At 64.7% G+C, this 109709-nt stretch carries 113 protein-coding genes and 1 other RNA gene (1 of these 114 running past the window's edge); 58 read left to right on the forward strand and 56 right to left on the reverse strand.

Features of this window, described 5'->3' with window-relative positions:
• Both ACF8C6_RS04430 and ACF8C6_RS04435 read right to left on the reverse strand, forming a co-directional pair.
• The coding region (locus ACF8C6_RS04430) for a fumarylacetoacetate hydrolase family protein (protein WP_392498185.1) at positions 1-660 on the reverse strand (660 nt) is incomplete at its 3' end.
• A gap of 137 nt (positions 661-797) precedes the next feature.
• The gene (locus ACF8C6_RS04435) at positions 798-2192 is read right to left on the reverse strand and encodes an FAD-binding oxidoreductase (protein ID WP_392498186.1); all 1395 of its coding nucleotides are present in this window, start codon (positions 2190-2192) and stop codon (positions 798-800) included.
• 175 nt (positions 2193-2367) lie between these two features.
• Here ACF8C6_RS04435 and serA point away from each other — a divergent pair, with 175 nt between their 5' ends.
• Complete coding sequence (gene serA, locus ACF8C6_RS04440) at positions 2368-3597, forward strand: phosphoglycerate dehydrogenase (RefSeq protein ID WP_392498187.1); 1230 nt, start codon at positions 2368-2370, stop codon at positions 3595-3597.
• Positions 3598-3669: 72 nt separating this feature from the next.
• Here the strand turns inward: serA and ACF8C6_RS04445 are convergent, their stop codons facing one another.
• From ACF8C6_RS04445 to ACF8C6_RS04455, 3 genes are read right to left on the reverse strand one after another with little or no spacing between them, the layout of a single operon-like run.
• Positions 3670-4113: a DUF4399 domain-containing protein gene (locus tag ACF8C6_RS04445; RefSeq protein ID WP_392498188.1), complete on the reverse strand. Its 444-nt coding sequence runs from the start codon at positions 4111-4113 to the stop codon at positions 3670-3672.
• Between the two features lie 60 nt (positions 4114-4173).
• Positions 4174-4671 (reverse strand): DUF523 domain-containing protein, encoded by a 498-nt coding sequence (locus ACF8C6_RS04450; RefSeq protein WP_392498189.1) that lies wholly within the window; start codon positions 4669-4671, stop codon positions 4174-4176.
• Between the two features lie 2 nt (positions 4672-4673).
• Entirely contained in the window at positions 4674-5285 is a 612-nt protein-coding gene (locus tag ACF8C6_RS04455) for a 2OG-Fe(II) oxygenase (RefSeq protein ID WP_392498190.1), read from the reverse strand.
• Between the two features lie 63 nt (positions 5286-5348).
• Here ACF8C6_RS04455 and ACF8C6_RS04460 point away from each other — a divergent pair, with 63 nt between their 5' ends.
• Entirely contained in the window at positions 5349-6116 is a 768-nt protein-coding gene (locus ACF8C6_RS04460; protein WP_392498191.1) for a DUF2059 domain-containing protein, read from the forward strand.
• Here ACF8C6_RS04460 and ACF8C6_RS04465 read toward each other — a convergent pair whose 3' ends face one another.
• Positions 6117-7055, reverse strand: coding sequence for an alpha/beta hydrolase (locus tag ACF8C6_RS04465; protein ID WP_392498340.1), 939 nt, complete (start codon positions 7053-7055; stop codon positions 6117-6119).
• A 99-nt stretch (positions 7056-7154) separates the two neighbouring features.
• Between ACF8C6_RS04465 and ACF8C6_RS04470 the strand changes: the two genes are divergently transcribed.
• Complete coding sequence (locus ACF8C6_RS04470; RefSeq protein ID WP_392498192.1) at positions 7155-7730, forward strand: DUF6436 domain-containing protein; 576 nt, start codon at positions 7155-7157, stop codon at positions 7728-7730.
• 8 nt (positions 7731-7738) lie between these two features.
• On the opposite strand, the gene ACF8C6_RS04475 is transcribed toward ACF8C6_RS04470, so the two are convergent.
• From ACF8C6_RS04475 to ACF8C6_RS04500, 6 genes are all read right to left on the reverse strand, one after another.
• Positions 7739-8473 (reverse strand): hypothetical protein, encoded by a 735-nt coding sequence (locus ACF8C6_RS04475; protein ID WP_392498193.1) that lies wholly within the window; start codon positions 8471-8473, stop codon positions 7739-7741.
• A 3-nt stretch (positions 8474-8476) separates the two neighbouring features.
• Positions 8477-8857 (reverse strand): RidA family protein, encoded by a 381-nt coding sequence (locus ACF8C6_RS04480; RefSeq protein ID WP_277688046.1) that lies wholly within the window; start codon positions 8855-8857, stop codon positions 8477-8479.
• 47 nt (positions 8858-8904) lie between these two features.
• Positions 8905-11013: a bifunctional GTP diphosphokinase/guanosine-3',5'-bis pyrophosphate 3'-pyrophosphohydrolase gene (spoT, locus tag ACF8C6_RS04485; protein WP_277688047.1), complete on the reverse strand. Its 2109-nt coding sequence runs from the start codon at positions 11011-11013 to the stop codon at positions 8905-8907.
• A gap of 63 nt (positions 11014-11076) precedes the next feature.
• Positions 11077-11340 carry a DNA-directed RNA polymerase subunit omega gene (rpoZ, locus tag ACF8C6_RS04490; protein WP_068825230.1) on the reverse strand — a complete coding sequence of 88 codons (264 nt, stop codon included), beginning with the start codon at positions 11338-11340 and terminating at the stop codon, positions 11077-11079.
• Positions 11341-11445: 105 nt separating this feature from the next.
• Positions 11446-12066, reverse strand: coding sequence for a guanylate kinase (gene gmk, locus ACF8C6_RS04495; RefSeq protein ID WP_392498195.1), 621 nt, complete (start codon positions 12064-12066; stop codon positions 11446-11448).
• Between the two features lie 41 nt (positions 12067-12107).
• Positions 12108-12971, reverse strand: a complete 864-nt coding sequence (locus ACF8C6_RS04500) for a YicC/YloC family endoribonuclease (RefSeq protein WP_392498196.1) — start codon at positions 12969-12971, stop codon at positions 12108-12110.
• 149 nt (positions 12972-13120) lie between these two features.
• Between ACF8C6_RS04500 and rph the strand changes: the two genes are divergently transcribed.
• From rph to ACF8C6_RS04515, 3 genes are read left to right on the forward strand one after another with little or no spacing between them, the layout of a single operon-like run.
• Entirely contained in the window at positions 13121-13840 is a 720-nt protein-coding gene (gene rph / locus ACF8C6_RS04505) for a ribonuclease PH (protein ID WP_392498197.1), read from the forward strand.
• 23 nt (positions 13841-13863) lie between these two features.
• Positions 13864-14229, forward strand: a complete 366-nt coding sequence (locus ACF8C6_RS04510; protein ID WP_392498198.1) for a DUF4870 domain-containing protein — start codon at positions 13864-13866, stop codon at positions 14227-14229.
• A gap of 57 nt (positions 14230-14286) precedes the next feature.
• Positions 14287-15222: a DUF808 domain-containing protein gene (locus ACF8C6_RS04515; RefSeq protein ID WP_392498199.1), complete on the forward strand. Its 936-nt coding sequence runs from the start codon at positions 14287-14289 to the stop codon at positions 15220-15222.
• 19 nt (positions 15223-15241) lie between these two features.
• Here the strand turns inward: ACF8C6_RS04515 and ACF8C6_RS04520 are convergent, their stop codons facing one another.
• Positions 15242-16021, reverse strand: coding sequence for an exodeoxyribonuclease III (locus ACF8C6_RS04520; protein WP_392498200.1), 780 nt, complete (start codon positions 16019-16021; stop codon positions 15242-15244).
• A gap of 92 nt (positions 16022-16113) precedes the next feature.
• Between ACF8C6_RS04520 and pyrE the strand changes: the two genes are divergently transcribed.
• A complete protein-coding gene (gene pyrE, locus ACF8C6_RS04525) occupies positions 16114-16755 on the forward strand; it encodes an orotate phosphoribosyltransferase (RefSeq protein ID WP_392498201.1) in 642 nt (213 codons plus the stop codon).
• Between the two features lie 23 nt (positions 16756-16778).
• Positions 16779-17366, forward strand: a complete 588-nt coding sequence (locus tag ACF8C6_RS04530) for a DUF4124 domain-containing protein (RefSeq protein ID WP_392498202.1) — start codon at positions 16779-16781, stop codon at positions 17364-17366.
• 22 nt (positions 17367-17388) lie between these two features.
• On the opposite strand, the gene argB is transcribed toward ACF8C6_RS04530, so the two are convergent.
• The 4 genes from argB to coaBC form a co-directional block, all read right to left on the reverse strand.
• Positions 17389-18297, reverse strand: a complete 909-nt coding sequence (gene argB / locus ACF8C6_RS04535) for an acetylglutamate kinase (RefSeq protein ID WP_277688059.1) — start codon at positions 18295-18297, stop codon at positions 17389-17391.
• A 23-nt stretch (positions 18298-18320) separates the two neighbouring features.
• Positions 18321-19724, reverse strand: a complete 1404-nt coding sequence (algC, locus tag ACF8C6_RS04540; RefSeq protein ID WP_392498341.1) for a phosphomannomutase/phosphoglucomutase — start codon at positions 19722-19724, stop codon at positions 18321-18323.
• 1214 nt (positions 19725-20938) lie between these two features.
• The gene (dut, locus tag ACF8C6_RS04545) at positions 20939-21394 is read right to left on the reverse strand and encodes a dUTP diphosphatase (RefSeq protein WP_392498203.1); all 456 of its coding nucleotides are present in this window, start codon (positions 21392-21394) and stop codon (positions 20939-20941) included.
• A gap of 23 nt (positions 21395-21417) precedes the next feature.
• A complete protein-coding gene (gene coaBC, locus ACF8C6_RS04550; RefSeq protein WP_392498204.1) occupies positions 21418-22626 on the reverse strand; it encodes a bifunctional phosphopantothenoylcysteine decarboxylase/phosphopantothenate--cysteine ligase CoaBC in 1209 nt (402 codons plus the stop codon).
• Positions 22627-22764: 138 nt separating this feature from the next.
• On the opposite strand from coaBC, the gene radC reads away from it, so the two are divergent.
• Entirely contained in the window at positions 22765-23439 is a 675-nt protein-coding gene (gene radC, locus ACF8C6_RS04555) for a DNA repair protein RadC (RefSeq protein WP_392498205.1), read from the forward strand.
• Here radC and ACF8C6_RS04560 read toward each other — a convergent pair.
• Positions 23436-25010, reverse strand: a complete 1575-nt coding sequence (locus ACF8C6_RS04560; protein ID WP_392498206.1) for an ABC transporter substrate-binding protein — start codon at positions 25008-25010, stop codon at positions 23436-23438. The genes radC and ACF8C6_RS04560 overlap by 4 nt on opposite strands.
• A gap of 321 nt (positions 25011-25331) precedes the next feature.
• On the opposite strand from ACF8C6_RS04560, the gene rpmB reads away from it, so the two are divergent.
• Positions 25332-25568 carry a 50S ribosomal protein L28 gene (rpmB, locus tag ACF8C6_RS04565; RefSeq protein ID WP_039806568.1) on the forward strand — a complete coding sequence of 79 codons (237 nt, stop codon included), beginning with the start codon at positions 25332-25334 and terminating at the stop codon, positions 25566-25568.
• A 10-nt stretch (positions 25569-25578) separates the two neighbouring features.
• Positions 25579-25734 carry a 50S ribosomal protein L33 gene (gene rpmG / locus ACF8C6_RS04570; protein ID WP_021702025.1) on the forward strand — a complete coding sequence of 52 codons (156 nt, stop codon included), beginning with the start codon at positions 25579-25581 and terminating at the stop codon, positions 25732-25734.
• 129 nt (positions 25735-25863) lie between these two features.
• On the opposite strand, the gene ACF8C6_RS04575 is transcribed toward rpmG, so the two are convergent.
• Positions 25864-26229 carry a cupin domain-containing protein gene (locus ACF8C6_RS04575; protein ID WP_392498207.1) on the reverse strand — a complete coding sequence of 122 codons (366 nt, stop codon included), beginning with the start codon at positions 26227-26229 and terminating at the stop codon, positions 25864-25866.
• 215 nt (positions 26230-26444) lie between these two features.
• Here ACF8C6_RS04575 and ACF8C6_RS04580 point away from each other — a divergent pair, with 215 nt between their 5' ends.
• The gene (locus ACF8C6_RS04580) at positions 26445-27938 is read left to right on the forward strand and encodes an aldehyde dehydrogenase (RefSeq protein ID WP_392498208.1); all 1494 of its coding nucleotides are present in this window, start codon (positions 26445-26447) and stop codon (positions 27936-27938) included.
• Positions 27939-28067: 129 nt separating this feature from the next.
• Positions 28068-29219 carry an MFS transporter gene (locus ACF8C6_RS04585; RefSeq protein ID WP_392498209.1) on the forward strand — a complete coding sequence of 384 codons (1152 nt, stop codon included), beginning with the start codon at positions 28068-28070 and terminating at the stop codon, positions 29217-29219.
• Here ACF8C6_RS04585 and ACF8C6_RS04590 read toward each other — a convergent pair.
• Positions 29216-30634: a PLP-dependent aminotransferase family protein gene (locus ACF8C6_RS04590; protein ID WP_392498210.1), complete on the reverse strand. Its 1419-nt coding sequence runs from the start codon at positions 30632-30634 to the stop codon at positions 29216-29218. The genes ACF8C6_RS04585 and ACF8C6_RS04590 overlap by 4 nt on opposite strands.
• A gap of 158 nt (positions 30635-30792) precedes the next feature.
• On the opposite strand from ACF8C6_RS04590, the gene ACF8C6_RS04595 reads away from it, so the two are divergent.
• The gene (locus ACF8C6_RS04595; protein ID WP_392498211.1) at positions 30793-31029 is read left to right on the forward strand and encodes a DUF1127 domain-containing protein; all 237 of its coding nucleotides are present in this window, start codon (positions 30793-30795) and stop codon (positions 31027-31029) included.
• A 3-nt stretch (positions 31030-31032) separates the two neighbouring features.
• On the opposite strand, the gene ACF8C6_RS04600 is transcribed toward ACF8C6_RS04595, so the two are convergent.
• Positions 31033-32355: an NAD(P)/FAD-dependent oxidoreductase gene (locus ACF8C6_RS04600; protein ID WP_392498212.1), complete on the reverse strand. Its 1323-nt coding sequence runs from the start codon at positions 32353-32355 to the stop codon at positions 31033-31035.
• A 162-nt stretch (positions 32356-32517) separates the two neighbouring features.
• Here ACF8C6_RS04600 and ACF8C6_RS04605 point away from each other — a divergent pair, with 162 nt between their 5' ends.
• Entirely contained in the window at positions 32518-32871 is a 354-nt protein-coding gene (locus tag ACF8C6_RS04605; protein ID WP_392498213.1) for a YkgJ family cysteine cluster protein, read from the forward strand.
• Positions 32872-32885: 14 nt separating this feature from the next.
• On the opposite strand, the gene dadR is transcribed toward ACF8C6_RS04605, so the two are convergent.
• Positions 32886-33374, reverse strand: coding sequence for a transcriptional regulator DadR (dadR, locus tag ACF8C6_RS04610; protein ID WP_277688071.1), 489 nt, complete (start codon positions 33372-33374; stop codon positions 32886-32888).
• A gap of 322 nt (positions 33375-33696) precedes the next feature.
• Here dadR and dadA point away from each other — a divergent pair, with 322 nt between their 5' ends.
• From dadA to ACF8C6_RS04635, 5 genes are all read left to right on the forward strand, one after another.
• Positions 33697-34995 (forward strand): D-amino acid dehydrogenase, encoded by a 1299-nt coding sequence (gene dadA, locus ACF8C6_RS04615; protein WP_392498214.1) that lies wholly within the window; start codon positions 33697-33699, stop codon positions 34993-34995.
• Positions 34970-35320 carry a RidA family protein gene (locus ACF8C6_RS04620; RefSeq protein ID WP_392498215.1) on the forward strand — a complete coding sequence of 117 codons (351 nt, stop codon included), beginning with the start codon at positions 34970-34972 and terminating at the stop codon, positions 35318-35320. Before dadA ends, ACF8C6_RS04620 begins: the two co-directional genes overlap by 26 nt.
• A 60-nt stretch (positions 35321-35380) precedes the next feature.
• Positions 35381-36454: an alanine racemase gene (alr, locus tag ACF8C6_RS04625; RefSeq protein WP_392498216.1), complete on the forward strand. Its 1074-nt coding sequence runs from the start codon at positions 35381-35383 to the stop codon at positions 36452-36454.
• A 105-nt stretch (positions 36455-36559) separates the two neighbouring features.
• On the forward strand, positions 36560-37108 hold the full coding sequence (locus tag ACF8C6_RS04630) for a cupin domain-containing protein (RefSeq protein WP_277688075.1): 549 nt from the start codon (positions 36560-36562) through the stop codon (positions 37106-37108).
• Positions 37109-37239: 131 nt separating this feature from the next.
• Complete coding sequence (locus tag ACF8C6_RS04635; RefSeq protein WP_392498217.1) at positions 37240-37662, forward strand: c-type cytochrome; 423 nt, start codon at positions 37240-37242, stop codon at positions 37660-37662.
• Positions 37663-37727: 65 nt separating this feature from the next.
• Here the strand turns inward: ACF8C6_RS04635 and ACF8C6_RS04640 are convergent, their stop codons facing one another.
• Positions 37728-38300: a xanthine phosphoribosyltransferase gene (locus ACF8C6_RS04640; protein WP_392498218.1), complete on the reverse strand. Its 573-nt coding sequence runs from the start codon at positions 38298-38300 to the stop codon at positions 37728-37730.
• A gap of 85 nt (positions 38301-38385) precedes the next feature.
• Positions 38386-40407 (reverse strand): DNA helicase Rep, encoded by a 2022-nt coding sequence (rep, locus tag ACF8C6_RS04645; RefSeq protein ID WP_392498219.1) that lies wholly within the window; start codon positions 40405-40407, stop codon positions 38386-38388.
• 315 nt (positions 40408-40722) lie between these two features.
• On the opposite strand from rep, the gene ACF8C6_RS04650 reads away from it, so the two are divergent.
• A complete protein-coding gene (locus tag ACF8C6_RS04650) occupies positions 40723-42375 on the forward strand; it encodes a putative bifunctional diguanylate cyclase/phosphodiesterase (RefSeq protein WP_392498342.1) in 1653 nt (550 codons plus the stop codon).
• 130 nt (positions 42376-42505) lie between these two features.
• Here ACF8C6_RS04650 and ACF8C6_RS04655 read toward each other — a convergent pair whose 3' ends face one another.
• Positions 42506-43894, reverse strand: a complete 1389-nt coding sequence (locus ACF8C6_RS04655; protein ID WP_392498220.1) for a NorM family multidrug efflux MATE transporter — start codon at positions 43892-43894, stop codon at positions 42506-42508.
• A gap of 142 nt (positions 43895-44036) precedes the next feature.
• Between ACF8C6_RS04655 and ACF8C6_RS04660 the strand changes: the two genes are divergently transcribed.
• Both ACF8C6_RS04660 and ACF8C6_RS04665 read left to right on the forward strand, forming a co-directional pair.
• Positions 44037-44963 carry a LysR substrate-binding domain-containing protein gene (locus ACF8C6_RS04660; RefSeq protein WP_392498221.1) on the forward strand — a complete coding sequence of 309 codons (927 nt, stop codon included), beginning with the start codon at positions 44037-44039 and terminating at the stop codon, positions 44961-44963.
• Between the two features lie 356 nt (positions 44964-45319).
• Positions 45320-46111, forward strand: a complete 792-nt coding sequence (locus ACF8C6_RS04665; RefSeq protein WP_392498222.1) for a gamma-glutamyl-gamma-aminobutyrate hydrolase family protein — start codon at positions 45320-45322, stop codon at positions 46109-46111.
• A 50-nt stretch (positions 46112-46161) separates the two neighbouring features.
• Here ACF8C6_RS04665 and ACF8C6_RS04670 read toward each other — a convergent pair whose 3' ends face one another.
• From ACF8C6_RS04670 to ACF8C6_RS04680, 3 genes are all read right to left on the reverse strand, one after another.
• Positions 46162-48126, reverse strand: coding sequence for a BCCT family transporter (locus tag ACF8C6_RS04670; RefSeq protein ID WP_392498223.1), 1965 nt, complete (start codon positions 48124-48126; stop codon positions 46162-46164).
• 120 nt (positions 48127-48246) lie between these two features.
• Positions 48247-49743 carry a YifB family Mg chelatase-like AAA ATPase gene (locus ACF8C6_RS04675; RefSeq protein ID WP_392498224.1) on the reverse strand — a complete coding sequence of 499 codons (1497 nt, stop codon included), beginning with the start codon at positions 49741-49743 and terminating at the stop codon, positions 48247-48249.
• Positions 49744-49777: 34 nt separating this feature from the next.
• Positions 49778-50038 (reverse strand): accessory factor UbiK family protein, encoded by a 261-nt coding sequence (locus tag ACF8C6_RS04680; RefSeq protein WP_392498225.1) that lies wholly within the window; start codon positions 50036-50038, stop codon positions 49778-49780.
• 403 nt (positions 50039-50441) lie between these two features.
• On the opposite strand from ACF8C6_RS04680, the gene glnK reads away from it, so the two are divergent.
• The 5 genes from glnK (at position 50442) to sutA (ending at position 54387) form a co-directional block, all read left to right on the forward strand.
• Positions 50442-50780, forward strand: a complete 339-nt coding sequence (gene glnK, locus ACF8C6_RS04685; RefSeq protein WP_068825159.1) for a P-II family nitrogen regulator — start codon at positions 50442-50444, stop codon at positions 50778-50780.
• A gap of 34 nt (positions 50781-50814) precedes the next feature.
• Positions 50815-52131, forward strand: coding sequence for an ammonium transporter (locus ACF8C6_RS04690; RefSeq protein ID WP_392498226.1), 1317 nt, complete (start codon positions 50815-50817; stop codon positions 52129-52131).
• A gap of 66 nt (positions 52132-52197) precedes the next feature.
• Positions 52198-53451 (forward strand): ammonium transporter, encoded by a 1254-nt coding sequence (locus ACF8C6_RS04695; RefSeq protein ID WP_277688085.1) that lies wholly within the window; start codon positions 52198-52200, stop codon positions 53449-53451.
• A 94-nt stretch (positions 53452-53545) separates the two neighbouring features.
• Positions 53546-53980: a secondary thiamine-phosphate synthase enzyme YjbQ gene (locus ACF8C6_RS04700; protein ID WP_392498227.1), complete on the forward strand. Its 435-nt coding sequence runs from the start codon at positions 53546-53548 to the stop codon at positions 53978-53980.
• A gap of 77 nt (positions 53981-54057) precedes the next feature.
• Entirely contained in the window at positions 54058-54387 is a 330-nt protein-coding gene (gene sutA, locus ACF8C6_RS04705) for a transcriptional regulator SutA (protein ID WP_392498228.1), read from the forward strand.
• 117 nt (positions 54388-54504) lie between these two features.
• Here the strand turns inward: sutA and ACF8C6_RS04710 are convergent, their stop codons facing one another.
• From ACF8C6_RS04710 to ACF8C6_RS04735, 6 genes are read right to left on the reverse strand one after another with little or no spacing between them, the layout of a single operon-like run.
• Positions 54505-55200: an HAD family hydrolase gene (locus ACF8C6_RS04710; RefSeq protein WP_392498343.1), complete on the reverse strand. Its 696-nt coding sequence runs from the start codon at positions 55198-55200 to the stop codon at positions 54505-54507.
• Complete coding sequence (gene xerC / locus ACF8C6_RS04715) at positions 55197-56090, reverse strand: tyrosine recombinase XerC (protein ID WP_392498229.1); 894 nt, start codon at positions 56088-56090, stop codon at positions 55197-55199. Before xerC ends, ACF8C6_RS04710 begins: the two co-directional genes overlap by 4 nt.
• 32 nt (positions 56091-56122) lie before the next feature.
• A complete protein-coding gene (locus ACF8C6_RS04720) occupies positions 56123-56815 on the reverse strand; it encodes a DUF484 family protein (protein ID WP_277688089.1) in 693 nt (230 codons plus the stop codon).
• On the reverse strand, positions 56812-57642 hold the full coding sequence (dapF, locus tag ACF8C6_RS04725) for a diaminopimelate epimerase (RefSeq protein ID WP_392498230.1): 831 nt from the start codon (positions 57640-57642) through the stop codon (positions 56812-56814). The genes ACF8C6_RS04720 and dapF overlap by 4 nt, the downstream gene beginning before the upstream one ends.
• A 10-nt stretch (positions 57643-57652) precedes the next feature.
• Positions 57653-58900: a diaminopimelate decarboxylase gene (gene lysA / locus ACF8C6_RS04730; RefSeq protein WP_392498231.1), complete on the reverse strand. Its 1248-nt coding sequence runs from the start codon at positions 58898-58900 to the stop codon at positions 57653-57655.
• Between the two features lie 9 nt (positions 58901-58909).
• Entirely contained in the window at positions 58910-59047 is a 138-nt protein-coding gene (locus tag ACF8C6_RS04735; protein WP_277688092.1) for a lipoprotein, read from the reverse strand.
• Between the two features lie 164 nt (positions 59048-59211).
• On the opposite strand from ACF8C6_RS04735, the gene ACF8C6_RS04740 reads away from it, so the two are divergent.
• From ACF8C6_RS04740 to ACF8C6_RS04760, 5 genes are all read left to right on the forward strand, one after another.
• Positions 59212-60264 (forward strand): AraC family transcriptional regulator, encoded by a 1053-nt coding sequence (locus ACF8C6_RS04740; protein WP_392498232.1) that lies wholly within the window; start codon positions 59212-59214, stop codon positions 60262-60264.
• A gap of 10 nt (positions 60265-60274) precedes the next feature.
• Positions 60275-60607 carry an iron donor protein CyaY gene (gene cyaY, locus ACF8C6_RS04745; protein WP_392498233.1) on the forward strand — a complete coding sequence of 111 codons (333 nt, stop codon included), beginning with the start codon at positions 60275-60277 and terminating at the stop codon, positions 60605-60607.
• Positions 60579-60779 carry a DUF1289 domain-containing protein gene (locus ACF8C6_RS04750; protein WP_392498234.1) on the forward strand — a complete coding sequence of 67 codons (201 nt, stop codon included), beginning with the start codon at positions 60579-60581 and terminating at the stop codon, positions 60777-60779. The genes cyaY and ACF8C6_RS04750 overlap by 29 nt, the downstream gene beginning before the upstream one ends.
• Positions 60780-60901: 122 nt before the next feature.
• Entirely contained in the window at positions 60902-61309 is a 408-nt protein-coding gene (gene rnk, locus ACF8C6_RS04755) for a nucleoside diphosphate kinase regulator (RefSeq protein WP_277688096.1), read from the forward strand.
• 101 nt (positions 61310-61410) lie between these two features.
• Positions 61411-62211: a lipase family protein gene (locus tag ACF8C6_RS04760; RefSeq protein WP_392498235.1), complete on the forward strand. Its 801-nt coding sequence runs from the start codon at positions 61411-61413 to the stop codon at positions 62209-62211.
• Here the strand turns inward: ACF8C6_RS04760 and ACF8C6_RS04765 are convergent.
• The 5 genes from ACF8C6_RS04765 to ACF8C6_RS04785 form a co-directional block, all read right to left on the reverse strand.
• Complete coding sequence (locus ACF8C6_RS04765) at positions 62208-62867, reverse strand: glycine-rich domain-containing protein (RefSeq protein ID WP_392498236.1); 660 nt, start codon at positions 62865-62867, stop codon at positions 62208-62210. The two genes, ACF8C6_RS04760 and ACF8C6_RS04765, sit on opposite strands and share 4 nt — an antisense overlap.
• A 19-nt stretch (positions 62868-62886) precedes the next feature.
• Positions 62887-65742: a class I adenylate cyclase gene (locus ACF8C6_RS04770; RefSeq protein WP_392498237.1), complete on the reverse strand. Its 2856-nt coding sequence runs from the start codon at positions 65740-65742 to the stop codon at positions 62887-62889.
• 138 nt (positions 65743-65880) lie between these two features.
• Positions 65881-66123, reverse strand: a complete 243-nt coding sequence (locus ACF8C6_RS04775) for a TIGR02647 family protein (RefSeq protein WP_277688368.1) — start codon at positions 66121-66123, stop codon at positions 65881-65883.
• Between the two features lie 56 nt (positions 66124-66179).
• Positions 66180-67001, reverse strand: a complete 822-nt coding sequence (locus tag ACF8C6_RS04780; protein WP_392498238.1) for a substrate-binding periplasmic protein — start codon at positions 66999-67001, stop codon at positions 66180-66182.
• 9 nt (positions 67002-67010) lie between these two features.
• Entirely contained in the window at positions 67011-67295 is a 285-nt protein-coding gene (locus ACF8C6_RS04785; RefSeq protein WP_392498239.1) for a hypothetical protein, read from the reverse strand.
• 129 nt (positions 67296-67424) lie between these two features.
• On the opposite strand from ACF8C6_RS04785, the gene ACF8C6_RS04790 reads away from it, so the two are divergent.
• Positions 67425-68081 (forward strand): glutathione S-transferase family protein, encoded by a 657-nt coding sequence (locus ACF8C6_RS04790; protein WP_392498241.1) that lies wholly within the window; start codon positions 67425-67427, stop codon positions 68079-68081.
• A gap of 3 nt (positions 68082-68084) precedes the next feature.
• Here ACF8C6_RS04790 and ACF8C6_RS04795 read toward each other — a convergent pair whose 3' ends face one another.
• From ACF8C6_RS04795 to argH, 3 genes are all read right to left on the reverse strand, one after another.
• Positions 68085-68564 (reverse strand): GNAT family N-acetyltransferase, encoded by a 480-nt coding sequence (locus ACF8C6_RS04795; protein WP_392498242.1) that lies wholly within the window; start codon positions 68562-68564, stop codon positions 68085-68087.
• A gap of 21 nt (positions 68565-68585) precedes the next feature.
• On the reverse strand, positions 68586-68828 hold the full coding sequence (locus tag ACF8C6_RS04800; protein WP_392498243.1) for a hypothetical protein: 243 nt from the start codon (positions 68826-68828) through the stop codon (positions 68586-68588).
• Positions 68829-69010: 182 nt separating this feature from the next.
• Complete coding sequence (gene argH / locus ACF8C6_RS04805) at positions 69011-70405, reverse strand: argininosuccinate lyase (RefSeq protein ID WP_392498245.1); 1395 nt, start codon at positions 70403-70405, stop codon at positions 69011-69013.
• Between the two features lie 210 nt (positions 70406-70615).
• Between argH and ACF8C6_RS04810 the strand changes: the two genes are divergently transcribed.
• The 9 genes from ACF8C6_RS04810 (at position 70616) to ACF8C6_RS04850 (ending at position 79104) form a co-directional block, all read left to right on the forward strand.
• Positions 70616-71698 (forward strand): sensor histidine kinase, encoded by a 1083-nt coding sequence (locus tag ACF8C6_RS04810; protein WP_277688105.1) that lies wholly within the window; start codon positions 70616-70618, stop codon positions 71696-71698.
• Complete coding sequence (locus ACF8C6_RS04815; protein WP_277688106.1) at positions 71695-72444, forward strand: LytTR family DNA-binding domain-containing protein; 750 nt, start codon at positions 71695-71697, stop codon at positions 72442-72444. Before ACF8C6_RS04810 ends, ACF8C6_RS04815 begins: the two co-directional genes overlap by 4 nt.
• A gap of 93 nt (positions 72445-72537) precedes the next feature.
• Complete coding sequence (hemC, locus tag ACF8C6_RS04820; RefSeq protein WP_392498247.1) at positions 72538-73470, forward strand: hydroxymethylbilane synthase; 933 nt, start codon at positions 72538-72540, stop codon at positions 73468-73470.
• Complete coding sequence (locus tag ACF8C6_RS04825; RefSeq protein WP_392498248.1) at positions 73467-74249, forward strand: uroporphyrinogen-III synthase; 783 nt, start codon at positions 73467-73469, stop codon at positions 74247-74249. Before hemC ends, ACF8C6_RS04825 begins: the two co-directional genes overlap by 4 nt.
• Before the next feature lie 16 nt (positions 74250-74265).
• Positions 74266-75375, forward strand: a complete 1110-nt coding sequence (locus ACF8C6_RS04830; protein ID WP_392498250.1) for a uroporphyrinogen-III C-methyltransferase — start codon at positions 74266-74268, stop codon at positions 75373-75375.
• On the forward strand, positions 75372-76604 hold the full coding sequence (locus ACF8C6_RS04835; protein WP_392498251.1) for a heme biosynthesis HemY N-terminal domain-containing protein: 1233 nt from the start codon (positions 75372-75374) through the stop codon (positions 76602-76604). The genes ACF8C6_RS04830 and ACF8C6_RS04835 overlap by 4 nt, the downstream gene beginning before the upstream one ends.
• 108 nt (positions 76605-76712) lie before the next feature.
• The gene (locus ACF8C6_RS04840) at positions 76713-77204 is read left to right on the forward strand and encodes a disulfide bond formation protein B (protein WP_392498252.1); all 492 of its coding nucleotides are present in this window, start codon (positions 76713-76715) and stop codon (positions 77202-77204) included.
• 177 nt (positions 77205-77381) lie between these two features.
• A complete protein-coding gene (gene rsd / locus ACF8C6_RS04845; RefSeq protein ID WP_277688112.1) occupies positions 77382-77855 on the forward strand; it encodes a sigma D regulator in 474 nt (157 codons plus the stop codon).
• 220 nt (positions 77856-78075) lie between these two features.
• Complete coding sequence (locus ACF8C6_RS04850; RefSeq protein WP_392498253.1) at positions 78076-79104, forward strand: AlgP family protein; 1029 nt, start codon at positions 78076-78078, stop codon at positions 79102-79104.
• Here ACF8C6_RS04850 and ACF8C6_RS04855 read toward each other — a convergent pair.
• Entirely contained in the window at positions 79101-79550 is a 450-nt protein-coding gene (locus ACF8C6_RS04855; RefSeq protein ID WP_392498254.1) for a TIGR02444 family protein, read from the reverse strand. The two genes, ACF8C6_RS04850 and ACF8C6_RS04855, sit on opposite strands and share 4 nt — an antisense overlap.
• A 39-nt stretch (positions 79551-79589) precedes the next feature.
• Between ACF8C6_RS04855 and ACF8C6_RS04860 the strand changes: the two genes are divergently transcribed.
• The 4 genes from ACF8C6_RS04860 (at position 79590) to ACF8C6_RS04875 (ending at position 84718) form a co-directional block, all read left to right on the forward strand.
• Positions 79590-81500 carry an ATP-binding cassette domain-containing protein gene (locus ACF8C6_RS04860; protein ID WP_392498255.1) on the forward strand — a complete coding sequence of 637 codons (1911 nt, stop codon included), beginning with the start codon at positions 79590-79592 and terminating at the stop codon, positions 81498-81500.
• Positions 81501-81603: 103 nt separating this feature from the next.
• Positions 81604-82236: a LysE family transporter gene (locus tag ACF8C6_RS04865; protein WP_392498257.1), complete on the forward strand. Its 633-nt coding sequence runs from the start codon at positions 81604-81606 to the stop codon at positions 82234-82236.
• A 134-nt stretch (positions 82237-82370) separates the two neighbouring features.
• Complete coding sequence (locus ACF8C6_RS04870) at positions 82371-84257, forward strand: FTR1 family protein (protein WP_392498258.1); 1887 nt, start codon at positions 82371-82373, stop codon at positions 84255-84257.
• Between the two features lie 11 nt (positions 84258-84268).
• A complete protein-coding gene (locus tag ACF8C6_RS04875; protein ID WP_392498344.1) occupies positions 84269-84718 on the forward strand; it encodes a YaiI/YqxD family protein in 450 nt (149 codons plus the stop codon).
• 112 nt (positions 84719-84830) lie between these two features.
• Here the strand turns inward: ACF8C6_RS04875 and ACF8C6_RS04880 are convergent, their stop codons facing one another.
• Positions 84831-85301 (reverse strand): thioesterase family protein, encoded by a 471-nt coding sequence (locus ACF8C6_RS04880; protein WP_392498259.1) that lies wholly within the window; start codon positions 85299-85301, stop codon positions 84831-84833.
• Positions 85302-85470: 169 nt separating this feature from the next.
• Positions 85471-86136 carry an isoprenoid biosynthesis glyoxalase ElbB gene (gene elbB, locus ACF8C6_RS04885; RefSeq protein ID WP_392498260.1) on the reverse strand — a complete coding sequence of 222 codons (666 nt, stop codon included), beginning with the start codon at positions 86134-86136 and terminating at the stop codon, positions 85471-85473.
• A 163-nt stretch (positions 86137-86299) separates the two neighbouring features.
• On the opposite strand from elbB, the gene ACF8C6_RS04890 reads away from it, so the two are divergent.
• The 3 genes from ACF8C6_RS04890 (at position 86300) to ppk1 (ending at position 90869) form a co-directional block, all read left to right on the forward strand.
• Positions 86300-87529 carry a sterol desaturase family protein gene (locus tag ACF8C6_RS04890; RefSeq protein WP_392498261.1) on the forward strand — a complete coding sequence of 410 codons (1230 nt, stop codon included), beginning with the start codon at positions 86300-86302 and terminating at the stop codon, positions 87527-87529.
• Between the two features lie 114 nt (positions 87530-87643).
• Positions 87644-88651 (forward strand): porphobilinogen synthase, encoded by a 1008-nt coding sequence (gene hemB / locus ACF8C6_RS04895; protein WP_277688121.1) that lies wholly within the window; start codon positions 87644-87646, stop codon positions 88649-88651.
• A 19-nt stretch (positions 88652-88670) separates the two neighbouring features.
• Positions 88671-90869 carry a polyphosphate kinase 1 gene (gene ppk1 / locus ACF8C6_RS04900; protein ID WP_392498262.1) on the forward strand — a complete coding sequence of 733 codons (2199 nt, stop codon included), beginning with the start codon at positions 88671-88673 and terminating at the stop codon, positions 90867-90869.
• A gap of 48 nt (positions 90870-90917) precedes the next feature.
• On the opposite strand, the gene ppx is transcribed toward ppk1, so the two are convergent.
• Positions 90918-92417 carry an exopolyphosphatase gene (gene ppx / locus ACF8C6_RS04905; protein WP_392498263.1) on the reverse strand — a complete coding sequence of 500 codons (1500 nt, stop codon included), beginning with the start codon at positions 92415-92417 and terminating at the stop codon, positions 90918-90920.
• Between the two features lie 218 nt (positions 92418-92635).
• Here ppx and trxA point away from each other — a divergent pair, with 218 nt between their 5' ends.
• The 4 genes from trxA (at position 92636) to ACF8C6_RS04925 (ending at position 96995) form a co-directional block, all read left to right on the forward strand.
• Positions 92636-92962 carry a thioredoxin TrxA gene (gene trxA, locus ACF8C6_RS04910; RefSeq protein ID WP_277688124.1) on the forward strand — a complete coding sequence of 109 codons (327 nt, stop codon included), beginning with the start codon at positions 92636-92638 and terminating at the stop codon, positions 92960-92962.
• A 229-nt stretch (positions 92963-93191) separates the two neighbouring features.
• Positions 93192-94451 (forward strand): transcription termination factor Rho, encoded by a 1260-nt coding sequence (rho, locus tag ACF8C6_RS04915; protein ID WP_277688125.1) that lies wholly within the window; start codon positions 93192-93194, stop codon positions 94449-94451.
• 109 nt (positions 94452-94560) lie between these two features.
• On the forward strand, positions 94561-96027 hold the full coding sequence (gene ubiD, locus ACF8C6_RS04920; protein WP_392498264.1) for a 4-hydroxy-3-polyprenylbenzoate decarboxylase: 1467 nt from the start codon (positions 94561-94563) through the stop codon (positions 96025-96027).
• Entirely contained in the window at positions 96027-96995 is a 969-nt protein-coding gene (locus ACF8C6_RS04925) for a CDP-6-deoxy-delta-3,4-glucoseen reductase (RefSeq protein WP_392498265.1), read from the forward strand. The genes ubiD and ACF8C6_RS04925 overlap by 1 nt, the downstream gene beginning before the upstream one ends.
• A 156-nt stretch (positions 96996-97151) precedes the next feature.
• Here ACF8C6_RS04925 and ACF8C6_RS04930 read toward each other — a convergent pair whose 3' ends face one another.
• Positions 97152-98132: an NADPH:quinone oxidoreductase family protein gene (locus tag ACF8C6_RS04930; RefSeq protein WP_392498266.1), complete on the reverse strand. Its 981-nt coding sequence runs from the start codon at positions 98130-98132 to the stop codon at positions 97152-97154.
• Between the two features lie 162 nt (positions 98133-98294).
• Between ACF8C6_RS04930 and ACF8C6_RS04935 the strand changes: the two genes are divergently transcribed.
• Positions 98295-98702 (forward strand): flagellar basal body-associated protein FliL, encoded by a 408-nt coding sequence (locus ACF8C6_RS04935; RefSeq protein ID WP_277688129.1) that lies wholly within the window; start codon positions 98295-98297, stop codon positions 98700-98702.
• 47 nt (positions 98703-98749) lie between these two features.
• Here ACF8C6_RS04935 and ACF8C6_RS04940 read toward each other — a convergent pair whose 3' ends face one another.
• The 5 genes from ACF8C6_RS04940 to ACF8C6_RS04960 form a co-directional block, all read right to left on the reverse strand.
• Positions 98750-99874: an ABC transporter permease gene (locus tag ACF8C6_RS04940; protein ID WP_392498267.1), complete on the reverse strand. Its 1125-nt coding sequence runs from the start codon at positions 99872-99874 to the stop codon at positions 98750-98752.
• On the reverse strand, positions 99874-102579 hold the full coding sequence (gene rbbA, locus ACF8C6_RS04945) for a ribosome-associated ATPase/putative transporter RbbA (RefSeq protein WP_392498269.1): 2706 nt from the start codon (positions 102577-102579) through the stop codon (positions 99874-99876). The genes ACF8C6_RS04940 and rbbA overlap by 1 nt, the downstream gene beginning before the upstream one ends.
• A complete protein-coding gene (locus ACF8C6_RS04950) occupies positions 102576-103634 on the reverse strand; it encodes an HlyD family secretion protein (protein WP_392498270.1) in 1059 nt (352 codons plus the stop codon). Before ACF8C6_RS04950 ends, rbbA begins: the two co-directional genes overlap by 4 nt.
• Positions 103635-103718: 84 nt before the next feature.
• Positions 103719-105575, reverse strand: coding sequence for a diguanylate cyclase (locus tag ACF8C6_RS04955; protein WP_392498271.1), 1857 nt, complete (start codon positions 105573-105575; stop codon positions 103719-103721).
• Positions 105576-105626: 51 nt separating this feature from the next.
• A complete protein-coding gene (locus ACF8C6_RS04960) occupies positions 105627-106076 on the reverse strand; it encodes an EVE domain-containing protein (protein WP_277688134.1) in 450 nt (149 codons plus the stop codon).
• 201 nt (positions 106077-106277) lie between these two features.
• Between ACF8C6_RS04960 and ACF8C6_RS04965 the strand changes: the two genes are divergently transcribed.
• A complete protein-coding gene (locus ACF8C6_RS04965; RefSeq protein ID WP_277688135.1) occupies positions 106278-106406 on the forward strand; it encodes a hypothetical protein in 129 nt (42 codons plus the stop codon).
• A gap of 51 nt (positions 106407-106457) precedes the next feature.
• Here the strand turns inward: ACF8C6_RS04965 and ACF8C6_RS04970 are convergent, their stop codons facing one another.
• The 4 genes from ACF8C6_RS04970 to ACF8C6_RS04985 all read right to left on the reverse strand — a co-directional run bounded on the left by ACF8C6_RS04970 (position 106458) and on the right by ACF8C6_RS04985 (position 107799).
• Positions 106458-107057, reverse strand: a complete 600-nt coding sequence (locus tag ACF8C6_RS04970; protein ID WP_392498272.1) for a 5-formyltetrahydrofolate cyclo-ligase — start codon at positions 107055-107057, stop codon at positions 106458-106460.
• Between the two features lie 8 nt (positions 107058-107065).
• Positions 107066-107244, reverse strand: a non-coding RNA gene (ssrS, locus tag ACF8C6_RS04975) — 6S RNA.
• Between the two features lie 34 nt (positions 107245-107278).
• Positions 107279-107593 (reverse strand): cell division protein ZapA, encoded by a 315-nt coding sequence (locus tag ACF8C6_RS04980; RefSeq protein ID WP_277688137.1) that lies wholly within the window; start codon positions 107591-107593, stop codon positions 107279-107281.
• Positions 107590-107799: a TIGR02449 family protein gene (locus ACF8C6_RS04985; protein ID WP_277688138.1), complete on the reverse strand. Its 210-nt coding sequence runs from the start codon at positions 107797-107799 to the stop codon at positions 107590-107592. Before ACF8C6_RS04985 ends, ACF8C6_RS04980 begins: the two co-directional genes overlap by 4 nt.
• Positions 107800-107955: 156 nt before the next feature.
• Between ACF8C6_RS04985 and ACF8C6_RS04990 the strand changes: the two genes are divergently transcribed.
• Together ACF8C6_RS04990 and pepP are read left to right on the forward strand one after the other, a co-directional pair.
• Entirely contained in the window at positions 107956-108507 is a 552-nt protein-coding gene (locus tag ACF8C6_RS04990; protein ID WP_392498273.1) for a YecA family protein, read from the forward strand.
• Positions 108508-108520: 13 nt separating this feature from the next.
• On the forward strand, positions 108521-109709 hold the 5' portion of the coding sequence (pepP, locus tag ACF8C6_RS04995) for a Xaa-Pro aminopeptidase (protein WP_392498274.1). 146 nt of this gene lie beyond the right edge of the window; the window shows 1189 of its 1335 coding nt (coding positions 1-1189); it begins with the start codon at positions 108521-108523; the stop codon falls past the right edge of the window.

Raw genomic sequence — 109709 nt, forward strand, 5'->3', positions numbered from 1 at the left:
CACGCGGGTGGCGAAGCGCGACAGGCCGCTCAGTTCGATTTCCAGGCTCTCGCCGCTGGCCAGCGGGCCCACGCCGGCGGGCGTGCCGGTGGATACCACATCACCCGGCTGCAGGCTGAAATGGGCGGCGATGTGCTGGATCAGCGGCACGATGGGGTTGAGCATGTCGCGGCTATTGCCGTCCTGACGCACCTGGCCGTCGATGCTCAGGCGAATGCCGATGTCACGCACATCCTCCACCGCATCGGCGGTGACGAAGGGCGCCAGCACGTAGGCGCCGTCGAAGCTCTTGGCCAGCTCCCAGGGCAGGCCCTTTTCCTTAAGCCTGGCCTGCACGTCGCGCAGGGTCAGGTCCAGCGCCGGGGCGTAGCCGGAGATGGCGTCCAGCACTTCCTCTTCGCTGGGCTTCTTCGACAGCGGCTTGCCGATCAGCACGGCAATCTCCGCCTCGAAATGCACGGCGCCGCGATCCTGCGGGATGGTGAAGCCCTCATCCATCGGCACGGTGCAGCTGCCCGGTTTGATGAACAGCAGCGGCTCGGTGGGGATCGGGTTGTTCAGCTCGGCGGCGTGCTCGGCGTAGTTGCGGCCGACGCAGACCACCTTGCCCAGCGGAAAGTGGATCGGGGTGCCGTCGGTGTACTGGTGTTGGTAGCTCATGGGCCACTCCTCGGGTGGGCGTTGTGTTCCCTCTCCCCCCGGGAGAGGGTTAGGGTGAGGGTGTCGCAGGCAGCTGGGAGTGGCCCGGCAATCCCTCACCCCCGGCCCCTCTCCCGAGGGGAGAGGGGGGATAGGGCTTAAACCGGGAAGATTTTGCCCGGGTTCATGATGCCGTTGGGATCGAACACCTGCTTGATCGCCTTCATGTAGCCGATCTCGGCTTCCGAGCGGCTGTAGTGCAGGTAGTCGCGCTTGGTCATGCCCACGCCGTGCTCGGCGCTGATTGAGCCGTTGTACTTCTGCACGGTCTCGAACACCCACTGGTTGACGATGGCGCACTTGGCAAAGAACTCGTCCTTGGACAGGTTCTCCGGCTTGAGGATGTTCAGGTGCAGGTTGCCGTCGCCGATATGGCCGAACCACACCACCTCGAAGTCCGGGTAGTTTTCCTCGACGATGCGGTCGATGTCGTGCAGGAAGGCCGGCACCTTGCCGACGGTGACCGAGATATCGTTCTTGTACGGGGTCCAGTGGCTGATGGTCTCGGAGATGTACTCGCGCAGTTTCCACAGGTTCTCCAGCTGCTGCTGGCTCTGGCTCATCACACCGTCCAGCACCCAGCCCTGCTCGACACAGTGCTCGAAGGTTTCCAGCGCCTGGTTGGCGACTTCCTCGGTGGTGGCCTCGAACTCCAGCAGGGCGTAGAACGGGCAGTCGGTCTCGAAGGCCGGTGGCACGTCGCCACGGGCCATGATCTTGGCCAGGGCCTTGTCCGAGAAGAACTCGAAGGCGGTCAGGTCCAGCTTGTTCTGGAAGGCGTGCAGCACCGGCATGATCGAGTCGAAGTCCGGGGTGCCGAGGACCATCGCGGTGAGATTCTTCGGCGCGCGTTCCAGGCGCATGGTGGCTTCCACAACGAAGCCCAGGGTGCCTTCAGCGCCGATAAACAGCTGGCGCATGTCGTAGCCGGTGGCGTTCTTGATCAGGTCGCGGTTCAGCTCCAGCAGCTCGCCGGTGCCCGTGACCACTTTCAGGCCGGCCACCCAGTTGCGGGTCATGCCGTAGCGGATCACCTTGATGCCGCCGGCGTTGGTGCCGATGTTGCCGCCCAGCTGGCTGGAGCCGCTGGAGGCGAAGTCCACCGGGTAGTACAGGCCCTTGTCTTCGGCGTACTGCTGGAGCTGCTTGGTCACCACGCCAGGCTGGCACACCACGGTGCGGTCGAATTCGTTGAATTCGAGAATCTGGTTCATGTAGTCGAACGCGACTACGACTTCGCCATTGGCCGCCACGGCGGCGGCGGACAGGCCAGTGCGGCCGCCCGAAGGCACCAGGGCAACCTTGTGCTGGTTGGCCCAGCGCACGATGGCCTGCACCTGCTCGACGGTCTTGGGGAAGACGATGGCGGACGGCGCAGGGGCGAAGTGCTTGGTCCAATCCTTGCCATAGGCGTTCAGCGAGTCGGCGTCGGTCAGCACCTTGCCGGCCTCCACCAGGGTCTTCAGCTCTTCGATCAGGGCAGGATTGGTCATCTGGGAACTCTCGAACAATTCATGGTCACCCTGAGAACGCTTCATCGCCCAGGGGTGGCAGTTTCGCGGGGCGCGTATGTTAGCATACGCACCCCGCCGATCGTGCCTCCCCGCCGATCTGCGGGCCGGCCAAGGCCGCTTTCCTGACACTTTTTGTGGGACCACAGGTACTCCGATGAGCAAGACCTCTCTCGACAAGAGCAAGATCAAGTTCCTTCTGCTGGAAGGCGTGCACCAGAACGCCGTCGACGTGCTGAAGGCCGCTGGCTACACCAACATCGAGTACCTCAAGGGCGCCCTGTCCGACGAGGAGCTGAAGGAAAAGATCGCCGACGTGCATTTCATCGGCATCCGCTCGCGTACCCAGCTGACCGAGGAGGTCTTCGATTGCGCCAAGAAACTGGTCGCCGTCGGTTGCTTCTGCATCGGTACCAACCAGGTTGACCTGGGCGCGGCACGTGAGCGTGGCATCGCCGTGTTCAACGCGCCCTATTCCAATACCCGTTCGGTGGCCGAACTGGTGCTGGCCCAGGCCATCCTGCTGCTGCGCGGCATTCCGGAGAAGAACGCCTCCTGCCATCGCGGCGGCTGGATCAAGTCGGCGGCCAACTCCTTTGAGATTCGCGGCAAGAAGCTGGGTATCGTCGGCTACGGCTCCATCGGCACCCAGCTCTCGGTCATGGCCGAGGCCATGGGCATGCAGGTGTTTTTCTACGACCCGCTGACCAAGCTGCCGCTGGGCAATGCTACCCAGATCGCCAGCCTGCACGAACTGCTGGGCATGGTCGACATCGTCTCCCTCCACGTGCCGGAGCTGGAAAGCACCAAGTGGATGATCGGCGAGAAGGAAATCCGCGCCATGAAGAAGGGCGGCATCCTGATCAACGCCGCCCGCGGTACGGTGGTGGTGCTGGAAGCCCTGGCCGAGGCGATCAAGGACGAGCACCTGATCGGCGCGGCCATTGACGTGTTCCCGGTCGAGCCGAAGTCCAACGACGAAGTGTTCGAGAGCCCGCTGCGTGGCCTGGATCGCGTGATCCTGACCCCGCACATCGGTGGCTCCACCGCTGAGGCGCAGGCCAATATCGGCCTGGAAGTGGCCGAGAAGCTGGTCAAGTACAGCGACAACGGTACCTCGGTGTCCTCGGTGAACTTCCCGGAAGTGGCCTTGCCGGCCCATGCGGGCAAGCACCGTCTGCTGCACATCCACCAGAACATTCCGGGCGTGATGAGCGAGATCAACAAGGTGTTCGCCGACAACGGCATCAACATCTCCGGCCAGTTCCTGCAGACCAACGACAAGGTCGGCTACGTGGTGATCGACGTCGATGCCGAGTACTCCGACCTGGCGCTGGAGAAGCTGCAGCACGTCAACGGCACCATCCGTAGCCGCGTGCTGTTCTAAGCTCGGTGGTGTTGAAAAGGGGAGGCTGAGGCCTCCCTTTTTTGTACCTGTCGCTGATGGGCCGACGCAGTTTCACTGCACCGTGATGCTGATCTTCTCCGAAATCACGGGCGGCTCCATCGGCACATGGTGCTTGTCGCCGATCAGCAGCTGCAGGGTGTGGGGGCCGGGCGGCAGGGTGAGTTCGGTCTCGGTCTGGCCCTTGCCGAAATGAAGGATCTGTTCGCTGGCCGGCAGCGGCATGTCCAGCAGGGGCATGTTGTCGACGTCCACCAGCAGGTGATGGTGACCCGTGTCCGGGGGCGCATCTATTCCAGCCGGTGCCACGCCCATGCCCTTGAGACCGAACTTGACGGTGAAGGTCTGACTGACAGTCGCTCCGTCAGCGGGCTCGATGAAATAGACCTCAGCCCCCTCGGGGGCGGGCAATTGCGGTGCGGCGGGTTCGGCGTGAGCCAGCAGTGTGCCGGCACACAACAAGGCAGCTAGACCCAGACCAGGCAGGCAGTTGACCATGCTGGACTCCTTTTGCGTGTTCCAGCACTGAACATAGGCCATCCGGAACAGGTTGCCCGGTCAGTCGTCGCGTTGCTCCAGGCGTTGTAGCTCGGCAGCCGCATCGGCGAGCTGGGTTTCGTTGAATACCTTGATACCGGCCCGGCGCAGCAGGGCCGCCGTAACCCCTTCGCCCTCGATCAGCGTGCCGCTGAAGCTGCCATCATAGTTGTGCGTATTGCCACAGGATGGACTGCGCGCCTTGAGCACGGCGACCCGCAGGCCATGTTGCTGGACCAGTTGCAGGGCGATCTCGGCGCCAGCGACGAAGGCAGCAGTGACGTTTGCGCCGTCACGGGTGAGGACCGGGCTGGCGCCGTCCAGCACCTGCGCACCCTGGCCTCCGGGAATCTCGGCCGGCGGGCGCGGCGTGGGCAAGCCGCCGGCGACTTCCGGGCACAGCGGCACGATGCGGCCTTCGTCTTGCCAGTGTTGCAGCAAATCAAAGGGGCCGTGGGCGCCGCCGTCATAGCGCACCTTGTGGCCCAGCAGGCAGCGACTGACCAGGAGTTTTTCCATGCTCAGGCCCTGCGCCTGAACCAGCCGGTCAGCGACAGGCGTTCGCGACTGGCTGGCAGGACTTCGTGGGGCAGCTCGGCGGACATGAACAGCACCAGGTTGCCGCCCTGGGGCGCTAGATCGAGCGGCTCGAGGTCCGTGGGGTAGATGCGCAGGGCGCCTCCCTCGTCGGTCTGCCAGTTCGCGTTGAGGTAGAACACCGCCGAGACGGTACGACGGTCGTCGTCGCGAAAGCGGTCCAGGTGCTTCTGGTAGAAGCTGCCGGGCGGGTACAGGGCAAAGTGGCTTTCGTAGTCATCCAGCCCCAGGTAGAAGGCCTGGTTGAGGGCCTGGCGCAGCTCGTCCATGGCGGCCAGGTACTGATCGCATGCCTGGCTTTGGCCGGGCTCCAGCCACTGAATGCTGTCGCCGCGCACCCCTTCACGCACGGCCAGGCCTTGTCCGCGGCCGACGCCGGCAGGGGTCAGTGCGCCTTTCTCGGCACGCATGCGGCACTCATCGGCCAGTTCGTGGGTCAGAGTCTGCGGCAGGAAGTCTTCCAGCCGCGACCAGCCCCGGCTGGCGAGGTCTTCAATGATCTGCGGCAGATGCCGCTGGAGGTGGTGGTTATGCATGGCGGGATTCTATCAGTGCCGGCGGCGGCGCCCTACAATAGCCGCGCCAGACAGGAGTCCTTCATGCGCGCCGTTCTCACCCTGCTTATGCTGCTGTGCAGCCTTCCCGCCCTTGCCGACGACCACGCCCGCCTGTATCAGGCGGCCGGCTGGCCGGAGCAGCGCGCGCATTTCAGTGATGCCCTGCAGGTGGCGCAGCAGCGCTACCAGGGTAGCCTGCCGCCGGCGGTGTTCCAGGCGCTGGTGGATAACAGTAATCGCCGCTTCGAACCCCAGGCCATGGAGCAACGGGCCCTGGCGGCGCTGCGCATGCAGCTGGCCGAACCACGCGCGGCGCTGCAGTTCTTCGAGTCGCCTGTGGGTCGCAAGGTGGTGGCGGCCGAGACGCTGGCGACCCGTCGCGACCAGTTGGCCGCCCATGCCCAGGGCTTGCCGGCCAGCCAGGCCGATGCCACCCGTCGCCTGCTGATTCGCCATCTGGCCCAGGCGCTGCCGGCCAGCGAGGCGGGGGCGGAGGTCAGCCTGGCGCTGGCCGGTGTGGCGGCGGACAGCCTGAGTTCGATGGTGCCGGGCCTGTTCGGCGAGGCGCAGACCCAGATGCTGGTGCAGAGCCAGCGCCAACGCCTGCTCGGTGAAATCGAGGGGCAGATCGACGACACCCTGCTGTATGTCTATCGCGAGCTGTCCGATCCGGAGCTGGAGGAGCTGGTCACCTTCGCCCAGTCACCGGGCGGTCAAGCGTATTACCAGGCTGCCCTGGCTGCTCTGCGTGCCGCGCTGGCCGCGGGACAGGGCGCGAGCGAACTGGCGCCCGCGCAGCAGGGCATCTAGTCAGCGCAGATGCTCGCTGAGAAAAGCGAAGTAGCGCCTGCGGATATCTTCATGCTCGTTGGCCAGGTGATGGCGGGCGCCGGGGATGCGCAGGATGTTTGGCTGGTCGAATTTCTGCTCCAGCACGGCCAGGTTGTAGCGCCAGTCCACCGTCATATCGTCCTCGCCCTGAACCACCAGCGGCTGCAGCGGGCTGCACTGGGCGCGCTCGATGCGCGGAATCCAGCGTGCCATGGCGCCGACCCAGGCGGTCGGCAGGGTGCGCGGCTGCAGGGGGTCGTGGTGTTGCAGGAAGTCGAGGAAGGCCGGGTCGGTTGAGTTGGCCGAAAAGCGCCGCGGGATGGCGGACTTGAACGGGCTCAGCAGGTGGTAACTGAGCTTGGACAGGCCCCAGGCTCGCGGCCGCACGAGTGGCGCGAGCAACACGATGGCGCCTGGCTCGGGGCGCGGCTCGCCGTTGAGCAGGAAGTCGAGGAGGATGCCGCCGCCGGTGCTCTGCCCGCACAGATGCCAGGGTTGCGGCAGATCGAGGCTGGCGGCCTCGGCGAACAGATCCTGCAGGGCCTGCTGATAGGCGGCGAAGTCATCGATGCTGGCCCTGGGGCCGGCGGAGAGGCCATGGCCGGGCAGGTCGAAGGCCAATACGGCGAGGTTCAGGCCGAGCGCCCAGTCGATCACATGGCGGTACAGGCCCATGTGATCGTAATAGCCGTGCAGCAGAATCAGGGTGCCTTGCGGCTCGGGCGGCAGCCATAGCTGGCTGACCAGTTCCACGCCACTGCTGCTGAAGCGTCCCAGACGGCTGCGCACTTGCGGCTGCCCTGGCAGGTCCAGGCCATAGTAGCGCTGGTAGGCCAGGCCTTCGGCGCTCAGATTGGTGGTTGCGGCCAAGGGTCGCAGGCTGCTGCGCAGACGCTCGGCCTGGAAGGGTTGGGGCATGGCGGTCATGGGGCTTTCGGTTGCGCTGAGTGAACGCCGATATTCAGCTGTCGGGCGCGGCGTGGCAAGCTATGCGCCCCATTCCGCTGTGTCGTCGTCATGTCGTCCTCGCGCAAGACCCTGTTAGCCAGCCTGCTTGCCCTCTTCTGGCTTGGCGCCATGCTGGTCGCGTTCTGGTGGTTCCAGGCGCGCTATATCCGTCCTTTCGAAGCCCGCACCGAGTTGTTCGATGGTCGTCAGCTGCAACTGCCTGCCGAACTGACCGGACCTGGGCCGATCCGGCTGGTGCACTTCTGGGATCCGGCTTGCCCGTGCAACGTCGGCAACCAGCAGCACCTTGGCGAGTTGGTGCAGACCTATCTGCCCCAGGGTGTGCAGTTCTATGCGGTGCGCAAGGCGGGCACCCAGGGGCAGCTGCCGCAGAGCCTGCAGGCGCTGCAGGTGTTGGCGCATATTCCTGGGAGCGAACAGCTGCCGGCCAGCCCCGCGGTGGCGATCTGGGATCAGCAGGGTCGCCTGGCCTATTTCGGGCCCTACAGCGAAGGTGCGCTGTGCACGTCGAGCAACAGTTTCATCGAGCCGATTCTCGAAGCGCTGGCCGCCGGGCGCCCGGTGCGTGCGGACAGTAATCTGGCCGTGGGCTGTTTTTGTGACTGGGCGCCGGAAGAGCGCTGAGTCAGGGCTTAGTCGCGCTGCAACAGCCAGGCCTGGCGGCCGGGGCGGTATTCCGGGATTTGATCCGGTGCGGCGCTGTTGAAGGCTTCGAGGATGCGCAACCGGTCGCCCTCGCGCTGGAAGATCCAGGGCGCGCCCTGTTCGCCGAACTGTAGCCACAGGCTGTCGTTTTCCCCGGCCATCGAGGCGCAGTCACCGGCCAGGCACAGGGCATAACGATCGGCGCCGGGCAGGCCTTCCAGGCTGCCGTCCGGGTGGAACAGCACCAGCCCGCCTTGCCCCTGGCCTTCACGGATCAGCCATTTGCCGCCGAGGTAGGCTTCGTACAGTGCCCACTCGAAGTGACTGCCAATCGGCGCACCGAGGGCAAACTCGCGGGTTGCACGGCTGAACTGCTGCTGCGGGCCCTGGTCGCTGGCCTGCTGGATCAGTTGCTCGCCCTGGAGCTGCAGGTGCTCCTGAAGGCCACCCTGATACGCCACTGTCAGCTGGCCGGCTTCGTCGGCGCTCAGGCGCCCTTGCGGCACTTCGAAGCCGTTGCTGTAGGTGGCCAGGTTGCGTTGGCTGTCGAGCCGCCATTCCAGCACCGGGCCATAGGCCAGCAGGGCTTCGCGCAGCGGTCCGCCCTGGCGGGCGGCGTCGATGATCGGCTGGTTGATCCAGGTGCCGTCGGGATTGCCGCCCGAGCCGGCGCAGCCGGCCAGCAGGCCGGCACACAGGAGCAGGGCGGCAAGACGGCGCATGGATCAGTCGATGACCAGGATGCCGTCCATTTCCACCAGCGAGCCGCGCGGAAGGGCGGCAACGCCGATGGCGGCACGGGCCGGATAGGGCTGCTCGAAGTAGCGGCCCATGATTTCGTTGACCTTGGCGAAGTGGGACAGGTCGGTGAGGAAGATGTTCAGCTTGACCACGTCCTTGAACGAGCCGCCGGCCGCTTCGATCACCGCCTTGAGGTTCTCGAACACCTGCACGGTCTGCTCCTCGAAGCCCTGCACCAGCTCCATGGTCTTCGGGTCCAGCGGGATCTGGCCGGACAGGTACACGGTATTGCCGGCCTTGATGGCCTGGGAGTAGGTGCCGATGGCGGCCGGGGCGTTGGGCGAAGTGATGACGGTCTTGCTCATGGGAACTCCGATTCCGATGGGTTGTTGTTCTGTGGCTGCTGCGAGCTTCAGGCGCGCATGCGGGTGATGCGGATGACGCCGGCCAGCGAGCGCAGCTTCTTGATGACACGGGCCAGGTGCACGCGGTCATGCACGCTGATGATCAGCTGGACCACGCTGATACGGCCGTCGCGCTCGTCCATGCCGATCTTCTCGATATTGCCGTCGGCAGCGGCCACCGTGCTGGCCAGTACGGCGATCAGGCCGCGCTGGTGTTCCAGCTCGACGCGCAGTTCGACATTGAACTCGCCGGTGACATCCTTGGCCCAGTTGAGCTGGATGCACTTCTCCGGGTTGTTGCGGATGTCGGCGATGTTCTTGCAGCTTTCCAGGTGCACCACCATGCCCTTGCCGGCCGAGATGTGGCCGACGATGGGGTCGCCGGGGATCGGCGTACAGCACTTGGCGTAGTTCAGCACCAGGCCCTCGGTGCCGCGGATGGCCAGCGGCCCGTCCGGGCTCGGCGCGGCGTCGTTGCTCTCGGCCAGCAGGCGGCGGGCGACCACGTAGGCCATGCGATTGCCCAGGCCGATGTCTTCCAGCAGATCCTCGATCACGTCCACGCGGTATTCGGCCAGCACGGCCTGGATGCGTTCGGCGCTGATCTTTTCCAGGTGGCTGTCGAAGCTGGTCAGGGTCTTGTTCAGCAGGCGTTCGCCCAGGCTGATCGACTCGGAACGGCGTTGCAGCTTGAGGGCATGGCGAATGTGCGTGCGCGCCTTACCGGTGACCACGAAATTGAGCCAGGCCGGGTTGGAGCGGGCGCCGGGCGCGGTGACGATTTCCACCGTCGAGCCGCTTTCCAGGGCCTGCGACAGCGGCGCCAGGCGACGGTTGATGCGGCAGGCGATGCAGCTGTTGCCGACATCGGTATGCACGGCGTAGGCGAAGTCGACCGCGGTCGAGCCTTTGGGCAGCTCCATGATCTTGCCTTTCGGGGTGAAGACGTAGACCTCGTCGGGGAACAGGTCGATCTTCACGCTCTCGATGAATTCCAGCGAGTTGCCGGCGCGCTGCTGCATTTCCAGCACGCCTTTGACCCACTGGCGGGCGCGGGCATGGTTGCCCTTGGGCGCTTCGTCGGCATCGGACTTGTACAGCCAGTGCGCGGCGATGCCGTTGTTGGCCATCTCTTCCATCTCGCGGGTGCGGATCTGGATCTCGATGGGTACGCCGTGCATGCCGAACAACGTGGTGTGCAGCGACTGGTAGCCGTTGGCCTTGGGGATCGCGATGTAGTCCTTGAAGCGACCGGGCAGCGGTTTGTACAGGTTGTGCACGGCGCCGAGCACGCGGTAGCAGGTATCGACCTTGTCGACCACGATGCGGAAGGCGTAGACGTCCATGATCTCGTTGAATGCCCGCCGCTTGCCCCGCATCTTCTGGTAGATGCTGTACAGGTGCTTCTCGCGCCCGGTCACTTCGCCCTGCAAGCCTTCGCGCTGTAGGCAGGCGTGGATCGATTCCTCGATCTTGGCGACGATTTCCTTGCGGTTGCCACGGGCGCGGCGCACGGCGGCGCGGATGCGCTCGGAGCGCATCGGGTGCATGGCCTTGAAACCGAGGTCTTCGAACTCCACGCGCATGCTGTGCATGCCCAGGCGATTGGCGATGGGTGCGTAGATTTCCAGGGTTTCCTTGGCGATGCGCCGGCGTTTCTCCCCGGACAGCACTTCCAGGGTACGCATGTTGTGCAGGCGGTCGGCCAGCTTGACCAGGATCACGCGGATGTCGCGGGCCATGGCCATGGCCATCTTCTGGAAGTTCTCGGCCTGGGCTTCGGCCTTGGTCTCGAAGTTCATCTGGGTCAGCTTGCTGACCCCGTCGACCAGTTCCGAGACGGTCTCGCCGAACTGCGCGGTGAGCGCTTCCTTGGCGATGCCGGTGTCCTCGATCACGTCGTGCAGCATGGCGGCCATCAGGCTCTGATGGTCCATGTGCATGTCGGCGAGGATGCTGGCGACGGCGAGCGGGTGGGTGACGTAGGCTTCGCCGCTGCGGCGACGTTGCCCGTCATGGGCCTGCTCGGCATAGAAGTAGGCGCGGCGAACCAAGTTGACCTGATCCGCGGCCAGGTAGGTCGAGAGTCTGTCGGCGAGTCCGTCTATGCTCGGCAAGATTGCACCTCCTGCCGTGCTGGATGTGGACCCGGTGCCGCCAAACGTCGACCAGGCATGGGCTTACAGAGGCTCGTTGGCCTCTTCCTCGAAGGAAACGAACAGCGGCTCTTCCTCGACCAGGTCTTCCTGGGCGACGAACTCGGAGTCGACCAGGCCGGCGGCGATTTCGCGCAGGGCAACCACGGTCGGCTTGTCGTTTTCCCAGGCGACCTTGGGCTCTTTGCCGCCGGTGGCCAGTTGACGGGAGCGCTTGGTGGCCAGCATGACCAGCTCGAAGCGGTTATCGACGTTGTCCAGGCAGTCTTCAACGGTAACGCGGGCCATGGTGTTCCTCGTGGCAAATAGCAGATAAAGCTGGGCCCGGATGGGCGAGCGGACTGAATAGTCTAAAAAATCACCAGCATTAAGGGAAGGCCTTTCGCTGGCCGGTCAGACCAGCAGCTCGCCAAGCAGACCGCTGTGGCGTTGCGTCTGTACGCGGGCCTGCAGCTGGTTGGCGCGGAAGATGGCTTTCAGATCGCTCAGGGCATGGGCGAAGTCATCGTTGATCACCAGGTAGTCGTACTCGACATAGTGGCTCATCTCGCTGACGGCCTCACGCATGCGTCGCTCGATGATCTCCGCGCTGTCCTGGCCACGGTTGGTCAGGCGGTGACGCAGGGCCTCCTGGGTCGGCGGCAGGATGAAGATCGACTTGGCGAGCGGCATCAGCTTGCGCACCTGCTGGGCGCCTTGCCAGTCGATCTCCAGAATCAGGTCGAAACCCTCGGCCAGAGTTTGCTCGACCCACTGCTGCGAGGTGCCGTAGAAGTTGTCGAACACCTGGGCGTGCTCGAGAAACTCGCCGCGCTCGATCATGGCGGAGAAAATGTCGTGGCTGACGAAGTGGTAGTTCACTCCGTTCTCCTCGCCCGGGCGCATGGCGCGGGTGGTGTGCGAGACGGAGACGCGAATGCGTGGTTCGCTGTCGATCAGGGCCTTGACCAGGCTGGTCTTGCCGGCGCCGGACGGGGCGGAAACGATGTAGAGGGTGCCGGTGGTGGCGGTCATGAGTGCATCCTGAAAAGACGATTATTCGAAGCCTAGGCGACTTATTCGATGTTCTGTACCTGTTCGCGCATCTGCTCGATCAGGACTTTGAGGTTGACCGCGGCTTGGGTGCTGCGTGGGTCGAAGGCTTTGGAGCCCAGGGTGTTGGCCTCGCGGTTGAGTTCCTGCATCAGGAAGTCCAGGCGTCGGCCTGCTGCGCCGCCGGCCTTGAGTACCCGGCGCACCTCGGTCACGTGGGTGCTTAGACGGTCCAGCTCCTCGGCCACGTCGCTCTTCTGTGCGAGCAGCACCAGTTCCTGTTCCAGGCGCTGCGGATCGAGCTCGGCCCGCATCTCGGCGAAGCGGGTTTCGATCTTCTGGCGCTGGTTGGCCAGCATCTCCGGAATCAGCACGCGCAGGGCGGCGACTTCGTCCTGAATGCCGTCCAGGCGCTCGTTGAGCAGCTTGGCCAGCTCGGCACCTTCGCGGGCGCGACCGTTCTTCAGTTCGGTCAGGGCCTGTTCGAAGAGTGTGAGTGCGGCGGCGTTGAGTGCCTGCGGATCGGCGGCGTCAGCCACCAGCACGCCAGGCCAGGCCAGGACCTCCAGGGGGTTGAGCGGGGCGGGTTGCTGGATCAGCGCGGCGACCTGCTCGGCCGCGGCGATCAACTGGCTGGCGCGGTCGCTGTCGACCTGCAGGCTCTTGCCACCGGACTCTTCGTTGAAGCGCAGGGTGCATTCCACCTTGCCGCGCGACAGGCCCTGGCGCAGGCCCTCGCGTACCGCGCCTTCGAGATCGCGGAAGGCTTCCGGCAGGCGCAGGTGCGGTTCGAGATAGCGGTGGTTGACCGAGCGCAGTTCCCAGCTCAGGGTGCCGTTGGCTCCGGCGCCCTCGACGCGGGCGAAGGCGGTCATGCTGTGCACCATGGGGAGAACCTCGTGGACTGACGAATGAGGCGCGAGATTGTAGCGCAGTGCGACCGTCGGCCCAATCTGCAGCGGCGCGGCGCTATAATGCCGGCACGTTCGGGCATCGGCGATGCCCGGGATTTTCGCTTTTCTACAGGTATCAGCAGATGAAACGTCCCAGCGGCCGTGCTTCCACCCAGTTGCGTTCCGTGCGCATCACCCGCAACTACACCAAGCACGCCGAAGGTTCGGTGTTGGTCGAGTTTGGCGATACCAAGGTGATCTGTACCGCCAGTGTTGAGTCCGGTGTGCCGCGCTTTCTCAAGGGCCAGGGCCAGGGCTGGTTGACCGCCGAGTACGGCATGCTGCCGCGCGCCACTGGTGAGCGTAACCAGCGCGAGGCAAGCAAGGGCAAGCAGGGCGGGCGTACCCTGGAAATCCAGCGCCTGATCGGCCGCTCGCTGCGCGCTGCGCTGGATATGAGCAAGCTGGGTGAGAACACCATCTATGTCGACTGCGACGTGATCCAGGCCGATGGTGGCACCCGTACTGCCTCCATCACCGGCGCCATGGTGGCCGTAGTCGATGCCCTGAAAATGCTGAAGAAGCGCGGTGCGCTCAAGGGCGAGCCGCTCAAGCAGATGGTCGCGGCGGTCTCTGTCGGCATTTATCAGGGCGAGCCGGTGCTCGATCTGGACTATCTCGAGGACTCTGCTGCCGAGACCGACCTCAACGTGGTCATGACTGACAATGGTGGCTTCATCGAGGTGCAGGGCACCGCCGAGGGCGCCCCCTTCCAGCCGGAGGAGCTCAATGCCATGCTGACGCTGGCTCAGCAGGGCATGCGCGAGCTGTTCGAGCTACAACGCGCCAGTCTGGCCGACTGATAACCTCATTTGCGGAGAGCAGCATGGACGAGCAGAACCTCAGCCCCATCCCGAGCCAGGACGCCCGCCAGTGGGCGATGTTCTGTCACTTCGCTGCCTTTGCCGGCCTGCTGATCCCCTTCGGTAATCTGCTGGGGCCGCTGGTGGTCTGGCAGATCAAGCGTGACATCGATCCCTTCGTCGACGATCAGGGCAAGGAAGCGCTGAACTTTCATATCACCGTATCCGTCGCTGTGCTGGTTTGCATGCTGCTGATGGTGGTGGTGATCGGCTTCCTCCTGCTGCCGTTGCTCGGTCTGGCCGCGCTGATACTGACCATTATTGGCGGGATCAAGGCCAATGAGGGTAAGCCCTATCGCTATCCGCTGTGCTGGCGGTTGATCAAGTAATTCCAGGCCCCGCATGCGGGGCCTTTTTTCACTACCACTGATATAAGGAAGCCTGAAGTGGCCGGAGCCAGTCTGTTAACTCTGCTCGACGACATCGCCAGCGTGCTGGACGATGTCTCGGTAATGACCAAGGTGGCGGCGAAGAAGACTGCCGGCGTGTTGGGCGATGATCTGGCGCTGAACGCCCAGCAGGTCACCGGGGTCAAGGCCGAGCGCGAGTTGCCGGTGGTCTGGGCGGTGGCCAAGGGGTCTTTGCTCAACAAGCTGATTCTGGTGCCGGCGGCCTTGCTGATCAGCGCCTTCGTCCCCTGGCTGGTCACGCCGCTGCTGATGCTGGGTGGTGCCTTTCTGTGCTTCGAGGGTTTCGAGAAGCTGGCGCACAAGTTTTTGCACAGCAAGGAGGAGGTGCAGCAACAGCATGCCGAGCATCTCCAGGCGCTGGGTGATCCTGCGGTGGACATGCAGGCTTTCGAGCGTGACAAGATCAAGGGTGCGGTGCGCACCGACTTCATCCTTTCTGCGGAGATTATTGCCATCACCCTCGGGGTGGTGGCCGAGCAGGCCTTTACCCAGCAGGTGCTGGTGCTGTCTGGTATCGCCCTGCTGATGACGGTCGGTGTTTATGGCCTGGTCGCGGGTATCGTCAAGCTCGATGACTTTGGGCTGTACCTGAGTCGGCGTGCCAGCGCGGCCGCGCAAAGCCTGGGGCGCGGTATCCTGTGGCTGGCGCCCTGGCTGATGAAGCTGCTGTCGGTGGTGGGTACGGCGGCCATGTTCATGGTCGGTGGCGGCATCCTCACCCATGGTATTCCGGGTGCCCACGAGCTGATCCATCACTGGGTTGAGGCGATTGCCGCCGCGCCTGCCGTTGGTGCTGTGCTGGCACTGCTGGCGCCAACACTGATTGATGCGCTGTTTGGCGTACTGGTCGGAGCGCTGGTGCTGCTGCTGGTAAGCGTCGTGGCCAAGGCCTGGGGCGCATTGCGCGCCTGAGGCCTTGCGATGTGGTTGCTCAGATGCTGAGCAGCCAGTCGTAGTCGACGATCAGTGGTGCATGCTGCGAGAAGCGCGGCTGGCGCGGCAGTTTGGCGTTGCGTACTACGCGGCGCATGCCAGGGGTCAGCAACTGGTAGTCGAAGCGCCAGCCAAGGTTGAGCATTTCTGCCTGTTCGCTGTCTGGCCACCAGCTGTACTGGTCGCCTTCGCGGCTGACTTCACGCAGGGCGTCGACATAGCCCATGTTGCCGATGACTTCATCCAGCCAGGCGCGCTCGGGCGCCAGGAAACCTGGCAGCTGCTGGCAGTCGCGCCAGTTCTTCACATCCAGCTTCTGGTGTGCCACATACAGCGAGCCGCAGTAGATGTACTCGCGGCGCTTGCGGCGCTGCTTGTCCAGATAGCCGGTAAAGTCGTCGATGAACTTGAACTTGTGGTTCAGGCTCTCGTCGCCACTCTGGCCCGAAGGCAGCAGTAGCGTGGCGATACTTACCTTGTCGAAATCGGCCTGCAGATAACGCCCGTAACGGTCGGCCATCTCGAAGCCAAGGCCGTGGATCACTGCCTTTGGCTGCAGGCGCGAATAGAGCGCCACGCCGCCTTGGGCGGGCACTTCGGCATCGGCCGCATAGAGAAAGTAGCCGTCCAGCTGGTAAGCCGGATCGTCCAGTTCGAAGGAGGAGACTCTTGTATCTTGCAGGCAGATCACGTCGGCATTCTGCGCCTGCAGCCAGCTGAGTAAGCCTCGCTCGACTGCGGCCTGAATACCATTCACGTTCACACTGATGATCCGCATAAATGGCCCCCAAAAACACGTGCGTGTATGATACCCGAGCTCATTCCTATTAGCTAAATTCATAGCTAAATCCGTGCCGTACGGGGCTTTTCATGCAGGCGTATCAACGCGAATTCATTCGTTTTGCCATCGAGCGCGGCGTGCTGCGTTTCGGTGAGTTCACTCTCAAGTCCGGGCGTACCAGTCCTTATTTCTTCAACGCAGGCCTGTTCGACAGTGGCCTGGCGCTGGCCAAGCTGGGGCGCTTTTATGCTTCGGCTCTGGTCGACGCCGGGATCGACTTCGATGTGCTGTTCGGGCCAGCGTACAAAGGTATCCCGCTGGCGGCGGCTACTGCGGTAGCGCTGGCAGAACAACACCAGCGTGACCTGCCCTGGTGTTTCAACCGCAAGGAAGCCAAGGATCATGGCGAGGGCGGTACGCTGGTCGGCGCGCCACTGGCCGGGCGGGTGATGATCGTTGATGACGTGATCACTGCCGGCACCGCCATCCGCGAAGTGATGCAGATCATCCAGGCGCAGGGGGCCCAGGCTGCGGGCGTGCTGATTGCGCTCAATCGTCAGGAGCGCGGGCAGGGCGAGCTGTCGGCGATCCAGGAAGTCGAGCGTGACTATGGTATGCCGGTGGTCAGTATTGTCTCGCTGGAGCAGGTGTTGGACTATCTGGCGGGTGATAGCGAGCTGAAGAAGCATCTACCGGCGGTGGAGGCCTACCGCGCGCAGTACGGTATCTAGTCGAATAACAACAGGATGTGTTCATGCTCAAGCCTCTGTCCTTTGCCCTGACCCTGTTTGCAAGCCTTGGCTGTGTCATGTCTGCCAATGCCGCGGAGTACTACCGCTACCTCAATGACAGGGGCGTGCCTGTGCTCGATCGCCAGGGCGTTCCGCCCGAGTTCATCGAGAAGGGCTACCAGGTGGTGGATGAGCAGGGGCGCGTGGTGCGTGAAATACCGCCGGCGCCGAGCAAGGAGGAGCGTGAGCGCCTTGCGAAGGAGAAGGCCAAGGCGGCTTCGGATACGCAGTTGCTGCGCATTTACTCGGAGTCTGCCGATGTGGAGCGCGCGCGTGACCGCAAGCTGGCCGAGCTGGATGGTGTGATCGGCGTGGCGCGGAGCAACCTGAGTTCGCTGCGCACGCAGCAGGCCAACTTGCAGGCCCAGGCCGCCGAGCATGAGCGAGCGGGTCGCCAGGTTCCGGAGCACCTGATTGTGCAGATTGACAATATCAAGGCCGAGCAGATGGGGCTGGAGAGGGATATCGAGCGCTATCAGCAGGCCCGCAAGGATGCCGAGCGATCTTTCGAGGCCGATCGTTTACGTCTGATCGAGCTGCGGGGGCGCTGAGCAGCGACCCCGCTCTCGTTACTCAGTGGTGGCGTTTGCGATTGCTGATCAGGGTGCCGACACCGCTGTCGGTGAAGATTTCCAGTAGCACTGCATTGGGCACCCGGCCATCGATGATGTGCGCGCTGGTGACGCCGCCTTGCACGGCTTCCAGAGCGCAGCGGATCTTTGGCAGCATGCCGCCGTAGATGGTGCCGTCGGCGATCAGCTCGTCTACCTGTTCGGTGGTCAGGCCGGTCAGGACTTCACCCTGCTTGTCCATCAGACCGGCGATGTTGGTCAGCAGCATCAGCTTCTCCGCTTTCAGTGCTTCGGCCACCTTGCCGGCCACCAGGTCGGCGTTGATGTTGTACGACTCGCCTTGCGCACCTACGCCAATCGGGGCGATTACCGGGATGAAGTCGCCCTTGACCAGCATGTTGAGCAGGTCAGTGTTGACGCTGGCGACTTCGCCGACATGGCCGATATCGATGATTTCCGGCTGGGTCATCTCCGGCGTCTGGCGGGTGACGGTCAGCTTGCGGGCGCGGATCAGCTCGGCATCCTTGCCGGTCAGGCCGATGGCGCTGCCACCGTGGCGGTTGATCAGGTTGACGATGTCCTTGTTGACCTGGCCGCCGAGCACCATCTCCACCACGTCCATGGTTTGCGCGTCGGTGACGCGCATGCCGTCGATGAAGTGGCTCTCGATCGACAGGCGCTTGAGCAGGTCACCGATCTGCGGGCCACCACCATGCACCACCACCGGATTGATGCCGACGGCCTTCATCAGCACGATGTCGCGGGCGAAGCCTTCCTTTAGTTCGTCGCTCTCCATGGCGTTGCCGCCGTACTTGATCACCAGGGTCTTGCCGACGAAGCGACGGATGTAGGGCAGCGCTTCGGACAGCACCTTGGCGATGTTGGTGGCGGCATCACGATTGAGGGTCATGGCAAAACGGGCTCCGGGGCAGATCAGAACGGCAGGTTGAGGTCGGGGGCGATGCTGTAGAGCTGGGCGCGGAACACTTCCTGGATGCGCTTGAGCTCATCCTCGGTTTCCGCCTCGAAGCGCAGCACCAGTACCGGCGTGGTGTTGGAGGCGCGTACCAGGCCCCAGCCCTTTGGATAGTCGACGCGTACGCCGTCCAGGGTGGTCAGGTTGGCTTCGCCCCAGACACCGTCGCGCTGCAGGCGCTCGACCAAGCGGAACTTGTTCTCGTCGGTGACGGTGATGTTGATCTCCGGGGTGGAGATATCCACCGGGAAGGCGGAGAACACATGCTCGGCGTCACGGCGATCCTGGCTGAGAATTTCCAGCAGGCGCGCGGCGCTGTAGATGCCGTCGTCGAAACCGAACCAGCGCTCCTTGAAGAAGATGTGGCCGCTCATTTCGCCGGCCAGCAGGGCGCCGTTTTCCTTCATTTTCTTCTTGATCAGCGAGTGGCCGGTTTTCCACATTACCGGGCGGCCGCCATAGCCGCTGATCAGTGCGCCCAGGCGGCGGGTGCATTTCACGTCGTAGATGATGTCGGCGCCAGGATTGCGCGATACCACGTCCTTGGCGAACAGCATCATCAGGCGATCTGGGAATACCATGTTGCCCTTGTTGGTCACTACGCCAACGCGGTCACCGTCGCCATCGAAGGCCAGGCCGAGGTCGGCACCTTCGCTCTGCACGCGGGCGATCAGGTCCTTGAGGTTTTCCGGCTTGCCCGGGTCCGGGTGGTGATTGGGGAAGTTGCCATCCACCTCGCAGTACAGCGGGATCACGCTGCAGCCCAGGGCCTCGATCAGCTTGGGTGCGATGACCCCAGCCACACCGTTGCCGCAGTCGACGACAACCTTCAGCGGTTTGGCCATGGCGATGTCATCGCGGATCTGCTTGAAGTAGCGATCGAGTACATCGAGTTGCTGCACGCTGCCGACGCCGCTGGCCAGATCGTTGTTGTCGATGCGTGCCTTGAGGGCCTGGATCTGCTCATTGGCCTGGGTGTCGCCGGCGATGACGATCTTGAAGCCGTTGTAGTCCGGCGGGTTGTGGCTGCCGGTGAGCATGACCCCGGACTTGCCTTCCAGTACATGGGTGGCGAAGTACAGCACCGGGGTCGGCACCATGCCGATGTCGGTGACCTGGCAGCCGCAGTCGAGCAGGCCCTGGATCAGTTGTTGGACCAGCTCCGGGCCGGACAGCCGGCCGTCGCGGCCAACGGCCACATTGGGCTCGCCCTTGGCCAGGCTTTCCGAGCCGATGGCGCGGCCGATCCAGTAGGCCGCTTCGGTGGTCAGGGTGTCGCCGACCACGCCGCGGATGTCGTAGGCGCGGAAGATGGTGGCGGGGAGTGTCGGCGGGGTCTGTTGTTGCACGGCGCTATCCATGGAAGTTTGCTCCAGTCCCAGGAGATCCTGGTCTTCGTCGAGTATGTCGATATCGAGGATATCGGTGGCCTGGAACAGCGGGTCGGCCAGAGGGTCTGGCTGGGGCGCTGTTGCCGGTTTGGCAGGTGTGGTGGGACTGCCGGCCTCCTGCCTGGAGGCTTCTTGTTTGGGGCGCGACAGGCGCGCCAGGCTCTGCGCCAGGCCGTCGAGGGCGGCAAAATGCAGGCTGAAGGCTTTGACCGACTTTCCAACGGAAAGCTCCTGAACCAGCCCGGCCAGTTGCTGTACGTCGCCGCGCAGGCGGGCGAGCAGGTGGTTGCGGGTCAGCACCAGGCCAAGCAGGGCGCCGGCCAGTGCCAGCAGGCCGGCGATGGCCAGGATCATGAGCGAGGGTGTTCTGCTGCTTAGCTCCGGGCCGGGAGTGAACTCCAGTTGCCAGTTGGCATTGCCCGTATCGAAGCGCTGCGCCGTGGCATCACTGGCAGTGCCCTGTTGCATCAGGACTTGCGGTGCCGCCGAAGCGAACTGCTGGCTCAGGCGTATTTGGCCGATCTGTTCGGGCAGTGGTGGCAGGGTGTTGAGCAGGCGTTGCAGGTCGACCACCAACAGCAGGGTGCCTTGGGCGCGATCGCTGCCCGGGCTGCGCAGGGGCGCGGCGCTGTAGACCAGCCAGCGCTCACCGATTTTGTAAGCCTCCATGGCTGGCGCCTGGCCGTTTTCCAGGCGACGGAGCATGTCCAGGGCGGCGAAGTTCATCGGCCCGCTGCGGCCGACGTCCAACACGGCGCGCCCAGGGCCATTCAAATGGGCGTCGACCACCCCTTGCCAGTGCTGCAGGCTGCGCTCGGCGGCGACAATTTGCTCGCGATCAGCGCTTTGCAGGGCGGCCAGCAGCGCAGGGTTGCTGGCGGCTGCCTGGGTGTCGGCCTGCAGTTGCTGCTGGGCCTGCTGCAGGGCATTGGCCTGGCTGCTGCCCCAGGCCTGCACCAGTGCCTGCTGCTGTTGCTGCTCATGGCCACCGAGGGTGATGGCCAGCAGCACCCCGGCAAGCACTATCCCGCCAAGGGCCGCCAGGGCGCCAGGCAACAGCGCCTGTTGGTCATTACCGGTTTTGCTGGTTGGCTGCTCTACCGGGGCGGAAATCGGCTGCTGTTTTTCCTTGCTGCGCTTCGACAGTTTCACGCGTGGTCTCCCTGGGCAATGCGTTCCGTGACTCAGTGGCTGCCGGAATGGCCAAATCCGCCGGCACCGCGTTGACTGGCGTCGAACTCTTCGACCAGTTCAAAATGTGCCTGCACGATCGGTACCAGTACCAGTTGGGCAATGCGTTCGCCCACGGCGATGTTGAAGGCCGTCTGGCCGCGGTTCCAGCACGACACCATCAGCTCGCCCTGGTAGTCGGAGTCGATCAGGCCGACCAGGTTGCCGAGTACCACGCCATGCTTGTGGCCCAGGCCGGAACGCGGCAGCACTAGAGCGGCCAGACTCGGGTCGGCGATGTAGATCGATAGACCGGTCGGGATCAGCAGGGTCTGCCCCGGTTCCAGCACGGTGTCTTCCTTGAGCATGGCGCGCAGGTCGAGACCGGCCGAGCCGGGGGTGGCGTACTGTGGCAGGGGGAAGTCGCTGCCCAGGCGTGGGTCGAGAATCTTGGCTTGCAGTGCGTGCATGTAAGGCCTTTGGCGTCAGTGGATCAGGTGCTCGCGAGGCGCTCGGCAATGAATGCCACCAGTTGGCGGGCGATCTTGCTCTTGCTGGTCTGGGCGAAGGGGGTGGCCTGCAACGCGCGGTCGATTACGGTGATGGCGTTCTCTTCGCTGTTGAAGCCGATGGTTGGGTTGGCCACGTCGTTGGCGACGATCAGGTCGAGGTTCTTGTCCTTCAGCTTGCGCGCAGCATAGTCCAGCAGGTGTTCGGTTTCTGCGGCAAAGCCCACGCTGAACGGACGATCTGCGCGCCCGGCAATGGTGGCGAGGATGTCCGGGTTGCGCACCAACTGCAGCAGTAGGCCTTCGCCAGTGGTGGGGTCTTTCTTCATCTTCTGTGGGGCGACCACTTCCGGACGGTAGTCAGCGACAGCGGCGGAGGCGATCAGCAGGTCGCAGGGCATGGCCGCTTCGCAGGCGGCGAGCATATCGCGGGCGCTGACCACGTCGATGCGGTTGACCCGATCCGGTGTCGGCAGATGCACCGGGCCGGTGACCAGGGTTACCTTGGCGCCCGCTTCCACGGCAGCCTCGGCCAGGGCGAAGCCCATCTTGCCGGAGCTGTGGTTGGTGATGTAACGCACCGGGTCGATGTTTTCCTGGGTCGGGCCGGCGGTGATCAGTACGTGCTTGCCGGTCAGGGCCTGCCACTGGAAGCAGTCGGCGGCACGCTGCGCCAGCTCGTCGGCCTCCAGCATGCGCCCCGGGCCGACATCGCCGCAGGCCTGGCTGCCGGCGGCTGGGCCAAACAGGTGGTAGCCGCGCTTGGCCAGGGTCTCGGCGTTGGCTTGTGTGGCAGCATCGCGCCACATGGCCTGGTTCATTGCCGGCGCCAGAGCGACCTGGGCGTCGGTGGCCAGTACCAGTGTGCTCAGCAGGTCGTCGGCCACGCCCTGAGCCAGGCGCGCCATGATGTCGGCGGTGGCGGGGGCGATCAGTACCAGATCGGCCCACTTGGCCAGCTCGATATGGCCCATCGCGGCTTCGGCAGCCGGGTCGAGCAGATCGAGATGGACGGGGTGGCCGGACAGGGCCTGGAGGGTCAGCGGTGTGATGAACTCGCGGCCGCCGCGGGTCATGACCACATGGACATCGGCCCCTTGGTCGCGCAGGCGGCGAACCAGTTCCGCGCTTTTGTAAGCGGCGATGCCGCCGCCGACGCCCAGGACGATGCGTTTCCGATACAGCCGCTGCATAGGCCTGCCTTTAATAGTGTGGTGTGGATAGCAACGCGATGCGACACCTCCCCAGGCCAGCCATCGCGGCAAAAAAAGCCGGGTTAAGATAGCACAGGGCCTGCGCCGGAACAGCGGGCCGACAGACAGGGAGATGTCATGAGCATACGCGATTGGCCTGCGGCGGAACGCCCGCGGGAGAAGCTGTTGGAGCAGGGGGCGGCGACGCTGAGCGACGCCGAGTTGCTGGCGATTTTCCTGCGTACCGGTGTGGCCGGGCAGAGTGCGGTGGATCTGGCGCGCCATCTGCTGAGCGACTTCGGTAGTTTGCGGGCTTTGCTGGAGGCGGATCTGGATTCGTTCAGTCAGCGTCTCGGTCTGGGCCCGGCCAAGTTCGCCCAGTTGCAGGCGGTGCTGGAGATGGCGCGGCGTCATCTAGCCGAGCGCCTGCGTCGAGACTCTGCCCTGGAGAGCCCTCAGGCGGTGCGCGACTACCTCAAGGCGCGCCTTCGCCATGAGCCCCATGAGGTGTTTGGTTGCCTGTTCCTCGATGCCAAGCACCGGGTGATCTGCTTTGAGGCACTGTTCTTCGGCTCCATCGACGGTGCCAGCGTCTATCCGCGCCAGGTGGTCAAGCGCGCGCTGTTCCACAACGCCGCGGCGGCGATTCTGGTGCACAACCATCCATCCGGGATCGCCGAACCGAGTCAGGCGGATCGTTTGCTGACCGAGCGGCTCAAGGAGGCGCTCGGTCTGATCGAGGTGCGCGTACTCGACCATTTCATCGTCGGCGACGGTGAGCCACTGTCCATGGCCGAGTACGGTTGGTGCTAGTCCAGTCGGACTTTCGAGAAGTCCTGGCGGCCGAACGGATTGGTCTGGTAACCCTCGACGCCCTGGCGTAGCAGGGCAAAGGCGGTGGGGTGGGCCAGCGGCAGCCACAGCGCCTGCTGCTGGATGATGGACTGGGCCTGCTGATACAGGGCCGTGCGTTGGTTCTGGTCGCTGGTGCGTTTACCTTCGGCGATCAGTTGGTCCAGTTTGTCGTTGCAGTAGCGGGCGAAGTTCAGGCCGGACTGCAGCGAGGCGCAGGCGAATTGTGGCGTGAGGAAATTGTCCGGGTCGCCGTTGTCGCCGGCCCAGCCCATGAACAGCAGGTCATGCTCGCCAGCCTTGGCGCGGCGGATCAGCTCGCCCCATTCGATCACGCGGATCTCGGCCTGAATACCCACTTTGGCCAAATCAGCCTGCAGCAGTTGTGCGCCCAGGGTTGGGTTGGGGTTGAGCAGACTGCCCGAGGGGCGGGTCCAGATGGTGGTCTGGAAACCATTCGCCAGGCCCGCTTCGGCCAGCAGCGCCTTGGCCTTGGACGGATCGTGGGCGTAGCCGGGCAGCTCCTCGGCATAGCTCCAGGTGTTGGGTGGGTACGGGCCGTTGGCGGCGCTGGCACTGCCCTCGAACACGGCTTGCAGGTAGCTGGCCTTGTCGAAGGCCAGGTTGATCGCCTGGCGCACCTGCGGCTTATCCAGCGGTGGATGCTGGCTGTTGAGCGCAACGAAGGCGGTCATGAAGGCCGGCGTCTCGCTGACCTGCAATGCGTCATCCTCGCGTGCCGCCTGCACGTCCAGTGGCTTGGGCGACAGCGCGATATGACATTCGCCGCGCTTGATCTTCTGCAGGCGCACGTTGGCGTCCGGGGTGATGGCGAAGACCAGGTTGTCGACGCCGGGCTTGCCGGCGAAATAGTCAGGGTTGGCCGTGTAGCGGATTACCGCATCCTTCTGAAAGCGCTTGAGCGCGAAGGGGCCGGTGCCCACGGGCTGGCTGTTGAGCTGTTCCGGGGTGCCGGCGGCCAGCAGCTGGTCGGCGTACTCGGCGGAATAGATAGAGGCGAACCCCATGCTCAGGGTGGCGAGGAAGGTTGCGTCGGGGTGCTTGAGGACGAAACGCACGCTCATCGGCGTAGGCGCCTCAATGCGCTCGATCAGGCTGGGCCACTGCATCGACTGGGCGTGCGGGTAGCCGCTGGTCGCCACCTTGTGCCAGGGGTGGCTCGGATCGAGCATGCGTTGGAAGCTGAACAGCACGTCGTTGGCATTCAGCTCGCGGCTCGGGGTGAACCATTCAGTGCGCTGGAACTTGACGCCGGGGCGCAGCTGGAAGATCCAGCTCAGGCCGTCGGCGGAGGCTTCCCAGTGTTCGGCCAGGCTGGGCACCAGCTGGCCAGCTGTGGCGTCATAGTCCACCAGGCGGTTCATCAGCACATCGGCCGAGGCGTTGGTGGTGGTCAGGGAGTTGTACTGCACCACGTCGAAACCGTCCGGACTGGCTTCGCTGCACACGCTGAGGGTGGCGGCCTGGCTCAGTAGCGGGGCGAGCAGCAGGGGTAGGGTGGCTAGGCGCATGGCGAGTCCTCCGATCATCGAGAGGCCTACCCTAGACCACGATGCTGGCGCGGACAATGAAATCCGGCGACGAGCGGTCTTTCTCTCTGCGGGCCGGAACGACGCAGCTCCTGGCGCGCAGGCCTTTTCGGTTCTCTATCTGTCCTTGCTAGGGGGTAGGTGTTCTGGTATAAAGCAGCGCTCTTTTCTAGGGGCCCGGCTCTGCGGTAACGCAAAACGCTGGTAAGACCTCCAAGAAACGCGGCGCTGAGCGCCAAATGACTATTGAGTTCAAGCGGCCAACCCATGCCGGGTTGGGCATGTGGTTTAGAGGGCTGAGGCATGTCGAGAGTCTGTCAAGTTACCGGTAAGGGTCCGGTAACCGGGAACAACATTTCCCACGCAAACAACAAAACCCGTCGTCGTTTCCTGCCGAACCTGCAGCACCATCGCTTCTGGGTCGAGTCCGAGAAGCGCTTCGTGCGTCTGCGCGTTTCCGCCAAGGGCATGCGTATCATCGACAAGCGCGGCATCGACGTAGTTCTGTCCGAACTGCGCGCCCGCGGCGAAAAGGTTTAAGGAGTCAATCATGCGTGAACTGATCCGTTTGGTGTCCAGCGCCGGTACCGGCCACTTCTACACCACCGACAAGAACAAGCGCACCACCCCGGACAAGATCGAGATCAAGAAATACGATCCGGTCGTCCGTAAGCACGTGACCTACAAGGAAGCCAAGATCAAGTAATTGATCCGGCCCTTGTGTGAAGAAACCCGCCTCGGCGGGTTTTTTCTTGCCCGCAGAAAAGTGAAGGCAAAAAAAGGCCCGCTGATAGGCGGGCCAACAGGGTGACGCAGGATCAAGACGGTGTGCGGATCACTCGGCCTTGGCTTCGAAGATCACGTAGACCTTGCGGCAAGGCTCCAGCACTTCCCAGGTGCCGGTGAGGCCGGCAGGAATGACGAAGCGGTCGCCGGCGCGCACGGTCTTGGCATTGCCGTCGGCATCGCGGATCACCGACACGCCCTGGAGAATCTCGCAGTACTCGTGTTCTGTGTAGTTGATGGTCCACTGGCCCACAGCGCCTTCCCAGATGCCGACGTTGAACTGTCCGCACGGGCTGCCATAGTGGTTGCGTACGCTCTGCTCGGGATCGCCCTTGAGGATTTTCTCGGCGGCCGGGCGATAGTGCTCCGGCGCGCTGCCGGCGGTGGCGAAGTCGACGATCTGGTCGATGTGCATGGCGATATCCTGTTGTTGTGAGGCAGGTTTGTGCCGCAGTCTATGTTTGATAAAACGAACATTCAAGGCGCTACGCTGCGCTCGTGTCAAAAATATTGAAAATCCAGCCTGCTCTGGTTTAGTGTTGCCTGCACGAAGGCCGGCTATCGGCCTGGCAGAATAATTGACAGTGCGTGTTGTCTATTTGCCACACGCTTTCACCGAGGATCTCCCGCATGACCACCCTGACCCGTGCCGACTGGGAACAGCGCGCCAAGAGCCTGCAGATTGAAGGCCGTGCCTTCATCCATGGCGAATACACCGAGGCGGTCGCCGCTGACACCTTCGAATGCATCAGCCCGGTCGATGGCCGCCTGCTCGGTCTGGTCGCGAGCTGCGATAGCGCTGACGCCGAGCTGGCGGTCAAGGACGCCCGCGCTACTTTCGAGTCCGGCGTGTGGTCGCGCCTGGCGCCGGTCAAGCGCAAGGAGATCATGATCCGTTTCGCTGACCTGATCGACGCGCATGCCGAAGAGCTGGCCCTGCTGGAAACCCTGGACATGGGCAAGCCGATCAGCGACTCGCTGAGCGTCGACGTGCCGGCAGCTTCGCGTGCCATCCGCTGGAGCGGCGAAGCGATCGACAAGATCTACGACGAAGTGGCCGCCACTGCGCACGACGAACTGGGCCTGGTCACCCGCGAGCCGGTTGGTGTGGTTGCTGCCATTGTGCCGTGGAACTTCCCCCTGCTGATGACCTGCTGGAAGCTCGGCCCGGCCCTGTCTACCGGCAACTCGGTCATCCTCAAGCCGTCCGAGAAGTCGCCGCTGACCGGTATCCGCATTGCTCAGCTGGCCATTGAGGCCGGCATTCCGGCAGGCGTGTTCAACGTCCTGCCGGGCTTCGGTCACACCGTGGGCAAGGCCCTGGCCCTGCATATGGACGTCGATACCCTGGTGTTCACCGGTTCGACCAAGATCGCCAAGCAGCTGATGGTCTACGCCGGCGAATCGAACATGAAGCGCGTGTGGCTGGAGGCCGGCGGCAAGAGCCCGAACATCGTCTTCGCCGACGCCCCGGACCTGCAGGCCGCTGCCGAAGGCGCCGCTGGCGCCATCGCCTTCAACCAGGGCGAAGTGTGCACTGCCGGTTCGCGCCTGCTGGTGGAAAACTCCATCAAGGACAAGTTCGTGCCGATGGTGGTCGAGGCGATCAAGGCCTGGAAGCCGGGCAACCCGCTGGACCCGGCGACCAACGTCGGTGCCCTGGTCGACACCACCCAGATGAACAACGTACTGGCCTACATCCAGGCCGGTCACGACGACGGCGCCAAGCTGGTGGCCGGCGGCAAGCGCGTGCTGGAAGAGACCGGCGGCACCTACGTCGAGCCGACCATCTTCGACGGCGTGACCAATGCCATGCGCATCGCCAGCGAAGAGATCTTCGGCCCGGTGCTGTCGGTGATCGGTTTCGACACCACTGAAGAAGCCGTGGCCATCGCCAACGACACCATCTACGGTCTGGCTGCCGGCGTCTGGACCAGCAACCTGTCCAAGGCGCACCTGGTCGGCAAGGCCCTGCGTGCCGGCAGCGTGTGGATCAACCAGTACGACATGGGTGACATGACCGCGCCGTTCGGCGGCTTCAAGCAGTCCGGCAACGGCCGCGACAAGTCGCTGCACGCCTTCGACAAGTACACCGAGATCAAGTCCACCTGGATCAAGCTGTAAGCATCGATTGACGGGCGCTGCGGCGCCTGAAGGTCCGCCCTTCGGGGCCGGCTCCCTGTGAGCCACACCTGCGGCCGGGTTTCCTTGGGGAAGCCTGGCCGTTTTGCTTTGCCGCAAAGGATTCTGGCTATGCGTTGGGGTACCTATTTCGCGGTCTGTGCCGCGGTGATCAGTATCGGTCTAGCATTGGGCGTGACCATGCCATTGGTGTCGTTGCGCCTGGAAAGCTGGGGCTATGGCAACTTCGCGATCGGCGTCATGGCGGCGACCCCGGCGATTGGCGTACTGCTCGGCGCCCTGCTGGCGGGGCGCCTGGCTGGGCGTTTTGGCACCACCCTGGTGATGCAGTTGTGCCTGCTGCTCGGCGCAGTGTCGGTGGCGCTGCTGGCGCTCGTGCAGCACTACCCGGTTTGGCTGGGGCTGCGTCTGTTCCTCGGTGTGGCGTTGACGGTGGTGTTCATCCTTGGCGAAAGCTGGATCAACCAGTTGGCGGTGGAACAGTGGCGGGGCCGTCTGGTGGCGCTGTATGGCACGGGCTATGCGCTGAGTCAGCTCTCCGGGCCGCTGTTGCTCAGTGTGCTGGGAACCGGCAATGACCTGGGTTTCTGGACGGGTACGGGCCTGCTGATCTTCGGTTCCCTGGTGCTGCTGGGGCGCAGCGGGGCGCCCCGGGTCGATGCACATAGCGCTTCCGGGCGTGGACTGTGGGGGTTTTGTACGCGTTTGCCGACCATTGCCTGGGCGGTGATGCTGTTCGCGGCCTTCGAGGCGATGATGCTGACTTTGCTGCCGATCTACGGCTTGCGTGAAGGCTTCACCCAGGAAGTGGCGTTACTGATGGTCAGTGTGGTGGTGGTGGGCGATGCCGTACTGCAACTGCCCATTGGTTGGCTGGCGGACCATATGTCGCGGCGAACCCTGTTCCGCAGTTGCGGCCTGGTGTTGCTGGCTTCCAGCCTGGCAATACCACTGCTGCTGCATACGCCACTGATCTGGCCGCTGTGGGTGCTGTTCGGGGCTAGCGCTGGCGGCCTGTTCACGCTGTCGCTAATTCTGATTGGCGAGCTGTACCGTGACGATGAGCTGGTTCGGGCCAATGCCCATGTTTCGCAGCTCTGGGGGCTTGGTTGCCTGATCGGCCCGCTGCTCACCGGGGCGCTGAGCCAGTGGTTGACTGGCCATGCGCTGCCGCTGCTGATGGCGGTGGGGGCGGCCGTTTTTGTCTGGTTGACCTATCGACGTCCCGAGATCGCGGCCGACCCTCAGGTGCAGGGCGGTTAGTTCGCATTTTCCAGCAGGCGCCTGGCGGTCTCGCCGACCAGACGCACGGCCTGTTCGATGCTGGCGTCGGGCGGCGCGGCGTAGTTCAGGCGCAGGCAGTTGCGGAACTTGCCGGAGGCGGAAAAGATGCTGCCGGTGGCCACTTGCACACCCTGTGGCTGCAGCTCGCGGTTGAGGCGGTGGCTGTCGAAGTGTTCGGGCAGCTCCAGCCAGAGCATGAAGCTGCCCTGCGGCTGGCTGATCTTCACTGAGTTCGGGAAGTAGCGGCTCACCCAGTCGATCATGATGTCGCGGCTGCGCTGGTATTGCGCGCGCATGCGCCGCAGGTGCGGCTCGTAGTGGCCGCCGGCGATGAATTCGGCCAGCGCCAGCTGCGGCAGCTGGGCGGTGGAGCCGGTGCCCATGTACTTCATGTGCAGCACCCGCTCGCGGTAGCGGCCGGGGGCGATCCAGCCGATGCGCAGGCCGGGCGCCAGGGTCTTGGAAAAGGAGCTGCACAGCAGCACGCGGCCATCTTCGTCGAACGACTTGATGGTGCGCGGGCGCGGGTAGCGGTAGGCCAGCTCGCCGTACACATCGTCCTCGATGATCGCCACGTCATAGCGTTGGGCCAGGGTCAGCAGGGCGCGCTTGTTGGCCTCCGGCATGATGTAGCCGAGCGGGTTGTTGCAGGTCGGGGTGAGCTGGATGGCCTTGATCGGCCACTGCTCCAGGGCCAGCTGCAAGGCTTGCAGGTTGATCCCGGTGAGCGGGTCGCTGGGCAGTTCCAGGGCCTTCATGCCGAAGCCCTTGAGTGCCTGCATCACGCCGTGAAAGCTCGGCGAGTCCACCGCGACGATGTCGCCAGGCTCGCAGATGGCGCGGATCGCCGCCGACAGTGCTTCGTGGCAGCCGGTGGTGATGACGATCTCATCGGCGCCGATATGGCAGCCGGAGTCCAGCAGCAGGCGCGAGACCTGCTCGCGCAGGCCGCGATCACCGTAGATGCTGCCGTAAGTCAGGCCGCGCAGGTCCTGGCGCCGGCTTAGGCGCGACAGCGAGCGCAGCAGAGGCTTGAGGGTCGGACTGCTGATATCCGGGCGGCCGCGGCCCAGCTGGATCATGCGCTCGTCCGGAGCGCTGCCGATCTGTTCCAGCACCTGATCCCACTGGGAGATCTCGACCGGGCGCTGCACGGTGTGATTGACCTCGGGCAGTGCGGGGGCATGGCGGCTGGCCGGTACGAAATAGCCGGATTTGGGGCGTGGTGTGGCCAGGCCCCGATCTTCCAGTTGGCGATAGGCCTGCTGCACGGTGCTCAGGCTGACACCGTGCTCCTGGCTGAGGGCGCGTACCGAGGGCAGGCGGTCGCCGGGGCGATAAAGCCCTTGTTCGATGCGCTCGCCGAGTATCTCGGCGAGATGGCGGTAGAGCATGTCCGGTTCCGTTGACCATACAGATGCAGAGAAAAATCAGGATTCAGATGGGGCTCTACGCGATCTGTATGGCTGAAAAGACCATTTCTTGAATCTGTATCCTGATTTCAGCGTTCTGCATCATGGCTCTCCATCCAGGTAGCTGCAAGGAGAGAGTCATGTCGCCCCCCTACGAGCGTAATGAGGAGCTGGTGCCGCAGCTTGGCGCAGGCAAGGCGAGCCTGCTGGCCAGTGCGTTGATGCTGCTGGGGCATTGGCGGGCCTTCTCCCGGCGGCTGAGTTCTCGCAGGGGGCTGCTGCGCCTGAGCGACGAGCAGCTGCGGGATATCGGCCTGACCCGGGCCCAGGCGCTCGGCGAGGCCGAGCGCCCGTTCTGGACCCTGTGGCGGGACTGAGCGTCAGACCAGGCCGAGCGCTTCCTTGAGGCGATACCAGCCCATGCCCAGAGCCAGCAGTGGCGAGCGGAAGTAGCGGCCGCCGGGAAAGGTCATGTGCGGTACCTTGTCGAACAGTTCGAACTGGCCGCCGCTCTGGCCGGCGATGGCCTCGGCCAGCAGTTTGCCGGCCAGGTGGGTGGCGTTGACGCCGTGGCCGGCGTAGGCCTGGGCGTGGAACACGTTGGGCTTGTCTTTCAGGCGGCCGATTTGCGGCAGGCGGTTGGCGCCGATGCCGATCATGCCGCCCCACTGGAAGTCGATGCGCACGTCGGCCAGTTCCGGGAAGACTTTCAGCATTTTCGGCCGCATGTAGGCGGCGATGTCTGCCGGATCGCGCCCGGAATAGTGACAGGCGCCGCCGAACAGCAGGCGGTTGTCGGCGGACAGGCGGTAATAGTCCAGTGCCACACGCTGGTCGCACAGCGCCATGTTCTGCGGGATCAGCTTGCGTGCGCGCTCCGCGCCCAGTGGCTCGGTGGCGATCACATAGCTGCCGGCCGGCAGCACCTTGCCACCCAGGGTCGGGTCGAGGCCGTTGAGGTAGGCATTGCAGGCCAGCACCAGGTTCTTCGCCCGCACCACGCCCTGGGCGGTATGTACCTTGACCTCGGGGCCGTGGTCGATGCGAGTGACAGGCGAATGCTCGAACAGCTTCACGCCCAGCGACAGCGCGGCGGTCGCTTCGCCGAGGGCCAGGTTGAGCGGGTGCAGGTGGCCGGAGCCCATGTCGATCATGCCGCCGCAGTACTGGTTGGAACCGACCACTTCGTGCATCTGGCCGGGTTGCAGCAGGCGCAACTCGTGGCGATAGCCCAGGCTTTCCAGCTCGGCCTTGTCTTCGGCGAAGCCTTCCAGATGGGCCGGCTTGTTGGCCAGGTCGCAGTAGCCCCAGGTCAGGTCGCAGTCGATCTGGAACTCCTCGACGCGCTGGCGAACCATCTCCACGGCCTCCAGGCCCATCAGCTTGAGCTGACGCACGCCATCGCTGCCAATCACGTTCTCGAATTGTTCGACACCATGGCCGACGCCGCGAATCAGCTGGCCGCCGTTGCGGCCGCTGGCGCCCCAGCCGATCAGGTGGGCCTCCAGCAGGACGACCGACAGGCCCTTTTTGGCCAGTTCGATGGCGGTATTGAGGCCGGTGAAACCGCCGCCGACGATGCACACATCGGCGACCTGTTCGCCCCGCAGGGGCGGCTGCGCCAGCTGACGGTTGACCGTGGCCGCGTAGTAGGAGGCGGCATGTTGGTCACTGTGTACGGGCTGGTTGAGCCGGGCGTTCATGTGCGAAATCCTGAGTGAGGTGTTGTTAAAATTTAACGCAGGATAAGCGCGGCTCGCGGGGCTCGCCAAGAGGCTGGCGGGAAAAACTGTCGTCCCTCTCCTTGAATGCGACCGCTGGAGCCCGTCGAATACACATGTGCACATGTCGTGTCGGAGTTACACATGAGTTGCATTAATCGCCAGATCAGTTACCTGCGGCGGCAGATCCCGGGGTTCGCCTGCGAGCCGGGCTGTCACGATTGCTGCGGTCCGGTCACGGCCTCCGCGGAGGAGCTGGCGCGCCTGCCGGTCAAGAGCGTGGCCGAGCACGATGCGGCGCTGGCCGGATTCAACTGTGTGCACCTCGGGCCGCAGGGGTGCACGGTGTATGAGGAGCGACCGCTGATCTGCCGCCTGTTCGGCACGACGCCGAGCTTGCCATGCCCGCGCGGGCGCGGGCCTGAAGAGCCGGTGGCGGCTGAGGTCGAGCAGCAGGTGCACCGTTTGATTGCCAGTACCCGCCAGCGCCTGGTCTAGCCAGGCCGCGAGCCTCACTCGGGCAGCGGCAGGGTCAGCGACTCCTTCACTTCCTCCATGACGATATAGCTCTTCGACTCGCGCACATGTGGCAGCTTGAGCAGGATGTCACCGAGCAGCTTGCGGTAGCTGGCCATTTCGTTGATGCGTGCCTTTACCAGATAGTCGAAGTCGCCGGACACCAGGTGGCACTCCAGCACGTGCGGCAGCTTGAGCACGGCGCGGCGAAACTCCTCGAAGGTATCGCCGGACTTGTAGTCCAGACTGATCTCGACGAACACCAGCAGGCTGGCTTTGAGCTGCTGCGGATTGAGGCGGGCGTGGTAGCCCATGATGATCCCCTCGCGCTCCAGACGCCGGACCCGCTCGGTGCAGGGCGTGGTGGACAGGCCAACCCGCTCGCCCAGCTCGGTGAAGCTGATGCGGCCATCCTCCTGCAGGATGCGCAGGATGTTGCGGTCGATCTTGTCCAGTTCGCGGCGGCTCTGATGTTGGGTGCGCATGGGGGAAAGTCTCTGGTTGGGCGCATCATGCGCCGGAGTTCATCGGCCAATATAGCTTCGGGTATGGCGAAAAACACTGCGGCAGATCAGCTCCGTCTGCCGTTCTTCAGTGTCGCACGATGGCGGGATAATTCACTGCCAATAGGCTTTAATCCCAGCCATATCGTCTGCGTGAGTCCTGTTTAATGGCTCTGAATCAAGATCAAACGCCGAAATTAGACCTTTATATAGTGAATATTTCTGTCGCTGAGTTTCTATACTTCGCTCATCTATGGTCAAAATAACAAACGCTCGCAGGCCAGCCTGCGGCGGGGAGGCAAAGATGCGTGTTCTGGTGCTCGGCAGCGGTGTGATTGGTACCGCCAGTGCCTACTATCTGGCCCGTGCCGGCTTCGAGGTGGTGGTGGTCGACCGCCAGAACGGTCCGGCCCTGGAAACCAGCTTTGCCAACGCCGGCCAGGTGTCGCCGGGCTACGCCTCGCCTTGGGCCGCCCCGGGCGTGCCGCTGAAGGCCATCAAGTGGCTGCTGCAGAAGCACGCGCCGCTGGCGATCAAGGCCACTGCCGATATCGACCAGTACCTGTGGATGGCACAGATGCTGCGCAACTGCACCGCCGCCCGCTATGCCGTGAACAAGGAGCGCATGGTGCGTCTGTCCGAGTACAGCCGCGACTGCCTCGACGAGCTGCGCGCCGAGACCGGCATCGCCTATGAAGGCCGCCAGCTCGGCACCACCCAGCTGTTCCGCACCCAGGCCCAGGTCGACGCCGCGGCCAAGGACATCGCCGTGCTGGAGGCTTCCGGCGTGCCCTTCGAGCTGCTCGACCGTGACGCCATCGCCCGCGTCGAACCGGCCCTGGCCGGGGTCAAGCACAAGCTGGCCGGCGCCCTGCGCCTGCCCAACGACCAGACCGGCGACTGCCAGATGTTCACCAGCAAGCTGGCCGACATGGCCAAGGCGCTGGGCGTCGAGTTCCGCTTTGGACAGAACATCGAGCGCCTGGATGCCGCTGGCGACCGCATCAACGGCGTGTGGATCGACGGCAAGCTGGAAACCGCCGACCGCTACGTGCTGGCCCTCGGCAGCTATAGCCCGCAACTGCTCAAGCCGCTGGGCATCAAGGCGCCGGTCTACCCGCTCAAGGGCTACTCGCTGACCGTGCCGATCACCAACCCGGACATGGCGCCGAACTCGACCATTCTCGACGAGACCTACAAGGTCGCCATCACCCGTTTCGACAACCGCATTCGTGTTGGCGGCATGGCTGAGATCGCCGGTTTCGACCTGAGCCTCAATCCGGCTCGTCGCGAAACCCTGGAGATGATCACCAGCGATCTCTACCCCCAGGGTGGCGACCTCAAGCAGGCTGAGTTCTGGACCGGCCTGCGCCCCGCCACTCCGGACGGCACTCCGATCGTTGGTGGCACGACCTATCGCAACCTGTTCCTCAATACCGGGCACGGTACCCTTGGCTGGACCATGGCCTGCGGCTCCGGCCGCTTCCTCGCCGACCTGATGGCGAACAAGCGGCCGCAGATCAGCGCTGAAGGCCTGGATATTTCCCGTTACGGCAAGACCAAGGAGACTCACAAGCATGTCCATCCAGCGCCTGCGCACTGAGAAGCGCTTCAGCGAAATCGTCATCCACAACGGCGTAGTCCACCTGGCCGGCCAGCTGGCTGACGATTACACCGGCGATATCCGTGAGCAGACCCGCCAGACCCTGGCCAGCATCGACCGCTTCCTGGGCGAGGCCGGTAGTGACAAGTCGAAGATCTTGTCGGTGACCATCTATCTCAAGGACATGGCCGACTATGCCGGCATGAACGAGGTCTACGATGCCTGGGTCGCCGAGGGCGCCGCCCCGGCTCGCGCCTGCGTCGAGGCCAAGCTGTATGACCCGCGCGTCCTGGTGGAGATGATGGTCGTCGCCGCGCAGAACTGAGCAACCCTGACTTGCCCGGCACCCCCGCCGGGCTTTTTTTAACCGAATGAAGTAGCCGCCATGCGTCCCGCCCGAGCCCTGATCGACCTCGAAGCCTTGCGTCACAACTATCGCCTCGCCCGTGAGGTCAGCGGCGCCAGGGCCCTGGCGGTGGTCAAGGCCGACGCCTATGGCCACGGCGCAGTGCGCTGCGCGCAGGCGCTTGAGGCAGAAGCTGACGGCTTCGCCGTGGCCTGCATCGAAGAGGCGCTGGAGCTGCGTTATGCCGGTATTCGTGCGCCGATCCTGCTACTCGAAGGCTTCTTCGAAGCCAGCGAACTGAGCCTGATTGATCAGCACCAGCTGTGGTGCGTGGTGCACGCGCCCTGGCAGGTCGAGGCTATCGAGCAGGCCCGCCTGTCGCGCCCGTTGCGGGTGTGGCTGAAGCTGGACTCGGGCATGCACCGTGTCGGCCTGCATCCGGCCGAGTACCGCGACGCTCATGCCCGCCTGCAGGCCAGTGGCAAGGTCGAGAAGATCGTGCTGATGAGCCATTTCGCCCGTGCCGACGAGCTGGACTGCCCGCGTAGCGCCGAGCAGCTGGACATTTTTCAGCAGGCGCGCGGCGAGTTGCAGGCCGAGGTCAGCCTGCGCAACTCGCCGGCCATCCTCGGCTGGCCGAGCGTGCCCAGTGACTGGGTGCGCCCGGGCATCATGCTCTACGGTGCCACCCCCTTCGAGCAGCCCCAGGAGCAGGCGGCGCGACTCAAGCCGGTCATGACCCTGGAGTCGAAAATCATCAGTGTGCGCGAGCTGCCGGCCGGCGAGCCGGTGGGCTATGGCGCGCGCTTCGTCGCCGAGCGCCCAACCCGCGTCGGTGTGGTCGCCATGGGCTATGCCGACGGCTACCCACGGCATGCTGCGACTGGCACGCCTGTCCTGGTTGACGGTGTGCGCACGCGCCTGATTGGCCGGGTATCGATGGACATGCTCACCGTCGACCTCACCGATCTGCCCCAGGCTGGGCTCGGCAGCCGGGTCGAATTGTGGGGGCGTGAGGTGCTGGCCAGCGATGTGGCTTATGGTTGCGGCAGCATCCCCTACCAGTTGTTCTGCAATCTGAAACGAGTGCCACGCCTCTATTCCGGGGGCTAGCGGCCCGTCTGCAAGCTAATTGCGGACGTTGTGTTGTAAATACTGAACACTGTTGCCATGATACGGCGAACCAACCGTGCCTGTTCCCCAAGGAGGATTCCCGCATTGGACGTCGGTGTTCGACTGCAATCTATACGCAAACTCAAAGGCCTATCCCAGCGTGAGCTCGCCAAGCGGGCGGGCGTCACCAACAGCACCATTTCGATGATCGAGAAGAACAGCGTAAGCCCCTCGATCAGCTCGCTGAAAAAGGTGCTTGGCGGCATTCCCATGTCGCTGGTGGAGTTTTTCTCACTTGACCTGGAGCAGGACAACCAGACTCAAGTGGTCTATCGGGCCAACGAGCTGACCGACCTTTCCAGTGGCGCCGTGACCATGAAACTGATCGGCAAGGCGCATCCCAATCGCACGATCACCTTCCTTGACGAGATTTATCCGCCGGGCACCGATACCGGCGACGAGATGCTTAATCATGATGGCGAGGAGGCCGGCATGCTGGTCGACGGGCGCCTCGAGCTGACCGTGGGCAGCGAGGTGTTCGTGCTGGAGCCGGGCGACAGCTATTACTTTGATAGCACCAAGCCGCACCGTTTCCGTAATCCCTATGACAAGCCGGCGCGGCTGATCAGTGCCACCACGCCGGCCAATTTCTGACAATACGTCGCCTGTCGCAGGCGATGCCCCTGCGACAAGTTGGGTTGTTTCGGCCTGGCGACCTAACCGTTATACTGGCGCCCGCCTGCGAAACCGTGGCCGCGGGCGTGAATAGCCAATGAGGGTGTACCGTGACTCTGATCAAAAAGATCCTGGCGGCTCAAGCTGCCGTATTGGCCCTGTGGGCTGTGGGCGCTCAGGCTGCGACCAACGACGAAATCGCTGAGCGCATCAAGCCGGTGGGTGAGGTCTGCATCCAGGGTGAGGAATGCAAAGGCGTCGGTGCCGTAGCCGTTGCCGCTGGTGGTGGTGCCAAGTCGGCCGACGACGTGATCACCGCTCACTGTGGCGCCTGCCACAACGCCGGTGTGCTGGGTGCGCCGAAGGTTGGCGATACCGCCGACTGGAAGAAGCGCGCGGATGAGCAGGGTGGCCTGGATGGCCTGCTGGCCAAGGCTATTTCCGGCATCAACGCCATGCCGCCGAAAGGCACCTGTGCCGACTGCTCGGACGACGAGCTGATGGCCGCCATCAAGAAGATGTCGGGCCTCTAACGGCAACAGTGCTGTTCATTGCAAAGCCGCCTGTGGGCGGCTTTGTCGTTTCTGCGTGTGGCGGTTCAGTCGAGGAAGCGTACCTGGCCGCTCTCCAGTGAGGCGACGCGGGCCAGCGACTCAACGCGATAGCCTTCGTTTTCCAGCAGCTTGCGGCCGTCCTGGAAGGACTTTTCGATGACGATGCCGAGACCCGCGATACTTGCTCCGGCCTGCTGGATCAGGTCGATCAGTGCCTTGGCGGCGTGGCCGTTGGCAAGGAAGTCATCGATGATCAGCACATGATCTGCCGCGCTCAGGTGTTTGGCGGAGATGGCAATGGTGCTCTCGGTCTGCTTGGTGAAGGAGAACACCTTGGAGATCAGCAGTTCGTTCTTCAGCGTCAGTGACTGGAACTTGCGCGCGAAAATTACCGGTACGCCCAGCTCCAGGCCGGCCATGATCGCCGGTGCGATGCCGGAGGCCTCGATGGTGACGATCTTGGTCACGCCCTGGGCGCGGTAGCGCTCGGCGAACTCGTGACCGACTTTCTGCATCAACGCCGGGTCGATCTGGTGGTTGAGGAAGGCGTCGACCTTCAGCACCTGGTCCGACAACACGGTCCCCATTTCGCGAATTTTCTGTTTCAGCGCTTCCACGCGGTGGTCCTCATGCTGAACGTAGCCCGGATGCAATCCGGGACGGTTTCCCCGGACTGCATCCGGGCTACGAAGTGACGGTATTCTACGAGCCTGCCGGGCGTTTTAGCAGTGCCCGCATATTGGCCAGGGCGTCGTTGCCGCGCGCGGCTTTGACTTCAACCGGCGCGTCCTCCTGGCCTTCCCAGACCAGGTCTTCCGGCGGCAGCTCGTCAAGGAAGCGGCTCGGCGAGCAGTCGATGATTTCACCGTACTGCTTGCGCTTGGCGGCGAAGGTCAGCGTCAGGTTGCGCTTGGCGCGGGTGATGCCGACATAGGCCAGGCGCCGCTCTTCCTCGATGGTGTCGGCCTCGATGCTGGAGCGGTGCGGGAGGATTTCCTCCTCGAAACCGATGATGTACACCGAGGGGAATTCCAGACCCTTGGAGGCGTGCATGGTCATCATCTGCACGCCCTCGGCGCCTTCTTCCTCTTCCTGCTGGCGCTCCAGCATGTCGCGCAGCACCAGCTTGCCGATGGCGTCCTCGATGGTCATGTCGCCGTCCTCGTCCTTGTCGAGGGTGTTCTTCAGCGCCTCGACCAGGAACCAGACGTTGCCCATGCGCGCCTCGGCGACCTTGTCGCTGGAGGCGTTCTGACGCAGCCAGTTCTCGTAGTCGATGTCCATGATCATGCTGCGGATGGCGCCGATCGGGTCATTGCCGGCACACAGCTCGCGGATCTTGTCCATGTAGCGCTTGAAGCGCGAGAGGCGCTCGGTGTAGCGGCTGTCGAGCAGCTCGCCGAGGCCCAGCTCGTCGCTGGCGGCGTACATCGAGATGCCGCGCTCGCTGGCGTAGTTGCCGAGCTTCTCCAGGGTCGCCGAGCCGATCTCGCGGCGCGGCACGTTGATCACCCGCAGGTAAGCGTTGTCGTCGTCCGGGTTGACCAGCAGGCGGAAGTAGCTCATCAGGTCCTTCACTTCCTGGCGGGCGAAGAAGCTGGTGCCGCCGCTCAGGCGATAGGGAATCTGGTGGTGCTGCAGCTTCAGCTCCATCAGCTTGGCCTGGTAGTTGCCGCGGTAGAGGATGGCGAAGTCGCTGTACGGGCGCTGGGTGCGCAGATGCTCGGTGAGGATTTCCAGGGCGACGCGCTCGCACTCGGCGTCCTCGTTGCGCGTGCGGATCACGCGGATCTCGTCGCCCACGCCCATTTCCGACCACAGCTGCTTCTCGAACACGTGTGGGTTGTTGGCGATGAGGATGTTGGCGCACTTGAGGATGCGGCTGGTGGAGCGGTAGTTCTGCTCCAGCATCACCACCTTCAGTGACGGGTAGTCTTCCTTGAGCAGGTTGAGGTTCTCCGGCCGTGCGCCGCGCCAGGCGTAGATCGACTGGTCGTCGTCGCCGACCACGGTGAACTGGTGGCGCATGCCCACCAGCAGCTTCACCAGCAGGTACTGGCTGGCGTTGGTGTCCTGGTATTCGTCGACCAGCAGGTAGCGGATGCGGTTCTGCCATTTTTCCAGGATGTCGGCGTGCTCCTGGAACAGCTTCACCGGCAGCAGGATCAGGTCGTTGAAGTCCACCGCGTTGTACGCCTTGAGCGTGCGCTGGTAGTGCAGGTAGACGATGGCGGCGGTCTGTTCCTTGGGGCCACGGGCATTGGCCAGGGCCTCGTCCGGCAGGATCAGGTCGTTCTTCCAGCTGTCGATCAGGTTCTTGATCTCGTCGGCACCGTCATCGCCGGCGTATTCCTTCTGCATGATGTCGGTCAGCAGGGCCTTGATGTCGCCGTCGTCGAAGATCGAGAAGCCGGGTTTGTAGCCCAGGCGGGCGTATTCCTTGCGGATGATGTTCATGCCCAGGTTGTGAAAGGTGGACACGGTCAGGCCGCGCGCCTCGGCGCCCTTGAGCAGGCTGCCGACACGCTCCTTCATCTCGCGGGCGGCCTTGTTGGTGAAGGTCATGGCGACGATATGGCAGGCCTGGATGCCACACTGCTGCACCAGGTAGGCGATCTTGCGGGTGATCACGCTGGTCTTGCCGGAGCCGGCGCCGGCGAGCACCAATAGTGGGCCGCCGACGTAGTTCACGGCCTCTTGCTGCCGAGGGTTGAGTCGGGACATGGCAAAGGAATTGATCAGAAAAAGAGGCGGCATTCTAACAGCCGGCGGTCGGCTGCGGGACGCGGGCCGACCGCTGTACGGCACCGACGGTTTTGAATAAAAAGCATAAGGATTGTGTGCTAAGTCACTATTTTAAAAGATCATGTACGATTGTTCCGTATCCCCCCGGTTGTCGCTGCTATGTGTTTCCCTCAGGATGCGCGAAAGCTGCACAAGGACGGGGCAGGAAGAGAACGCCGAATAACGGCGCATGCAGACGGAGTGAGTCTGTCTTGTCGACCTTGGGGAGTTCATGTGTCTGCGCTTGCTGAATCCATGCGCCTGATCCTGCTGGCCGAAACGCCGGAATGGGCGACCCTGCTGCGCGCACGACTGACCAGTCTGGATGCTGCCTGGCCGCTGATCACCGCGCCAAGCTGGACGGCCGCCAGTAGCCTGTTTGATGACGATGTCCCCGCCCTGTTGCTCACCACACCTGCCTGCCAACCAGAGCCCGGTTGTTGTTCCTTGCCCGTGGTGCTGCTGCTCGATCATGAGCCCGTGGAGCCGCCTGCCGATGCCTACGACTGGCTGGTACGTAGCCAGCTGAGCGATGAGGTGCTGCGCCGCTGCCTGCGCTATGCCGGTGAACGTGCACGCCTGCAAGGGGCCCTGCAGCGCCTGGCCGAGCAGGATGTGCTGACAGGCATCGCCAATCGCCAGGGTTTCCAGGCCCTGCTGGCCGGGCGCCTGGCCGAATACCAGGGACGCGGTCTGGCCCTGGGACATCTCGATCTGGACAACTTCAAACACGTCAACGATGCCCTTGGCTACCAGGCCGGCGATCGGCTGATCCTGCAGGTGGTGGCGCGGCTCAAGGCGCAGCTGGAAGCCGGTGACAGCCTGGCCCGGCTCGGCAGCGACGAGTTCGCCCTGCTCCTCGATACTCGCCGCGACCCGCGCCGTGCCGAACGCCTTGCCGAGCGTATCGTCGAGGCGCTGTCCGAACCCTACTGGCTGGATGGCGAGAGCCTGCTGCTCGGCTGCAGCCTGGGCCTGACCTACGCACGCGCTGGCCTGGCCGCCGACCCGCTGATGTGGCACGCGCACATCGCCATGCAGCAGGCCAAGGCGGTGCAGGGGTGCACCTTTCATCTCTACGACGAGCGCGTGCATGGTGGCGCGCGCAGCAAGGCCGACCTGGAAAGCGAGCTGCGCCGCGCGCTGCGTCGTGACGAGCTGGAGCTGCACTACCAGCCGCGTCTGTGTCTGCAGAGCGGACGTATCCTCGGTCTGGAGGCGCTGGTGCGTTGGCGCCACGAGCAACGCGGCCTGCTCGGCCCGGACGAATTCGTGCCGCTGGCCGAGGAGAGCGGGCTGATCGTGCCGCTCGGCTACTGGGTGATCTCCCGCGCCCTGCGCGACATGCAGTGGCTGCGTGGGCGCGGTCTGCCGGCGCTGCACATGGCGGTCAACCTGTCGTTCCGCCAGTTCCAGGACAGCCAGCTGCTGCCGACGTTGAGCCGCCTGATCGAAGAACGCGGCGTGGATGCCGAGCGGCTGGAGTTTGAACTTACCGAGACGGCGGTGATGCGCCGCAGCGAGCAGGTGCAGCAGACCATGCAGGCGCTCGGCCGCCTGGGTGTGCGCTTCTCCCTGGACGACTTCGGTACCGGCTTCTCCTCCTTCGTGCACCTCAACAACCTGCCGATCACCCTGCTGAAGATCGACAAGAGCTTCGTCGGCGGCATGGGCGAGCGCGCGGAGAACCGCCAGCTGGTCAGGGCCATGATCAATCTGGCCCACAACCTTCATCTGCAGGTGGTTGCCGAGGGTGTGGAAAACGCCGAACAACTGGCCCTGCTGCGCCAGTTCGGTTGCGATCAAGTGCAGGGTTACCTGATCAGCAAGCCGTTGCCACTGACCGAGCTGGCGCGTTTCCTGGTGTTTGGCATGCGCCAGCCGCTGCTGACAGGCACGCCTTCGTAAGCGCGGCGGCTGTAGGTTGGGTTGAGGGCATAGCCCGAAGCCCAACATCGGGCTGACAAGCTGCGGCGTCGCCATTGTTCGTGTGTTGGGCTTCGCTGCGCTCAACCCAACCTACGCAGACTGACCCGACCTAAGACAAGCAGGTCTGTCCCGCCTGCTGTGCCTGTGGCCGCAGCAGGCGCGCCGTCTTCCATTCGAAACCCAGGCTCAGGGCAATGGCTGCGCAGGCCAGTCCGCCAGCCAGGCCCCACCAGATGCCATGGGCGCCCCAGCCGAGCGGGAAGGCCAGGGTCCAGGCCAGCGGGATGCCGATCAACCAGTAGCAGCCGAGGCCGACGAGCAGGGTGGTTTTGCCGTCGCCCAGACCGCGGATGGTGCCCATGGCGATGCTCTGGGTGCCGTCGAACAACTCGAAGAGTGCGGCAACGGCCAGCAGGCTTACGGCCAGGCTGACGATCTCGGCGAACGCCGGGTCGCTGCGGTCGACGAACAGCCCCACCACATACTCCGGCGCCAGCCAGAACAGCAGGGCGAACAGCAGCATGCAACAGGCGCCGCTGGCGATGCCGAGGCGCCCGGCACGGCGCACCTCGGCCAGGCGGCCGGCACCGTAATGCTGACCGACGCGGAAGGTCACCGCGTAGGACAGCCCCTGCGGCAGGATGAAGGCAAGGGTTACCGCCTGGATGGCGATCTGGTGGGCGGCCAGTTGCACACTGCCGAGGGCGCCCATGCACAGGGTGGCGAAGGTAAACAGGCCCTGTTCGGCAGCGTAGGTACCGCCAATCGGCAGGCCCAGGCGTAGCAGCGCGCCCATCTCGGTCCTGCGTGGGCGCAGCGGGCCGCGCAGCAGCCTGTACTGGCGGTAGGCCGGCGAGCGCAGGATGTAAAGGCCCAGGGCCAGCGCCATGGCGGTGCTGACCAGGGCGGTGGTCATGCCGATACCGCTCAAGCCAAGACTGGGCAGGCCGAACCAACCCTTGATCAGCGCATAATTGATAACGAAGTTGGCGAGGGCGCCGATCACGCCGATGGTCATCACCGGGCCCGGATACCCAATAGCGCTGGTAAAACCGCGCAAGGCCATGAAGCACAGGTAGCCGGGCAGGGCCAGCGACAGGGGGCCAAGAAACTCCATGGCCAGGTCGACACTGCCGGCCTGCTGGCCCAGGTAGGGCAGCAAGGGGCCGAGCCCGTGCAGGCACAGGGCGCCCCCGGCACCCAGCAGCAGGGCCAGCCACAAGCCGTTCTGCAGCAGACGGGTGACGCCCTGAGTGTCGCCCGCACCGTGACGAATGGCGACCAGGCTGCCGACGGCGGCCATTACCCCGACACAGAACAGCGACAGCATGTAGTAGCAGGTGGCGCCGAGGGCGCCGCCGGCCAGTTCTTCGGGGCCGAGCATGGCCATCATGATGGTGTCGGTGAACACCATCAGCACATGGGCCAGTTGCGCAGTAATCAGCGGTGCGGCCAGGCGGAACAGGGCGACCAGCTCATGGCGGGTGGAGTGCGGCATGATGAGTGAGGCTCAGCGAGAGGCGCCGCCGAGATTGTCACGGCTGGCAGGGGAGTGCCGCTCATTTTCGGGATTCAGGGTGCCACCTACAAAAGGAAAAATGCGATGCTTTGCATGACTAATACTCATGGAGGCCACGCCCATGGCGCGTCGTTTGCCGCCCCTTTATGCCCTGCGTGCTTTCGAGGCGGCTGCCCGCCATGCCTCCTTCACCCGTGCCGCCGAGGAGCTGGCCATTACCCAGAGTGCGGTGAGCCGGCACATTCGTACGTTGGAGGAGCACTTTGCCTGCAGCTTGTTCGAGCGTGCCGGTCGCCATCTGCGCCTGAGCGAGAGCGCACGCTTGCTGCTGCCGGGGGTGCGCGATGGCTTCGATGCGCTGGAGCGGGCCTGCGCCGCGCTCAGCACCGACGACACCACCCTGCGCCTGAAGGCGCCCTCGACCCTGACCATGCGCTGGCTGTTGGCGCGGCTGTCGCGTTTTCGTACCTACAACCCGGATATCGAAGTGCAGCTGACCAGCGCCTGGATGGACGTCGATAAGGTCGACTTCCATCAGGAGCCCTTCGACTGTGCGGTTCTGCTCAGCAGCGGTGGTGTCTTCCCGGCGGACTGGGAAAGTATCGAGCTGTTCGCCGAGTGGCTGATTCCGGTCTGTGCGTCGGAAGCCGCTACTGACGATCACTGGGATCTGGCCCGGCTGCAGAGCTGTGAGCTGTTACACCCGACGCCGGATCGTCGCGATTGGCGGCGCTGGCTGCAGGCCATGGGGTTGGCGGAGCAGGTGCCGCTGAAGGGGGGGCAGGTGTTCGACACCCTGGAATTGGGGATGGTCGCTGCCGCGCGGGGCTACGGGGTATCCATCGGCGATCTGGTGATGGTCGCGGAGGACGTCGAGCAGGGGCGTCTTGGCCTGCCCTGGCCCAGCGCCGTGGCCAGTGGCGACAGCTATTACCTGGTGTGGCCAAAGGGGCGGCGCGGTGAGGAGCGGCTGCGTCGGTTGCGTGACTTTCTATTGGATGAAGTGGCGCAGATGCACCTGCCGGCCGTGCAGTGGATCGACAGGTGAGCGATACGGAATTTTGTGCGCGCTGCGTAAAAAATAATGGACTTTATGAGTGCGCCTTCCAGCGCTTTCTTCCTGTAGGCGCCATTAAGCGGGCCTTGTGGCGCCTGGCTTTGCTCCGTTTTTCAAACGCGGGTCTCTCGAAATGTTTGACATATTTTACGGCTCGGGCAGACTGTGCGGGCGGTTCCGACTGTTATGCGGCCGTCGCGGGAGGTTCGTTACCTTCCATTTCCAAGCCTCCAGGTGAGGCGTATGCAATGCCGCCGACAGACGGAACCGTGCCAAACAGGTAGCGCGTCGATCTCTTCCGACCCTCCTGCACAGCAACGGCAGGCCAGCCTGCCCCAAGGTGACGTATGTCTAACAACAGCGCTAAAACCTCCAACGCGAAACGCAAACCCGTCGTACTGATGTCCATGGGCGCCCAAGAGCGCAAGGGCCACGCCTACCAGGTGATGACCCACAAATACATCACACCGATCACCGATTTTGCCGGCTGCATGCCGGTGCTGGTGCCCACCTGCTGCGGCACCGACGACCTCGACCAATACCTCGACATGGCCGATGGTGTGTACCTGACCGGTGCGGGCTCGAACATCGACCCGATCCTCTATGGTCAGGAAAACCTCACGCCCGAGAAAACCCAGGACCGCGACCGCGACCTGTTCGACCTGCCGCTGATCAAGGCCGCCATCGCCCGCGGCCTGCCGATCTTTGCCATCTGCCGTGGCATGCAGGAAATCAACGTGGCCCTGGGCGGCGACCTGTATCAGAAGGTCTATGCCGAGCCAGGCTTCAATGATCATCGCGAGAACCCGGAAGACCAGGTGGACGTGCAGTACGGCGAAAGCCACAAGGTGCGTATCGCCGCCGGCAGTTGGCTGGCCAAGGTCCTGGGCAGTGAAGAGATCACCGTCAACTCCCTGCATGGCCAGGGCATCAAGACCCTGGGCAAGGGCCTGGAGCCGCTGGCGCGCGCAGAGGATGGCCTGATCGAGGCCTTCCACGCGCCAAGCCTGTCGCCCTTCCTGTTTGCCGTGCAGTGGCATCCGGAATGGCAGGCTGCAGAGAACCCGGATTCGGTGAAGATGTTCGAGGCGTTTGGTGAGGCTTGTCGCGAGCGTGCGCAGAAGCGTCAGGCAGCCTGATTGAGGCTGCTGCAAGAAAAAGCCCGGCATTACAGCCGGGCTTTTTGTATTTAGCGCACCAGATGCAGGTAATGCCGGTGCTTCTCGTATTGGTCGATGATGTCGCCGATCACATCGTCTCTGCTCCAGCCCAGCAGGTCGTAATCCTGGCCGCCTTCCAGCAGATGCACCTCGGCCCGGTAATAGTGCTGTTCCGCGCTGGTGTCCTGATTCTCCAGCAGGGCAAAACTGGGTAGGTTGAAGGCGCGCGGGCGGACTTCATAGAGGAAGTCGGTTTCCGCGCCATGGCCTACGATCAGGCGCACACGGCCGTCCTCGCCGTTCTCACGACGGGCATCCAGGCCGCGCTTGCCCAGCTCCTCGGCGACAGCGTCGATGGCGTGCTGGGCGACATCGTTGAGGAAGGACTGCGCCTCGGCCTGGCTGGGGAAGGTCACCAGGGTGCGCAAGCGCCGCTGCCAGCCACCTTGTGGGCGCATGCGGTTTGGCGTTTGTGGCAGGGCCTGGAAGCGGATGCTGCGTTTGGTGGCATCCAGTTTGAGCGCCCGCAACAGCCCCCACATCGCCGCCAGCAGGACGATGGAGAAGGGCAGGGCACTGGCAATGGTCGCTGTCTGCAGCGCCTTGAGCCCGTCGGCCAGCAGCAGGGAGATGGCCACCACGCCGATCAGTACCGACCAGAACAGGCGTTGCCACAACGGCGTGTTGGCCTTGCCGCCGGAGGCGAGCATATCCACCACCAGGGCGCCGGAGTCGGCCGAGGTGACGAAGAACACCACCACCATGGCCACGGCGATCATCGACAGCAGGGTGCTGAGCGGGAAGTTCTCCAGGAAGGCGAACAGTGCCAGTGAGCTGTCGGCATTGGTGGCGTCGGCCAGGCTCTGCAGTCCATCGTTGAGCACCATGTTGATGGCACTGTCGCCGAACACGGTCATCCAGAACAGGGTGAAACCGGCCGGTACGAACAGCACGCCGCTGATGAACTCACGGATGGTGCGGCCACGCGAGATGCGCGCGATGAACAGGCCGACGAAGGGCGACCAGGACAGCCACCATCCCCAGTACAACAGGGTCCAGCCGCCGATCCAGTCGGTCGGCTCGTAGGCGTAGAGGTTGAAGGTCTTGCTGACGATCTCCGACAGGTAGGCGCCGGTGTTCTGCACAAAGGTCTTGAGCAGGAACACGGTCGGGCCCAGGGCCAGGACGAACAGCAGGAGCAGCACGGCCAGGGTCAGGTTGATCTCGGACAGGATGCGGATGCCCTTGTTCAGGCCGCTGGCCACCGACAGAGTGGCCAGGGCGCAGATGGCGGCGATCAGGCCGATCTGCACCGGCGTGCTCACCGGCAGGCCGAACAAATGGTGGAAGCCGCTGTTGATCTGCAGCACGCCGTAGCCCAGCGAGGTGGCGACGCCGAACACCGTGCCGAGGATGGCGAAGGTATCCACTGCGTGACCGATGGGCCCATAGATGCGCTCACCAATCAGCGGGTAGAGCGCCGAGCGCAGGGTCAGTGGCAGGTTATGACGGAAGCAGAAGAACGCCAGGATCAGCGCGACGATGGCGTAGATCGCCCAGGCATGCAGGCCCCAGTGGAAGAAGGTCAGTTTCATCGCCTCGCGCGCGGCTTGCACGGTGCCGGCTTCGCCCACGGGGGGCGCGGTGAAGTGCATCAGCGGTTCGGCAACGCCGAAGAACATCAGGCCGATCCCCATGCCGGCGGAGAACAGCATGGCGAACCAGGTGGTGTTGCGGTACTCGGGCTGGCTGTGGTCCGGTCCGAGTTTGATGTCACCATAGCGGCTGACGGCGAGGAACACGCAACAGATCAGGATCAGGGCCACGGCCAGTACGTAGAACCAGCTGGCTTTGTCGATGATCCAGCCTTGCAGTACGGTGAACTGGCTCTGCGCCTGTTCCTGCAGCAGTACGCTGTAGAGCACCAGCGCAATGATGAGAAAGGCCGAGCTGAAGAAAACGGGCCGGTTGAGCGAAGACGAAGATGCCTCCATTGAGCTAGCTCTCCTTGTTATCGGATGGGCCGCCAAGGGCGGAAGGCCGGCTAGGGTAACACGGCTTATAGCTTTTATCTTTGAGGAAGTCTTTTCCGATAACTTTATCGGATGGCTCCTTCATCGATCGGTGCCGGGTCGATACTGCAGGGCTTCCGCCAAGTGGGAGCGGCTGATCTGCTCCGCTTCCTCCAGGTCGGCAAGGGTACGCGCCACCTTAAGCAGACGATGAGCCGCGCGCAGGGATAAGTGTAGGCGCTCGCAGGCCTGTTCGAGCCAGCGTCGATCCTCTTCCATCAAAGAACAGTGCAGTCGTAGGCCTGGCAGGTCGAGAAAGGCGTTGGCGCAGCCCTGGCGGCGCATCTGCCGCAGACGCGCCGCTGCGACTGTGGCGGCAGCGCTGGCGCTGCTCTGTGTGGCGCTATGTTCACCGAGCAGGCTGGTGCTCTCTCGCGCCACGGTCAGGTGCAGGTCGATGCGGTCGAGCAGCGGGCCAGACAGCTTGGCGCGGTAACGTTGCACTTGGTCTGGGGTGCACCGGCAGTTTCCTCCAGGGTCGCCCAGGTAGCCGCAGGGGCAGGGGTTCATCGCCGCTACCAACTGGAAGCGGGCGGGGAAACGCACCTTGTCACGGGCGCGTGCGATGACGATCTGCCCGCTTTCCAGCGGCTCACGCAGGACTTCCAGCACTTTGCGATCAAATTCGGGGAGCTCATCCAGAAACAGCACGCCCTGATGGGCCAGGGTAATTTCGCCGGGAGCCGGGCGGCTGCCGCCTCCGACCAGGGCCGGGCCGGATGCCGAATGATGCGGTTGGCGAAATGGCCGCTGCGGCCAGCAGTCCAGCGGTGCTTGGCTGGCGACCGAGTGGATGGCGGCGACTTCCAGGGCTTCCTCCTCACTGAGTGGCGGCAGCAGCCCGGGCAGTCGGCTGGCGAGCAGGGTCTTGCCGGTGCCGGGTGGGCCGCTCAGCAGGAGATTGTGGGCGCCGCTGGCGGCAATCAGCAGGGCACGCTTGGCTGCCAGCTGGCCTTGCACTTCTGCCAGATCCGGGTAGCTGGCCGTTTGCCGCAGTAGGCCACCAGCCCGGTGCGGCGCGAGCGGTGTGTGGCCATTAAGGTGCGCGGCCAGCTCCAACAGGTGGCCGATGGCGAGTACTTCCAGGCCGGAGGCCAGGCAGGCTTCTTCGGCGTTGGCCTTGGGCACCACCAGGGTGCGCCCCGCGGCGCGGGCGGCCAGTGCTGCGGGTAGAACACCCTGCACTGGGCGTATCTCCCCGGACAGGGCGAGTTCGCCCAGGCATTCCAGTCGGCCCAGTTCCTCGGTGGGGATCTGACCACTGGCGGCCAGTACGCCGAGGGCAATGGCCAGGTCGAAGCGTCCACCATCCTTGGGCAGGTCGGCGGGTGCCAGGTTGAGGGTGATCTTGCGGGCGGGGAAGTCGAAGCCGGAGTTCTGAATGGCGCTGCGCACGCGATCCTTGCTTTCCTTGACCGCGGTTTCCGGCAGCCCGACCAGGGCCAGGCTCGGCAGGCCGTTGGCCAGGTGGGCTTCAACGGTCACGGCCGGGGCTTCGACACCCACTTGCGCGCGGCTGTGGACGATGGCCAGGGACATGGATCACTCCTTGATCACATGCCCGCCGATGGCATTACTCGGCGGGTGGGTTCTGTTGGGCTTCCAGTGCCGCCAGTTTGGCCTCCAGCGCCTCCAGGCGGGCGCGGGTGCGGGCCAGTACGGCCATCTGGCTGTCGAACTCGTCGCGGCTGACCAGATCCAGCTTGCCAAAGGCGCTCTGCAGCAGGGCTTTGAACTGGGCTTCCAGCTCGCTACGGGGCAGCGGGCTATCGCCGCTAAACAAGCGCGAGGCGTGGCCGGCGAGGGTGTCGAGCAGGGCTTTGGGCGGCAGCATGTTGGTGTTTTCTTCCGATATCGAACGGCCGGCAGTGTAGCACGGGCCTTGCCAGGCCATGCGGTGGCGGTCGGTGCACAATTTTTGAACATGTGCGCAGGGCTTGATGCGCCAATCTGGTGCGGTCTGTCCTGGGTGATCTGCAGGCGTAGTGGCGCAGTTCGGCTAACTACATGAAAAAGTGGCCTTTTGGCATAGCTGGCAAGCTTTCTGCTTATGACCTTGTGACGCGTGCACCGATGCAGTTCCGGTGCGCAGGATGAGGCGGGGGAATGCCTCACCGGTTGCGGTAGGTTGGTTCCGGCCCCTGGCGGTCGGCGCGTTACAAAGCCAGACACTGCGCTTAGACTTGGCCCGGGTTCGTTTTTCCTGGGGCAAGTCCACTTAAACGGGAGAGAGTTTCATGAAACTAGTCACTGCCATCATCAAGCCGTTCAAACTCGATGACGTGCGCGAGTCGCTGTCCGAGATCGGCGTGCAGGGCATCACTGTCACCGAGGTCAAAGGTTTCGGTCGTCAGAAGGGTCACACCGAGCTGTATCGCGGCGCCGAGTACGTGGTCGACTTCCTGCCGAAAGTGAAGATCGACGTGGCCATCGCCGACGATCAGCTGGATCGCGTGATCGAGGCCATTACCAAGGCTGCCAACACCGGCAAGATCGGTGACGGCAAGATCTTCGTGGTTCCCCTGGAGCAGGCGATCCGTATCCGTACCGGCGAAACCGGCACCGACGCGATCTAAGCCCCGAACCCCCTAAAGCCCCAGGAGAAGAACAATGACTCTGCGAAAATTCGCAGGGCTAGGAGCCCTTTTGTCTCTGTTGACCCCCGGTCTGGCCATGGCCGACGAGGCGGTGCTCAACAGCGGCGACACCGCGTGGATGCTCACCGCAACCGCGCTGGTACTGTTCATGACCATCCCCGGTCTGGCGCTGTTCTACGCCGGCATGGTGCGCTCTAAGAACGTGCTGTCGGTGATGATGCAGTGCTTTGCCATCACTGGTCTGATCAGCATTCTGTGGGTGGTGTACGGCTACAGCCTGGCCTTCGACACCACCGGCATGGAGCAGGGGGTGACCAACCTCAACTCCTTCATCGGTGGCCTGAACAAAGCTTTCCTCAGTGGTCTGACCGTCGACAGTCTGGTCGGTGCTTTCCCGGAAAGCGTGTTCATCGTCTTCCAGATGACCTTCGCCATCATCACTCCGGCGCTGATCGTCGGTGCCTTTGCTGAGCGCATGAAGTTTTCCGCGATGCTGGTGTTCATGGGCGTGTGGTTCACCCTGGTGTATGCACCGATCTGCCACATGGTCTGGTCCGGTGACGGCGCCTTCCTGTGGGATGCCGGCGTGCTCGACTTCGCCGGTGGCACCGTGGTGCATATCAACGCCGGTATCGCTGGCCTGGTGGCCTGCCTGGTGCTGGGCAAGCGCAAGGGCTACCCGACTGCCGCCATGGCGCCGCATAACCTGGGCTACACCCTGGTCGGTGCCGCCATGCTGTGGATCGGCTGGTTCGGTTTCAACGCCGGCTCTGCCATCGCAGCCAACGGCACTGCCGGTATGGCCATGCTGGTCACTCAGATCGCTACTGCCGCTGCCGCTCTGGGCTGGATGTTCGCCGAGTGGATCACCCACGGTAAGCCGAGCGCTCTGGGTATCGCTTCCGGTGTGGTCGCCGGCCTGGTCGCCATCACTCCGGCCGCCGGTACTGCCGGCCCGATGGGCGCCCTGGCCATCGGTCTGGCCGCTGGCGTGATCTGCTTCTTCTGCGCCACCAGCCTCAAGCGCAAGCTGGGCTACGACGACTCCCTGGACGCCTTCGGCGTGCATGGCATCGGCGGCATCGTCGGCGCCATCCTGACCGGCGTGTTTGCCGCGCCCGCCCTGGGTGGCTTCGGCAGCGTCGAAGACATCGGTGCCCAGGTGCTGGTGCAGATCGAAGGCGTGGTGGTCACGGTGATCTACACCGCCATCGTCACCTTCGTGATCCTCAAAGTCATCGATCTGGTGATGGGCCTGCGCGTGACCGACGAGGAAGAAACCGTCGGCCTCGACCTGAGCCTGCACAACGAGCGTGGTTACAACCTGTAAAGCCGCCGAAGCAACGCCCGGGAGGAACCGGGCGCTGCCTCAAGCACCCCAGCCAAGAGGTGAATCATGGACAACACAGCACTGACTGCCTTGCAGTACGGCTTCGATACTTTCTACTTCCTGATGTGCGGCGCACTGGTGATGTGGATGGCGGCAGGTTTCGCCATGCTCGAATCCGGTCTGGTTCGCGCGAAGAACACCACCGAGATCCTCACCAAGAACATCGCCCTGTATGCGATCGCCAGCATCATGTACATGCTGATTGGCTATCACATCATGTACTCCAGCCCTGAGGGCGGCATCCTGCCGAGCCTGGGCTTCCTGTTGGGCGACGAAAACACGGCCGATGCCATTCTCGGTGGCGGTGACGATGCACCCTACTACTCGAGCCGCTCCGACTTCTTCTTCCAGGTGGTGTTCGCCGCGACCTGCATGTCGATCGTCTCCGGTGCCGTGGCCGAGCGTATGAAGCTGTGGGCCTTCCTCACCTTCGCGGTGGTGATGACCGGCTTCATCTACCCGATCCAGGGTTTCTGGAAGTGGGGCTCGGGCTTCCTCAATGAAGCGGGCTTCCTCGACTTCGCCGGCTCCGGCGTGGTGCACATGGCCGGTGCCGCTGCTGCTCTGGCGGGCGTGCTGCTGCTCGGTGCGCGTAAGGGCAAGTACGGTTCCAACGGCCAGATCAACGCGATTCCTGGCGCCAACCTGCCGATGGCCACGCTGGGTACCTTCATCCTGTGGATGGGCTGGTTCGGCTTCAACGGCGGCTCGCAGCTGAAGATGAGCACCATCGACGACGCCAACGCCGTGGCCAACGTGTTCGTCAACACCAACATGTCGGCCGCCGGTGGCTTGATCGCCGCGCTGATCGTGGCGCGCATCCTGTTCGGCAAGGCTGACCTGACCATGGCGCTCAACGGTGCTCTGGCCGGCCTGGTGGCCATCACCGCCGAGCCGCTGACCCCGACTGCCCTGCAGGCCACCCTGATCGGCGGTGTGGGCGGCGTACTGGTGGTGTTCTCCATCCTGGCTCTGGACAAGCTGAAGCTTGACGACCCGGTCGGTGCCATCTCCGTTCACGGTGTGGTCGGCATCTGGGGTCTGCTGGCGGTGTGCCTGACCAACGGCGATTCGTCGCTCGGTGCGCAGCTGCTGGGCATCGGCTCGATCTTCGCGTTCGTCTTCGTCTCCAGCCTGATCGTTTGGTTCGTGATCAAGCTGGTGATCGGCCTGCGTGTGAGTGAGGAAGAAGAATACGAAGGCGTGGATATCGCCGAATGCGGCATGGAAGCCTACCCGGAATTCACCAACAAGAAGTGATCCAAGGTTTTTTCACAAGGGCGCCTTCGGGCGCCCTTTGTTTTTTCTGCGGCCACGCTAGAATGCGCCCCCAACGCATGTTGAGGTGCTCGCCATGTGGCTACAACGGCTGATCGAGCTGCGCCCGCGGCCTCGCGGTTTCCACCTGATCAGCGACGAAGTCGTCGCGGCGCTACCCGAGCTTGCCGGCTATGAGGTCGGCCTGCTGCACCTCTGGCTGCAGCACACCTCGGCCTCGCTGACCATCAACGAGAATGCCGATGGCGCGGTGAGGCGTGATTTCGAGCGCTTCTTCAACCGCCTGGTGCCCCAGGGTGAAAGCGGCTACGAGCACGACTACGAAGGCCCGGACGACTTGCCTGCGCACTTCAAGTCCAGCCTGCTGGGCTGTCAGCTGAGCCTGCCGATAAATGCCGGGCGTTTGTGTCTTGGCACGTGGCAGGGCGTCTACCTGGGCGAGCACCGTGATAAAGGTGGGGCCCGTCGGGTGTTGGCGACACTGCACGGCGAGCGCCGTCGCGGCGTATGAATTTTTTCTGGTGACATTTTGCATTGCGTGTCACTGGTCTATAAGTAACCTGCTTTGCGCACGTCATGAGGTAGAACATGAGCGACGAAGAACTGGAACAGGACGATCTCGAAGGCGCCGACGAGGATGACGGCGAGGAGCTGGAAGCGGCCGACAGCGGCGACGATAGCGAGGATGACGGCAGCGATGCCGTGGAATCCGGCGCCAAGTCGAGCAAGAAGGCCAAGGCGGCGGTAGAGCCGGAAGAGTTGCCCAGCGTCGAGGCCAAGCAGAAGGACCGCGATGCCCTGGCCCGTGCCATGGAGGAGTTCCTCAACCGTGGCGGCAAGGTCCAGGAGATCGAGCCCAATGTGGTGGCAGACCCGCCCAAGAAGCCAGACAGCAAATACGGCAGCCGCCCCATCTGAGGCGACTGTCGGAGCAGAAAACCCGCCATTACGGCGGGTTTTTTCATGGGGGGTGTCAGGGCTTCGGCGTGGCACGCAAGCCCTGGATATGCCAGCGCGGCTCGTTCCCGAAAAGGCCTACCAGTTCGCCAACAGGGCGGGCAGCTCAGCCAGGCTGCGCACCTGGGCGTCCGGCGGCGGCGCGTCGCCCCAGTCCTTGCCCTGCGGGTTGTACCAGATGGCGCGTAGACCGCTGGCCTGCGCTCCGGCGATATCGTCGCCAGGGTGGTCGCCGATATGCACGGCGGCGCTGGCAGGCACGCCAGCCTGGCGCAGGGCGGTCTGGAAGGGATGCGGGTCGGGTTTGCCGACGCCCAGTTCTTCGGCGCTGAGGGCGAAGCGGAAGTAGTCGGCCAGCCCCAGGCGGCGTACGTCGGCGTTGCCATTGGTGATCACGCCAAGGATGAACCGGTCGGCCAGCTGCTCCAGGGTGCGGTGCACGTCGGGGAAGAATTCGACCTGGTGGCGCGCTTCGAGAAACACCTGGAAGCCCTGCTCGGCCAGGGCGCCGGACTCATCCTCGGCGTAGCCCGCTTCGAGCAGGGCATGGAACAGGATGCGTCGGCGCAGCTCGCTGAGACGGTGCTTGAGCATGGGTTCCGCGCCCAACAGTCGGGCGCGAATGGCCCACAGATGCTCGATCGGCACCGGGCCCAGGCGCGGAGCTTGCGCCGCCAGCCAGTCGCGCAGCGCCGCCTCGGCGCCGTGCATGACCGAAGCGACGTCCCACAGGGTGTCGTCGAGGTCGAAGGTGACCAGTTGAATACTCATCAGGACTCGCTCTTGCGCTTGGCGCGCGGGTGGGCGCCGTCGTAGACCTTGGCCAGGTGCTGGAAATCCAGGTGGGTATAGACCTGGGTGGTGGCGATATCGGCGTGGCCGAGCAGCTCCTGCACGGCGCGCAGGTCCTGCGAGGACTCCAGCATATGGCTGGCGAAGGAGTGCCTGAGCATATGCGGATGCAGGTGCTGTCCGAGTTCGCGTACGCCGGCCTGGCGGACCCGCAGCTGGATGGCGCGCGGCGTCAGGCGCTTGCCCTGGCGACCGACGAACAGAGCATCGTCCGTCGGGCTGACCAGCCGGCGCAGCGGCAGCCAGGCTTCGATGGCTTCGCGCGCTTTGCGCCCGACCGGCAGATCGCGGGTCTTGTTGCCCTTGCCCAGCACCCGCACCAGGCCGGCGGGCAGGTCCAGCTCGGTGAGGTTCAGGCCGACCAGCTCGGACAGGCGCAGACCGGAGGAGTAGAACAGCTCGAGCATGGCCTGGTCGCGCAGGGCGAGAAAGTCGTCTTCGACGGCGCCGTCCAGCAGTTGCGCAGTGCGATCCGCATCCAGCGCGCGGGGCAGGCGGCGTTCGCCCTTGGGCGCGGCAAGACCGGCGGCCGGATCATGCCGGCACAGACCTTCACGGCCCAGATACTGGTAGAAACCACGGACTGCCGAGAGCAGGCGCGCCAGCGAACGGCTGGACTGCCCCAGGGCATGCAGGCGGGCGATGAAGGCGCGCAGGGTGCGGGTGTCCAGCTCGGGCCAGGTGGCGACGGTGTTCTTCTCGCACAGGGCGAGCACCTTGAGCAGGTCGCGGCGATAGCCGTCGAGGGTGTGGGCCGACACCTGGCGCTCGCTGCGCAGGTGTTCGAGGTAAGCGTCCAGGTGGTCCTGCATGGCGGGCTCCGGGCGCCTGCTCGTCTCGGTGGTCAACGTACCGAGCGCAGTGGTTCGGCAAAGTTGGGCAGGACGCGGGCCAGTACTTCGGCGACGTAGCCGAGAAACAGGGTGCCGAGACTGCTCTTGTAGTGCTGCGGGTCGGGGCTGCCGATGGCCAGCACACCGTGCAGGCCCTGGTGGCTGAGGCCGACCACGGCGGCGGAGCCGACCTGGCTGTGTTCGGCCTCACCGAAGAGAAATTCCAGCTCGTTCGGACGCAGCACGCCGCAGGTGGTCTTGCCGCCGCTGAGCAGGCCGCCGATGGCCTGGTGCGCCTCGGCAGAGCTGACGGTGCGGCCGACGCCCAGCGGCGTTTCGCTGAACAGGATCAGGCCGACGAAGGGCACCTGGAACTCATGGCGCAGGCTGTCTTCGACGGCGCCAATAACGGCTTCCAGGCTGTCTGCATCGAGGAGGTCGAGTACCAGGCGGCGGGTCTTGTCGAACAGGCGGTCGTTGTCGCGGGCCACGTCCATCAGCTGCGACAGGCGATGGCGCATCTCAATGTTGCGTTCGCGCAGCAGTTTGACCTGGCGCTCCACCAGCGACACCGTGGTGCCGGGCTGGTGCGGGATGCGCAGCTCGGGGATCAGCTCCTCGTGGTCGACGAAGAATTCCGGATGCTGGCGCAGGTAGGCGGCAACGGCCTCGGCATCGAGCGGGGTCTGATCCTGATCACTCATAAGCGGACTTGTCCTTCGTACACGCGAACGGCGGGTCCGGTCATCATAACCGGCTGCCCCGGCCCTGCCCACTCGATGGATAGTTTGCCGCCTGGCAGTTCCAGCTGCACAGGGGAATCCATCCAGCCCTGGCGAATCGCGGCGACAGCCGCGGCGCAGGCACCGGTGCCGCAGGCCTGGGTTTCGCCGGCGCCGCGCTCCCACACGCGCAGGCGCGCCTGCTTGCGGTCGAGAATCTGCAGGAAGCCGACGTTGACCCGCTTGGGGAAGCGCGGGTGGTGTTCCAGCTTGGCGCCGAGACTGTGCACGGGGGCTGTGTCGACGTTATCGACGCGCAGCACGGCGTGAGGATTGCCCATGGATACGGCGGCCAGCTGATGGCTTTGGCCTTCCACCTCGACCGCGTAGCTCAGCGCCTCGGCCTCGGCCTGGAAGGGGATTTGCTCCGGGACCAGGCGCGGCGCGCCCATGTCCACGGTGACCTGGCCGTCCGGGCGCAAGTTGAGTTCGATGATGCCGCCCTTGGTCTCGACGCGGATCTGTTTCTTCACGGTCAGGCGCTTGTCGACCACGAAGCGGGCGAAGCAGCGCGCGCCGTTGCCGCACTGCTCCACTTCCGAGCCGTCGGAGTTGAAGATGCGGTAGCGGAAGTCCACGTCCGGGCTGGTTGGCGCCTCCACCAGCAGCAGCTGGTCAAAGCCGACGCCGGTGTGGCGGTCGCCCCAGGCCTTGGCGTGCTTGGGCTGGATGTGTGCGTGCTGGCTGATCAGGTCGAGGACCATGAAGTCGTTGCCGAGGCCGTGCATCTTGGTGAAGCGCAATAGCATGATCGCGCCCTCACTGCGGCAGCAGGCTTTCGCCGGCGTAGAGTTCCTCGATGGTCTCGCGACGACGGACTTCGAACGTGTTTTCGCCATCCACCAGCACCTCGGCGGCGCGGCCGCGGGTGTTGTAGTTGGAGCTCATGACGAAGCCATAGGCACCGGCGGAGCGCACGGCCAGCAGATCGCCTTCGGCCAGCACCAGCTCGCGGCCCTTGGCCAGGAAGTCACCGGTTTCGCAGATCGGCCCGACCAGGTCGTAGCTGCGCGCCTCGCCCTGGCGCGGCTGCACCGGGGTGACGTCCATCCAGGCTTGATACAGGGCCGGGCGGATCAGGTCGTTCATCGCCGCGTCGACGATGGCGAAGTCCTTGTGCGCGGTGTGCTTGAGGTATTCCACGCGGGTCAGCAGCACGCCGGCATTGGCCACGATGGAGCGGCCCGGCTCGAACACCAGGGCCAGCTCGCGGCCCTTGAGGCGCTCGCGCACGGCGGCGATATAGTCGCCGGCCAGTGGCGGCTGCTCGTCGCGGTATTGCACGCCGAGGCCGCCGCCAAGGTCCAGGTGCTGGATCTGGATGCCCTGCTCGGCCAACTGGTCGACCAGTGCCAGCAGGCGCTCCAGCGCATCGAGGAAGGGTGGCAGGCTGGTCAGCTGCGAGCCGATATGGCAATCGACGCCGACGATCTTCAGGTTCGGCAGCGCGGCGGCTCGGGCGTACACGGCCGGAGCCTGCTCAATGTCGATGCCGAATTTGTTTTCTTTCAGGCCGGTGGAGATGTAGGGGTGGGTGCCGGCGTCCACGTCCGGGTTGACCCGCAGCGAGATGCTGGCGGTCTTGCCGAGCTCGGCGGCCACCAGCTGCAGGCGCTCCAGCTCATCGACGGATTCGACGTTGAAGCAATGCACGCCGACTTCCAGGGCGCGGCGCATGTCGTCGCGGGTCTTGCCGACGCCGGAGAAGACGATCTTGCCCGGCTCGCCGCCGGCGGCCAGGACACGCTCCAGCTCACCACGGGAAACGATGTCGAAGCCGGCACCGAGGCGTGCCAGCAAGTTCAGCACGCCGAGGTTGGAGTTGGCCTTGACCGCGAAGCAGACCAGGTGCGGCATACCGGCGAGGGCGTCGGCATAGGCGCGGTACTGCGCCTCGATGTGGGCGCGGGAATAAACATAGGTGGGCGTGCCGAAGCGTTCGGCGATCGCGGACAGGGCAACGCCCTCCGCGAACAGTTGCCCGTCGCGGTTGGTAAAGGCTTGCATGGAACCCCCTTAGAGGAAAACGTCTTTGTCGCGATCTTGCGTGGTTTTCTCGTCATCCGGATGGTATAGCGGGCCTTTCTGGCCGCAACCGGCGAGGGAGGCAGTCACTACGACAAGCGCAATGAAGGGCAGCAACAGGCGCTTCATGGTGGGGTCCTTTGCAAAATCGTGAATGGGCCGGAGTATACCCAGCCCCCGGTGGCTTGCCTATGCACGTCCGGCGGGGCCTGCGCCCCTCGGAGTGGTGCGCTGGGCCTGCCCGAGATGCCTGGTTTGCCGCTAGCATGGGCAGAAAATTATCCGGAGCACCGATGCAATCCCACGCCACACTTTCCAGCTCCGTCTCGGTCGCCTACCTGCAGGGGCTGCTGGATTACCTGGAGCGCCAGGGTTTCGCCAGTGCCGAGTTGCTGGCCCAGGTGCAGCTGCAGCCTGGCATTCTGGCCCAGCGCGACCAGCGCATCGCGGTCAGTACCTACCTGCAATTGCTGGGGGAAGGGGTGCGCCTGACCGGCGACGACAACCTCGGCCTGCACCTGGGGGAGGCCATGCGGCCGGGCTACTACGGGGTGCTCGGCTACCTGATCATGAGTTGCGCGACGCTCGCCGACGCCCTGCATCGCCAGGCGCGCTATGCCGCCCTGGTGGGCAATCTGGGGCGCGTCGACCTCGACGAGGAGCCGCCCCGTGTCGGGCTGGAGCCTTTGGTTGCGCACACCTGGGAGCCGCTGGTGCGCGAGCAGCAGCGCCAGCATGCCGAGGAAACCCTGGCCGGCTGGCTGACCTTCGGTCGCTGGATCACCGGGCTGCAGATTCCGCCCACCGAGGTGCGGTTTCAGCATCCGGCGCCAGCGGACACATCCGAACACCAGCGCATCTTTGGCTGCCCGGTGCTGTTCGGTCAGGCCGACAACGCCCTGGTGTTCCCCAAGCGTCTGTTGAATGCGCCGCTGGGGCAGGCCGATGCCCAGCTGCGTCAGCTGCTTGATGCGCATGCCGACCGCCTGCTCGGCCAGCTCAACCAGGGCCACAGCGTACTTGATCGTGCCCGTCGCGAACTGGCGCGCCAGTTGCCGGAACAGGGTGCCGATCTGGAGCTGTTGGCGCAGAGCCTGCAGCTCAGTGCGCGCACCCTGCAGCGGCGTCTGCGCGAGGGCGGTCTGTCATTCAGTCAGCTGCTCGATGAGACCCGCGAGCAACTGGTACTGCATTACCTGCGCGACCCGGATCTGGAGCTGGCAGAAATCGCCTTTCTGGTCGGTTTCAGCGAGGCCGGTTCGCTGGCCCGCGCCTTTCGCCGCTGGACCGGGCAGAGCCCGGGCGCGTACCGGCAAAGTCTGCTAGATTCCGCCGCCCATTCATGAGGATTGCGCAATGAGTTTGAGCGAAGCCCGTTTTCACGATCTGGTTGATGCCGTGCAGCAGGCCGTGGAAGACATTTTCGATGACAGCGACCTGGACCTCGATCTGGAGAACAGCGCTGGCGTGCTCACCGTGCATTTCGAGAACGGCACCCAGCTGATCCTCAGTCGCCAGGAACCGCTGCGTCAGCTGTGGGTGGCAGCGCGTTCCGGCGGTTTTCACTTCGACTATGACGAAGAGCAGGAGCTGTGGATCTGCGATACCAGCGACGAGCCGTTGGGCGAGTTGCTGGCCCGTGTGACCCGTGAGCAGGCCGGTGAAGAGCTCGAATTCGACGAACTCTGAGGTCGTCGGCTCACCCTGTCGCCGCCAGTGTTGTCTGGACGCGCAGGACATCTGCCTGGGTTGCGGGCGCACGTTGAGCGAGATCCTGGAGTGGGGCAAGGCCGATGACACGCGTCGCCGGGCGATCTGCCAATCTGCTCAGCAGCGTTTGCGGCCGCCCTTGAACGGCTGACCGGGCGGTCTTGCTTATTGATGGGCTTGTGGTAGGGTCAGTTCAAAGCTGACCAATCGTTCAAAACCCCGCCTTCGGGCGGGGTTTTGCTTTATCTGGCCCCAAGGAGAGCATTCGCCACTATGAGCAGCACCCCCGCGATCACCATCACCCGCCTCGACCTGCAGCGCCTGGAGCGTCTGCTCGACAGTCTGGAGGACTTCGGCCCGACCGCCGCCGCTCTGGAAACAGAGCTGGCGCGTGCTGACGTGGTGGCGCATGCCCAGGTGCCGGCTGGCGTGGTGACCATGAATTCGCGGGTGCACTGCCGCGAGGAGGGCAGCGGCAAGGATTACCACCTGACCCTGGTGTTCCCCGAGGATGCCGGTGGCGAGGGCTGCGTTTCGGTCCTGGCACCGGTGGGCTGTGCTCTGCTCGGCCTTTCCGTGGGCCAGCAGATCGACTGGCCAGGGCCAGGCGGCAAGCCACTCAAGCTGACCCTGCTGGCGGTGGAGTACCAGCCAGAGGCGGCCGGCGCCTACCAGCAGTAACCGGCTGTCTGGAAGGTTGCCATTCGCAGGCGTGGAACTTCGTACGGCCTGGTGCGTCTGGACTAGAGTGTCTGAACTCACCGCCGGCAAGGAGGCCCGCCATGTCCAGCCTGCCCCTGTACTTCCCTCGGGGTTTCTCCCTGGAGCGTGCGCTGACCTGTGCGCGACTGGTCGCCCAGGCCTATGCACAGTACAGCCAGTGGCAGGCCCAGGGCAGTCCTCACCGGCCGCAGGACTTCACCTGGCAGGCGCCGCAGATGCCAGGCTGGCGCTTTTCCGCGCCGCTCTGGAGCATCCTCAGCGAGCTGCACTTTCTCAACGAGTCCGAGCCTTTCGGCTTCGCCGCCGCCAATGACCAGGGCGAGACCTACCTGGTGCTGCGCGGCACCGAGTCGGCTCAGGACTGGCTGGATGACCTCGATGCCGAGCAGAAGCCCTGGCCCTGGAGCGATGAACAGGGCCTACTGCATGCGGGTTTTCTCAAGCTCTATGGTTCATTGCGTGATCTGGCCCTGGCGTCCCTCGACAGCCTGCAGCCTCAGGGGCCGCTATGGGTCTGTGGGCATAGCCTGGGCTGCGCCCTGAGCAGCATGGCGGTGCTCGACATCCATGAGCGCTGGCCGGATCAGCCGCTGCAGCACTACAACTTCGCCAGCCCGCGCCTGGCTGCGCCGGGCTTTGCCGCTGCCTACAACGCCTTGAATGTGCCGACCTTTCGTGTGGTGAACGACAGCGACCTGGTGCCGGAAGTCCCGCCGGCAGATGCCGACGGGTTGCGCTATCAGCACCTGGGTCTGGCCGTGACCTTTACCGCCAGCTACGCCTCGATGACGGCCAATCACAGCCTGAACAACTGCTACCTGTACGCCTTGCAGAACCCGCAGGCGCCCATGCGCGGCTAGTCGCCACCCCCTCCGCCACAGCCACCGCCATCGCCGGAAGAGGCGTCGCCGCCGCAACCGCTGGCACAACCTGAGCCGCAGCCGACATGGCTGGCGCAGTAGATGTCGCCTTGGCGGTAGCTGCCCGGGTGGGCGCCGCAGTCCAGGCGATAGTGGAAGCCATCGGCAATGCCCAGCTCGCCATCCAGGGCGAACAGCAGCGGCAGGCGGGTCGGCTGATCCGGCCGAATGCCTTCGCGGATACAGGCCAGGCGCCAGGCTCGGCGGATGCCGGCGCTGGCCACTGCGGCGTTGGGCATGGCATCGCTGGGCGTGTGGTGGAGGAAGCGGCCCAGGCCCTTGCGGCAGAACTCGCCGTACTGGCGGGTGTAAAGGATGAACTCGTGCCAGGCCACATCCACGGCCTGGGAGGGCATGGCGACCATGCGCCTGCCGGCCATCCGGCACAGGCGGAAGTAGTCGCGCAGGCCCTGCAGCACCTGTTCCTGCTGCTGCGGCGTGAGGTGTGGGTAGGTTTCGGCGAGCTTCAGGCGCAGGCGTTCGGGGAAGCGATAGCCGTCGATGAACTGGCTGCGCCTGTTGTTGCGGCTGCGCCGCCAGTACCAGTGGCCGACAACGATGGCGCCACCGCCCAGAGCAATGCTGAGGAAGCTCATCACGGCATGTCCTCCAGGTTCAGGCCTGCTGCAGGGCGCTGTTCAGCGCCGCTTCCAGCTCGGCCTTGTAGCGCAGGTAGTGAATGCTCTGGGTATGGCCTTCGCCGAGCACGCGCGACAGGTCCAGGTCGGTGATATAGCAGGGATAGCGCTCGGCATCGCGGCGCTGGGCGAGGATATGCCGCGCCACTGCGCTGAACAGCCCGGCGCCGTACTCCAGCTCGGAAAACTCGCGGTGGTTGCAGTACAGACTGACATGTACGCGCTTGCCCTCGGCCGGCTCGACGATGGCCTGCACATCGTAGAAGGCATGGCTGGCCTGGGCCTGGGGCGGTACGCGGCGCTCCAGATGGCGGGCGCGCTGGTTGCCCGCCGGGAGAACTTCGTAATACAGCACCTCCAGCGCCAGGTTTGGCAGGCTGCTGTCCAGCGGCAGCAGGGCGTTGCGCCGGTACAGCAGCGACTGCAGGAAGCGCTGCAGTGGCGTCAGCAGGCTCTGCTCGTCGCGAAACGGCAGGTGCTGTCGCCACAGGGCGTTGTGTTCGTCCAGTACGCTGAGTTCGGCGTTGTCCTCGTTGATGCGATAGAACACCTGAATGCAGTCGGGGCGGCCCTGCGGCAGGATCAGCGCCAGGTCTTCGCCTTCCAGGGCGTGGCGGTCCAGGTGCAGTGGGCTGTAGTGCGGGTGCTCCGTGCCCAGGTGGGCGATCAGGCTGGGCAGATCCTGCAGGGCGGCATGGCTGACCTGGCCGGGCTGCAGTTCCAGCACGTGATAGTGCTGCTGCACCTGCAGCAGGTAGCGGCTGCGATTGTCACTGGTCAGGCTGGCCTGGGCGTCGTGGAACAGTTCTTCGACCCGCTGGGCGATGGCCTGGGCGCGGTTGCGGCAGAAGCAGCGCACGTTCAGCTTGGGCTGGCGCCCGTCCGGCAGGCTGTTGAGGTAGTCGCGCAGGCAATCGAGCAGGGCGTGGGGGCCGTCGTAGCGGCTGACCTGCAGCTCGTTCCAGCTGTTAAGGCTGACCTGGTCGAGGGTCAGCACCAGGTTTTCGCGCACCCCGGAGTAGCCCAGCGAGTCGGTGCGCCCGGTGGTGAGGTGTACGTTCAGCTGGCTGTGGGCCTTCAGCGGGTCGACGCCGACATTGACCAGCAACAGCACCTCGGCCGGTTCTGCCGCGCGCAGCAGCGCCTCTTCACTGACCGCCGGCAGGGGCAGCGGTACGCTCTGCTGCAGGCAGCCGAGCAGGTTGGACAGCTCGAATTCGGTAAGGTCGCTGCTGCCCGGATGCAGCGACAGGCGGGTGCTGGCGTCGATCACGCCGTTGCGGTGGCACCAGGCGAGCAGCTCGATCAGCTGGCGGGTACGCTTGAGCGGTGCGAAGTCGGGCCACTCCTGGCCGTTCAGGCTGCCGTGGTAGAGCGCCCACTGGGTCTCGCCATGTGCTTCGGGGCTGGGGCAGTGCACCAGGGTCAGGGTGTCTTCGGCCAGGTCCGGGGCGATGCCTGGGTTGATGAATTCGATCTTGCCCGCCTTGCGTTCGAACGCAGCGTATAGGCGCCGGCCGAGCACGCCGAGGTCGCGCCTGTTGAGCGGCATGCTGGTCTGTTCGCTGCGGGCGAACTGGGAGAGGAAGCGGTAGCTGTAGGTCAGCTCGTTGACCAGCGCGCGGCGCTCGGCGCTGACCTGGCGCACCTTCCACTGGCTGCGGCTGTCGAGCATGGCCAGCTCGCGCTGGCTCCAGCGCCACTCGCCGGTCAGGCGCTCGAACAACAGGCGCTGCCAGCTTTTGGCGCGCTGGCGCGGCGGCACGCTGAGCTTCTTGCCGACCTTGAGGTACAGGCAGCGGCGGATCAGCTCCAGGCGCTCGCGCTCGCCGCGGCCGGCCAGGTATTCCTCCAGGCGACGGTAGACCACGATATAGGGGTCGAGCTCGTCCAGGTCGAGACGGCCTTCGTACACCGCCTGCTTGAAGCGCAGGCTCAGGCATTCGACCTGCGGGTGCTCGCTGGCATAGACCTCGGTGAGCAGCAGCTTGAGCACCGACTTGTAGGGCGAGTCGATGCCCTTGAACAGCTGCCACATGCCGGCGCCGATAAATTCACCCGGTGGAATGCGCGCCAGGTGGCCGAGGTCGAGTACCTCGTCGGCGCGGACGAAGCGCTTGGACAGCAGGGTATGGGTGTAGCGCTGGTAGTTGGCTTCCTCGTACACCGGCACCAGCCACCACAGCGGCGTGCGTCCGCCGAGCCAGATCGCGGTGCGGTAGAACTCGTCGAGCAGCAGGTAGTGCTGGGTGGTGCCGCAGTCGTCGGAAGTCAGCTGCGCCTCGCGGTCGCCGGAGGTGAAGCGCGCCGGGTCGATCAGGAAGCAGTGCACCTCGGCGCCCTGGGTGGCGGCCCAGGCTTCCAGCAGGCTGCACTTGCGTTGTAGCTCGGCCACGGCGCTGCCGGGCAGGGCCGGATCATGGCAGACCCACAGGTCCATGTCGCTCTGCTCGGCCTGGGCCACGGTGCCCAGGCTGCCCATCAGGAACAGGCCGTGGATCGGCGCTGGCGGTTTGCTGCTGCCGGCGCGGCGGGACTTGTAGGCGAAGGAGCGGGTCAGGCGCTGGGCCTCGGCGAGGATCTCGTCGCTCGGCTCGAAGCCGGCCAGTCCGGCGGGGGTGGCCGCCGAGACATAACCCGGCAGCAGCGGATGATTGACGTGGAACAGCAGCGGCAGCAGCTTGAGCACCAGCTGCTGGCGGCTCGACAGCGCCTGGGTGGCCCGTTCGAGGCGCCCGCCGTTGACCTTGAGGAAACGCGCACGCAGCTGCGCCAGAACCTTGCGGTCGATGCCGTCGTCGATATTGGGGCGGATTTCCTGAATGCGCGTCATGTACAGCTCGAAGCCTGTTTGGAGCAAGCCTACCAGCGCCGGATGACGACTGGCAGTAGCGCTTGCCCCGTTTGTATCGACCACTGCAGGTCGCTTCTGCAGTGTATCGGCGCCCCTCGGCTGCGGCTGTAGGCGGTATCAGGCGGGTTGTGGGCAGAGGATGGTCAGCAGGGCCTGGGCGTGCTCGGCGGCATCGATCCCCAGGCTGGTCAGGTAGCCGCCGTCGGGGGCGGTCACCAGGCCTTTCTCGTGCAGGCGGGTGATGGCCATCTGTGCGCGGGAGGTGGCGTTGTTATGCACCTTGAGGCCTTCCTGGTGATTGTCCAGGTTGTACAGAGCGAGGATTTCCAGCTCGGCGATCAGGTTGGGGGTGTAGGCCATGACGAACTCCGCATTGTTGTTGTAGTCGGGCTGTTGCTCAGTGTAGTTCGCCAGGTTCAATGCACCTCGTTGCTGTGCTGCCAGATATCGAGAATCTGCTGGTAGCGGCCATTGGCGCGGATGGCGCGCATACCCTGGTCGAATTGCCGGGCCAGTTCGCGGGCCCACGGATGCTGACGAGAAAAACTGAGGAACAGCTGCGGTTGGTGGATCACCGCCACCGGCGTGAACTGCCCCGCCAGCTCCGGGTGCTCGCGAAATAGCGCGCGAGCCGTACCACGGTAGGCGATGGTGAAATCTACCCGGCCATGTTCGAGCATGCGGAAGCCGCTGAGGTCGCGGCGCACCTCGACACGCTTGAGCTGGGTGAAGCTGTCGAATTTCTGACCGTACTCATAGCCCAGGGTCACGGCCACCGAACGACCACTGAGCTGCTCCAGGTCTTTGACTGGGGTTGCCTGTTTCTTGCGGCTCCACAGCAGAATCTCGCCGCGGAACAGCGGCTCCTCGGGCAGCAGGAACTGCTCGGCGATGCGCGCGTCCGGCGAGGTGTTGAAGCAGGCGGGCAGGCGTCCCTGACGGACCAGTTCCATGCAGCGTACGTAGGGATATGGGCGCAGTTCGACCGGTACGCCGCTGGCGGCAAAGGCGGCACGGACGATATCCACCGACATGCCTTCGATGCGCCCATCGCGATAGGCGGTGAAGGGATACCAGTCATCCTCGGCGCCAATTTCCACGGCGCTTGCCGGAGCCAGGAACAGGCACAGTGCGAGGAAGGTCAGCAGCCGCCAGAGGTAGGCTGCAGTAGGGCGGGCCGGTACGTGCATAGCCTGCACGATAACAGGCTGTGCCTGGCGGCGGCTGATCTGGGTCAAGGCCCTCGGTCAGTCGTCTTCGGCTTGTTCAGGCAGCTCGGGCAGGGCACGCAACGCCTGCTCGTACCAGGCCGAGTCGAAGGGACGGTCGGCATCGAGCATGGCGTCGATCTCGTGGGCCAGCACCAGGGCCATCATTTCGAGGACTTCTTCGCGGGCGTAGCCGACCAGGGTCAACTTGTTGTACACGGCCTGGGCGGCCGGCGGGTTGCCGGTTTCCAGCTGGTTCTCGATGGCCTGGATCAGGGTGGCTTCGGCGAAGGCTTCTTCGTCGTTGTCGTCATGTTCGGTCATGGTGGTTCCTCGGGAGTTCGCGTGCAGTGTGCCATGCCGAGGCTGATCGGCGGCATTCGTTGGGGTGATAACGCTGTGTGTCGTGGCCCGGGGCAGCTATAACTGTGGCTTTCCTGCCTGGAGGTTCACATGCTCAAGCTTCATGGGTTTGCTGTCAGCAATTACTACAACATGGTGCATCTGGCGCTGCTGGAAAAGGGCCTGCCGTTCGAAACGGTGAAAGTCTATGGCTCCCAGGATGAGGCCTTCCTCGCCATCAGCCCGCGCGGCAAAGTCCCGGTGCTGCAGACCGAGCAGGGCTACATCAGTGAAACCAGTGTGATTCTGGAGTACCTGGAAACCTGCGGAGGTCGTCCGCTGCTGCCGGAAGATGCCTATGCCCGCGCTCAGGTCCTGAGCCTGGCTCGGGAGATCGAGCTGTATATCGAGTTGCCGGCGCGCAGCTGCTATCCGGAAGCGTTCTTCGGCATGCAGCTGGATGAGGTCATCAAGGACAAGGCGCGCCTCGAGTTGCAGGCCGGGATCGCCGCGCTCAAGCGCCATGGCCGTTTTGCGCCCTATGTGGCGGGCGAGCAGCTGAGCATTGCCGATCTGTATTTCCTTTACAGTATCGACCTGGCTGCCGTGGTGGCCAAGCGCGTACTGGGCTTCGACCTGCTGGCCGACTTCCCCGGTGCCCAGGCCTTGCTTGAACGCCTGCAGCAGAACCCGCATGTACAGGCCATTGCCGCTGAGAAGGACGCCGGCATGGCCGAGTTCATCGCCCATATCAGCCAGAAGCGCTGAGCCTTAGCTGGCGGCGAAGTCCAGCAGCGCCTGGCCGGTGAGACGGTAGGTGGTCCACTCGTCCTGCGGGCGGGCGCCGAAGGATTGGTAGAAGTCGATGGCCGGCTGGTTCCAGTCCAGCACCGACCATTCGAAACGCCCGCAGCCCCTGTCCACGGCAATCCGCGCCAGATGCTGCAGCAGCGCCTTGCCGGCGCCACAGCCGCGCGCCTCGGGGCTGACGTAGAGGTCTTCCAGATACAGGCCGTGCTTGCCCAGCCAGGTGGAGTAGTTGAAGAAGTACACGGCGTAGCCGATCGGCACGCCGTCCTGCTCGCAGATCAGCGCATGGCTGCTGCTGCCCTCGCCGAACAGGCTGTCACGCAGGCCGGCGGCGTCGGTCTTCACCTCGTGCTCGGCCTTTTCGTAGATCGCCAGGTCGATGATGAAACGCAGGATCAGCTCGGCGTCTTCGGGGTTGGCGGGGCGGATATGCAGGGGCATGGCAATACTCGTGGAAAAGGTTTAACCGTAGATGAGTGTCAGTGCGGCCAGTGGTAGTGCGACCAGGCAGAGTACGCCGAAGGCACCGATCCATCGACAGTGCGGTCCCAGGGGATCACTCACGCGTAAAGGCAGTTTTGGGTAGCGCCCCAGGGTTAGCAAACGCAGCAGTAGCCAGCCTGCGCTGTAGAAGATGTAGCCGAAGACGAACTCCACAATGGCCTCGCCCAGAAAGAGCAGGCCGCGTAATAAGAGCTCTAGCATGGGGGCTTCCTTTCCCAAATATGGCGGTGATTGCCGCTGGGACGGACCATGTAGGTTGGGTCGGGCCGCGTAGGTTGAGCGCAGCGAAGCCCAACAAGCGGGCGCTCGGGTAGCTCTGGCGTTGGGCTTCGGCGCTTCGCGCCTCAGCCTGCGCGGCCCGACCCAACCTACGAGGGCGGCAGTTAGCGCTTGGCCAACAATTCCTTGCCGCGCACGACCGCAGCGCGCACCTGGTTCGGCGCGGTGCCGCCGATGTGGTCGCGGGCGCCGACCGAACCTTCCAGGGTCAGCACGGCGAACACGTCGTCGCCGATCTGGTCGCTGAACTGGCGCAGCTCGTCGAGGCTCATCTCGGCCAGGTCCTTGCCGGTCTGTACGCCGTATTTCACCGCGTGGCCGACGATCTCGTGGCAGTCACGGAAGGGCAGGCCTTTGCGTACCAGATAGTCGGCCAGGTCGGTGGCGGTGGAGAAGCCGCGCAGCGCCGCTTCGCGCATCATGTCCTTCTTCGGCTTGATCGCCGGCACCATGTCGGCGAAGGCGCGCAGGCTGTCACGCAGGGTGTCGGCGGCGTCGAACAGCGGTTCCTTGTCTTCCTGGTTGTCCTTGTTGTAGGCCAGCGGCTGGCCCTTCATCAGGGTCAGCAGGCCGGTCAGGGCGCCGAACACGCGGCCGGATTTGCCGCGTACCAGCTCCGGCACGTCCGGGTTCTTCTTCTGCGGCATGATCGAGGAGCCGGTGCAGAAGCGATCCGGCAGGTCGATGAACTGAAACTGCGCCGACGTCCACAGCACCAACTCTTCGGAGAAACGCGACAGGTGCATCATCGCCAGCGAGGCGGCGGCGCAGAATTCGATGGCGAAGTCGCGATCCGACACGCCGTCCAGCGAGTTGCCGCCGATGGCCTCGAAGCCGAGCAGCTGGCAGGTGATCTCGCGCTGGATCGGGTAGGTGGTGCCGGCCAGGGCGGCCGAGCCCAGCGGCATGCGGTTGGTGCGTTTGCGGCAGTCGACCAGGCGCTCGTAGTCACGGCTGAGCATCTCGAACCAGGCCAGCAGATGGTGGCCAAAGGTCACCGGCTGGGCGGTCTGCAGGTGGGTGAAGCCGGGCATGATGGTGTCGGCCTCACGCTCGGCCAGGCCCAGCAGGCCCTGCTGCAGGCGGGTGATCTCGGCGAGGATGATGTCGATCTCGTCGCGCAGCCACAGACGGATGTCGGTGGCCACCTGGTCGTTGCGGCTACGGCCGGTGTGCAGTTTCTTGCCGGTCACGCCGATGCGGTCGGTCAGGCGCGCCTCAATGTTCATGTGCACGTCTTCCAGGTCGACGCGCCAGTCGAACTGGCCGGCCTCGATCTCGGCCTGGATCTGCTTGAGGCCATCGATGATAGCGTCGCGCTCGGCGGCACTGAGTACGCCGGCCTGCTCCAGCATGGTGGCGTGGGCGATGGAGCCCATGATGTCGTGGCGGTACAGACGCTTGTCGAAATCGACGGAGGCGGTGAAGCGGGCGACGAAGGCGTCGACGGGCTCGCTGAAGCGGCCGCCCCAGGACTGGTTGGTTTTTTCGCTGCTCATGGCTGGACTCGCGGGCAGGGCAGGCACGGCGGGCGCCTGCGAAACGGACAAAGTGCGCCGATAATAACAGCCTTGCCGGGAATTCCGAGGCTGTGCCCATCTGTTGGCCCCGTCACAATTTTGTGCAGGCGGATGCATTTGGGGTTCTCTTTTAGCCCGGCCGGAGTGCTCTGGCTTGCTGCCCGGGTGGCACACAAGGAAACTGCGCGGATGAAAATCCACTGGTTCAACAAGGGGCGTAGCGTTGCCCCGGATGATGACTTCTTCCTGCCGGAACTGTGCGAGCCCGAGGCGCTGCTCAGCCTGGTACTGCTGGCCGAGTTGCTGGTGCTGGTACTGGTGCTGTCCGAGCCGATGCTGCCCGGCTTCAACTGGGTGCGCCTGGCGCTGACCTCGCTGTTCGTGCAGTGGATCGTGCTGCTCTCCGCCGCTCTGCTGTGCCGCCTGCGCCCGCTGCTGGCGCGCTTGCGCGCCTCCCTGGCGGGCTTGTTGTGTTGCGCCCTGGTGATCGGCCTGACGCTGGGGTGCACGCGGGTGGCCGACTATTTCGAATTGGGCGGGCCGTTGCCGCGTGATGGCGAGGTCAACCTGTACCTGCGCCACGCCCTGATCAGTCTGATCATGTCGGCGCTGCTGTTGCGTTATTTCTATCTGCAGAGCCAATGGCGCCGCCAGCAGCAGGCGGAGCTGCGTGCGCGCATCGAGTCGCTGCAGGCGCGGATCCGCCCGCACTTTCTGTTCAACAGCCTGAACAGCATCGCCAGTCTGGTAGCGGTCGACCCGTACAAGGCCGAGCAGGCCGTGCTCGATCTGTCCGATCTGTTCCGCGCCAGCCTGGCCAAGCCCGGCAGCCTGGTACCCTGGGCCGATGAGCTGGCGCTGGCGAAACGATATTTGTCGATCGAGCACTATCGGCTCGGTGAGCGGCTACAGTTGGAGTGGCAGGTAGAAAATGTGCCGGCGGATTTACCGATTCCTCAGCTGACCTTGCAGCCGCTGCTGGAGAATGCCCTGATCTACGGCATCCAGCCGCGTATCGAGGGCGGACTGGTGCGAGTTGAGGCGGACTATCGGGATGGGGTGTTCCAGTTGTGCGTCAGCAATCCCTTCCAGGAAAGCGCCGAACCGCAGGAGTCACGGGGGACTCACCAGGCATTGAGCAATATAGACGCGCGTCTGGCGGCACTTTTCGGCCCCGGCGCCAGTCTCAGCGTGGACCGCCGTGACGGACGCCACTACACCTGTCTACGCTATCCTTGTTCGAGACTCACGCAGGAAGCCCGAGCAATATGAATGTGCTGATCGTCGATGACGAACCTCTTGCCCGCGAGCGCCTGGCCCGCATGGTCGGCGACCTCGATGGGTATCGCGTGCTCGAGCCTGCTGCCAGCAATGGCGAGGAGGCTCTGGCGCTGATCGAAAGCCTGCGGCCGGATGTGGTGCTGCTGGATATCCGTATGCCTGGCCTGGACGGCCTGCAGGTTGCCGCCAAACTGTGCGAGCGCGAGGCGCCGCCGGCGGTGATCTTCTGCACGGCCCATGATGAGTTCGCCCTGGAAGCCTTCGACGTCAGCGCCGTCGGTTATCTGGTCAAACCGGTGCGTCCCGAGTCCCTGGCGGCGGCATTGAAAAAGGCCGAGCGGCCCAATCGTGTGCAGCTCGCCGCGCTCACCCGCCCGGCTGCCGCCGGTAATGGTGCCGGTCCGCGCAGCCACATCAGCGCACGTACCCGCAAAGGTATCGAGCTGATCCCGCTGGAGCAGGTGATCTTCTTTATCGCCGATCACAAGTACGTGACCCTGCGTCATGAAGGCGGCGAAGTGTTGCTCGACGAGCCGCTCAAGGCGCTGGAGGATGAATTCGGCGAGCGCTTCGTGCGCATCCACCGCAACGCTCTGGTTGCCCGCGAGCGTATCGAGCGTCTGCAGCGCACGCCGCTGGGGCACTTCCAGCTCTATCTCAAGGGTTTGGGGGGCGATGCCCTGACCGTCAGCCGGCGCCATGTGGCCGGAGTGCGCAAGCTGATGCACAACCTCTGAGCCGGTAGCGCGACGCCCTGCGGCGTTAGCGTCTGCCGGCTTGCGCCGGCCATCCTGTTATCATCCCCGGCAGTTCTTCTTCTGGAATTGCCCATGTCCCGCGAAATCCGCATTGCCACCCGTAAGAGCGCCCTGGCCCTGTGGCAGGCCGAGTACGTCAAAGCCCGCCTGGAACAGGCCCATCCTGGTCTGACGGTCAGCCTGGTGCCGATGGTCAGCCGTGGCGACAAGCTGCTCGACGCGCCGCTGGCGAAGATTGGCGGCAAGGGCTTGTTCGTTAAAGAGTTGGAAACCGCTCTGCTGGAGAACGAGGCCGACATCGCCGTGCACTCGATGAAGGACGTGCCGATGGATTTCCCCGCAGGGCTCGGCCTGTTCTGCATCTGCGAGCGCGAAGATCCGCGCGACGCCTTCGTCTCCAATACCTATGACAGTCTCGATGCCTTGCCCGCCGGCAGCGTGGTCGGTACCTCCAGCCTGCGCCGTCAGGCCCAGTTGCTGGCGCGCCGCCCGGACCTGAAGATCCAGTTTCTGCGCGGCAACGTGAATACGCGCCTGGCCAAGCTGGACGCCGGCGAGTACGACGCCATCATCCTTGCCGCCGCCGGCCTGATCCGCCTCGGTTTCGAGGCGCGCATTCGCAGCTCGATCAGCGTTGACGACAGCCTGCCAGCGGGTGGCCAGGGCGCGGTGGGCATCGAGTGTCGCAGTGCCGATGCCGAGATCCATGCCCTGCTGGCGCCGCTGCACCATGCCGAGACGGCGGCCCGTGTTACCGCCGAGCGTGCGCTGAACAAGCACCTCAACGGTGGCTGCCAGGTACCTATTGCCTGCTACGCCCTGCGCGAAGGCGAGCAGCTGTGGCTGCGCGGCCTGGTCGGCCAGCCCGATGGCAGCCTGCTGCTGCGTGCCGAAGGCCGCGGTAGCGATGCCGAGGCACTCGGCGTGCAGGTGGCCGAGCAGCTGCTGGCCCAGGGCGCGGCCGCGATTCTCGATGCCGTCTATGGCGGGGCCGATCCGGCGTGACCGGCTGGCGCCTGCTGCTGACCCGGCCGGCGGCCGAGAGCGCGGCACTGGCCGAAACCTTGGCTGCGGCTGGCGTGTTCAGCCGCAGCCTGCCGCTGCTGGCCACCGAAGCTCTTGAGGAAACACCCGAGCAGCGCGCCATGCTGCTCAACCTGACGAGCTACAGCGCAGTGATCGTGGTGAGCAAGCCGGCCGCTCGACATGCCCTGCAGCGCCTGGCGCTGGCAGAGGTGACACCGCCAGCGGGGCAGCTCTGGTTCACTGTGGGTGGTGCGACGGCGCAGCTCCTCGCGCCCTACCTGCAGGCCCTGGGCCTGGACGTCGCTTACCCGCCGGCAGGCGACGACAGCGAAGCGCTACTGGCGCTGCCGCAGCTGGCCGGCGTCTTGGCGCAACCCGCGCCACGGGTGCTGATCATGCGTGGCGAGGGCGGTCGCGAGCTGTTAGCCGAGACGCTGCGCGCCCACGGCGCCGTGGTCGACTATCTGGAGCTTTACCGGCGGGTGATGCCGGCCCATGCCCCCGGTGCCCTGACGCAGCTCATTCAGGCGGAACGGCTGAACGCCGTGCTGGTCAGTAGCGGGCAGGGGCTGGCCAATCTGCGCGAGCTGGCGGGTGCTGCCTGGCCGCAGCTGAGTCGGCTACCCTTGTTGGTGCCCAGTGTGCGCGTCGCCGAGCAGGCACGCCTGGCTGGGGCACAGCAGATTATTGATTGTCGCGGCGCCAATGCTGCGGCTGTTCTGGCGGCGCTGCACAGCCATGCGGCGCCGAGTCTCTGAAACAAAGGAAGGACACGTGAGCGAAACAGCCCCGCAGATCAGCGATCAGACTCCGCAGGCCAAACCCGAGCAGCCGTCGCGGCCGGTCGCGGCCAAGTCCAAGGGCAGCGGCCCGGCCTGGTTGGCCCTGCTGCTGGCGCTGGCCGCGCTGGGGGCGGGAGGCTGGAGCAGCTGGCAGCTCTATCAGCAACGCGAGCAGGCTCAGCAGCAGTTGGCGCAGATGGCCCAGGCTGCCGCCGCGGCGCGTGAGGAGTTGCAACAGAGCAAGAACGCCATCAATCAGCGCCTGCAGGGCTTGCCTACGGCCAATGCCATCGCCGAACAGCACGACCTGCTGGTGAGCCTGCAGGGCGAGCAGCAGCGCCTGGCCCAGAGCCTTGCCGGCCTGCTTGGCAAGAGTCGCGAGGACTGGCGCCTGGCCGAGGCCGAGCACCTGCTGCGCCTGGCCATGCTGCGGATTTCCGCACTGCAGGACGTGGACAGCGCCATCGCGCTGGTGCAAGGCGCCGACGATATCCTGCGTGCGCAGAACGATCCGCAGGCCTTCGCTGCCCGTGGTGAGCTGATCAAGGTTCTGGAGGCCCTGCGCAGCTTGCCGCAGGTCGACCGCAGCGGCTTGTTCCTGCAATTGGCGGCTCTGCGCGGGCAACTCGATCAGTTGCAGATGCTAACGCCCGAATACATCCTGCCGGCTGATGCACCCAGCATTGCCAGCGCCAGCGATGGCAGCCGCTGGGATGAGCTGTGGCAGCAGCTGTCGCGCTATGTGCGCCTCGACCTGCATGCCGATCAGGATGTCCGCCCGCTACTGGCCGGGCAGAGCCTGGCACAGGTGCGCCTGACCCTGGCGCTGGCCCTGGAACAGGCCCAGTGGGGTGCACTCAATGGTGAAGCGGAGGTCTATCGTCAGGCCCTGGCGGCGGCGAGCGATGTACTGGAGACCTATTTCGATCGCGACAATCAGGCCGTGCAGCGCATGCAGGCGCGCATTGGTGAGCTGAGCGGCCAGTCGGTGGTGGCTGGCATGCCCCCGCTGGATGAGGCGCTGCGCAGCGTGCAGGCCTACCTCAAGCAGCGCGAAAACAGTGAGCGCCTGCCGCCAGTAGCCGAGGAGGGCGACCAATGATCCGGGTCGTGCTGTCGCTGGTGGCAGTGGTGGTGGTTGCCACGCTGCTCGGTCTGGCGATTCAGGCGCACAGCGGCTATGTGCTGATCGCCTGGAAAGGGCTGCGCTACGAGTCCAGCCTGTGGGTGTTTGTGTTGTTGATCGCGCTGCTGTGGCTGGCCGTGCGTCTGCTGCGCTGGCTGTGGCGAGGCATGCGCTTTTCCGGGGGTGTGCTCAATCCCTGGTCGCGGCGTAACCATGGCAAGCGCGCGCAACTGGCCGCCGACAAAGGGCTGCTGGATCTGCTCGAAGGCCGCTGGGATCGCGCTGTGCGCCATCTGCAGCGCGCTGCCGAAGGCGAGCGGCAGCCGCTGATGCATTACCTGGGGGCGGCTCGTGCTGCGCACAAGCTGGGGCAGTACGAAGAGAGCGAAGCGTTGCTCGAGCGCGCCCTGCAGCGCCAGCCGCAGGCCGAGCTGGCTATCGCCCTGACGCATGCCGATCTGCAGAAGAGCCGTGGCGACCTGGATGGCGCGCTGACCACCTTGCAGGCCATGCGCGAGCGTCATCCACAGCACCGCCAGGTACTGCGTCAGCTGTACCAGCTGCGCTTGGTCCGTGCGGAGTGGGCGGAGCTGGTGCAGTTACTGCCGGAGCTGCGCAAGGCCAAGGTGCTCGAAGGCGAAGAGCTGAGCGCGCTGGAGCTGCAGGTCTGGTCTGCGCGCCTGCAGGCTGCCGGTGAGCAGGGGCTTGACCAGGGTGAGGCAGCCCTGCAGCCGCTGACGGCGACCTGGCAGCAGTTGTCCGCCAGTCAGCGGCAGTCCGCCGAGCTGATCGCGGTCTATGCCGAGCAGCTGATGGCCTTGGGCGCCCCGGAAGAAGCCGAGGAAGTACTGCGCAAGGCGCTCAAGCGAGGCTATGACCCGCGCCTGATCCGTCTCTATGGTCTGCTCCGTGGGCGTGACCCGGCGCGCCAGCTGCAAGTGGCCGAGGAGCTGCTCAAGCAGCACCCGCAGGATGCCATGTTGCTGCTTAGCCTTGGGCGCCTGTGCCTGATCAATGGGTTGTGGGGCAAGGCCCGTGAGTACTTCGAGATCAGTCTGGAGTTCGAGCGCAGTGCTGAGGCCTGCGCTGAGCTGGCCCGTCTGCTGGCCAGCCAGGGTGAGGTCGAGCGTAGTAACCAATTGCTGTACGAGGTGTTGGTGCAGCAGGGGCAGCGCTTGCCGAGCCTGCCGCAACCTGCCGTATGAGGCGACCTGCGGCAGCCTGTCTCTGACCGGCTGCCGCGCGGCGCCTTGAAAGGCCGCTCAGCTTTCCTCTACCGTAGGCGCCTTTCTCGCCCCCGCAACGGAGTTCTCATGGCGCTGGCCAATCCGCGTTCGCTGTTCCTGCTCGCTTTTCTAGGCTGCCTGGCTCTGATGGGCGGTGCGCTGTATCTGGAACATGGGGTGGGGCTGAGTCCCTGTCCGCTGTGCATAGTGCAGCGGGTTTTTGTCATCCTCTTCGGCCTGGTCTGTCTGGTCGCTGCCCTCCACGCACCGCAGCGTACCGGGCGGCGTGTCTACAGCGTGCTGGCCTTGTTGTTCGCCATCGGTGGTGGCGCCACCGCGGCGCGCCAGGTCTGGCTGCAGAGCGTGCCCCCCGAGCAGCTGGAAGCCTGTCTACCGAGCCTGGAATTCATGATGGAAGCCCTGCCGCTGCAGGACATCGTCAGCCTGGTATTCCATGGCACCGCCGATTGCGCGGAAGTCACCTGGACCCTGTTCGGCCTCAGTCTGCCAGAGTGGAGCCTGCTGGCTTTCGTCGGCATGGGGCTGTTCGCGCTATTCCAGTTGCTGCGCCGGCGCTGATTGCGGTGTGACACTTTTCCCGATCAGCATGACTTGATGCCCGCGCCGAGTGGGCATACTCTGGCCCAACGCTTCGCCAGTAAACCGGCGAGTCGTTCCCCGAGAACCCGCGAGCTGACAATAAAATGTCTCGGGGCTGGCGTATTCAGCATTCACCAGTAGGGAAGTGAGGACATCATGCTCGAGACCTGCCAGAACGCCCAGGAGCGCTGGGGTGGAGTGCACCAGTTGATCGACCGCTGGCTGCAGGAACGTCATGAACTGGTCAGCGCCTTTGTCGCGCTGAACGATGCACCACAGGCTGTGGCGAATAACTCGGCCGATGTGCAGCGATTCTGCGAGATCCTGGTCGACTACGTCTCGGCCGGGCACTTCGAGGTTTACGAACAGCTCAATGGCGAGGCCAAGGCCTTCGGCGATCAGCGCGGCCTGGAACTGGCCAAGCAGATCTATCCGCGGATCGAGGCCATCACTGAAGTGGCACTGGCATTCAACGACCGCTGCGACAACGGCGATTGCCGCGATGGTGCTTCGCTCAATGCCGAACTGAAACGTCTCGGGCAACTGCTGCATGAGCGCTTCGAGCTGGAAGACTGTCTGATCGAAGTGCTGCACAACTCTCATCAGCAAGCAGCGGCCACGCCACTGTGATGCCTTTACTGAGCCCGTTCTCTGGAATGGGCTCAGGTCACTGCAAGCATTTCTTCTAACGCGTTAGCGTGCCACTGCCTTTTCGGACTGGTGTATCGCCTGCCTGCGCGTGTCCGGCCTCATCGGTTCAGGTCGGTTGATGCGCTCGTGGCGAGGTGGCTAGCGACCGGTGATTCGGGCGTCTAGTATGGGGTCACCAACGTCCGTTAGGAGGCACATCATGCCGGCCAACAACAAGAAGTCCGTTACTACCCCTTTGCACCTGCTGCAGCAACTTTCCCACAGCCTGCTTGAACATCTGGAAAAGGCCTGTGCTCAGGCGCTGACCGATGCGGAGCAGATGCTCGCCAAGTTGGAAAAGCAGCGTGGCAAGGCTCAGGAAAAACTGCACGAGGCGCGCGCCAAGCTGCAGGACGCTGCCAAAGCCGGTAAGGCCAAGGCGCAGCAGAAGGCCAAGGCGACTGCCAACGAGTTGGAAGAATTGCTGGAAGGTCTGAAAGAGCGCCAGAGCGAAACCCGCAGCTACATCGCACAACTCAAGCGCGATGCTCAGGAAAGCCTGAAGCTGGCCCAGGGCGTGGGCAAGGTGCGCGAGGCTGCGAGCAAGGCTCTCGACAACCGCGCCGCCAAGCCGGCGGAAAAACCGGTCAAGAAGGTGGCCGCCAAGCCGGTAGCGAAGACCCCTGCGGCTAGGTCGGTGGCCAAGGCCGTTGCTAAGCCAGCAGCCAAGAAACCGGCAGCAAAACCAGCCGCCAAGCCGGTCGCGAGCAAGGCTGCCAGTGCCGCCAAACCGGCTGCGAAACCGGCCGCCAAACCTGCTGCTAAAAAAGCGGCTGCACCGGCCAAACCGGCTGCCAAACCCGCCGCGAGAGCCGCCAGCAAACCCGCAGCCAAGCCGGCCACCCAGGCAGCGGCGAAGCCTGTCGCCGCCAAGCCGGCGGCAGCCAAAGCTCCGGCCAAACCTGCTGCCAAGGCGCCCGCCAAGTCAGCAGCTAAACCCGCAACCAAGCCTGCAGCCAAGGCCCCCGCCAAGCCTGTCGTCAAGCCGGCAGCCGCCAAGGCACCGTCTAAGCCAGCGGCGGCTAAAGCGCCGGTCAAGCCCGCTGCCAAGCCAGCAGCTAAACCTGTTGCGAAGAAGCCGGCTGCCAAGCCAGCTGCCGCCCCGGTGACTGCTGCGCCGACGCCAGCACCTGCAGCACCTGCAGCCGCATCGTCCAGCGGCAATGGCAGCACCCCGCCGAACGCTTAAAGGTCGCTAGCGGCGGCGCGCAGCTCCTGTTGTGCGTCGCCGTCCTGGCAGAGTTGAGCCAGCCAGCGGCTTTTCTGGCCTGTTTCCGCAGCAGGCCAGCGTCGCGTCAAATCTTCCAATCGCTCCAGCAGCTCGCGCTCGGCGGCCAGCTCAGTGGTCTTGAGCTGTTCGCGCAGCTGCGCCAGCACCGGGTCAACTTTGGCCCTGTCGCGCCAGCGCTGGCGTAATTCGCGTAGCGGCTGCACCACGTCTCCTTGCCAGGCCTGGCTGATGCCCTGCAGTTGTTGCAGCCGTGCGGGGCTGCAGGCGATGCGCCGCCGCTCCAGCCACAGTGCGCAGAGCAGCAGGCATACATCCTGGCCTTGTTGCTGCAGGCGCAGGCAGGTGGCCTCGACCCCTGGGCGGGCGTAACAGGTGCAGGCGAAACTCCATAGATCAGACGGCATGCGGCGCTCCTGGCGAAGCTGGTAGACTCCGCCGCCATTATGATCCGACTCCAGAACCTCACTCTACAGCGTGGTCCGCAACGCCTGCTCGAAGGCGCCGAGCTGACCCTGCACGCCGGCCATAAAGCCGGTCTGATCGGCGCCAACGGTGCCGGCAAATCCAGCCTGTTCGCCCTGCTGCGTGGCGAAATCGGCCCCGACGCCGGCGATTGCAGCCTGCCACCCGACTGGCGTATTGCCCATATGCGTCAGGAGGTCGACACCCTCGAGCGCCTGGCGGTGGACTACGTGCTCGACGGTGACACGCACCTGCGCCAGGTGCAGCGCGACCTGGCGGCTGCCGAGGCGGCGCACGATGGTAGTGCCATCGCCCGCCTGCACAGCGATCTGGACAGCGCCGATGGCTATACCGCCGATGCCCGTGCGCGCAAGCTGCTGGCCGGCCTCGGTTTTACCAGTGAGCAGATGGACAAGCGTGTCGGCGACTTCTCGGGTGGCTGGCGTATGCGCCTGAACCTGGCGCAGGCGCTGATGTGTCCCTCCGACCTGCTGCTGCTCGACGAGCCCACCAACCACCTCGACCTCGACGCCATCCTCTGGCTGGAGGAGTGGCTGAAGAGCTACCCCGGCACCCTGCTGCTGATTTCACACGACCGCGATTTTCTCGATGCCGTGGTCGACCATGTGGCGCATCTGGAACAGCAGAAACTCACGCTCTACCGTGGCGGTTATTCGGCTTTCGAGCGTACCCGTGCCGAGCGTCTGGCCCAGCAGCAGCAGGCCTATGAGCAGCAGCAGGCACAGCGCGCGCACATGGAAAAATACATCGCCCGCTTCAAGGCCCAGGCCACCAAGGCCCGTCAGGCACAGAGTCGGATCAAGGCCCTGGAGCGCCTGGAAGAGCTGGCGCCGGCGCATGTCGATTCGCCGTTCGACTTCGTTTTCCGCGAGGCCGACAAGATCTCCAGCCCGTTGCTCGACCTGTCCGACGCTCAGCTGGGCTATGGCGACAAGGCGGTCTTGCAGCAGGTCAAGCTGCAACTGGCGCCGGGGGCGCGCATCGGCCTGCTCGGCCCTAACGGCGCCGGCAAGTCGACCCTGATCAAGACCCTGTCCGGCGAGCTGGTACCGCTGTCCGGGCGTCTGGCGCGCGGTGAGAATCTCGCCATCGGCTATTTCGCCCAGCACCAGCTCGACTCGCTGGACGCCAAGGCCAGCCCGCTGCTGCATCTGCAGCGCATTGCACCGGGCGAGCGCGAGCAGACACTGCGCGACTTTCTCGGCGGCTTCGATTTTCGCGGCGCCCGTTGCGACGAGGCGGTGCAGAACTTCTCCGGCGGTGAGAAGGCGCGCCTGGCGCTCGCCCTGATCGCCTGGCAGAAGCCCAATCTGCTGCTGCTCGACGAACCGACCAACCACCTCGACCTGGAGATGCGCCTGGCCCTGACCATGGCCCTGCAGGAATTTTCCGGTGCCGTGCTGGTGGTGTCCCACGATCGTCATCTGCTCAAGAGCACCACCGACGAGTTCCTCCTGGTCGCCGATGGGCGTATCCAGCCATTCGATGGCGACCTCGACGACTATGCCCGCTGGTTGGTGGACTTCCGTGCCCGCCAGCAGCCGCAGGCCGCGGTTGCGCCAGCGGGCGACAAGACCGACAAGCGCGCGCAGCGTCAGGCCGCCGCTGCCCTGCGCCAGCAACTGGCGCCGCACCGGCGCGAGGCGGAAAAGCTGGAGAAGGAACTGGGCAAGCTGCATGAGCAGTTGGCGCAGGTCGAGGAGCGTCTGGGCGACAGCGCGCTGTATGACGCTGCGCGCAAGGACGAGTTGCGTGATCTGCTGGCCGAACAGGCCCGCCTGAAGGGTCGTGAGGGCGACCTGGAAGAGCGCTGGATGACCGCGCTGGAGCATCTGGAAAGCCTGGAGCAGCAACTGGCACAGGCGGACTGAGCATCACTGGATCGCAGGCATGAGCCTGCAAAGAGGCTCTTCGACTAGGCCGAATCTGACCGAGGGGTTAGGCTAGGCAACCATCTCTCTGAGGTATCGCGGCATGACTCTGGAAACCTGGCTCGCTTTCTTCGTCGCCTGTTGGGTGATCAGCCTGTCACCGGGGGCAGGAGCAATTGCCTCCATGTCCTGTGGCCTGCAGTACGGCTTCTGGCGCGGCTACTGGAATGCCATTGGCCTGCAGTTGGCCCTGCTGATGCAGATCGCCGTGGTCGCCGCCGGTCTGGGAGCTGTGCTGGCCACCTCGGAGCTGGCGTTCAGCCTGATCAAATGGTTCGGCGTGGCCTATCTGGTCTACCTTGGCTGGAGGCAGTGGGTCGCCGTTCCTGGCCAGATCGCTGCCGGCGAGGGTGAGCGCCCACTGGGGCGGCCGCTGACCCTGGTGTTGCGCGGCTTTCTGGTCAATGCCAGCAACCCCAAGGCGATCATCTTCATTCTGGCGGTGCTGCCGCAGTTCCTCGATCCCAAGGCGCCGCTGCTGGTGCAGTACCTGCTGATGGCGGCAACCATGGTGGCCGTCGACCTGCTGGTGATGGCCGGCTATACCGGCCTGGCCGCGCGAGTGCTGCGGGCATTGCGTTCGCCGCGTCAGCAGCGGCTGCTCAATCGCACCTTCGGCGGCTTGTTCATGGCCGCTGCCGCGCTGTTGGCCATGGTGCGACGTACGCCAGCCTGAGAGCGCGAAAAGTTCCCAGGCCGATCCCGAACAGACTGTTCGGCAGATTGTTACCAGGTGTTTCAGGTTTTCCTTGAGCTGAACCGTTAGGAAGGTAACAATTAATGCCACCCATTCTTGTTTGGGATTGATTGATGTCTGTCATGCGCTCTTCCCTGTCCTGGCTGTTTCTCCCCCTGTTCGCCCTGCTCAGCCTGTCGGTCATGGCCGAGCCGGAGGGGGCTGCCCAGGCCCTGCACCTGCTTAGTTACGTGGCCGCCGATTACCCGGCAACCGTCGCCTCGGGCGAGGTGATCGACAGCGGCGAGTACGCCGAACAGCTGGAGTTCCTCGCTGTGCTGCAAGGTCTGGTGGTGGCCCTGCCGGCCAAGGCGGGGCGTGATGAGCTGGCCAGCGGTGTCGAAGCGCTGCGTCTAGCGGTGCAACAGCGCCAGCCTGGTCAGCAGGTCGCCGATGCGGCGCGCCAGCTGGGTGGGCAGTTGGTGCAGCTGTACCGGCTGAGCCTGACGCCAGCCATCACGCCGGACCCGGCGCGTGGCGCGCCGCTGTTCGCCCAGCACTGCGCCATTTGCCATGGCGACAGGGGCGCTGGCGACGGCCCGGCAGGGCTGGGCCTGGAGCCGCCGCCGGCAAACCTGCGCGATGCATCACGGCTCGATCGGCTGAGCCTGTATGACCTGTACAACACGGTGGGGCTGGGCATCGAAGGCACCGATATGCCGGCTTTCGCCGACCAGCTGGATGAGCGTCAGCGCTGGGATCTGGCCAGCTACATTGCCGGGTTCAGCGCCAAGTCCCGCAGCAGTGCTGCCCCCTTCAGCCTGGCTGAGCTGGCCGGCAAGACACCGGTTGAAGTGGCGGCCGAGGGTGGTGATGCAACGGCATTCCGTGCCCAGCGTGCCAAGCCGCCGCTGCAGCAGCGTGGCCCCCAAGAGCTGATCGACTACACCCGCAGCACCCTGGAGCGCAGCCTGCAGGCCTACCGCGAGGGCAACCACGAACAGGCGTATGACCTGTCGGTGGGCGCCTATCTGGAGGGGTTCGAGCTGGTGGAAAGTGCCCTCGACAACCTCGATGCCGGCCAGCGCAAGACCACCGAGCGTGCCCTGATGGCCTACCGCCAGGCGGTACAGGACGGTGCCAGCATCGCCCAGGCAGCGCAGGCGTTGGAGCTGGCCAAGCGTGAGCTGGGCAAGTCGGCCGAGCTGCTCGGCTCCGGCGCGATGAATGCGTCGCTGACCTTTGTTTCCAGTTTGCTGATCCTCCTGCGTGAAGGTCTGGAAGCGATTCTGGTGCTGGCGGCGATCCTCGCTTTCCTGCGCAACACCGGCCAGCAGCAGGCGGTGCGCAGTGTGCACGTCGGCTGGGGGGTGGCGATCGTGGCCGGCTTCGGCACCTGGGCGCTGGCCGCCTACCTGATTGATGTCAGCGGTGCCCAGCGCGAGTTGCTCGAAGGCGCGACCGCGCTGTTCGCCAGTGTGATGGTGCTGTGGCTCGGCGTGTGGATGCACGACCGCCGCCACGCCGCCGTCTGGCAGGACTACATCAAGAGCAGCCTGGTCGGCGGCGGCGGTCGCTTCGGCTTCGCCGTACTGGCCTTCTTCTCGGTCTATCGCGAGCTGTTCGAAGTCATCCTGTTCTATGAAACCCTCTGGCTGCAGGCCGGTGCAGATGGCCACGGCATGGTGATCGCCGGTGCAGGCGCCGCGCTGCTGCTGTTGCTGGGGTTGGCCTGGGTGATCCTGCGGGGCTCGCGCAAGCTGCCGTTGACGACATTCTTCAGCGCCAACGCTGTACTGCTTTGCGTGCTCTCGGTGGTCTTCGCCGGGCATGGCGTGGCCGCGCTGCAAGAGGCGGGCGTGCTCGGCACCCGGCCGGTGGCCTTCTTCGAGTTCGATTGGCTGGGTATCCATCCGGACGCCTACAGCCTCTCGGCGCAGGCGCTGTCGCTGCTGGCCATCACGGTACTCTATGGGCGCAGTTGGCTAAGTGAGCGGCGCCGCCTGATGGAGGCCAAATGAGCGAGCGGGGCATGCGGGTGTGGATCGATGCCGACGCCTGCCCGCGCCTGGCGCGCGATCAGGTGGTGAAATTCGCCCTCAAGCGTGGCTTCGAGGTGGTGCTGGTGGCGGGCCAGGCCGTGGCCCGCCCCAACTTCGCCTGCGTGAAGCTGGTCGTCGTGCCCAGCGGCCCGGACGCGGCCGACGATCATCTGGTCGAGCATGCCGTGCCCGGTGAGCTGGTGATCTGCAGCGACATCCCGCTGGCCGACCGTCTGATCAAGAAGGGAGTGGCCGCCCTTGACCCGCGCGGGCGCGAGTTCGACGAGCGCAACATGGGCGACAAGCTGGCCACCCGTAACCTGTTCGCCGACCTGCGCGAGCAGGGGCAGATGGGTGGCGGTCAGGCGGCTTACTCGGACAAGGATCGCCAGGCCTTCGCCAACTCGCTGGATCGCATCCTGACCCGTCTGATGAAGTAGCCCGGATGTAATCCGGGGATGGCGCTGCCTGCTTCCCGGATTGCATCCGGGCTACTCAAGTGGGGCCTCCGCGTATCAGTCGCACAGATACCCATCGCCCGCCAGCGACGGGTTAGCCGCACAGGTAGGTGCCGGTGCCCACGGCCACCAGCACATCATCCTCGTTGTGCAGTTCGCTGCGCACCACCGCGACCTTGTTGCCGGAACGCAGCAGCACGGCGGTGGCGGTGAAGACCTGGCCGCGGCCCGGGCGCAGGTAGTCGATGCGCAGGTCGATGGTGCCCAGCTTGGACAGGCGCTGCATGCGCTCGGCCTGGCTCAGGTGCTGGTGCTTGTCGAAGGCGCCGATCAGCGCCATGGCGCCGCCGGCAACGTCCAGAATCGAGGAAATCACCCCACCATGGAGGATGCCCTGGGTGAAGTTGCCGATCAGCTCCGGTTTCATCGGCAGATCCATCACCACCCGCTCGCCGCTCAGCTCGACGATGCGAATGCCCAGGGCCTGGTTGAACGGGATGCGCTGGAAAAAGCTTTCCACACCCTGGCGTTGTTCTTCGGAGAGTTGAAAGACGGACTGGCTCATGAGGGATTCCGGCGCTGCAGATGCCGCCAAGCTGCCGTAATCGCAATGGCTTGGCCAGTATCGGGGCAGGGCTGCCCCGAGGTTTGGCCGGATTGGCGTCGGCTGCCAGCGAAACGGCGCCGCTGTGTCGTTGACCCTCGCGGCGCTCAACCCAGGCGAGGGCCACGCATCAGTGCGGGTGGGCCAGCTCCAGCACCCGGTCGACCAGCTTGTTGATGCCGGACGCGGCCTCTGCGATGGATTGCGCCAGCATGTAGGCCGGGGTGCTCACCAGCTTGCGCGCCTCATCCTCGACGATGTCTTCGACGGTGCATTCGACATGCTGGCCGCCCATGGCGACCAGGGCTTCGGCGGCCGGATCGTCTTCGGCGCCCAGGGTGCAACTGACGCCTTCGCCAAAGATCTTCACCGCCAGGGCCGGAGCGATGCAGATCAGCCCGATCGGCTTGCCGGCCTGAACGAAGGCCTGGGTCGCCGCCAATACATCGGGCTGCACGCTGCAGCCCGCGCCTTCGACGGCGAAGCTGGAGAGGTTCTTGGCCACGCCGAAACCGCCGGGCAGGATCAACGCATCGAACTTGTCGACCTGCAGCTCGCGCACGTCGGCCACATCGCCGCGGGCGATACGTGCCGCCTCGGTCAGGACGTTGCGGCTTTCCGGCATTTCCTCGCCGGTGAGGTGGTTGATCACGTGCATCTGCGCGATGTTCGGTGCAAAGCACTGCACCTGGGCGCCGCGCTGATCCAGGCGCAGCAGGGTGATCACGCTTTCGTGGATTTCCGCGCCGTCATAGACGCCACAGCCGGAGAGGATGACTGCGACTCTTTTGTGCATGCTGTTCTCCAAGGAATAGTCGGGGATGTGCTGGCGAGTTTGACTCGCCGGCCCAGGCGCCGTCGAGTGTCGCCAAATGTCGCCCAGGCTGGCATTGGCTGTCGCGAGCGAGGGGCAGGGCGGGTCTAGGATCAGCATAGGTCAAGCCAAGCCGTACCGAACCATGAACCTGATCCTGCTCGCCGTCCCTTTTTTCTTTCTGCTGATTGCAGCCGAACTGCTGGCGGATCGCTGGCGTGGCCTCAGCAGCTACCGGCTGGCCGACTCGCTGAACAGCCTCAGCGCCGGCGTGCTGTCCCAGGCCAGCGGACTGCTGAGCAAGGCCATAGTCGTGCTCGGCTATGCCTTCGCCTACGAGCACCTGCATCTGTTCGAACTGTCTGACGAGCTCTGGGTCTGGGTGCTGGCCTTCGTGCTCTATGACCTTTGCTACTACTGGAGCCATCGCATCGGCCATGAGCGCAATCTGTTCTGGGCTTCCCATGTGGTGCACCACCAGAGCGAGGAGTACAACCTCACCACGGCGTTGCGCCAGACCAGTACCGGCTTCCTGCTGAGCTGGATCTTCTACCTGCCCATGGCCGTGCTGGGCATTCCGCCACTGGTGTTCGTCAGCGTGGCGGCGCTCAACCTGCTGTACCAGTTCTGGGTGCACACCCGCCATGTGCCCAAGCTGGGCTGGTACGAGTGGTTCTTCGTCACGCCGTCCAATCATCGGGTGCACCATGCGCAGAATCCTGTCTACATGGATCGCAATTACGGCGGCGTGTTCATTGTCTGGGACCGCCTGTTCGGCAGCTTTCAGGAAGAGCTGGACGAGGAGCCGGTCGTGTTTGGCGTGACCGTGCCGCTGCAGAGCTGGAACCCGCTGTGGGCCAACGTGCAGTTCTACGTGCAGCTGTGGCAGGACGCGGTGCGTGCCGGTTCCTGGTGGGACAAGCTGCGCATCTGGTTCATGCCCACCGGCTGGCGACCGGCCGATGTGGCGGCGCGCTACCCCATGGCCAAGCAGGACCTGAGCCGCTTCCGCAAGTTCGAGGTGCCGCTGGCGCGGCGGCACAAGGTCTATGCCGCGCTGCAGTTCGCCAGCTACGTGCTGGGCGTCAGCGGCCTGCTGGCAGTGGCGGAGCAGCAGAGTATTGCGGTGCTGGCGGGGGCCTGGTTGTGGGTGGCTTTTGGCCTCTACTGCATTGGTGCCTGGCTGGAGAGCCGGCCATTCGCCCGCTGGCTGGAACTGTTGCGCCTGGCCAGCAACCCGCTGGCGCTGCTCTGGGCCCAGCAGGTCGGTTTGCTGGCAGGTGGCGCGACTGGCTGGTTGCTGCTGGCGGTCTGGAGTCTGGTCAGCCTGATCTGGCTGTTCTGGCCGATGTCGCGTACCCGTCAGGCGATCTGAACCGGCACGGAACTGCGGCTCGCCGTCGCAGTCTGGGTGTGGCAGTCATTATTTGGTCATAATGGCCAGGTATTACTGTCACACTCGCCCGCCGTGCGGGTTCTGGAGTCCGTCGTGAGCTTTGCCAACCGTCTGTTCCCCGCCACTCGCCTGCGTCGTAATCGCCGTGACGAGTTCTCTCGCCGCCTGGTACGCGAACACGTACTCACCACCAATGACCTGATCCTGCCGGTGTTCGTCCTCGATGGCGAGAACCGCCGCGAAGCCGTGCCGTCGATGCCGGGCGTCGAGCGCCTGTCCATCGACCTGCTGCTTGCCGAGGCCGAGCGCTGGGTCGAGCTGGGCATTCCGGCGCTGGCGCTGTTCCCGGTCACCCCGCTGGAGAAGAAGTCGCTGGATGGCAGCGAGGCCTGGAATCCGGACGGCATCGCCCAGCGCGCCATTCGCGCCCTGCGCGCCAAGTTCCCTGAGCTGGGCGTGATCAGCGACGTGGCCCTGGACCCCTTCACCACCCATGGCCAGGACGGCATTCTCGACGACGATGGCTACGTGATGAACGATGTCACCGTCGATGCCCTGGTCAAGCAGGCGCTGTCGCATGCCGAAGCCGGTGCCCAGGTGGTGGCGCCGTCGGACATGATGGACGGGCGCATCCAGGCGATTCGCGAGGCGCTGGAGCTGGCCGAACACGTCAACGTGCGCATCATGGCCTACTCTGCCAAGTACGCCAGCGCCTACTACGGTCCGTTCCGCGATGCAGTGGGCTCGGCCGCCAACCTGGGCAAGGCCAACAAGGCCAGCTACCAGATGGACCCGGCCAACGGCGACGAGGCGTTGCACGAGGTGGCGGCGGATCTGGCCGAAGGCGCCGACATGGTCATGGTCAAGCCGGGCATGCCCTATCTGGATATCGTCTGGCGGGTGAAAGAGGCCTACAAGGTGCCGACCTTTGCCTACCAGGTCAGTGGCGAGTACGCCATGCACATGGCCGCCATCCAAAACGGCTGGCTGTCGGAGGCAGTGATCCTCGAATCGCTGACCGCCTTCAAACGCGCGGGTGCCGATGGCATCCTCACCTACTTCGCCGTGCGTGCGGCTGAACTGATCAAAGAGGGGCGCTGAGGCCCCCAGGAAACTTGCGATGAATACCGAGGGATTGAGCAAAACCGACCTGCAACAAGCTGCCGAGCAAGCGCTGCCGGTCGAGGTCGTGGTCGAGCAGCCGGCGCCGGAGCCCGAGCCGGCCCCCGCGCCGCCGGCACCGATTCCGGGAGTGGACGACAGCTCCCTGTACATTCATCGCGAGCTATCCCAGCTGCAGTTCAACATCCGCGTGCTGGAACAGGCGCTGGATGAGTCCTACCCGCTGCTGGAGCGGCTCAAGTTTCTGCTGATCTTCTCCAGCAACCTCGACGAATTCTTCGAGATCCGCGTCGCCGGCCTGAAGAAGCAGATCAACTTCGCCCGCGAGCAGGCCGGCGCCGATGGCCTGCTGCCGAGCCAGGCGCTGGCGCGGATTTCCGACATCGCCCACGAGCAGGTCGAGCGCCAGTACGCGCTGCTCAATGACGTGCTGCTGCCCGCGCTGGCCAAGCACCAGATCAACTTCATTCGCCGGCGTTACTGGACCGCCAAGCTGAAGGCCTGGGTGCGTCGCTACTTCCGCGACGAAATCGCACCGATCATCACCCCGATCGGCCTCGACCCGACGCACCCCTTCCCGCTGCTGGTGAACAAGAGCCTGAACTTCATCGTCGAGCTGGAGGGCGTCGACGCCTTCGGCCGCGACTCGGGCCTGGCGATCATCCCGGCGCCGCGCCTGTTGCCGCGCATCATCAAGGTGCCGGAGGAGATTGGTGGGGCAGGGGACAACTACGTGTTCCTCTCCTCGATGATTCATGCCCACGCCGATGACCTGTTCCAAGGCATGAAGGTCAAGGGCTGCTACCAGTTCCGCCTGACCCGTAACGCCGACCTGTCGGTCGATACCGAGGATGTCGAAGACCTCGCCCGCGCCCTGCGCGGCGAGCTGTTCAGCCGCCGTTACGGCGATGCGGTACGCCTGGAGGTGGTGGACACCTGCCCGAAACACCTGAGTGATCAGTTGCTCAAGCAGTTCAACCTGGGTGAAAGCGAGCTGTATCGGGTCAATGGCCCGGTCAATCTGACCCGTCTGTTCAGCATCACCGGCCTGGAAAGCCATCCGGAACTGCAATACACGCCGTTCACTCCGGTCATCCCCAAGCTGCTGCAGAACAGCGACAACATCTTCAACGTGGTCGGCAAGCAGGACATCCTCCTGCTGCACCCCTTCGAGTCCTTCACGCCGGTGGTCGACCTGCTGCGTCAGGCGGCGAAAGACCCGCACGTGCTGGCGATCAAACAGACCCTGTACCGCTCCGGGGCCAACTCGGAAATCGTCGATGCCCTGGTGGAAGCGGCGCGTAACGGCAAGGAAGTCACCGCGGTGATCGAGCTGCGCGCGCGTTTCGACGAGGAGTCCAACCTGCAGCTGGCCAGTCGCCTGCAACAAGCCGGCGCGGTGGTGATCTACGGCGTGGTCGGCTTCAAGACCCACGCCAAGATGATGCTGATCCTGCGCCGCGAGAACGGCGAGCTGCGCCGCTACGCGCACCTGGGTACCGGCAACTACCACGCCGGCAACGCCAAGCTGTACACCGACTACAGCCTGCTCACCGCCGACGTGGCCTTGGGCGAGGACGTGTCCAAGCTGTTCAACCAGCTGATCGGCATGGGCAAGACCCTGCGCATGAAGAAGCTGCTGCACGCGCCCTTCACCCTGAAGAAGACCCTGCTCGACCTGATCGCCTTCGAGACCCAGCAGGCCAGCGAAGGCAAGCCGGCGCAGATCATGGCCAAGTTCAACTCGCTGACCGACCCCAAGGTCATCCGCGCGCTGTACAAGGCCAGCCAGGCCGGGGTGAAGATCGACCTGGTGGTGCGCGGCATGTGTTGCCTGCGGCCTGGCGTCCCCGGGGTGTCGCACAACATCCAGGTGCGCTCGATCATCGGCCGCTTCCTCGAACACACCCGGGTGTTCTACTTCCTCAATGGCGGCGACGAGAAGATCTATCTGTCCAGCGCCGACTGGATGGAGCGCAACCTCGACAAGCGCGTGGAGACCTGCTTCCCGGTGGAGGGGCGCAAGCTGATCCTGCGGGTGAAGAAGGAGCTGGAAAGCTACCTGAGCGACAACACCCAGGCCTGGGTGCTGCAGCCTGATGGCCGCTACCTGCGTACCAGCCCCAGCGGCAATGCCAACCCGCGCAGTGCCCAGGCGGGCCTGCTGGAGAAGCTGACCACGCCACAGGTGCGCTGAGCGGTCAGGTAAATCGAAAAGCCCCGCTGTTGCGGGGCTTTTTCATAGTCAGCGTACGCTCAGGCTGAAGCCGATACGCGTCAGCCAGGTGGCTTCCTGTTCGAAGTCCGCCTGGGTCAGCGGATTGGCCTCCAGCCAGCCATCGGGGAAGGTCAGATCCAGGCTCTGCGGGCCCACGCTGAACTGCACCTTGGGCATTTCCTGGGTGCCGCGAATGTGGTGGAAGAGGATGGCGAAGCGCAGCAGTACGCACAGGCGCTGCAGCTGAACGCCATCGTCACCGAAGTCGGCGAACTTGTCCTTGGGGATATTGCGGCGGTGGCCGCGTACCAGCAGGGCCAGCATCAGCTGATCCTTGCGCGAGAAGCCGGCCAGGTCGGAGTGCTCGATCAGGTAGGCACCGTGCTTGTGGTACTGGTAGTGGGCGATGTCCAGGCCGATTTCGTGTACCCGCGCGCCCCACTGCAGCAGGTCACGGTGCCAGTCCTCGTCCAGTTTCCAGGCCTCGGCCACTTCCTCCAGGGCTTGCAGGGCCTTGCGCTCGACGCGCTCGGCCTGCTGCAGATCGACGTGGTAGCGCTCCATCAGCGCGCTGAGGGTGCGTTCACGCACGTCCTCGTGGTGATGACGACCGAGCAGGTCATAGAGCACTCCTTCGCGCAGGGCGCCTTCGGAGTGGTCCATGCGCTGCAGGTCGAGGGCATCGAAGATGGCTTCGGCAATGGCCAGGCCGGCGGGGAAGATTTGCCGGCGATCCGGCTTGATGCCGTCGAAATCGATCTTTTCCACATCGCCGAGCTTGAGCAGTTTGCGCTTGAGCCAGGCCAGGCCTTCCGGATTGATCTCGCCATTGCCGAGACCGGCGCCCTTGATTGCCAGGCCGACGGCGCGAATGGTGCCGGAGGCGCCGACCGCTTCCTGCCAACCGAGGCGCTGCAGGCCCTGCTCGATGTTCATCAGTTCCAGGCGCGCGGCCGTGTAGGCCTGGGCGTAGCGCGCCGGAGTGATCTTGCCGTCCTTGAAATAGCGCTGGGTGAAGCTGACGCAGCCCATCTGCAAGCTCTCGCGCAGCAGTGGCTCGAAGCGTTGACCGACGATGAACTCGGTGCTGCCGCCACCGATGTCCGCCACCAGGCGTTTGCCCGGGGTGTCGGCGATGCTGTGCGACACGCCAAGGTAGATCAGGCGTGCTTCTTCACGACCTGAAATGACTTCCACTTCATGGCCGAGCAGTGCGTCGGCGCGGCGGATGAATTCATTGCGGTTACGGGCCTCGCGCAGGGCGTTGGTGCCGACGATGCGCACGGCACCTTGTGGCAGGCCCTGGATCAGTTGGCCGAAGCGGCGCAGGCAGTCCAGGCCGCGCTGCATGGCCTCTTCGCTGAGCATGCGTTCCTCGTCGAGGCCTGCCGCCAGCTGCACCTTTTCTCCTAGCCGCTCGAGGATGCGGATCTCGCCATGATCGGCCTTGGCCAGCACCATGTGGAAACTGTTGGAGCCGAGGTCGATGGCGGCAATCAGGGGGAACTGCTTGTCGGCATTGGGCATGGTTCGGGGGGTCCCTATTCAAAACGCAGGCAGCCTGCCCCTCGCGGGCAAGCACTCCAATTCCTTCATGTTAACCGCCCTGAGCCGGGATGCCGTAGTCTTTCATCGGCGGTATGAAATCCATTGATAGTGAAGGTCAATGGCGAGCGGCTTTCGGTGGGGGCGGATGCGGGCTATCATGGCCGCCAGTTTTTCGCTTCCGCACCCGGAGACTATTCATGAGCGAGTTCATCACCAACGTCAGCGACAGCAGCTTCGAAGACGACGTGATCAAGGCCGACGGTCCGGTCCTGGTCGACTACTGGGCCGAATGGTGCGGTCCGTGCAAGATGATTGCACCGGTTCTGGACGAGATCGCCCAGACCTACCAGGGCAAACTGAAGGTGTGCAAGCTGAACATCGACGAAAACCAGGAAACCCCGCCGAAGTATGGTGTGCGTGGTATCCCGACCCTGATGCTGTTCAAGAACGGCAATGTCGAAGCCACCAAGGTCGGCGCCCTGTCCAAGTCGCAGCTGGCTGCCTTCCTCGACGCCAACATCTGAGGCGTTGCGCAAAAGCCCCGCTAGTCGCGGGGCTTTTTTCTGGGCGCGGGGTGGACGTCGCGCTAAACCCGGTGTTACATTCGGGCCTGCAATGGGTTCCCCGTTGCCTCTCACGCCGTCGCCGACGCACTCTTCCTGATAAGACCGAGCGATCCAGTCGCCTTCCTCGCGGCGCGGCCAGCTAAGCCCAAGTGCTTTTCCTCCCTCCTCTCATTTCTACGTCATTCCTATGAATCTGACCGAACTCAAGCAAAAGCCGATTGCCGAACTGCTGGATATGGCCGACCAGGCTGGTCTGGAAAACATGGCCCGTTCGCGCAAGCAGGACATCATCTTCGCCCTGCTGAAAAAGCACGCGAAAAGCGGTGAAGAGATTTCCGGCGACGGCGTGCTGGAGATCCTCCAGGACGGTTTCGGCTTCCTGCGCAGCGCGGACTCCTCCTACCTGGCCGGGCCGGACGACATCTATGTATCGCCCAGCCAGATCCGCCGTTTCAACCTGCGTACCGGTGACACCATCGTCGGCAAGATCCGCCCGCCGAAAGAAGGCGAGCGCTACTTCGCCCTGCTCAAGGTCGACAGCATCAACTTCGACCGCCCGGAAAACGCCAAGAACAAGATCCTGTTCGAGAACCTGACGCCGTTGTTCCCCAACGAGCGCCTGACCATGGAGGCCGGCAACGGCTCCACCGAGGACATCACAGGTCGCGTGATCGACCTCTGCGCGCCGATCGGCAAGGGCCAGCGTGGCCTGATCGTCGCCCCGCCGAAAGCGGGCAAGACCATCATGCTGCAGAACATCGCGGCCAACATCGCGCGCAACAACCCCGAGTGCTACCTGATCGTCCTGCTGATCGACGAGCGCCCGGAAGAAGTGACCGAGATGCAGCGCACCGTGCGCGGCGAAGTGGTCGCCTCCACCTTCGACGAGCCGCCGACCCGTCACGTGCAGGTTGCCGAAATGGTGATCGAGAAGGCCAAGCGCCTGGTCGAGCACAAGAAGGATGTGGTCATCCTGCTCGACTCCATCACCCGCCTGGCGCGTGCCTACAACACCGTGATCCCGAGCTCCGGCAAGGTCCTCACCGGTGGTGTCGATGCCCACGCCCTGGAGAAGCCCAAGCGCTTCTTCGGTGCCGCCCGTAACATCGAGGAAGGCGGCAGCCTGACCATCCTCGCCACCGCGCTGGTGGAAACCGGCTCGAAGATGGACGAGGTGATCTACGAGGAGTTCAAGGGCACCGGCAACATGGAGCTGCCGCTTGACCGTCGCATCGCCGAGAAGCGCGTATTTCCGGCCATCAACATCAACAAGTCCGGCACCCGCCGCGAGGAGTTGCTGACCGGCGAGGAAGAGCTCTCGCGCATGTGGATCCTGCGCAAGCTGCTGCACCCGATGGACGAGATCGCCGCCATCGAGTTCCTCATCGACAAGCTGAAGGACACCAAGACCAACGACGAATTCTTCCTCTCCATGAAGCGCAAGTAATTCGAGCGTTGCCACAAAGGCCGGGGAAACCCGGCCTTTGCGTTTCTGTGGCCTTCTGAATAACCCAGTTCGGCGCTAAACTTTGCGCCCCGACCTGTGAGGCCCAAGCATGCAGTACCGCGACCTGCGCGACTTCATCCGCGAGCTGGAAAACCGTGGCGAGCTCAAGCGCATCCAGACCCCGGTCTCTCCCGTGCTGGAAATGACCGAAATTTGCGACCGTACGCTGCGCAAGGGTGGCCCGGCGCTGCTGTTCGAAAAGCCCACCGGCTTCGACGTGCCGGTGCTCGGTAACCTGTTCGGCACGCCCAAGCGCGTGGCCCTCGGCATGGGCGCTGAGGATGTCGGCGAGCTGCGCGAGATCGGCAAGCTGCTGGCCTTCCTCAAGGAGCCGGAGCCACCCAAGGGGCTGAAGGACGCCTGGAGCAAGCTGCCGATCTACAAGAAGGTCATCAGCATGGCGCCCAAGGTGCTCAGGGATGCGCCGTGCCATGAGGTGATCGAGGAGGGCGACGATGTCGACCTGTCCAAGTTGCCGATCCAGCACTGCTGGCCGGGCGACGTGGCGCCGCTGATCACCTGGGGCCTGACCATCACCCGCGGGCCGAACAAGGAGCGGCAGAACCTCGGCATCTACCGCCAGCAGGTGATCGGCCGCAACAAGCTGATCATGCGCTGGCTCAGCCACCGTGGCGGCGCGCTGGATTACCGCGAGTGGTGTCAGAAGCATCCGGGCAAGCCGTATCCGGTGGCCGTGGCCCTGGGGGCGGACCCGGCGACCATCCTCGGTGCGGTGACGCCGGTGCCGGACACTCTTTCCGAATACGCCTTCGCTGGCCTGCTGCGCGGCCATCGTACCGAACTGGTCAAGGCCATCGGCTCCGACCTGCAGGTGCCGGCCAGCGCCGAGATCGTGCTTGAGGGCGTGATCCATCCGGGCGAGACCGCGCCGGAAGGTCCTTACGGCGACCACACCGGCTACTACAACGAGGTCGACACCTTCCCGGTGTTCACCGTCGAGCGCATCACCCGTCGGCGCGAGCCGATCTACCACAGTACCTACACCGGGCGGCCGCCGGATGAGCCGGCAATCCTCGGCGTGGCGCTGAACGAAGTGTTCGTACCCATCCTGCAGAAGCAGTTCCCGGAGATCACCGACTTCTACCTGCCGCCGGAAGGCTGTTCCTACCGCATGGCGGTGGTGACCATGAAGAAGCAGTACCCCGGCCATGCCAAGCGGGTGATGCTCGGCGTGTGGAGCTTCCTGCGCCAGTTCATGTACACCAAGTTCGTCATCGTCACCGACGACGATGTGAACGCCCGCGACTGGAACGACGTGATCTGGGCCATCACCACGCGCATGGACCCCAAGCGCGACACGGTGATGATCGACAACACGCCGATCGACTACCTCGACTTCGCCTCGCCGGTGTCCGGCCTGGGCTCGAAGATGGGTCTGGATGCCACCCACAAATGGCCGGGCGAGACCAGTCGCGAGTGGGGCCGGGTGATCGAGAAGGACCCGGCGGTGACGGCGCGGGTCGACGCGCTGTGGAAAGAGTTGGGCATCGACTGATGAAGGTCACCCTGCAACCCTCTGGCGCCGTACTCGACGTGCACGGTGGCGAGCGCATCCTCGATGCCGCGCGGCGTCTGGGCTACGACTGCCCGCAGAGCTGTCGCAACGGCAACTGCCATATCTGTTCGGCGCTGCTGGTCGAGGGGCGTGTGCTGCAGGCCGGCGCCGAGCTGGATCATGGCGAGTTGTTCACCTGCCTGGCCGAGCCGCTGGAAGACTGCGTGCTGCACTGGGATGGCGTGCTGGCGCCCGGCGAGTTGCCGGTGCGCACCTTCGGTTGCCAGGTGATCGAATGCCTGGATGTGGGCGGTGATGTCTGCCGCGTGCGCCTGCGTGCGCCTGCCGGCAAGGCGCCACGCTATCACGCCGGGCAGTACCTGCTGCTGCAGCGTGACGATGGCGAATGGTCGGCCTTCTCCCTGGCCTCGGCGCCGCATGCCGGGCGTGAGCTGGAGCTGCATATCCTCACCCGCGAGGAGAGTACGCAGCAGTTGGTGGCGCAGTTGCGCCGCACGCCGCTGGTGCGGGTGCAGATGCCGTTCGGTGACACCCACCTGGCCGAGCTGCCGGACGGCCCGCTGGTGCTGATCGCCGCCGGTACCGGCATGGCGCAGATGCACAGCCTGATCGAGCATTGCCGGGCCACCGGTTTCAGCCATCCGCTGCATCTCTACTGGGGCGTGCGCGAGGCCGAGGACTTCTATCAGCTGGAGCATTGGCAGGCGTGGCAGTCGCAGCCTGGCTTGCATCTGCATCAGGTGGTCAGCGAACCAGATGGTTGGCCAGGCCGCAGCGGCATGCTGCACGAGGCTGTGTGCCAGGACTTCGCTGACCTCAAGACCTTGCATGTGTATGCCAGCGGCTCGCCGGCGATGGTCTACGGCACGCTGGATGCGCTGGTCGAGGCGGGTATGGATGCGCACCAGATGCGCGCCGACGTGTTCGCCTACGCGCCTAGGAGCTGAGGGTCCGAACACAACAAGGCCGCCCCCGGGGCGGCCTTGTTCTCTCTCACCGCTCCCAAAGGAAGAGGGGCCCGACAGGGCGGGTGAGGGTGTTACAGGCAGATCGAAGTTGCTCGATGCGCCCTCACCCCTGCCCCTCTCCCGGAGGGAGAGGGATCAGCGCACCTGCACCACCACCTTGCCGACCGCCTTGCGCTGGCCGAGGTAGTCGATCGCTTCGCCACCACGTTCCAGCGGGAAGGTCTGCGATACCAGAGGCTTGAGCTTGCCCTCGGCGTGCCAGGCGAACAGCTGCTGGAAGTTGGCGGCGTTGTCCTGCGGCTGGCGCTGGGCGAAGGAGCCCCAGAACACGCCGATCAGCGCGGCGCCCTTGAGCAGCGGCAGGTTGGCCGGCAGAGCCGGGATGCCGCCGCCGGCGGCGAAGCCGACTACCAGGAAGCGTCCGTTCCAGGCCATGGAGCGGAAGGCTTCCTCGAAGAAGCTGCCGCCGACCGGGTCGTAGATCACGTCCACGCCCTGGCCGTTGGTGAGCTTCTTCAGCTCTTCCTTCAGGCTTTGCTCGCTGTAGTTGATCAGGTGGTCGGCGCCGGCCTTGCGCGCCACGTCCAGCTTCTCGGCGGTGCTGGCGGCGGCAATCACCTTAGCGCCTATGGCCTTGCCGATTTCCACGGCCGCCAGGCCGACACCACCGGAGGCGCCGAGTACCAGCAGGGTTTCGCCCGGCTGCAGGTTGGCGCGTTGTTTCAGGGCGTGCATCGAGGTGCCGTAGGTCATGCCGAAGCCGGCTGCGCTGGTCAGGTCCATGCTTGGCGGTACCGGCAGCACGTTGTAGGCGCCGACCGCCACTTCCTCGGCGAAGCTGCCCCAACCGGTCAGGGCCATGACCCGGTCGCCCGCCTTGAACTGGTTGACCTTCTCGCCGACGGCCTTGACCACGCCAGCGGCTTCACCGCCTGGGGAGAAGGGGAAGGGCGGTTTGAACTGGTACTTGCCTTCGATGATCAGCGTGTCGGGAAAGTTGACCCCGGCGGCGTGTACCTCGATCAGCACTTCATTGGACTTGGGTTGCGGGCTGGCGGTCTCCTCCAGTACCAGGCTGGAGGCCGGGCCGAAGGCTTTGCAGAGCAGGGCTTTCATCGCGGTGTTCCTTGGGTTCGGGGACTGTCCGGCAGTGTAGGTGGCAGGCATACCCGGTCAACGAGCATGGCCCAGTCTGATGCCTGGCCATAAGCGTTGGGCTTGGGTGCGTGCGCCGCTGTGGCTATGCTAGGCGGCATCCGTTACTGAGGAACTGCCCCCGTGAAGAAGACCATTGCCTTGCTGCTGTCCCTGACTCTGCCCTGCCTTGCTTGGGCCAGCGGCGGGGGGGAAGAGGAAAGCGCCGAGCCCAAGGTGGCCTATGTCAGCCTGGTGCCGGCTCTGGTGGGCAATTTCGGCGAAGGCCCCAAGCTGAAGTTCTACAAGGCCGATATCGCCCTGCGCGTCATGGGCAGCGAGGCCGAGGAGAAGGTCGAGCACCACGAGCCGTTGATCCGCAACCAGCTGGTGATGCTGTTCTCCCAGCAGACCGAGGCCAGCATGGCGGACGAGAATGCCAAGGAAATCCTGCGCCAGGAGGCGCTCAAGCAGGTGCAGACGGTGCTTGAGCAGGAGGAGGGCAAGCCGCTGGTCGAGGACTTGCTGTTCAACAACCTGATCATCCAGTAACGCGGGTAAAACCCGCGTCCGCTTTGCCACCGTTGCAGCCGGCGGGGCTACGCCATCTGCGCCAGGGTCTTGCGAAAGCGCGTCAGCGCAGCGAGGAAGAACAGCGTGCCGATACCGGCGATGGCCAGCAGCTGCGGCCAGATGATGGTCAGCCCGGCGCCGCGATAGAGAATGGCCTGGGCCAGGTCGACGAAATGAGTGGTCGGCGCCGCCAGCATGATCTGCTGCACCAGCTCCGGCATGCTCTCGCGCGGCGTGGTGCCGCCGGAAAGAATCTGCAGCGGCAGCAGCACCAGGATGATCAGCAGGCCCAGTTGCGGCATCGAGCGCGCCACGGTGCCGAAGAAGATGCCCATCGAGGTGGTGGCGAACAGGTGCAGCGCCGCGCCGCCGAGGAATAGCGCCAGCGAGCCTTCGATCGGCACCTGCAACCAGCCCTGCACCACCAGCAGCAGCGACAGCGCTGCCGCCGTCAGCACCACCAGGCCCATCGACCAGACCTTGGCCAGCATGATTTCCAGAGGCGTCACCGGCATCACCAGCAGGTGTTCGACCGTGCCGTGTTCGCGCTCGCGGATCAGCGCCGCGCCGGTGAGGATGATCGACAGCATGGTGATCTGGTTGATCACCTCCATCACTGAGCCGAACCAGGCGCGGGTCAGGTTCGGGTTGAACTGCACGCGCACCGCCAGCTCCACCGCCTGCGGCAGGTCGCCACGGTAGCGGCGGACGAACTCGGCCACCTCGCTGGCGCCGATGCTCTGGATGTAGCCGGCGCCGGTGAAGGCCATGCTCACCTGGGTGGCATCGACGTTGAGCTGGATCGCCGGGCTGCGCCCGGCCAGCACGTCACGCTGGAAGTTTGGCGGGATGTTCAGGGTGAAGGTGTAGCGGCCGGAGTCCATGCCACGATCCATCTGGCTCAGGTCGATGCGCTCCGGCGTGCGGAAGTAGGGCTGCTGGAAGGCCTGGATCAGCCTTTCGGAGAGCTGCGACTGGTCTTCGTCGACCACGGCGATGGCGGCGTTGTGCAGGCTTTCCGGCAGGCTGGTGGCGGCCGAGTAGACGCCCATGCTGAAGGCCCAGAGGATCAGCAGCACCAGTGCCAGGTCATGCTGCAGGCTGCGCAGCTCCTTGATGCCGAGGTGGAAGATGTTGGCCAGGCGTTCCATCACACCTCCTGTTTGCGCAGCAGGCTGGCGCTGAGCAGGGTCAGCAGCGGCACGGTCAGTGCCAGGGCGAGGAAATAGCCGGCCAGGTCGCGCAGCTCCAGCGCCTTGGAGAACAGCCCGCGACTGATTACCAGGAACTGCGAGGTGGGATACAGCTGGCCAACCAGGGCGCCGAAGCCTTCCAGCGAGGCGACCGGATAGATCAGCCCGGAGAACTGGATGGCCGGCAGCAGGGTGGCGATGGCGGTGCCGAACACGGCGGCGATCTGGCTGTTGGTGAAGGTCGACATCAGCAGGCCCAGGCCGGTGGCGCAGGCGACGTAGAGCAGCGCGCCGAGGCCGAGGGTGAGCGCGCTGCCCTTCAGCGGCACGTCGAACACAGTGATTGCCAGCAGCACCAGCAGGACGCAGTTGAACAGGCCCAGGGCGATGTAGGGCAGCTGCTTGCCGATGAGGAATTCCAGGCGCGTGACCGGGGTAACGTAGAGGTTGATGATCGAACCCAGCTCCTTCTCGCGCACCACGCCGAGGGCCGTGAGCATGGCCGGGATCAGCATCAGCAGCAGCGGGATCACCGCCGGCACCATGGCCTTGAGGCTCTCCACGTCGGGGTTGTAGCGGTAGCGCACTTCCAGCTCGGCGGCGTTGGCGGCCTGCGGCTGCGGCGAGCGCCGCGCCAGCTCGGCCAGGTAATGCTGGTGCAGACCGGCGACGTAGCCCTTGATGGTTTCGGCGCGGGTCGGCATGGCGCCGTCGATCCACATGCCGATCTGCGGGCTGGCACCGCGCTTGAGGTCGCGGCCGAAGTGCGGCGGGATCTCCACGGCCAGGCTGATGTCGCCATTGCGCAGGCGCCGCTCCAGGTCGGCGTAGTCGCGCAGCGCCGGCTTCTCCAGGAAGTAGCGCGAGCCGGAGAGGTTGCGGTGGTACTCCTGGCTGGTGGTGGTCTGGTCGCGGTCGAGCACGGCGAAGGTCAGGTCCTCCACGTCCAGGCTGATGCCGTAGCCGATGATGAACAGCAGCAGCACGGTGCCGAGCAGGGCCATGCCGCCACGGATCGGGTCGCGGCGCAGCTCCAGGGCCTCGCGGCGGGCGTAGCTGAACAGGCGGCGGAGGCTGAAGCGCTGGCGCTGCGGTGGCGGCGCCTGTTGCAGTGGCGGTGCCTCGCTGGCCGGCTGCTCGCCGACCGCCTCCTGCAGGTAGGCGATGAAGGTCGCCTCCAGGCTGTCCAGGCCGCGCTTGGTCATCAGCCCCTGCGGCGTGTCGCTGTCGAGCACCTTGCCGGCGTGCATCAGCGAGATGCGGTCGCAGCGCTGCGCCTCGTTCATGAAGTGGGTGGAGATGAAGATGGTCACGCCGTCCTGGCGCGACAGGTCGAGCATCAGCTGCCAGAAGCCGTCGCGGGCGACCGGGTCGACACCCGAGGTGGGCTCGTCGAGGATCAGGATTTCCGGCTGGTGGATCACCGCCACGGCCAGCGACAGGCGCTGGCGAATGCCCAGCGGCAGGCGCTCGGGCAGCATGTCCATGACTGCGCCGAGGTCGAAGCGGCGCGCCATCGCGGCGACGCGATCGTCTATCTGTGCGGCCGGCACATGGAACAGGCGGGCGTGCAGTACCAGGTTCTGGCGTACCGTCAGCTCGCTGTACAGGGAGAAGGCCTGCGACATGTAGCCGACCCGCCGGCGCGTGGCCATGTCGCGCGGGTCCACCGTCTGGCCGAACAGCAGGGCTTCGCCTTCGCTGGCCGGCAGCAGGCCGGTGAGCATCTTCATGGTGGTGCTCTTGCCGCAGCCGTTGGAGCCGAGGAAGCCGAAGATCTCGCCACGACGGATGCGGAACGACACCGCGTCGACCGCGACGAAGTCGCCGAAGCGCATGGTCAGGCCCTTGGCTTCGATGGCGATCTCGCTGTGGTCCTGCAGGGGCTGGATCAGCACCTCGCGGTGGTCGCGGCGCTTTTCCTCCGGCAGCAGGGCGATAAAGGCCTGCTCCAGGCTGGCGCAGCCGGTGCGCGTGCGCAGCTCGGCCGGGCTGCCCTCGGCCAGTACGCGGCCGGCGTCCATTGCCACCAGATGGTCGAAGCGCTCGGCCTCCTCCATGTAGGCGGTGGCCACCATCACGCTCATCTGCGGGCGCTGCGCGCGGATGCGCGCGATCAGCTCCCAGAACTGGTTGCGTGACAGCGGGTCGACGCCGGTGGTCGGCTCGTCGAGGATCAGCAGGTCAGGGTCATGGATCAGCGCGCAGCACAGCCCGAGCTTCTGCTTCATGCCGCCGGACAGCTTGCCCGCCGGGCGTTCGCGGAACGCGGCCATGCCGGTACTGCGCAGCAGATCGTCGATGCGCCGCGCGCGTTCGGCGGCGTCCTGGCCGAACAGGCGGCCGAAGAAGTCGAGGTTCTCGAACACCGACAGCGTGGGGTAGAGGTTCTTGCCCAGGCCCTGCGGCATGTAGGCGATATGCGGGCAGACACGGCGGCGGTGGCGCGCGTCGGCCATATCGCCGCCCAGCACCTCGACGCTACCGGCCTGGAGCCGCCGCGCCCCAGCGATCAGCGCCAGCAGGCTGGACTTGCCGACGCCGTCCGGGCCGATCAGGCCGACCATGCGCTGCGCCGGCAGGCTCAGGTCGATGGCCTCGAGGGCGCTGGTCGCGCCATAGCGCAGGCCGACGCCGCTGAGGCGGGCGACCGCCGGGTTCATTGCGGAACCTTGATCGCCAGGTGTGCCGGCCACTCGGCTTCAGGATCGAGGCGCAGGTAGGCCATGCCGGGTACGCCGGTCTTCACCTGCTGCAGGTGCTTGCTCAACAGGTCGGGGGCGATGCGCGCCTTGACCCGGAACATCAGCTTTTCGCGCTCGCTGGCGGTTTCCACGGTCTTCGGCGTGAACTGGGCGACGCTGGCCACGTAGCTGACCTTGGCCGGAATCACGTACTGCGGCGCGGCATCGATCACCAGGCGCACTTCGCTGCCCAGGGCGACACGGCCGGCCTGGCGCTCGGGCAGGAAGAAGGTCATGTAGACGTCGGTGAGGTCGACCAGGTTGAGCACCTTGCCGCCGGCGCCGAGCACTTCGCCCGGTTGGGTCACGCGGTACTGCACGCGCCCGGCGCGCGGCGCCTTGAGCTGGCTGTCGTCGATGTCCACCTGCAGGCGTTCGACGCTGGCCTGTGCGGCTTGAGTGGCCGACTCTGCCTCGACCGCCTGTGACTGGGCTGCAGCGATGCCGGCATCGGCCGAGCTGACTTGCGCGCGGGCCGCCGCCAGCGCCGCCTCTGCACTCTGCAGGCGGGCCAGATCGTCATCCAGTTGCTGCTGGGCCAGGGCGTTGCGCTTGACCAGCGTGGCGCTGCGCGCATGGCGTTTGCGCGCCGCGTCCAGCTCTGCCTGGCGCTGGCGTACCACCGCTTCGGCGGTCAGTTTCTCACTCTGCCGCAGGCGGATCTGGCTGGCGGCAGTGATCTGGCCGTTCTCGGCCTGGCGCAGTTGTGCCCTGGCCTGGGCCAGTTGGGCTTCCAGTACCTGGGTGTCCATGCGCGCCAGCAGTTGGCCGGCGTGCACGAAGTCGCCCTCATCGACCGCGATGCTGGCGATGCGACCGGCCAGTTTGGTGGCGACATCCACTTCGGTGGCCTCGATGCGCCCGTTGCCGCTGGCGAAGCCTTCGCCCAGGCCGCTCGGTCGTAGTTGCCACCAGGTCACGGTCAGTAGCAGCGCCAGCGCGGCGGCGATCCAATACGGCAGGGGGTGGCGCATGAGCTCGGCTTCCCTTGTGCGAGTCACTGGAGGAGGGCAGACCTGTATTGTCTGCTGGTGACGGCCACGCGGGCTTGATTCAGGTCAAGGCGGGTTGGTCTGAGCGAGTGTGCTACTCCATATACAAGTGCGATTGCGCCCTTCGTGCTTGGCTCGGTACAGGGCCTGGTCGCTCCGGGCAATCAGGCCTGCTGGTGACTCTTCACCGACCGGCTCGGCGACGGCCAGGCCGATGCTCAGGGTCAGGCGTCCGTCCGGGCTGCCGGGGTGGACGATAGCCAGGCTGGCGACCAGTTCATGGACGCGCGCGGCCACATGCTCGCCGCCGTCCAGGCCGGTGTTGGCGAGGATGATGGCGAATTCTTCGCCGCCATAGCGGCAGGCCACGTCGCCTTCGCGCTGCAGGCTTTCCTGGAGCAGGCTGGCCACCTGGCGCAAGGCATCGTCGCCCGCGAGGTGACCGAGCTTGTCGTTGAAGGCCTTGAAGTGGTCGATATCCAGCATCAGCAGGGTCAGCGGCGCGCCAATTCGGCGCAGGCGGCGCCACTCGCTTTTGAGCTGGTGATCGAAGAAGCGGCGGTTATACAGGCCGGTCAGGCCATCCAGCTGCGACAGGCGTTGCAGGCGGGCCTCCAGGGCCAGGCGCTCGCTGTTGTCGCGCGATACGGCAATCAGGTACTCGCGTGCGCCCTGATGCACCAGTTGAGTGTTGATTTCGGCGGGCTGGCGGCTGCCGTCGCGGCGACACATCTCGCGCTGGAAAATACGCGACTGGTTGTCGCGCTGGGCTTTGCGCACTTGCTCCAGCCAGTCGTGGAAGCCCGGTAGTAGCTGTTCGGGGTTGTCACGCAGCAGCTGCGCGAATTGTTCGGCGCGGTAGCCCAGGGAGGCATAGCTGGCCTGGTTCATGTGCAGCAGCTCGCGGCTGCGGGTATCGAAGATGAACAGGCCGTCGTGGCTGGAGTCGGTCAGGTCGATGATCAACTGCAGGCGTTCACGGCTGTCACGCAGGTTCTGCTCGATGGCCTCGCGGCGTGTGGCTTCCACCTCCAGGCGCCTGTTGGCTCTCTGCAGGGCACTGGCCCGGCGTGCGTTCTCCTGGGCCAGCGCCAGGGCGGCAACCAGCAGCAGGCTGATGGCCAGGCCGGCCCCCAGTACGACCTGTGGCAGTGGCGTGGAGAGCTGCTGCAGAAGCCTGTGGGTCGGGCTGAGCTGCAGTGTGAAGCTGTCGTTGTTGAGCAAGCGCACGGGCACGTCCACGGCCATGTCCGGCAGGGTTCCTGAGCGTTCGCGACTGTACAGGCTGTGGCCGTTTTCCAGTAGGCGCAGGCTGAATTCGTCGCTGTCGATCTGGTCGAGCAGTTCGTTCATCAGCGGTTCGACGCGGAACACGCCCTGCAGGAAGCCGTCGAACTGCCGGTCACCTCGGGCGTTGCGCAGATACAGCGGGGTGTAGAGCACGAAGCCGCGGCCACCCTGCACCAGTTGCACGCTGTTGGAGAAGCGCTGCTCGCCGCTCTCCTTGGCCTGCATGGCCAGAGGGTAGTTGGGGTGGTCAGTCGGGAGGCGAAAATTGCGGGCCGCCTCGTTGCCCTGCAGGGGCCGCAGCCAGCGCATTTTCAAGTCAGGGCCGACCCACTGGATCGACTGGTAGGCGGGAAAGCCGCGCAAGGCCAGGTCGGCCTCGGTTTCCCAGTCTTCCTGGTAGAGCCGACCGAGGTTGTTCCACAGTCGCGCGATGCGCGCGAGGCTGCCGACCTCACTTTGCAGCGTGCTTTCCAGCTGCCGTGTCAGTGCACTCGCCTGATAGCTCACACGCTCATGCAGGCGTTCTTGCTGGCTCTGTTCCAGTTGTTGCCAGAGCATCAGACTGGCACCGCTCAGTGCCAGAAATAAAACAACCAGCGCGAGGCGCGCCGGCCAGGCGGAGGGTGCGCGCATCGATGGGCTCCACAGGCTGTGCCTTGGTCATAGCACAGTGCATGCCGGCACTCAACGCATGGCCAGAATCGCCTGCCATTCTTCGTCACTGACCGGCATCACCGACAGGCGACTGCCACGTTGCACCAAGGCGAGGCCGGAGAGTGCTGCAGTTGCCTTGAGACGGGTCAGCGACAGCACCTGGGGAAAGGCCTCGACGAACTCTACATCCAGCGCGCTCCACGGGTTTTTCTCTGCGCTGGCCTTGGCGTCGAAGTAGTGGCTCTGTGGGTCCAGGGCTGTGGGGTCCGGATAGACCGGGCTGGCGATGCGGGCGATGCCGGCGATGCCGGGCTCCGGACAGCTGGAGTGATAGAAGAAGAACAGATCACCCTCGCTCATGCTGCGCATGAAGTTGCGGGCCTGGTAGTTGCGCACCCCATCCCAGCGTGCGCGGCCGAGGTGGCGCAGGTGCTTGATGGACAGTTCATCGGGTTCCGACTTCATCAACCAATAAGGCATGAACTTTGCTCCTGTCTGCCGGTCTTTGCGACGGGCATGAAAATCGTTCCCGACGCGGGCGGCCTGTTGGCGTCAGAAACTGTGTGGGCTCGTATGACCCCGAAGAGGGTTGCGACCCAGGCTGGACGCCGTCGTAACGGCCAATAACAACACCACTACCGGACAAGCCACGCAGTGTGCCGAAAAGGGGGAGGCAACTCGATGAAACGCAAGCCAGATATATTGTGGGTCCTGGTCATTCTGTTCAGCCTGGGCATGGTTACCACAGGTTACACCCAGAGCCTCTGGGATCGTCAGGGTGACCTGCCAATCAGTCAGAGCGAACGCTGATCCACAGTCGACGTCTGCCGCAGGGAGCGCGGCGGCCTCGAACCTTCCGCCTCAAACGTACCAAGCCTTATCCGTCACGACGCCCGTCAGTCTGACATCCCAGCTGGCCAGGGGCAGTCTGTCTACCCGCTGACCCTCATGGGCGACTCCCAAAAGCGTCGGCTTGTGCCAATTTTTGCGCATGTTGCGATAGCCCAGGCAGCGGTCATAGAAGCCGCCGCCCATGCCGAGCCGTCCCCCATAACTATCGAAACCGACCAGTGGCAGCAGGATCAGATCCAGTGCCCAAGGCGCGCGCTGGCGTGCGCGGCAGGCGACTGGCTCGGCGATGCGGAAGCGATTGCGCAGCATCTTTTCGCCCGGGCGGACGCGCTGGAAGCGCATGCCGGAGTGCGGCCAGCGTTCGAGTACCGGTAGATAGGTTGCCTTGCCGCGCTTTTGTGCTTCGCGCAGCAAGGGGCGCGGATCGATCTCGCCGTCGCTGGGCAGGTACAGGGCAATGTGGCGGGCGCGGCGAAACAGCGGATGCTGGGCCAGTTGGCGCCTTAGGGCGCGGGCGGCCTGCCGCTGCTGCAGGGGGGAGAGGGCGCGACGCGCCTGGCGCAGCTGCCGGCGCAGGGCTGCGCGGGACAGGTCAGAAGCCAGGATCATGGAATTCGGGACTCCCCGGCGGTGCCGCTGTCGGGTTAGCCCTTGAACCCGAAAGTTCAAGGTGGAGATTGCAGGAGGCGTTAAGGCTTTCCGTCAGGCGGACATGCACACCGGCCCCACTGGCAACCCCCGTGGTTGTGCGTATCGGCTCAGGGACATCACCGACTGGCCAACACTCCAGGGAGCTGGCCGGCAGTATACCCCATAAGCCTGGCGCGAGGTCAGAGCAGACCACCATCCGGATCGGCGGCCAGGGCGCTGTCGACCCGGTCCAGCAAGTCGCGTACGCGCTCGCGGGTGTGGTCGGCTTCCTGGTCCAGGCGCTGCTGCTTGTGCAGCAGGTCATGCGTAATGTTCAGTGCTGCCATCACGGCGATGCGGTCGGCGCCAATGACTTTGCCGCCGGAGCGGATCTCGCGCATCTTGCCGTCCAGGTAGCGGGCGGCGCTTTCCAGGTTGGCGCGCTCTTCCGCCGGGCAGGCGATGCAGTAGTCCTTGTCGAGGATGTGCACGGTTACGGTGTTCGGCTGGGTCATGTGTCCTGCTCCAGGGCTTTCAGGCGCGAAATCATCGCTTCGACCTTGAGCCGGGCCATTTCGTTCTTTTCGATTAGATGGGCGCGTTCCTCGCGCCAGGCCTTCTCACTGGCCAGCAGGGCACGGTTCTGCGACTTGAGCTGCTCGACGCGCTGAATCAAGAGTTCAAGCTTGCGTGTGAGGGCTTGCAGTTCGGCGTCTTCCATTGGCTCCACCAGGGCTATGAGTCTCGGCACTATATAGGAATGCGGGGAGGGGGCGACAAGCGGGGCGCGACAACACGACGGTGGAAACCCTCGCGCTCAGGCCCTACGATACGAGGCCTCCATTCTAGAGATTGCGCGGTTCAGCGCCTAGTTGCCATGTCTACAGCGAATTCCCCCTACGCCGCCTTTGCCGCCCTGCTGGCGAGCAACGGCAAACCCGTTTCCCCGGCCGAGCTGCACGGCCTGTTGCTGGGCCGCAGCTGTGCCGGTGCCGGCTTCGAAGCCGACGCCTGGCTGGCCGATGCGGCTGAACTGCTCGGCGGCGAGCCGGCCGACAATGTGCGCCAGGCCCTGGTCGGCCTGCAGGAGATGGTCAAGGGCGAGCTCGGTGGCCAGGATGTCACCGTGGTGCTGTTGTTGCCAGCGGACGATGCGCCGCTGGCCGAGCGGGCCAAGGCCCTGGGACAGTGGTGCCAGGGTTTCCTCGACGGCTTCGGCATGGTGCTCGGCAACGCCGCGCTCAGCACCGAGGCCATGGAAGTGCTGCAGGACCTGTCTGCCATCGCCCAGGTGCAGAGTGCCTTGGAAGAGTCCGAGGAGGGCGAGAGCGACTACATGGAAGTGATGGAGTACCTGCGCGTTGCGCCGCTGCTGCTGTTCGCCGAGTGCGGCAAGGCCGCGCCCGCCGCCAAACCTTCCCTGCATTAAGGTAGCAATCGCCATGGTCAGCATCCCCAAGTCGGAATACGCCCGTCGGCGCAAGGCGCTGATGGAGCAGATGGAGCCCAACAGCATCGCCATCCTGCCGGCGGCACCGGTGTACATCCGCAATCGCGATGTCGAGCACACCTACCGCCAGGACAGCGACTTCCAGTACCTCAGTGGCTTTCCCGAGCCGGAAGCGGTGCTGGTACTGATTCCCGGGCGTGCCCATGGCGAATACGTGATGTTCTGCCGCGAGCGCGACCCGGAGCGTGAGCTGTGGGATGGCCTGCGTGCCGGCCAGGATGGCGCGATCAGTACCTACGGCGCTGACGATGCCTTCCCGATTGGCGATATCGACGACATCCTCCCCGGCCTGATCGAGGGGCGCGAGCGGGTCTACTACGGGATTGGCCGCAACCAGGAGTTCGATCACCAGCTGATGGAGTGGGTCAACGTGATCCGTTCCAAGGCGCGCCTGGGCGCTACCCCGCCCAACGAGTTCGTCGCCCTCGACCACCTGCTGCACGACATGCGCCTGTACAAGTCGGCCAACGAGGTGAAGGTGATGCGCGAGGCGGCGGAGATTTCCGCCCGCGCGCACATCCGCGCCATGCAGGCCAGCCGCGCCGGCCTGGCCGAATACCACCTGGAAGCCGAGCTGGACTACGAATTCCGCAAGGGCGGGGCAAAGATGCCGGCCTACGGCTCGATCGTCGCTGCCGGAAAGAATGCCTGCATCCTGCACTACCGCGAGAATGACGCGCCGCTAAAAGACGGCGATCTGGTGCTGATCGATGCCGGCTGCGAGATCGACTGTTACGCCAGCGACATCACCCGCACCTTCCCGGTCAACGGCATCTTCTCGCCCGAGCAGAAGGCCATCTACGAGTTGGTGCTCAAGGCCAATGAAGAGGCCTTCAAGCACATCGCCCCGGGCAAGCACTGGAATGAAGCCCACGAAGCCACCGTGCAGGTGATCACTGCCGGCCTGGTGGAGCTGGGTCTGCTGCAAGGCGATGTCAACGAGCTGATCGCCAGCGAAGCCTACAAGCCCTTTTACATGCACCGCGCCGGTCACTGGCTGGGCATGGACGTGCACGACGTCGGCGAATACAAGGTTGGCGGCGAGTGGCGTGTGCTGGAGCCAGGCATGTGCATGACGGTCGAACCGGGCATCTACATCGCAGCCGACAACCAGAGCGTGG

Source organism: Pseudomonas sp. zbq_18, from assembly GCF_043102245.1.
GTDB lineage: Bacteria > Pseudomonadota > Gammaproteobacteria > Pseudomonadales > Pseudomonadaceae > Aquipseudomonas.

Excerpts from the sequence above, each read along its gene's own strand:
- ACF8C6_RS04435 (WP_392498186.1), bottom strand. The coding sequence starts at position 2,192 with ATGACCAATCCTGCCCTGATCGAAGAGCTGAAGACCCTGGTGGAGGCC.
- serA (WP_392498187.1), top strand. The coding sequence starts at position 2,368 with ATGAGCAAGACCTCTCTCGACAAGAGCAAGATCAAGTTCCTTCTGCTG.
- ACF8C6_RS04445 (WP_392498188.1), bottom strand. The coding sequence starts at position 4,113 with ATGGTCAACTGCCTGCCTGGTCTGGGTCTAGCTGCCTTGTTGTGTGCC.
- ACF8C6_RS04450 (WP_392498189.1), bottom strand. The coding sequence starts at position 4,671 with ATGGAAAAACTCCTGGTCAGTCGCTGCCTGCTGGGCCACAAGGTGCGC.
- ACF8C6_RS04455 (WP_392498190.1), bottom strand. The coding sequence starts at position 5,285 with ATGCATAACCACCACCTCCAGCGGCATCTGCCGCAGATCATTGAAGAC.
- ACF8C6_RS04460 (WP_392498191.1), top strand. The coding sequence starts at position 5,349 with ATGCGCGCCGTTCTCACCCTGCTTATGCTGCTGTGCAGCCTTCCCGCC.
- ACF8C6_RS04465 (WP_392498340.1), bottom strand. The coding sequence starts at position 7,055 with ATGCCCCAACCCTTCCAGGCCGAGCGTCTGCGCAGCAGCCTGCGACCC.
- ACF8C6_RS04470 (WP_392498192.1), top strand. The coding sequence starts at position 7,155 with ATGTCGTCCTCGCGCAAGACCCTGTTAGCCAGCCTGCTTGCCCTCTTC.
- ACF8C6_RS04475 (WP_392498193.1), bottom strand. The coding sequence starts at position 8,473 with ATGCGCCGTCTTGCCGCCCTGCTCCTGTGTGCCGGCCTGCTGGCCGGC.
- ACF8C6_RS04480 (WP_277688046.1), bottom strand. The coding sequence starts at position 8,857 with ATGAGCAAGACCGTCATCACTTCGCCCAACGCCCCGGCCGCCATCGGC.
- rpoZ (WP_068825230.1), bottom strand. The coding sequence starts at position 11,340 with ATGGCCCGCGTTACCGTTGAAGACTGCCTGGACAACGTCGATAACCGC.
- gmk (WP_392498195.1), bottom strand. The coding sequence starts at position 12,066 with ATGACCGCCACCACCGGCACCCTCTACATCGTTTCCGCCCCGTCCGGC.
- ACF8C6_RS04500 (WP_392498196.1), bottom strand. The coding sequence starts at position 12,971 with ATGGTGCACAGCATGACCGCCTTCGCCCGCGTCGAGGGCGCCGGAGCC.
- rph (WP_392498197.1), top strand. The coding sequence starts at position 13,121 with ATGAAACGTCCCAGCGGCCGTGCTTCCACCCAGTTGCGTTCCGTGCGC.
- ACF8C6_RS04510 (WP_392498198.1), top strand. The coding sequence starts at position 13,864 with ATGGACGAGCAGAACCTCAGCCCCATCCCGAGCCAGGACGCCCGCCAG.
- ACF8C6_RS04520 (WP_392498200.1), bottom strand. The coding sequence starts at position 16,021 with ATGCGGATCATCAGTGTGAACGTGAATGGTATTCAGGCCGCAGTCGAG.
- pyrE (WP_392498201.1), top strand. The coding sequence starts at position 16,114 with ATGCAGGCGTATCAACGCGAATTCATTCGTTTTGCCATCGAGCGCGGC.
- ACF8C6_RS04530 (WP_392498202.1), top strand. The coding sequence starts at position 16,779 with ATGCTCAAGCCTCTGTCCTTTGCCCTGACCCTGTTTGCAAGCCTTGGC.
- argB (WP_277688059.1), bottom strand. The coding sequence starts at position 18,297 with ATGACCCTCAATCGTGATGCCGCCACCAACATCGCCAAGGTGCTGTCC.
- algC (WP_392498341.1), bottom strand. The coding sequence starts at position 19,724 with ATGGATAGCGCCGTGCAACAACAGACCCCGCCGACACTCCCCGCCACC.
- dut (WP_392498203.1), bottom strand. The coding sequence starts at position 21,394 with ATGCACGCACTGCAAGCCAAGATTCTCGACCCACGCCTGGGCAGCGAC.
- coaBC (WP_392498204.1), bottom strand. The coding sequence starts at position 22,626 with ATGCAGCGGCTGTATCGGAAACGCATCGTCCTGGGCGTCGGCGGCGGC.
- radC (WP_392498205.1), top strand. The coding sequence starts at position 22,765 with ATGAGCATACGCGATTGGCCTGCGGCGGAACGCCCGCGGGAGAAGCTG.
- ACF8C6_RS04560 (WP_392498206.1), bottom strand. The coding sequence starts at position 25,010 with ATGCGCCTAGCCACCCTACCCCTGCTGCTCGCCCCGCTACTGAGCCAG.
- rpmB (WP_039806568.1), top strand. The coding sequence starts at position 25,332 with ATGTCGAGAGTCTGTCAAGTTACCGGTAAGGGTCCGGTAACCGGGAAC.
- rpmG (WP_021702025.1), top strand. The coding sequence starts at position 25,579 with ATGCGTGAACTGATCCGTTTGGTGTCCAGCGCCGGTACCGGCCACTTC.
- ACF8C6_RS04575 (WP_392498207.1), bottom strand. The coding sequence starts at position 26,229 with ATGCACATCGACCAGATCGTCGACTTCGCCACCGCCGGCAGCGCGCCG.
- ACF8C6_RS04580 (WP_392498208.1), top strand. The coding sequence starts at position 26,445 with ATGACCACCCTGACCCGTGCCGACTGGGAACAGCGCGCCAAGAGCCTG.
- ACF8C6_RS04585 (WP_392498209.1), top strand. The coding sequence starts at position 28,068 with ATGCGTTGGGGTACCTATTTCGCGGTCTGTGCCGCGGTGATCAGTATC.
- ACF8C6_RS04590 (WP_392498210.1), bottom strand. The coding sequence starts at position 30,634 with ATGCTCTACCGCCATCTCGCCGAGATACTCGGCGAGCGCATCGAACAA.
- ACF8C6_RS04595 (WP_392498211.1), top strand. The coding sequence starts at position 30,793 with ATGTCGCCCCCCTACGAGCGTAATGAGGAGCTGGTGCCGCAGCTTGGC.
- ACF8C6_RS04600 (WP_392498212.1), bottom strand. The coding sequence starts at position 32,355 with ATGAACGCCCGGCTCAACCAGCCCGTACACAGTGACCAACATGCCGCC.
- ACF8C6_RS04605 (WP_392498213.1), top strand. The coding sequence starts at position 32,518 with ATGAGTTGCATTAATCGCCAGATCAGTTACCTGCGGCGGCAGATCCCG.
- dadR (WP_277688071.1), bottom strand. The coding sequence starts at position 33,374 with ATGCGCACCCAACATCAGAGCCGCCGCGAACTGGACAAGATCGACCGC.
- dadA (WP_392498214.1), top strand. The coding sequence starts at position 33,697 with ATGCGTGTTCTGGTGCTCGGCAGCGGTGTGATTGGTACCGCCAGTGCC.
- ACF8C6_RS04620 (WP_392498215.1), top strand. The coding sequence starts at position 34,970 with ATGTCCATCCAGCGCCTGCGCACTGAGAAGCGCTTCAGCGAAATCGTC.
- alr (WP_392498216.1), top strand. The coding sequence starts at position 35,381 with ATGCGTCCCGCCCGAGCCCTGATCGACCTCGAAGCCTTGCGTCACAAC.
- rep (WP_392498219.1), bottom strand. The coding sequence starts at position 40,407 with ATGTCCCGACTCAACCCTCGGCAGCAAGAGGCCGTGAACTACGTCGGC.
- ACF8C6_RS04650 (WP_392498342.1), top strand. The coding sequence starts at position 40,723 with ATGCGCCTGATCCTGCTGGCCGAAACGCCGGAATGGGCGACCCTGCTG.
- ACF8C6_RS04655 (WP_392498220.1), bottom strand. The coding sequence starts at position 43,894 with ATGCCGCACTCCACCCGCCATGAGCTGGTCGCCCTGTTCCGCCTGGCC.
- ACF8C6_RS04660 (WP_392498221.1), top strand. The coding sequence starts at position 44,037 with ATGGCGCGTCGTTTGCCGCCCCTTTATGCCCTGCGTGCTTTCGAGGCG.
- ACF8C6_RS04665 (WP_392498222.1), top strand. The coding sequence starts at position 45,320 with ATGTCTAACAACAGCGCTAAAACCTCCAACGCGAAACGCAAACCCGTC.
- ACF8C6_RS04670 (WP_392498223.1), bottom strand. The coding sequence starts at position 48,126 with ATGGAGGCATCTTCGTCTTCGCTCAACCGGCCCGTTTTCTTCAGCTCG.
- ACF8C6_RS04675 (WP_392498224.1), bottom strand. The coding sequence starts at position 49,743 with ATGTCCCTGGCCATCGTCCACAGCCGCGCGCAAGTGGGTGTCGAAGCC.
- ACF8C6_RS04680 (WP_392498225.1), bottom strand. The coding sequence starts at position 50,038 with ATGCTGCCGCCCAAAGCCCTGCTCGACACCCTCGCCGGCCACGCCTCG.
- glnK (WP_068825159.1), top strand. The coding sequence starts at position 50,442 with ATGAAACTAGTCACTGCCATCATCAAGCCGTTCAAACTCGATGACGTG.
- ACF8C6_RS04690 (WP_392498226.1), top strand. The coding sequence starts at position 50,815 with ATGACTCTGCGAAAATTCGCAGGGCTAGGAGCCCTTTTGTCTCTGTTG.
- ACF8C6_RS04695 (WP_277688085.1), top strand. The coding sequence starts at position 52,198 with ATGGACAACACAGCACTGACTGCCTTGCAGTACGGCTTCGATACTTTC.
- ACF8C6_RS04700 (WP_392498227.1), top strand. The coding sequence starts at position 53,546 with ATGTGGCTACAACGGCTGATCGAGCTGCGCCCGCGGCCTCGCGGTTTC.
- sutA (WP_392498228.1), top strand. The coding sequence starts at position 54,058 with ATGAGCGACGAAGAACTGGAACAGGACGATCTCGAAGGCGCCGACGAG.
- xerC (WP_392498229.1), bottom strand. The coding sequence starts at position 56,090 with ATGCAGGACCACCTGGACGCTTACCTCGAACACCTGCGCAGCGAGCGC.
- ACF8C6_RS04720 (WP_277688089.1), bottom strand. The coding sequence starts at position 56,815 with ATGAGTGATCAGGATCAGACCCCGCTCGATGCCGAGGCCGTTGCCGCC.
- dapF (WP_392498230.1), bottom strand. The coding sequence starts at position 57,642 with ATGCTATTGCGCTTCACCAAGATGCACGGCCTCGGCAACGACTTCATG.
- lysA (WP_392498231.1), bottom strand. The coding sequence starts at position 58,900 with ATGCAAGCCTTTACCAACCGCGACGGGCAACTGTTCGCGGAGGGCGTT.
- ACF8C6_RS04735 (WP_277688092.1), bottom strand. The coding sequence starts at position 59,047 with ATGAAGCGCCTGTTGCTGCCCTTCATTGCGCTTGTCGTAGTGACTGCC.
- ACF8C6_RS04740 (WP_392498232.1), top strand. The coding sequence starts at position 59,212 with ATGCAATCCCACGCCACACTTTCCAGCTCCGTCTCGGTCGCCTACCTG.
- cyaY (WP_392498233.1), top strand. The coding sequence starts at position 60,275 with ATGAGTTTGAGCGAAGCCCGTTTTCACGATCTGGTTGATGCCGTGCAG.
- rnk (WP_277688096.1), top strand. The coding sequence starts at position 60,902 with ATGAGCAGCACCCCCGCGATCACCATCACCCGCCTCGACCTGCAGCGC.
- ACF8C6_RS04760 (WP_392498235.1), top strand. The coding sequence starts at position 61,411 with ATGTCCAGCCTGCCCCTGTACTTCCCTCGGGGTTTCTCCCTGGAGCGT.
- ACF8C6_RS04765 (WP_392498236.1), bottom strand. The coding sequence starts at position 62,867 with ATGAGCTTCCTCAGCATTGCTCTGGGCGGTGGCGCCATCGTTGTCGGC.
- ACF8C6_RS04770 (WP_392498237.1), bottom strand. The coding sequence starts at position 65,742 with ATGACGCGCATTCAGGAAATCCGCCCCAATATCGACGACGGCATCGAC.
- ACF8C6_RS04775 (WP_277688368.1), bottom strand. The coding sequence starts at position 66,123 with ATGGCCTACACCCCCAACCTGATCGCCGAGCTGGAAATCCTCGCTCTG.
- ACF8C6_RS04785 (WP_392498239.1), bottom strand. The coding sequence starts at position 67,295 with ATGACCGAACATGACGACAACGACGAAGAAGCCTTCGCCGAAGCCACC.
- ACF8C6_RS04790 (WP_392498241.1), top strand. The coding sequence starts at position 67,425 with ATGCTCAAGCTTCATGGGTTTGCTGTCAGCAATTACTACAACATGGTG.
- ACF8C6_RS04795 (WP_392498242.1), bottom strand. The coding sequence starts at position 68,564 with ATGCCCCTGCATATCCGCCCCGCCAACCCCGAAGACGCCGAGCTGATC.
- ACF8C6_RS04800 (WP_392498243.1), bottom strand. The coding sequence starts at position 68,828 with ATGCTAGAGCTCTTATTACGCGGCCTGCTCTTTCTGGGCGAGGCCATT.
- argH (WP_392498245.1), bottom strand. The coding sequence starts at position 70,405 with ATGAGCAGCGAAAAAACCAACCAGTCCTGGGGCGGCCGCTTCAGCGAG.
- ACF8C6_RS04810 (WP_277688105.1), top strand. The coding sequence starts at position 70,616 with ATGAAAATCCACTGGTTCAACAAGGGGCGTAGCGTTGCCCCGGATGAT.
- ACF8C6_RS04815 (WP_277688106.1), top strand. The coding sequence starts at position 71,695 with ATGAATGTGCTGATCGTCGATGACGAACCTCTTGCCCGCGAGCGCCTG.
- hemC (WP_392498247.1), top strand. The coding sequence starts at position 72,538 with ATGTCCCGCGAAATCCGCATTGCCACCCGTAAGAGCGCCCTGGCCCTG.
- ACF8C6_RS04835 (WP_392498251.1), top strand. The coding sequence starts at position 75,372 with ATGATCCGGGTCGTGCTGTCGCTGGTGGCAGTGGTGGTGGTTGCCACG.
- ACF8C6_RS04840 (WP_392498252.1), top strand. The coding sequence starts at position 76,713 with ATGGCGCTGGCCAATCCGCGTTCGCTGTTCCTGCTCGCTTTTCTAGGC.
- rsd (WP_277688112.1), top strand. The coding sequence starts at position 77,382 with ATGCTCGAGACCTGCCAGAACGCCCAGGAGCGCTGGGGTGGAGTGCAC.
- ACF8C6_RS04850 (WP_392498253.1), top strand. The coding sequence starts at position 78,076 with ATGCCGGCCAACAACAAGAAGTCCGTTACTACCCCTTTGCACCTGCTG.
- ACF8C6_RS04855 (WP_392498254.1), bottom strand. The coding sequence starts at position 79,550 with ATGCCGTCTGATCTATGGAGTTTCGCCTGCACCTGTTACGCCCGCCCA.
- ACF8C6_RS04860 (WP_392498255.1), top strand. The coding sequence starts at position 79,590 with ATGATCCGACTCCAGAACCTCACTCTACAGCGTGGTCCGCAACGCCTG.
- ACF8C6_RS04865 (WP_392498257.1), top strand. The coding sequence starts at position 81,604 with ATGACTCTGGAAACCTGGCTCGCTTTCTTCGTCGCCTGTTGGGTGATC.
- ACF8C6_RS04870 (WP_392498258.1), top strand. The coding sequence starts at position 82,371 with ATGTCTGTCATGCGCTCTTCCCTGTCCTGGCTGTTTCTCCCCCTGTTC.
- ACF8C6_RS04875 (WP_392498344.1), top strand. The coding sequence starts at position 84,269 with ATGCGGGTGTGGATCGATGCCGACGCCTGCCCGCGCCTGGCGCGCGAT.
- ACF8C6_RS04880 (WP_392498259.1), bottom strand. The coding sequence starts at position 85,301 with ATGAGCCAGTCCGTCTTTCAACTCTCCGAAGAACAACGCCAGGGTGTG.
- elbB (WP_392498260.1), bottom strand. The coding sequence starts at position 86,136 with ATGCACAAAAGAGTCGCAGTCATCCTCTCCGGCTGTGGCGTCTATGAC.
- ACF8C6_RS04890 (WP_392498261.1), top strand. The coding sequence starts at position 86,300 with ATGAACCTGATCCTGCTCGCCGTCCCTTTTTTCTTTCTGCTGATTGCA.
- ppk1 (WP_392498262.1), top strand. The coding sequence starts at position 88,671 with ATGAATACCGAGGGATTGAGCAAAACCGACCTGCAACAAGCTGCCGAG.
- ppx (WP_392498263.1), bottom strand. The coding sequence starts at position 92,417 with ATGCCCAATGCCGACAAGCAGTTCCCCCTGATTGCCGCCATCGACCTC.
- trxA (WP_277688124.1), top strand. The coding sequence starts at position 92,636 with ATGAGCGAGTTCATCACCAACGTCAGCGACAGCAGCTTCGAAGACGAC.
- rho (WP_277688125.1), top strand. The coding sequence starts at position 93,192 with ATGAATCTGACCGAACTCAAGCAAAAGCCGATTGCCGAACTGCTGGAT.
- ubiD (WP_392498264.1), top strand. The coding sequence starts at position 94,561 with ATGCAGTACCGCGACCTGCGCGACTTCATCCGCGAGCTGGAAAACCGT.
- ACF8C6_RS04925 (WP_392498265.1), top strand. The coding sequence starts at position 96,027 with ATGAAGGTCACCCTGCAACCCTCTGGCGCCGTACTCGACGTGCACGGT.
- ACF8C6_RS04930 (WP_392498266.1), bottom strand. The coding sequence starts at position 98,132 with ATGAAAGCCCTGCTCTGCAAAGCCTTCGGCCCGGCCTCCAGCCTGGTA.
- ACF8C6_RS04940 (WP_392498267.1), bottom strand. The coding sequence starts at position 99,874 with ATGGAACGCCTGGCCAACATCTTCCACCTCGGCATCAAGGAGCTGCGC.
- rbbA (WP_392498269.1), bottom strand. The coding sequence starts at position 102,579 with ATGAACCCGGCGGTCGCCCGCCTCAGCGGCGTCGGCCTGCGCTATGGC.
- ACF8C6_RS04950 (WP_392498270.1), bottom strand. The coding sequence starts at position 103,634 with ATGCGCCACCCCCTGCCGTATTGGATCGCCGCCGCGCTGGCGCTGCTA.
- ACF8C6_RS04955 (WP_392498271.1), bottom strand. The coding sequence starts at position 105,575 with ATGCGCGCACCCTCCGCCTGGCCGGCGCGCCTCGCGCTGGTTGTTTTA.
- ACF8C6_RS04960 (WP_277688134.1), bottom strand. The coding sequence starts at position 106,076 with ATGCCTTATTGGTTGATGAAGTCGGAACCCGATGAACTGTCCATCAAG.
- ACF8C6_RS04965 (WP_277688135.1), top strand. The coding sequence starts at position 106,278 with ATGAAACGCAAGCCAGATATATTGTGGGTCCTGGTCATTCTGTTCAGC.
- ACF8C6_RS04970 (WP_392498272.1), bottom strand. The coding sequence starts at position 107,057 with ATGATCCTGGCTTCTGACCTGTCCCGCGCAGCCCTGCGCCGGCAGCTG.
- ACF8C6_RS04980 (WP_277688137.1), bottom strand. The coding sequence starts at position 107,593 with ATGACCCAGCCGAACACCGTAACCGTGCACATCCTCGACAAGGACTAC.
- ACF8C6_RS04985 (WP_277688138.1), bottom strand. The coding sequence starts at position 107,799 with ATGGAAGACGCCGAACTGCAAGCCCTCACACGCAAGCTTGAACTCTTG.
- ACF8C6_RS04990 (WP_392498273.1), top strand. The coding sequence starts at position 107,956 with ATGTCTACAGCGAATTCCCCCTACGCCGCCTTTGCCGCCCTGCTGGCG.